We start from the raw sequence: 114,899 nt of genomic DNA, 5'->3' as shown, positions 1-114,899 counted from the left end.
TCACCACGATCCGCGGGCTCGGCTACAGCCTCGAGGATCCCGATGCCTGACGTCCGACCGCACGCAGGGCATGATGGCTGAGGCGGACACGCACGCCGCGACCGCGCTTGCGCCGCCGCTCCCGCCGCTCGAGGTCGAGCCGCGCACCCTGCCCCGCGTCCGCACGACCGGATCGCTCAGCCGCCGGATGATCCTGATCGCGGCGGGGTGGATCCTGCTGTTGCTGACCGGTGGCGGCTATGCGCTGGACCGGGTGCTCAGCACCGCGGTGACGCGCAATTTCGACGACCAGCTCGAATATGTGCTGACCGCGCTGATCGTCTCGGCCGAGATCGGCCCCGAAGGCGAGGTGCTCAACAACCGCGAACCCGCCGACCAGCGCTTCCTCGAGCCGAATTCGGGGCTCTATTATCAGGTCAGCGCGCCGGGCCAGGAAAGCTATGCCTCGCGCTCGCTATGGGACCGCAGGCTCGCCTACGGGGCGCCGCACACCGATCTGTCGGTCCACGCCTATGACAGCAACCAGTTCGTCGACCCCAAGGCGGAATCGCCCGAAAAGTTGCGGATCGTCGAGCGCGACGTGACGCTGCCCGGCTCCAAGCTGCGCTGGCGCTTCCAGGTCGCGCAAAGCCGCGACGGGCTCGACGCGCAGATCCGCGTGCTGCGCAAGACGTTGCTGCGCAGCTTCCTGCTGCTGGCGTTCGGGCTGATCGTGATGGCCGCGCTGCAGACCTTCTACGGGCTGTGGCCGCTGCGCCGCGTGCGCGAGGAGATCGCGCGGATGCGCGCGGGCAAGGCGCGGCAGGTCGAACGCCCGATGCCGATCGAGGTCGCGCCGCTGGTCGAGGAACTCAACGCGCTGATCGAACATAACGAACGCCAGGCGGAGGAAGCGCGGCGCCACGCGGGCAATCTGGCGCATGCGCTCAAGACCCCGCTGACCGTGATCATGAACGCCGCCACCGCCAAGGCCGACGATCTCGGCGAGACGGTGGTGCGCGAGGCGCGGACGATGCGGCGGCAGGTCGACCACCACCTCGCCCGCGCCCGCGCGGTCGGGCGGCGCGGATCGGCGCACAGCCGCGCCGACGTCTGGCCGAGCCTGGAATCGGTCGAGCGCGCGGTCGGCGTGCTGTATCGTCACGTCCGCATCGACACGTCCGGCCCGCGCGACCTGCAGGTCCATGTCGAACGCCAGGATCTCGACGAGATGCTCGGCAACCTGATCGAGAATGCCGCGAAATATGGCGGGGGGAGCGTGTTCGTCACCGTCGCCAAGCATTCGGGTTTCGTCGAATTCCTGATCGAGGACGACGGGGTCGGGATTCCGGAGGAGGAGCGGATCCGGATCTTCGATCGCGGCGTGCGGCTCGATTCGGGCAAGCCCGGGACCGGGCTCGGCATGGCGATCGTGCGCGACGTCGCCGAGATCTACGAAGGCACGGTCAGCCTCGAGGAGAGCGAGGACCTCGGCGGGTTGCTCGTCCGGCTGCGGTTGCCCGCGGCGAACTGATCGCGCCGGCAGGAAGACACCAAAGACGGTTCGCGTACCTGCGCCGGACCGCAGCACCATCGACAACCCCGGGCGCGCGCTCAAAGAAAAAGCCGCCGGTCCCGCTGGACCGACGGCTTTCGCTATCGCTGGTGAACGCGGATGCGATCAGGCGTAGGTGACGCTCGTGCGCACCTTGCGCGACCGGAGGCCGGCGCCGACCATGCCGAAGCCGGCGAGCATCATCAGCCACGTAGCTGGCTCGGGAACTGCGCTCTCGACCGCCGTGAAGGAGAACTGGCCTGCGTAATCCGCCTTGCTGCCACCCGAAACCGCCTGCTTGGCGCTGACGTTGTCGGAGAGCGTCCGGTTCCAGGCGAAGCCGGTCAGTTCATAAACCGTCGTGCCGGTGTCGAACGTCGTGCCCTTGAACGTGTCCGACGGAGCAAGCGTGTTGTAGATCCCCGAAACCGTCGCGTCATCGGCGAAGGTCAGCGTGATCAGATAGTTCTGCGCTGCTTCGAGGACCGAGTCCACCGGCAGGCCTTCGCCGTTGATCGTGAAGCTGTTGAGACCAGCCGACGTCGGATCGTTGATCGCCTCGCTGTTCGGGTTGAAGATGTTACCGAGCGGCTGCTGGATGAAGACCGTGTCCATCGAACCCATCGCCGTATTCCAGCTGTAGGGGCTGCCGAGACCCTGGATCGATACGTTGGTCAGGTTTGCCGCGGCATATGCGTTGGTCGACACCATGGCGATGGCGGTAGCGGCGACGGACGTCAGGATCTTCGTACGCATGTCTTACTCCTCGGAATGCTTGTACACCGATACGCAAGACCCGTGCCAAGTCCCTACCGGAGGGCGGCAGCCATTCTTTCGGGCGAGAGTGTAAGGTACGCCGACACTACAGCTTTTACAGCACGTTATCGCTGCTCCTTCACGATAACCCGAGCCTCGGATGCGCCCGGTCGTGGGCTCGAAAGCCGACTTTCCGGCGCTTATTCATCCGGCGTTAAGCATATAAAAACTGTAACATAGAGCGACACCGCATCAGATCGGCCCTAAATTGCGCCGCGCGGGAGGGGTCTTTTCGCGCGGCGCGAAGTGCGATCGGAGGTCAGGCGGCGATGGCACGCTCGCGCAAGATCTCCGCGGTGATGGTCAGGCTGCGCTTGCGCGCGGCATGATCGTATATCGCGCTGGCGATCATCAGCTCGTCCACGCCGGTACGGGCGACGAACGCAGCAATCTCCCGCGCGACCTTGGCGGGACCACCGACGGCCGAGCAGGACAGCACATGGTCGAGGATCGCGCCGCCCTGCGCGCCGAGGCTGGCGCGATAGCCCTCGACGGGTGGCGGCAGCTGGCGGGGGTTGCCGGTGCGCAGCGCAACGAACGCCTGTTCCTGCGAACTGGCGATCAGCGCGCCTTCCTCGTCGCTATCGGCGGCGAAGACGTTGAACCCCGCCATCACGTGCGGCTTTGCGAGCACCGCCGACGGGCGGAAGGTGCGGCGATAGATCTCGATCGCACTCATCAGCGCGTCGGGCGCGAAATGCGAGGCGAAGGCGTATGGCAGGCCGAGCATCGCGGCGAGCTGCGCCCCATAGGTGCTCGACCCGAGGATCCACAGCGACACGTCCGCGCCCGCACCGGGCGTCGCGCGGACGCCGGTCTGGCCGTCGTCGGCGAAATAGCTCTGCAGTTCCAGCACGTCATTCGGAAAGGCGTTGGGATCGGTGTTGAGGCTGCGCCGCATCGCGCGCGCGACGATCTGGTCGGACCCCGGCGCCCGGCCGAGCCCGAGGTCGATCCGTCCCGGGAACAGCGCATCGAGCGTCCCGAACTGCTCGGCGATCGCGAGCGGCGCATGGTTGGGCAGCATGATCCCGCCCGCGCCGATCCGGATCGTCGTGGTTGCCTGCCCGATATGCGCGAGCACCACCGATGTCGCCGCGCTGGCGATGCCGGTCATGCCATGGTGTTCGGCGGTCCAATAGCGCGAGAAGCCGAGGCTTTCGGCATGCGCGGCGAGATCTCCCGCATTGCGGAGCGCCTGGGCGACGCTGCCGCCTTCGACGACGGGGACGAGATCGAGGAGTGAATAAGCGGTCATGGATCCGATATGGGAAGCACGTTTCAAAATGCTACCGACCAGCGCGCCGCTGCGCCGAGATCCTGCCCCAGCGCGACGAAATTCCCCGGCTGGCGGCGCAGGAACAGGTTGGTCTGCAGCGTCCCGGCCCACACCGGCAGCGCATAGCGCGCCTCCAGGTCGATCTCGCGCCCGGTCGGGGCGAGGTTCATGCGCTGCGTGGTCCAGCTGCTCACCGCAAGCGTGTCGTAGTCATAGGCCGTCGGCAACGTCAGGTCGATCCCGCCGCGCGCGACGCGCAGCGGTTGCGCGACGCGCAGTCCGAAACTGTCGCGCGCCCCGAACCATCCGTCCTTGCCGACGTCCGCAGCGAAGGCGCTGGTGCGGAGCGCGCCGCTGCCGGTCAGGCCACCGCGCACGTCGGCGCGGGTCCAGCCGCGGCGGACCGATCCGCCGATGCTCCATCCGCTGCCTGCCTCGAACCGCGCGACGGTATCGAGGAACCAGCTCGTCGCCCGCGTCCCGCCGAGCGCATCGCCGAAGCGCGCGCCGAGCACGGTGGCGCGCTCCGCCAGCCGCGTGCCGGTCAGCGCGAGGCTCAGCCCGCCGAACTGGCGGTCCAGCGTGATCGCGCTGCGGTCATAGCCATACTGGCGATAGCGGTTGCGCGCCGCGACGAGCGCGTCGGGGTCGCGCGCCAGGGCATCCCCGCTTTCGACCGCCGCGGTCAGGCCGAACGCGCCGATCTGCTGGCGCACCGCACTGGCACCGCGCGCCCGGCTGTCGAACCCGGCGCCCTGCACCGGATCGCGCGCGACGAGGAAGGCGGGGTCGCTCCGCCCGACCAGCCGCGCGGTCAGCGTCGCGCCGCCCTCGGCGAAACCGACCGCGAAGCTGGCATGGGTGTTGAGCCGGCTCGTCACCGTTCCCGCAATCGCGCGCGCCTGGTCGGCGCTGCCGCGCGACAGCATCAGCCGCGACACGCTCGCACCGCCGCCGGTGATCGGCGCGACCGTCAGCGCGACCCGCATCGTGCCCCCGACGCTGGTCTGAACGGTGCGCGTGGTCGCCAGCAACTGGCCGGCGAGCGTCGGCGCGGGCCCGTCGCGGTGGATCGTCCGCGCGAGATCGATCGCGAAGGCGCGGCTGAACCCGTCGAGGATCACCGCCCCCAGCGCGCCCTGCGCGGCATCCCCCATCGGCGCGGAGAGCATGGCATTGGATGTCAGCGACGCCGCCGACCGGGTACCCGCGACCGCGGTGCCGCCGAGTGGCTGGAACGCGCGGGTGAGGTCGAGCACGCCCTCGCCATACACCGGGTCGACCCCCGCCGCGCCGGCATCGCGCGCCGAGGCGTAGAGAATCTGGACGATCTGCGCGCCGGTCAGGTTGGGAAAGGCCTGCGCCAGCAACGCCGCCGCGCCCGCGATCTGCGGCGCGGAAAAGGACGTGCCCGTCCACAGGAACGGGGTGCCGGACTGGTTCGGTGCGCGCACGCTTTCCCCGACCGCGGTGAGATAATGCGTCGCCGAATTGCCAGCGCGGTTGCTGAAGGTCGAGATCACGTCCCCGCCGGCCGTGCGGCTGTTGTTCGCGCCGACCGACCCGGCGATGATCACCAGCCCGCGCGCGGCGGCGGTGTTGGCGATCTGTGCGAACGCATCGGGATTGACCGCGGTGGTTGGGCTCGTCGCGAAATCGTTGCCCGCCGCGATCACGATCACGATCCCCGCCGCGGTCGCCCGGCTGACCGCGCTGACCACCGCGCTCCCGGCCGCGCCGCCGCCGAGCGAGATGTTGATCACCCGCGCGCCATTGTTGACCGCCAGGTCGATCCCGCGCGCGATCGCGCCGTCAGCGAAGGCACAGCTGTCGGTCGAGCCGGTCGACGTGGCACAGGATCCCGGCGTATCGGCGCGCGCGGCGATGATCGTCGCGTCGAACGCGATGCCCTGCGTGCCGGTATCGTTGCGACGCCCCGCCAGCGTGAACGCCACCGCGGTGCCATGGCCGTCCTCGTCCGCCGCGCTCGTTCCGCCCGCGACATTGGCCGAGGCGGCGGAAATCCGCCCGCCGAACTCCGCGCTGGTCAGGTCGACCCCGCTGTCGACGATCCCGACCGTGATGCTCTTCCCCGTCGCCCCCGCCTGATACAGCGCCAGCGCATTGGCCGACACCGCCCCCACCGTCGCGCGATATTCCGCGGTATCGTAATTGGTCGCGGTCGGCGTCGGGGTCGGGGCGGGAGTCGGCGTGGGAGCGGGCACCGGCGTGGGAGTCGGCGTGGGGGTGCTGATCGGCGGCGGCGCGGGCGTGCTGTTGACGCCCCCGCCCCCGCTACAGGCTCCCAGCCCGACCAGGGTCGCCAGCGCCGCCGGCCGCGCGAGATAGCTGGTCCATCGGTGTCGCATCGTCATTGCTCCCTGCCCCGTTCGGCATCCACCCCGCGATCTCCTCGTCGTGTCCCGACGGGTATCGCGGTCGCGCCATCCCTGCCTTGCCCGCCACGCGCCCTGCGCTTAGAGCCGCGCGCATGCTCGCGCGCCTCGCCTCTATCCGCAATTGGGTTTTCGATTTGGATAACACGCTGTATCCGGCGTCGGCGCGGCTGTTCGACCAGATGGATGTCAAGATGACCGCCTATGTCGCGCAAGCGCTGGGCGTCGACCTGGTCGAGGCGCGGCGGATCCAGAAGGCGTATTTCTTCGATCACGGCACCACGCTTGCCGGGCTGATGGCCGAGCACGGCGTCGATCCGCATCATTTCCTCGCCGACGTCCACGACATCGAAATGGACGTGCTCGACGAAAACGCGCCGCTCGCCGCCGCGATCGCGCGACTGCCGGGGCGCAAGATCATCTTCACCAACGCCGACACGCCTTATGCGACGCGCGTGCTCGACCGGCTCGGACTTGGCGAGAGCTTCGAGGCGATCCACGATATCCACGCGATGGACCTCAAACCCAAGCCCAACGCCTCGGCCTATGCCGGGCTGTGCGCGGCGTTCGACATCGACCCGACCGAGTCGCTGTTCGTCGAGGACATGGCGCGCAACCTCGCGCCCGCCAAGGCGATCGGCATGACGACGGTGTGGATCGACAATGGCTCCGAACAGGCCGCCGCCGAGCAGGACCGCAGCTTTATCGACTTCACCACGCCCGATCTGACGGCGTGGCTTCACGACATCATGGGGGACGCATGACCGACTTGCAGACGACGATCGACGCGGCATGGGATGCGCGCGACACGATAAGCTTCGAGACCAGGGGCGCGGTGCGTGACGCGGTCGAGAGCGCGCTCCATCAGCTCGATTCAGGGACGGTCCGCGTCGCCGAGCCCGATGGCGAAGGTGGCTGGCGCGTCAACCAGTGGCTCAAGAAGGCGGTGCTGCTGTCGTTCCGCCTCAACGACATGGCCGAGATCGCTGGCGGCCCGGACGGCGCGAACTGGTGGGACAAGGTGCCCTCCAAGTTCCACGGCTGGGGGTCGGCCGAATTCCGCCAGGCGGGGTTCCGCAGCGTGCCCGGTGCGATCGTCCGGCGTGGCGCGTTTATCGGCAAGGGCGCGGTGCTGATGCCGAGCTTCGTCAACCTGGGGGCCTATGTCGGCGAGAATTCGATGATCGATACCTGGGCGACGGTCGGCAGCTGCGCGCAGATCGGCAAGGGCGTCCATATCTCGGGCGGTGCCGGGATCGGCGGCGTGCTCGAGCCGCTCCAGGCGGATCCGGTCATCATCGGTGACGGCGCCTTCATCGGCGCGCGCAGCGAAGTCGCCGAGGGTGTTCGCGTTGGTGAGGGCGCGGTGCTGTCGATGGGCGTGTATCTCGGTGCGTCGACCAAGATCGTCGACCGCGCGACCGGCGAAGTCTTCCGCGGCGAGGTGCCGCCTTATGCGGTGGTCGTCCCCGGCAGCATGGGCGGCGGCGACGGCAAGCCATCGTTGTATTGCGCAGTGATCGTGAAACGCGTCGATGCGCAGACCCGCTCGAAGACCAGCATCAACGAATTGCTGCGCGACTAACCTCTTAGCCCCTCCCCCTCGGGGGAGGGGTTGGGGTGGGGCAGTCCAGCAAAACCACCGCTGGGTACTCTGCACAGCCCCACCCCCAACCCCTCCCCTGAAGGGGAGGGGCTTGAGAAGGCAGCCTCCCTGAGAGGGGCGCCCGCCCCCAACCTCGACATCCTTTGCCTCCCCGCTTAGTCCACCCGACAAACGACAAAGAGGATACCCGATGACCGCAGCTACCCGCTCCAAGACGCTCGACCGCGTGCTCGTGCTCGAAATGGTCCGCGTGACCGAGGCGGCGGCGGTCGCTGCCTCCACCCTCACCGGTCGCGGGGACGAAAAGGCGGCCGATGCCGCCGCGGTCGAGGCGATGCGCGCCGCGCTCAACGAACTCTACATGGACGGCACCGTCGTGATCGGCGAAGGCGAGCGCGACGAGGCGCCGATGCTGTTCATCGGCGAGAAGGTCGGCTCGGCGATCGGCAAGGGCCCGAAGATCGACATCGCGCTCGATCCCTTGGAAGGCACGACGATCTGCGCGACCGCGGGCCCCAACAGCCTCGCGGTGCTCGCGATCGCCGAGGAAGGCGGGCTGCTCAACGCCCCCGACGTCTATATGGACAAGATCGCCTGCGGCCCGGGCTATCCCGAGGGCATCATCGACCTCGACAAGTCGCCGAGCGAGAACGTCCGTGCGCTGGCAGCCGCCAAGGGTGTCGACCCCAAGGACATCATCGCCTGCGTGCTCGATCGCCCGCGCCACCAGAAACTGATCGCCGAGCTGCGCGACCTCGGCTGCGGGATCATGCTGATCGGTGACGGCGACGTCGCGGGGGTGATCGCGACGACCAATCCCGATACGACGATCGACATCTACATGGGGGCCGGTGGCGCTCCGGAGGGTGTTCTCGCGGCGGCGGCGCTGCGCTGCGTCGGTGGGCAGTTCAAGGGGCGGCTCTTGTTCCGCAACGACGACGAGCGCGCGCGGGCGGCCAAGTGGGGCGTGACCGATCTCGACAAGCAGTACGACCTGACCGAACTCGCGCGCGGCGACTGCATCTTCGCGGCGACGGGCGTGACCGACGGCTCGCTGCTCGCGGGCGTGAAGCGGAAGGGCAAGATCATGACGACCGAAAGCGTCGTGATGCGCGCAAGCTCTGGCACGGTGCGCTGGGTCAAGGGCGAACACCGGATTTGAGGGGGGGCGGTAAAGCCCCTCCCCTTCAGGGGAGGGGTTGGGGTGGGGCCGTGCAGCAGAACTCAGCTCTCTGCGAGGCACTTCCCCACCCCCAGCCCCTCCCCTGAAGGGGAGGGGAGATTCCCGGTTCACCGCGTCGGCACGGGCTCCGCGCCGGAATAATCATAAAACCCGCGCTTCGTCTTGCGCCCGAACCAGCCCGCCTCGACGTACTTCACCAACAACGGCGCAGGCCGGAACTTCGGATCCCCCGTCCCCTCGAACAGCACGCGCGTAATCTCCAGACACGTATCCAGCCCGATGAAATCGGCGAGCGTCAGCGGCCCCATCGGATGGTTGAGCCCCAACTGGCACGCGACGTCGATATCGCGCACCGTCGCCACCCCCTCGCCCAGAGCAAAACACGCTTCGTTGAGCATTGGCATCAGCACGCGGTTGACGATGAACCCCGGCGCATCATTGGCATGGACGATCTCCTTGCCGAGCGTGCGCCCGAACGCCTCGACCGCCGCCACCGTCGCATCGGACGTCGCGAGGCCGCGGATCAGCTCGATCAGCCCCATCACGGGGACGGGATTGAAAAAATGCACCCCCATGAACCGCGCCGGATCGGGCGACGCCTGTGCCAGCCGCGTGATCGGGATCGACGAGGTGTTCGACGCGAGAATCGCGTCGCTCGCCAGCACCTTGCCGACCTCGGCGAAGATCGCGCGCTTGATCTCCTCGCGCTCGGTCGCCGCCTCGATCACGAGGAACGCCGGCGCCATCGCGGACAGGCCCTCGACCGGCTCGATCAGGCCAAGCGCCGCATCGCGCGCCTCCGCAGTGATCTTCTCCTTGGTAACGAGCCGGTCGAGCGCCTTGGCGATCCCCGCCTTGCCTGCGTCCGCACGGTCCTTCGACACGTCGCTGAGCAGCACGTGGAACCCCGCCTGCGCCGCAACCTGTGCGATCCCTGCGCCCATCTGGCCCGCGCCGATGACACCTACCGTCTGCATATCCTGTCCTTTGCTGCGTTTTGCCGCAGCCTTAGGGATCAGGCGATGCGGCGGCAATCATAGCCCTTGGTGACATAGGGAAAAGCGACCGGATCGCGCTGCAACTCGGGCGTCGCGGCGATCAGGTCGCGGACTTGCGCGACGACGTCTGCGCGCGCTTCCGCGGACAGGGTAGCGATGAAGCTGGTGGACAGCGTGCGCCCGACCACGACGTCCTCCACCATACCAAGATGCGCGTACGGCCACTCGCTCTCTTCGAGCGGCGAGAAGCCTTCCGCGGGAAAGACGTCGCGCCAGGCATCGGCCCGTTCGCGCAACGCGGTGCCCTGATGCGCATTGGTCAGCGCCGACAGCTGCTCGACCCAGCCGACCGATTCGTCGCGCAGGTTCCACACCAGCCCGAGCGCCCCGCCGATCTTCAACACGCGTCGGATCTCCGCCATCACCGCGGGAGTCGCAAACCAGTGGAAGGCGGTCGCGCAGACCACCGCATCGACGCTCGCATCGGGGAGCGGGATCGCCTCTGCCTGCCCGACCAGCGGTCGCACCCCGGGAAAGTCGGCGACGAGGTGGTCAAGCATCGCCGCGATCGGTTCGAGCGCGAGGATGGCAGCCCCGGTCCTGACCAGCGATCCCGTAAACTTGCCAGTGCCGGCGCCGATCTCGAGCACCGTCCGACCCGGAACGATCCCCAGCCGATCCCGCATCCAATCCACGATCGCATCGGGATACCCCGGGCGGCTCGTCGCATAGACGTCCGCCGCCCGGTCGAACCCCGTCGCCGCGACCGGATGCAGCGGTATCACGGCGCGAGGCGGGCGGGCTGTGCCTCCGCGAGCAGCACTGCGAACCGCCCCTCGGGGTCGGTCCATTCGCCGACCGGCGTCCACCCGCCCGCGCGCAGCAGGATCCGCGCGTCGCGTGCACCGAACTTGTGGCTGTTCTCGGTGTGGATCGTCTCGCCCGCCGCCATGTCGAACGGCCGGCCCTCGACGGTGAAACTGACGTCGCGAGTCGCCTCGAGGTGCATCTCGATCCGCGCGCGATCGTCGTTCCAGATCGCGCGATGCCGGAACGCGTCGAGCGGGATCGTGCCGTCGAGCTCGCGGTTGATCCGCTCGAGCAGGTTGAGGTTGAACGCAGCGGTCACGCCCTGCGCATCGTCATACGCCGCCTCGAGCGTCGCCTTGTCCTTGATCCGGTCCATCCCGATCAGCAGCATCGCGCCCTCGCCGAGCGACTCCTTCATCGCGCGCAACAGGTCGGTGCTCGAATGCGGGATCATGTTGCCGATCGTCGAGCCCGGGAAGAAGCCGAGCTTGGGCGTATCCGCGACCTGCGCGGGGAGCGAGATCGGGTGCATGAAATCGGCCTCGACCGGGAGCACCGAAAGGCCGGGGAAGGCATCCGCGAGCACCGCCGAGGATTCGCGCAGGAAATCGCCCGAGATGTCGATCGGCACGTACGCCGCCGGATCGACCGCTTCGAGCAGGATCGGCGTCTTGGTCGACGAGCCCGAACCGAACTCGACGACCGCGCGCCCCTTGCCCGCGATGCGCGCGACGTCACCGCAGCAGGCGCGCAGGATCGCGGTCTCGGTCCGCGTCGGGTAATATTCGGGGAGATCGGTGATCTGCTCGAACAGCTCCGACCCGCGCCGGTCATAGAACCACCGCGCCGGGATCGCGCGCGGGCGAAGCGCGAAGCCACGCAGAACGTCGTTGCGGAACGCTGGGTCGGCGAGGCTCGCCTGCCCGTCCTCGATTTCTGGCTTAAGCATTAGAGATCCTTGGCAAGCCGGACGCCGGTGAACTGCCAGCGCTGATGCGGATAGAAGAAATTGCGGTACGAGGCGCGCGCATGGCCGCGCGGGGTCGCGCACGATCCGCCGCGCAGGACGCACTGCCCACTCATGAACTTGCCGTTATATTCGCCGACCGCGCCTTCGACCGCACGGAACCCCGGATAGGGGCGATACGCGCTCCCGGTCCATTCCCACACGTCGCCGAAGAAGGCCGGTCCGCCGGTCGACGGGCGCGGCTCGACCGGGCCGGCGGTGTCGAGCTGGTTGCCGCCGAGCGGATCGTGGCCAGCCGCGGCCGCCTCCCACTCCGCCTCGGTCGGCAGGCGGGCGCCTGCCCAGCTGGCATAGGCATCCGCCTCGAAGAAGCTGACGTGCGTCACCGGCGCTGCTGGATCGATCGCGCGGCGCCCGTCGAGCCCGAACCGGGTCCATCCTCCGTCACGCTGCTCCCAATAGAGCGGAGCGACGATCCGCTCGCGCTTCACCCATGCCCAACCGTCGGACAGCCAGTGGCGCGGCTCGGTGTACCCGCCATCCGCGATGAACGCCGCCCATTCCCCATTGGTCACGGTACGATCCGCGATCGCATGCGCGCTGAGCAACGTCTGGTGGCGCGGCCCTTCGCAGTCGAACGAGAAGCCGTCGCCATCATGCCCGATCGCGACGATCCCGGCGGCGTGCTCGATCCATCCGGCCGGGCGCGGCATTTCCACCGGCACCTTGCGCGCGGCGGGCCAGATCGCGGGCTCGACCGGGTTCTGCGCCATCAGGTGCAGGATGTCGGTGACGAGCAGCTCCTGATGTTGCTCCTCGTGATGGCACCCCAGCGCGATCAATTCCTGCGCTGCCGCGGGGAGGTCGGGCAGTGCCGCGAGCACCTGCGCATCGACATGCGCGCGATACGCCAGGATCTCGTCGAGCGCGGGCCGCGTTACCATCCCGCGCCGGTTGCGCGCTTGGCGTTGCCCCTCGGCCTCGTAATAGCTGTTGAACAGGAACGGGAAGCGATCGTCGTACAGCCGGTAGCCGCCGACGAAATCGCGGAGAATGAAGGTCTCGAGGAACCAGCTGGTGTGCGCCAGATGCCATTTGGCGGGCGACGCGTCGTCCATCGACTGCGCGGTGGCATCCGCATCCGACAGGGGCGCAACCAGCGCGACGGTCAGATTGCGGACGGCCTGGAAACGCTCGGCGAGCGCGGAGGCGTCAGTCCTGGGGGCAGTCCGTGTCGCCATCGCCTCGTCCGTTCCGGATAGAAGTTCGCCCCGCTGCGGGGTCATCGCACGGGCCAGTGCCCGCCGATCCACATCAGCGGGTAGCACCCGGTCGCCAGAGAACGTCGCCACCGGCATTTTGGTTCACCACACGCGCGGCGACGAACAAATAATCCGACAGCCGGTTGAGATAGGCGAGCGCGAGCGGATTGAGCGCGACATGCCGCGCCGCGCCGACCGCAGTGCGTTCCGCGCGCCGCACGGTCGCGCGGGCGACGTGCAGCGCCGCAGCGCCGGGCGTTCCGCCGGGCAGAATGAAGCTGGTGAGCGGGCTCAACTCGCTGTTCATCCGATCGATCTCGGACTCGAGCCGGTCGACCTGCGCCGCGACGACCCGCAGCACCATGTCGGACGGGGCAAAGTCCTCGCCCGGCGTGGCAAGGTCCGCGCCCAGGTCGAACAGATCGTTCTGCACCCGCTCCAGCAGGGCGACGAGCCAGATGCCCGCGACACCGGTATCGCGCACCGCGACCGCCGCCACGCCGATCAGGCTGTTCGCCTCGTCGACATCGCCGATCGCGGCCATGCGTGCGTCGTCCTTGGCGACACGCGAGCCATCGACCAGTCCGGTCGAGCCGTCATCCCCGGTGCGCGTGTAGATGCGGTTGAGCTTTACCAAATCCCGTCCCCCTCACCCGGCCCTGCCCCGGGCCGAATGTCGTGTCGGCTCAGCTCTTTCCCGCGAGCCACATCAGCAGCACGACCAGGAAGATCGCCACTGCCTGAAACATGATGCGGTATTGCATCATCTTGTTCGACTTGACCGCCGACGGGCTGATCCCCTCCGCACTCCCCGTCCCGTCGCGCGCCTGCTGGCTCGCGCCGAGCAGGAACACCACCAGTCCGCGGACCAGAACGACGACCGTGGCGATCATCGCCGCAATCAGCAGGATTGTCAGGAAAGTGCTCATGCCACCAACTTAGGCGCTTGCCGCCAGAAAGCCAGTGGTCAGAATGTCCGAGGGCAGCCGCCCCGCGCGCAACGTCGTCGCGAGCGCGCGCCCGTCGTCGCCGCGCAGACGCAGGCGTTCCAGGCTCGGCGAACCGTTGCGCTTGGCGAGTCGCGCGCCGGTCGCGTCGGTCAGCAGCGCATGATGCCGGTAGAGCGGAGTCGGCAACCCGAGCAGCGCCTGCAGCAGCCGGTGCACGTCGGTCGCGGCGAACAGGTCGACCCCGCGCACCACATGCGTGACACCCTGCGCGGCATCGTCCACCGTCACCGCGAGATGATAGCTGGCGGGGGCGTCCTTGCGCGCGAGGACGACATCGCCGTGCCGCTCGGGATGCGCGACCACGTCGCCCGCGATCTCGTCGGTCCACTCGAGCGGCCCGGCGCGTTCCGCCGCCGCCGCCATGTCGATCCGCCACGCATGCGCCATCCCCGCGTCGATCCGCGCCGCGCGATCGGCGGCGTCGCGGTGGCGGCACGTTCCCGGGTAGACCGCTTCCAGGCCGTGCGGCGCGGACAGGCTCGCGGCGATTTCGGCGCGCGTGCAGAAGCACGGATACAGCAGCCCCATCGCGCGCAACCGATCGAGCGCGGCGGCATAGCCGTCGAGCCGAGTCGACTGGAACAGCACCGGCCCGTCCCACGCCAGCCCCAGCCAGCGCAGGTCGGCGAGGATCGCGTCGACATGCTCGGGCCGACTGCGCGTGCCGTCGATATCCTCGATCCGCAGCAGGAACCGTCCCCCCGCGCGCTGCGCCCGGTCATGCGCCTGGATCGCCGAAAACGCATGGCCGAGATGCAACCGCCCGGTCGGGCTGGGGGCGAAACGACTGGTGGTTTGCGCGCTCATTTCGGCGGCGCGGACCGCAGCCCGGGGGTCGATCCTTGGTTGCAAATCGGCATTGCCCCCCTTGACCGCGAGTCGCGCGCTGTGCTGAACTTGTTAACGAAAGGCGTCGCTGTCATCACAGCGTCATCCTAAACGGCAAGAAGCCGCGCAGGAAGTGCCACTCGACTGAGGAAAAGGGGGGCTCGCATGTACCATCCCGATCTCATCCGCCACCCCGATGGCTGTCCCGCGCTCGTGCTCAACGCGGACTACACCCCGCTGAGCTATTATCCGCTGTCGGTCTGGCCATGGCAGACCGCGATCAAGGCGGTGTTCCTCGACCGGGTCGACATCGTCGCGGAATATGAACGCGAGGTGCGCAGCCCGACGCAGCGGATCAAGCTGCCCTCGGTCATCGCGCTCAAGCAATATGTCCGGCCGAGCGCCTTCCCCGCCTTCACCCGGTTCAACCTGTTCCTGCGCGACAAGTTCACCTGCCAATATTGCGGCGCGGGGCATGAGCTGACCTTCGACCACATCGTCCCGCGTGCCCAAGGCGGGCGGACGACTTGGGAAAACGTCGCCACCGCCTGTTCGCCGTGCAATCTCAAAAAGGGTGGCCGCACCCCGAAACAGGCGGGCATGCCGCTCCATATCGACGCAATCCGGCCGACCAGCTGGCAGTTGCAGGAGCATGGCCGGCGCTACCCGCCGAATTTCCTGCACGATACATGGCACGACTGGCTCTATTGGGACGTTGAGCTCGAGGCTTGACGTGTCTTGCACGCTCGCCGACCCTTTCGGTCCGGGAGACGACGATGCAGCATATGGGTGTTTTGGGGCTTGCCGCCCTTTTGCTGGCGACGGCGGCGTGCCAGCAGCCGACCGCGAGCGATGATGTGCTCGCCGATTTCGAACCGCCCACGCTCGCCAAGCGCGATGAGGTGCGCCAGTTGCTCGAAAAGCGCTTTGCCGAACGGGACGTCGACGGCGACGGCCGGCTGACCAAGATGGAACTGGGCAATGCCCGCGCGGATCGGATCGCCCGCGCGGATACCGACCAGGATGGCGCGATAAGCCGCAGCGAATTCGTCGCGCGCGGGCTCGCCCGGTTCGATCGGGCGGATGCCAATCATGACGGCATGGTCACCAACAAGGAACAGGATGCCGCGCGTTCCGCCGACGGCGCGACCGCGACGCCGGCGCAAACCCGCGCACAGTGATGGTTGACCCGGGGGGTGTTGCGATGCAGCATCCCTCGCATGGCTGACCTCCCCTCGATCACCAACAATCCCGACATCCGCTTCCTGGGCAAATTGCTCGGCGACGTGATCCGCGCCTATGGCGGCGAAGCGCTGTACGCGCGTACCGAATCGATCCGGGCGGCTTCGGTCGAACGGCACCGCGGAGCGGATGCGGGCGACACCGCCGACCTCGGGCTCGACCAGCTCGACCTGGACGAGACGCTCGATTTCGTCCGCGGCTTCATGCTGTTCTCGATGCTCGCCAACCTCGCCGAGGATCGCCAGGGAATTGCCGCCGAACAGGGGGCCGACCTTGCCTCCGCGCTGGAGCGGCTGGCGGGGGAAGGGATCGACCGGCCCCGGGCGATCGCACTGCTGCAGCACGCGCTGGTCGCCCCGGTGCTGACCGCGCATCCGACCGAGGTGCGGCGCAAGTCCATGATCGACCACCGCAACCGCATCGCCGCGCTGATGCAGCTGCGCGACGGCGGCGCGACCGACACGCCCGATGGCGACGATATCGAGGAAGCGATCCTCCGCCAGATCGCGCTCCTGTGGCAGACCCGCGTGCTGCGGCGCGAACGGCTGTACGTCACCGACGAGGTGGAAACCGCGCTCAGCTATCTGCGCGACGTGTTCCTGCCAGCGCTGCCCGCGCTGTACCAGCGCTGGGACCGGGCGCTGGGCGGGCGGACGCCCGGCTTCCTCAAGCCCGGCAGCTGGATCGGCGGGGATCGCGACGGCAACCCGTTCGTCACCGCCGACAGCCTGCGCGCCGCGCTGGCCAAGGCGAGCGAGGCGGTGCTCGGTTATTACCTGGAGGGCGTCCACGCGCTCGGCGCGGAACTGTCGATCTCGACCAACCTCGCCCCGGCCGACGCCGCGGTCGCGGCGCTGGCGGATGCGAGCGGGGACACGTCCGAAAGCCGCAGCGACGAGCCGTATCGCCGGGCGCTGTCGGGGATCTATGCCCGCCTCGTCGCGACGCACCAGGCGCTGACGGGCAAGCCGGCCCCGCGCCTCGGCCCGCTCAAGGGCGAGCGCTACGCCGATCCGCAGGCGTTCCGCGCCGACCTCGTCGTGATCGCGCGGGCGCTGGCGGCGGGGGGAGACGGCGCGCTGTCGTCGGGTGGTGCGCTCGGACGGCTGATCCGCGCGGTCGAAACGTTCGGCTTCCACCTCGCCACGCTCGACCTGCGGCAGAACAGCGCGGTGCTCGAACGCGTGGTCGCCGAACTGCTCAAGGTCGCCGGCGTCGAGGACGACTATCTGGCGCTGACCGAATCGCAGCGCGTCTCGCTGTTGCGGCACGAACTGTCCAACGCCCGCCCGCTGGGGAGCGCGTTCGCGGCCTATTCGGACGAGACACAATCCGAACTCGCGATCCTGCGCGCCGCCGCGACCGCGCACGCGACCTATGGCACGGCGTGCATCGTCCAGCATATCGTGTCGATGGCGCAATCGGTGTCGGATCTGCTCGAGCTCAACGTGCTGCTCAAGGAGGTCGGCCTGTATCGCCCGCATGGCGACACACCCGATGCCGCGATCATGGCGGTGCCGCTGTTCGAGACGATCGGCGACCTGGAAGCCGCACCCGACATCATGACCGAATGGTTCGCGCTGCCCGAGGTGCGCAGCGTGACCGCCAAGCGCGGCTATCAGGAAGTCATGATCGGCTATTCCGATTCGAACAAGGACGGCGGCTACCTCACCTCGACCTGGAGCCTGTCCGAGGCGTCGACCGCGCTGCGGGGCGTGTTCGCCGAGACCGGTGTCGGGATGCAGCTGTTCCACGGGCGCGGCGGCGCGGTCGGGCGCGGCGGCGGCTCGGCCTTCGCGGCGATTCGCGCGCAGCCGTTCGGTACGGTGCAGGGACGCATCCGCATCACCGAACAGGGCGAGGTGATCGCGGGCAAATACGGCACGCGCGAAAGCGCGATGACCAACCTGGAGGCGATGGCGTCGGCGACGCTGCTCGCCAGTCTCGAGCCGGAGCCCTTGTCCGCCGCCGACACGCGGCGCTTCGCTGCCGCGATGGACCAGCTGTCGACCAGCGCGTTCGAGGCGTATCGCGGGCTGGTCTACGGGACCGAGGGGTTCCGCACCTTCTTCCGCGAGATGACGCCGATCGCCGAGATTTCCGGGCTCAAGATCGGCTCGCGTCCCGCGAGCCGGACCAAGAGCGACCGGATCGAGGATTTGCGCGCGATTCCCTGGGTGTTCAGCTGGGCACAGGCGCGCGTGATGCTGCCGGGCTGGTACGGCGTGGGGCAGGCACTCGACTCGTTCGCGGACAAGGGACTGCTCCGCGAGATGGCGCAGGGCTGGCCGTTCTTCGCCGCGACGCTCGCCAATATGGAGCAGGTCATCGCCAAGTCGGACATGGGCATCGCCGCGCGCTACGCCGCGCTGGTCGAAGACCGGGCGCTGGCGGACGCGATCTTCCCGCGGATCGCGGGCGGGTGGCGGCAGGCGCATGACGGGTTGCTTGCCGTGACCGGGCAGTCCCGCCTGCTCGAGGCGCATCCCGCGCTGGAGACGTCGATCCGGCTGCGCCTGCCCTATATCGAACCGCTCAACCGGTTGCAGATCGAACTCATCAAGCGCCGCCGTGCGGGCGACGCGGACGAGCGGATCGGTGAAGGCATCCTGCTGTCGATCAACGCGATCGCGACTGCGCTGCGCAACAGCGGGTGATGCGCTTCCCCCGCAACCTACTTCTGCTTCCCCGGCGAAGGCCGGGGCCCAGTCGAGGAACAGAAGATTGCGGGCGGGGGCGCTCCCTTACCTCGGTCATCGCGACTGGGCCCCGGCCTTCGCCGGGGAAGAAAGTAAGGGGAACGCAATCTGACGTCAGCACCCGCATGAGGCGTCAGGCGACCACCGGCGCGCCATCGTCCGGCACCACGCCAGCAGGCTCGCCCCGCGAATACAGCCCGACCAGCACGCCAGCGCCGATCACATGCCCCGCAATCGCATTGAGCACTGCCCCGCGCCCCGGCCCGTCACCCAGATCCTCCGCCACGCAATCGAGCGCGAACAGCTGGAAGACATAGCGGTGATCGCCATGCCCGGTGGGCGGATCGGGCGCGAGCCAGCCCTGCGAGAGATAGGAGTTGCGCCCGACCCCGCTGCCATCGGGATGCGCATCCGCGACGATCGCGCCTTCCTCGATCCGCCCGGCGTCGGCGGGCAGGCCCCACAGGATCGCATGCACCAGCGGCGCGGGCGTCGGCGAATCGGCATCCTCGACCACCAGCGCGACGCTCAGCGTCCCCGCCGGCACCGCGCCCCAGGTCAGCGGCGGCGAAACGCCGTCGCCGTCGGCGGTAAAGCGCGGTGGAATGCGCCCTTCGTTCGCGAACGCCGGACTGGTGACCTCGATCGTCGCGAAATCGCGACCGAGCACCGGCTCCGCGATGATGAGCTTGTCCGCGCCCGCGCGCACGTTACGCAGCGCATGACCGAGCCAGTGGGGAAGATGTTCGAGCATCGGATCAATCCTTGAAACCTGAAGCTTCAAGCCTCCGCAGCCCCAAGCGGTTCCGTCAGGCGGATAAAAACGGCGCGGCGATCTCGTCCCGCACCCGCAGCAACCGCCCGGTCACGCGGTCGATCAGCGCCCAGGTCGTCACCGCCTGCACCTTCACCTTGCCGTCCGCGCCGAGGAAGCGGACATGCCGGTCGAACCGCGCGCCAGTCGGCGGCGCGGGGACCCAGGTCTCTCCGGTGACGGTCTCGCCCGCCGCGACATTGCCGCGATAATCGATCTCGTGCCGGGTCACGACCCAGACATAGGCCGCCTGCTGCTCGGGCGGCGCGACCGCTTCCCAATGCGCGACCGCGATTTGCTGGATCCAGCGAACCCACACCGCATTGTTGACGTGGCCGAGTTCGTCGATGTCGTCGGGCGTCGCAGTGATCAAAAGCGTGAAGCGCGTCATGCCGCCTGTGTGCGCCGCCCGCGCCACCAATGCCAGAGGCCGAGCAGCAGCGCGATCGCGACGATCACCCCGCCGACGATCAGGATCGCATGTTTGTCGGGGAGGAAGCGTTCGATCAGTTTCTCAAAACTGTGCCCGAACAGATAGCCGATCCCGGTGAACACGATCCCCCAGACGATCGCCGCGACGAGATTGATCATGACGAACAGCTTGGTCGAGACCTTGGTCGTCCCGATCGCGATCGGGCTGATCGTGCGGAAGCCGTAGATGAAGCGGAAGGCGAAGATGAACCCGATCGGATAGCGTTCGAGCAGCCCCAGCGCGCGTTCGAAGACCGGCTTCTCGCGCGCGCGGCGGACCCACGGCTTGTCGCGGAAATACCGGCCGAGCGAGAAGAAGATCTGGTCCGCGACGAACGACCCCGCCGCCGCCGCCACCATCGCGCCGGGGAGCGGGAACAGCCCCTTGTGCGCGAGCAGCCCGCCCGCGACGACGACGGTCTCGCCCTCGATCCCGGCGCCTGCGAACAAGGCGATGAGGCCGTAATGCTGGATGATGGATTCGATCGACATAGGCGGCTTAAAGCCGCGCGCGCCCCGATGTTCCCCGGCGATGACAGGGGCCGGGGCGAAGCGCGCCGCGTCCGTTCCTTTGGATGCCGCGCCTTCGCATGGCTTCTGCAAAACCTAGCTGTTCTCCCGCGAAGGCGGGAGTCCAGGAGTCGCGAGAACTGCAAGCCATTGTTTGGCTTGGCTCTGGATTCCCGCCTGCGCGGGAAAACAGCAAAGGACGGGCCGGTAAACCGACTTTCTCGGAGGCCATACGCTCGCGGGAAAACGGGCGACGGTCGTTTCGCTTACCCCTCGATGCCGAGCTGCCACAGCACGAACGCATGTTCCTCCGCGCCCTCGCGCAGCGATTCGAACCGCCCCGACTTGCCGCCATGCCCCGCGCCCATGTTGGTCTTGAGCAACAGCACGTTGTCGTCGGTCTTGGTCGCGCGGAGCTTGGCCGCCCATTTCGCGGGCTCCCAATAGGTCACGCGCGGATCGTTGAGCCCACCCGAGATGAACATCGGCGGATAGGCCTGCGGCTTGACCTGATCGTAGGGCGAATAGCCGCGGATCAGCTCGAACGCCGCCTTGTCCTCGATCGGATTGCCCCATTCGGGCCATTCGCCCGGGGTCAGTGGGAGTTCTGCATCGAGCATCGTGTTGAGCACGTCGACGAACGGCACGTCCGCGATCACCGCGCCCCACAGCTCGGGATCGGAATTGACGACGGCCCCCATCAGCTCGCCGCCCGCCGAACGCCCCGCGATCGCGATCTTGCCCGCGGAAGTCCAGCCGTCCGCGACCAGGCCCTTGGCGACATCGACGAAATCGTTGAACGTGTTGGCGCGCTTTTCGAGCTTGCCGTCGAGATACCATTGCTGGCCGAGATCGTCCCCGCCGCGAATATGCGCGATCGCATAGGCAAAGCCTCGATCGAGCAGCGACAATCGCCCGGTCGAGAAGCCCGGCGGAATCGCGTAACCATATGCGCCGTAAGCATAAAGGAACAACGGGCGCGACCCGTCCTTGGGGAAGTCGGCGGGATAGACGATCGATACCGGCACCTCGGTCCCGTCACGCGCGGTGATCTTGAGGCGTTCGGTGCGATACTTGGCGGCCTGATAGCCCGACGGAATTTCCTGGACCTTGAGCGTCGTCAGCTCGCCGGTTGCGACGTCATAGTCGTACTCGGTCCCCGGCGTGACCATCGATTCATAGCCGACGCGCAGCACGTCCATCGCATATTCGGGATTGTTGCCGAGCCCAGCGTCATAGCTCGCCTCGGGAAAACGGATCCGTTGGGGCGCGATTGCGTCGTCGTAGCGGTGGATCTCGATCTGATCGAGCCCGTCCTCGCGCCCGTCGACGATGAAGAAATCGCGGAAACAATCGATCCCGGTCATGTAGAAATGCCGCGACGGCGCGATCTTCTCGACCCATTCGCCCGGCGAGGAGATATGCGCGGTGCACAGCCGGAAATTGGGGTCGGTGTCGTTGGTGTGGATGAACAACGTGTCGCCGTGCATGTCGACGTCATATTCGCGCCCCACTTGCCGCGCCGACACCAAGAGCGGCGTCGCGAGCGGATCGGTTGCGGGAAGCAGGTAGATTTCGCTCGTCACATGGTCGCCGCTCGACAGCACGATCCACTTGCGGTCGCTCGTCTCGCTGACGCCGACGCGGAAGCCTTCGTCGGCCTCCTTGAACAGCTCGATATCGTCCGCGATCGGCGTGCCCAGCCAGTGCAGCCGGGCGTTGTCGGTGCGCCACTGGTCGTTGGCGAGACCGTAGAGGAAGCCCTTGTCGTCCGCGGTCCAGACGATCTCGGACAGCATCCCCGGGATCACATCGGGCAGATGCTCGCCGGTGGTCAGGTCCTTGACGCGAATCTCGAACCGTTCCGAGCCATTGTCGTCGATCGCATAAGCGAGCAGCCGCCCGTCATTGCTGATCGAGAAGGCGCCCAAGCGGAAATATTCCTTGCCCTCCGCCAGCACCGGCTCGTCGAGGATCAGTTCGTCCTTGCTCGTATCGGTGGCCGCGGCGACCGGGCGACGCCACCATTTGCGATACTGCCCGCCGGTCTCGAACGCGGTCCAGTACAGCCAGTCGCCGTCCTTCTGCGGGACCGAGGAATCGTCTTCCTTGATCCGCCCCTTCATTTCTTCGTAAAGCCGGTCGACCAGCGGGCGATGCGGCGCCATCACGCTTTCGAAATAGGCGTTTTCCGCCGCAAGATACGCCAGCACGTCCGGATCGGTCACCTCGGGATAGCCAGGGTCCTTGATCCAGGCATAGGGGTCTTCGATCGTGATGCCGTGCGCAGTGAAGCTGTGCGCGCGTTGCTCTGCAACAGGGGGCGTCGGGAGCGTGGAGGGCGATGGGCTCTGGGTCATTCCCGTCTCTTAAGCGTGCCGGTGCGGCTTGTCGAAGCCCTGCGAAACGAACGGTCCTCAAACCGGTGCGGTTGACATGGGTTGGTGACGTCCTGATTGCGGGAGACGACATGGCCTGTGGGGTGACACAGGAACATGCTAGCACCACAACTCGCTTTCCAGTGTCTTGAGGATTCGCCGATCAACCAGCCCCACCGACCGCCCGTCTCATGTTCAGCGGCGGTCCGCGATGCCTGACAGGCGCGCGACGTTCCTCGAGAAACTGCCCCTGCTCGCGGCACGGCCAGTGCTCCGCTATGCGCTCGCGGCGGCGCTGTCGGTCGGCGCGTGCGGGTTGCGCAGCGGGCTCGACCCGTGGTTTCCGCCGGGCTTCCCGTTCCTCACCTTCTTCCCCGCCGTCATCCTGTCCGCCTTCATCCTCGGACGCGGTCCGGGCATTCTCTCGGCGATCCTGTGCGGGTTGATGGCGTGGTATTATTTCATCCCGCCCTTTTTCAGCTTCAACATTGGGCAGGGGACGACCACCGCGCTTGGTTTTTATGTGGCCGTGGTGGTGGTGGACATCACGCTGGTCCACTGGATGCAGAACGCCAACCACCGGCTGCGCCGCGAACGCGAGCGCGGCCATGCGCTCGCCGAAACCAGCGCGCGGCTGGCCGAACGCAACGAGCTGCTGTTCCGCGAGCTCCAGCACCGCGTCTCGAACAACATCCAGATGGTCGGCGCGATGCTGACGCTGCACCGCCGCGGGGTCGACCATGATCTGGCGAAGAAGGCGCTTGACGATGCCGCCGCGCGGATCGGGCTGATCGGGCGAATCCAGCGGCAGCTGTACGACATCGACGGCAAGAATACCGATCTCGCGGCGTTCATGCAGGCGCTGATCAACGATCTTGCCGAGTCCGACGGCCGCGTCGGCATCCGCTACGATGTCGCGGTCGCGCCCGGAATCGTGCTGCACCCCGATGCGCTGATCCCGTTCGCGCTCATTCTCGCCGAAGCGGTCGCCAATGCGAGCGAGCACGGCTTCGCCGATCGCGCGACGGGGGTGATCCGGATCGCGCTCGACCATGCGCCGGACGGCATGGTCCTGCGGGTCAGCGATGACGGCGCGGGGCTGCCCGCGGGGTTCGCGGTCGCGGGCAGCACCAGCCTCGGCCTCAAGATCGCGCTCGCGCTCGCACGGCAGCTCGACGGCACCTTCGACGTGCTGCCCGCGAGCGGCGGTGGCACGTCGAGCGTGCTGACGATCCCCGACCGGGTCGCGCTGCCGGACGGGTGAGGCCGGGGGCCGGTCCGCCGGACTTGCGATCTACCCTCCCGTCACCCCGGCGCAGGCCGGGGCCGCCACGTTGAAGCACGTGACCGAGGATGCAGCGCCTCGTCGCCCACTCGCGCCCGGGCAACCAGACGGCCCCGGCCTTCGCCGGGGTGACGGACGAGACGACGCCTTCACCACCGCCCCCGAGGTTCCCCTCGCAACCTGCCGACGGCTGGCCTATTCTGCCCGGCCAATATCCCAGCACTGCCGGAAAGCCCTTGCCGATGTCCACCCACGCCGCCCGCCTCGCTGCCTTGCGCGACCAACTTCGCCGCGACCGGCTCGATGGCTTCGTCGTCCCGCTGACCGACGAGCATATGTCCGAATATGTCGGCGGCTATGCGCAGCGGCTTGCCTGGCTGACCGGGTTCCAGGGCTCGGCCGGGAACGCGGTCGTCCTCCCCGAGGCGGCGGCGATCTTTACCGATGGGCGCTACACGCTGCAGGTGCGCGAGCAGGTCTCGGCGGACGATTGGCAGTTCGTCGCGGTGCCGCAGACGAGCGTCGCGGCATGGCTTGGTGACCATGCCGCGAACGGCGCGCGGATCGGCTACGATCCGTGGCTCCACACCCGCGCCTGGGTCGAGGAAGCGCGCGCGAAACTCGCCGCCCGTGGCGCCGAGCTGGTCGCGGTCGATACCAACCCGGTCGATGCGGTGTGGCCCGATCGCCCGCTCCCCTCGCCCGCCCCGCTGACGGTGCAGGACGACGCGCAGGCCGGCGCGACCTCGGCCGCCAAGCGCGCGCAGGTCGCGGACTGGATCGCCGCCGAGGGGGCCGACGCAGTGGTACTGACCGCGCTCGATTCGATCGCATGGCTGCTCAACGTGCGCGGCCGCGACGTCGCGCACACCCCGGTCGCGCTCGCTTATGCGATCGTCGCGGCGGACGGCACCGCCGACCTGTTCATCGCGCCCGACAAATTGACCGACGCGGTCCGCCAGCATCTCGGCAACGCGATCCGGCTCCACCCGCGCGATGCCTTCGCCGAGGCGTTGCGCGGCCATGCCGGCAAGACGATCGCCGCCGATCCGAACGGCGCGGTCGCGGCGATCTTCGACACGCTCGAGGCGGGCGGCGCGACCGTGTTGCCGCGTCGCGACCCCGTGCTGCTCGCCAAGGCGACCAAGAACCCGGTCGAGATCGCCGGACACCGCGCCGCCTCGGTGCGCGACGGCGCGGCGCTCGCGCGGTTCCTGCGCTGGGTCGAGGCGGAAGCGCCCAAGGGCGGGCTGACCGAGCTCGATTGCGTCGCCAAGCTCCAGCACTTCCGCGCGGCGACCGGCGTGTTGCTCGACACCTCGTTCGACACGATCTCGGCGACCGGTGCGCACGGCGCGAGCCCGCATTACCATTCGACCCCCGAATCGAACGCGCCGCTCGAACTCGGGCAGCTGTATCTGGTCGATTCGGGCGGCCAATATGCCGACGGCACGACCGACGTGACGCGCGTGCTGCCGATCGGCACGCCGACCGCCGAAATGCGCGATCGCTTCACGCGTGTGCTCCAAGGCCATATCGCGCTCGCGACCGCTGTCTTCCCGGTGGGGACGACCGGCGGGCAGCTCGACGGCTTCGCGCGGCGCCCCTTGTGGCAGGTCGGGCTCGATTACGCGCACGGCACTGGCCACGGCGTCGGCGCGTATCTGTCGGTGCACGAAGGCCCGGCGCGAATCGCCCAGCCCTTCTATCCGGGCGGCGGCCCGGCCGAGCCGCTCCGCGCGGGCATGATCCTCTCGAACGAGCCGGGCTATTACAAGGCGGGCGAATACGGCATCCGGATCGAGAATCTGGTGCTGGTAGAGGAGCGCAGCTTCGCGCCGGACGGGGCGTTCCTTGGATTCGAGACGCTCACCTTCTGCCCGATCGAGCGCAGCCTGATCCTGCCCGAATTGCTGTCACAGGCCGAGCGCGCCTGGCTCGATGCCTATCACGCAGAGGTGCTGGCGGTGTTGAGCCCCGAACTCGACGCCGACGAGCGCGCATGGCTGACGGAGAAATGCGCGCCTATTGCTTGATGTCCTCGGCCGGCGGCGCGGGCCTGCGCCTTGCGCCGCTTCAGGTTTTCCCGCAGCGCCGCCGCCAGCCGCTCGGCCTTTTCGTCTTTTGTGTCGGCCATCGTGCATGTGCTCCTTGACATTCGCTGCTCAGCCGTCTCTTACGCCGCTTCCGCTGCAAAGTGGAATTGCTGCCGTAGCTCAGTGGTAGAGCGCATCCTTGGTAAGGCTGAGGTCGTGAGTTCAATCCTCACCGGCAGCACCAGTTTTCTTGACGACCGTGGCAGCGAATGCCCGACCGGGCATTCGCCGCCACGATGCCGCTGGCATTGCGAGGCCGCCGCCGGTATCGCAAGCGCGCGGACGGACGATCGTCCGTTTGACAAAGGGTAGCGCGATCGTGCCACGGGTTCAGCCGGGGTCTTCCGACCTTCTTTCCGACACGTTCGCGATGGTGCGGATCATCAACCTGCCGCACCGTACCGACCGGCGTACCGCTGCGGTTGCCATGCTGCGCGACGTCGGCGCGGTCGCGGACGGCCGGACGATCGCCTTCTTCGACGCCATCCGGCCCGACGACGCCGCGGGCTTCCCGACGATCGGGACGCGCGGCTGTTATCTCAGCCATCTCGGCGCGTTGCGCAGCGCGCGCGACGCGGGCGTCGACTCGCTCCTGCTGCTGGAGGACGACGTCGCCTTCTCGCGATCAGAGATCGCGCGCATGCCGGCGGCGCTCGCGGCGTTGCGCGGGGCGCCGTGGGACATGTTCTACGGGGGCTCGCCTGCGCGGGCAATCGCCACGCCCTTGTCCCCGGTCGCACCGGACGAGCCGCTACTGCTGGCACATTACATCGCCTTTTCGAAGCGGGCACTGGAACGGCTCGTTCCCTATCTGGAGGCGATTCTCGACCGCCCTCCGGGCAGCCCGGAGGGCGGTCCGATGCATGTCGACGGCGCCTATTCGTGGTTTCGCGCCGCGCATCCGGACCTGCGCGCCTTTGCCGCCACGCCGCATATCGCACACCAGCAATCGTCGCGCACCGACATCCACGATCTCGGGGCCAGCGACAAAAGTACGATGCTGCGACCGTTTCTTCAGGTCGCTCGCGCCATTAAGAACGGCCTCCGCAACCGCAGCTAGGGCCCGATCGATGCAACGCCCCGACAGAGTATCGTCCGGGCAGGTCCTGCCGATCGTGAAGGGGGTCGTCGGCCTGCTCGCGGCCGCCGTGCCTGCCGGCGTCTGCGCCCAGACCGCGCTCAGCTTCGACGCGGCGCAGGCGCGGTTCGACCGGACCTCGCATGCGGTCAGCGCGGCCGACCACGGCGTCGCCGCCGCGAAATCGGCGGCCGATGCGCTCAAGACGCTGCACCGCCCGATCGTCACCGCCGCGGCGCAATATCTCGAATATCAAAAGACGCTGTCGGTCGATCTGACCGGCGTGAAATCGGACACGCTGGGCAATACCCAGGATTTCCTCGCCGGCCTGCCCGGATCGGTCCCGCCGGCCTATCAACAGATCGCCAGCGAGATCACCGGGCGGCTGTCGCAGGCCCTGCCGGGCCTGTTCGAGGCGATCCCCGACCAACTGAGCTACCGCTTCCGCCAGGACGTGTTCCGCCCGACCGTGCAGGGGGCGATGCCGCTCTATACCGGGGGCGCGATCCCCGCGATCCAGGGGGCCGCGCAGGGCGGCGTCGCGATGGCCGAGGGCCGGCGCGCGCAGGCCGTCGATCTCGCGCGGATCAACCTCATCCGCGCCTATTTCGGACAGCAGGCCGCCGCCGGGCTGTACGACTCGGCCCGACGCAGCCGCGCGGCGCTCGATCAGGTGCTGGCCGATTCGCGCAAGCTCGAGGCGGCGGGGGTCATCCCGCACGCCCGCACGCTGGAGGTACAGGTCGCGCGCGATACCGCGGACCGCGTGTACCAGCGCGCGGACCTGTCCTATGCGACCGCGCGCGACGAACTGGCGCGGCTGCTCGATCTCGCGGGCGAGGCGTTGCCGACCACCGCGCTGTTCGTCCGCACCCGGCCGCTGGCGCCGGCGCAGACCTTCCTCGGCAACGAAGCCAGGACTCCCGAGACCCGCACCGCCGATGCCGGACGGCAGATCGCGGATGCCGGGGTCGCGCTGGCGCGGTCGCGCCGCCTGCCGCAAGCCTATGCGTTCGGGGAATATACCTTCAATCGCAACAACGCGCTGCCGATCGAACCCGATTGGACGGTCGGGGTCGGGGTCCGCTACACGCTGCTTTCCAACGTCGGGCGCAAGCAGACCGAGACCGCCGCGCGCGAACAGGCCGCCGCCGCCGCCGACACCGCCGCCGAGACCCGCCGCATCGCCACCAGCGCGACGCTGCGCGCGTACAATCTGGTCGAGGGCGCGCGGCGGTCGTTCGTGCTGCTTGACAGCAGCATCGTGGCGGCGCGCGAGAACGTCCGCGTCCAGGCGATTGCCTTTCGCGAGGGCGAAGGCACGGTGACCCCGGTCATCGCCGCGCAGGCCGCGCTGGATGCCGCCGAAGCCCAGCGCATTTCGGTGGCGTACGAATATGACCTGGCGCTGGCCGGGCTGCTCGCCTCGACCGGGCGGCTCGACGAATACAGCGCCTTTCTCGCGCAGGCGGATCAGCGCCTGGTCTATGGAGCCGGACGATGACCGCCCCCGCCGCCAAACCCGCCGCCAAACCCGCCCCCAACCCTGACGCACCCCCGAGCCGCCGCGCGCGCATCCTGCTCTTCGTCGGGCTGGCGATCGTCGTGGTGATCGTCGCGATCGGGCTGTGGCTGGCGAGCCGCCCCGCGCCCGAGCAGATCCAGGGCATGGTCGAGGCGGACAGCGTCAACGTCGCGACCAAGGCGCTCGCGCGGGTCGACCGGTTGCTGGTCGACGAGGGCGCGCGGGTTCGTGCGGGCCAGGTCCTCGCGACGCTGTCGAGCCCCGAACTCGGCAACGCCGAGCGCCAGGCGCAGGGCGTGCTCGACAGCGCGCGCGCCGTATCGGCGGTGGCGCAGGCGGGCGCGCGCAGCGAGGACGTCGGCTCCCTCCGCGCGATCTGGCTGGCGGCGCAGGCGGCGGCGGACCTCGGCGCAACCTCGAGCAGGCGCGCGGACACGCTGTACGCCGAGGGCGTGATCGCCGCGCAGCGCCGCGACGAGGCGCATGCCGCGCGCGACAGCAGCCGCCGCTCGGCGGAAGCGGCACGGCTGCAATATCACAAGGCGCTCGCGGGCACGCGGAGCGAAGAGAAACAGGCGGCCGCCGCGCAGGTGCGGATCGCGCAGGCCGGGCTCGCCACCGCGCAAGCGCTGGTCGGGGAGACGCGGCTGGTGTCGCCGATCGCCGGCGAGGTGTCGCGCAAGCTGCTCCAGCCCGGCGAGATCGTCAGCCCCGTGCTGCCCGCCTATCAGGTGATCGACATCGATCATCCATGGGTCGAAATCACCGTGCGCGAAAGCCAATATGCCGGGCTTCGCCAGGGCAAGACGCTGGTCGGCCACGTCCCCGCGCTGGCGCGCGACGTCGCGTTCCGCGTCAGCCATATTGCCCCCGAAGCCGCGTTCGCGACGGTCCGCGCGACGCGCCAGTCGACCGGCTATGACGTGCGGGCCTTTACCGTGAAGCTGAAGCCGGCCGGCCGGACGACCGATTTGCGCCCCGGCATGAGCGTGCTCTTCGACTGGGCGCGATGACCGCGTTCCGCCGCGCGCTCGTGGGCGAGCTGGCGCATCTCGCGCGCGACCGGTTCGACCTGGCGCTGTTGACGGTGCTGCCGCTGCTGTTCCTCGCGGCGATCGCGGGAATGCTGTCGGGTGGATCGCCGCGCGGGCTCGGGGTGATGATCGTCGACCGCGACCACAGCAGCGTGTCGCGCGCGGTGGTGCGCGCGCTCGGCACGGTCGACGCGCTGTCGGTGGTGGGGGAAACGAGCAGCGCGGCGGACGCCTTCGCCGCGGTCCGGCGCGAGCGTGCGGTGGCGGTGGTGATCCTGCCGCGCGGGCTCGGCCGGACGCGACCGGATGCGGTGCGGCCGACGGTCGAGATCTTCTACCAGACCGCCTTCCTGTCCACCGGTGCGCTGGCATCGGCGCAGCTGCAGGCGACGGTCACCGCCGAACTCGCGCGCCGCGTACCCGACAGCGCGGGGCTGCGCGGGATCGACCTGCTGCGTGCGCCGTTGCCGGGGGCGCAGGTCACCTTGCTGGGCAATCCCGGCGCGAGCCTCGAATGGTATCTCGGGCTGCTGATCGGCCCGGCGATCCTCCATCTGCTGATCGGGGTGACGACCGCCGCCTCGCTCGGGCGCGAACTCGATCACGGCTCGCTCGCGCGCTGGGCGACGACGGCGGGGTCGCCGGTCGCGGCGCTCGCGGGGCGGTTCCTGCCGCATGTCGCGATCGGCACGCTGTGGCTGGCGCTTTGGCTGTTGTGGCTGACGCTGGGCGAGGGCTACCGCTTCTCGGGCGCGATCGGGCTGGTCGTGCTCGGCGGCGCGCTGCTGTTCGTTGCGACGGCCCTGCTTTCCGCGCTGCTCGTCACGCTGACCGGCGAGGTTGCGACGAGCCTGTCGGTCAGCGTCATCTACGCCGGGTCCGCGCTGGCCTATTCGGGCACCTCGCTGCCGCTGACCGGCGGGGCGTGGTTCGCGCGGGCATGGAGCGCGGCACTCCCGCTGACCCATTATCTGACGCTGCAGATGGACCAGGCGATCGGCGTCACGCTGGGACGATGGGTCGGCCAGGCGGCGATCCTCTGCCTGTATCCGCTGCTCGCCGGCGGTGCGGTCGCGCTGGTACTGCGCCGCCAGCGCGGGCGTACGGCATGAGCTTCCGCCGCGCCTTCGAGGGCACGTTGCTCGAGATCCTGCGCACGCGCGCGCTGCTGTCGGTCGCGGTGCTGTCGGTGCTGTTCTACGCCTTCTACTATCCCGCGCCCTATGCGCATCAGGTGGTCGAGCGGTTGCCGGTCGTGCTGGTCGACGCGGATCACAGCGCCGTGTCGCGCGCGATCCTGCGCAACCTCGAGACCGCGAACGAGATCATCGTCACCGCCGATGTCCCCGACATGGCGGCCGCCCGCGCGATCGTCCGCGCGCGCCGCGCCGAGGGGATCCTGCTGCTCCCGCGCGGGCTCAGCGCGGCGTTGCTGGCCGGGCGGCCGGGGACGGGAATCGCGGTCTGGCTGAACGGCGCGTATCTGCTGCGCGCCGAGGCGGTCGGCAAGAGCATCGCCACCGCAATCGCGGCGACCGCGCAGCGGGGCCTGGCGCGCCTGCCCGACCGGCTGGCCACCGTGGCGCCGGCCGTCAGCACGCATCCGCTGTACAACACGACCGAGGGGTATCGCGATTACATCTTCCCCGCGGTCGCCAACGTGATTTTGCAACAGACGCTGCTGTTCTCGGTCGCGCGGCTCGTCGCGGAACGGCGGCGCAAGGGACGCTGGTCGCGCGGGGGGCGCGCGTTCGTCGGAACATGGGCGGCATGCACGACGATCGGCACGCTGGCGGCGTTGCTGTATTTCGGGCTGGTCTTCTGGTTTCAGGATATTCCGCACGGCGGCAACATCCCCGCGCTGCTGCCGGTCGCCCCGCTGTTCGCCGCGACCGTGGCGGCGCTCGCGATGCTGGTCGGCAGCGTCGTGCGCAGCGGCGACGATGCGCTCAAGCTGCTGATCCCGACGTCGATCCCGTTCGTGTTCCTGACCGGATTCGCCTGGCCGCTGTTCGCGATGCCGCCGTGGGTGCAGGCGATCGCCTGGACCATCCCGGTGACGCCGGCGATGCACATCTTCGTGCCGCTCAACCAGATGGGCGCGACGCTCGGCGAGGTGCGCGGGGCGGTCCTGGTGCTGCTGGCGCAATGCGCGATCTTTGCATTGGTGGGCTACGTCCGGCTCGCGACGGCGCGGGTTTCACCGAGTGAGCCGATCACGGTTTGAGAAATTCCCGCCTTTCCTCATTGGCCTGACCGTCCTATCGGCCCGGGGAAGACCGACGCGCCGGCATGGCGCGGACAGACTAGCCGTGCCGCGTGCGGCACGCCGGAGACTTTACAATGCGCACCAAACGCCCAGACGGCATCAAGGACTATACCGGCCCCGCCGGTGGCTGGGGGGCACTCAAGGCGGTCGCCATCTCGCTGAAGGCGCAGCAGATCGTCAGCCGGGGCGCGCAGACGCTACTCAAGTCCAACCAGCCCGACGGCTTCGATTGCCCGAGCTGCGCATGGCCCGACCCCAAGCACACCAGCTCGTTCGAATTCTGCGAGAATGGCGCCAAGGCAGTCGCGTGGGAATCGACCGCGAAGAAGATCGGCGCGAAGTTCTTTGCCGAGCATAGCGTCGAGGATCTGTGGAAGCAGAGCGACCATTGGATCGAGGACCAGGGCCGCGTCACCGAGCCGCTGCGCTACAATGCGGCGACCGGCCATTACGACGTGGTCGGCTGGGACGAGGCGCTGAGCGAGATCGGCGCGGGGCTCGCCGCGGTGCCGGATCCGGACCAGGCCGAATTCTACACCTCGGGCCGCTGCTCGAACGAAGCCGCGTTCCTGTTCCAGCTGTTCGTGCGGCTGTACGGCACCAACAACTTCCCCGACTGCTCGAACATGTGCCACGAGGCGACCTCGGTCGGCCTCCCCAAGTCGATCGGGATCGGCAAGGGCACGGTCAGCCTCGACGATTTCGACCATGCCGACCTGATCCTGTCGTTCGGCCACAACCCCGGCACCAACCATCCGCGGATGATGGCGACGCTGCGCGACGTCGCGCGGCGCGGGGGAAAGATCATCGTCTTCAACCCGCTCAAGGAACGCTCGCTCGAACGTTTCGAATCGCCGCAGTCGGTGGTCGAGATGGCGACGATGTCGGCAACCCCGATCGCGACGACCTATCTCCAGGTCAAGATCGGCGGCGATGCCGCCGCGATCAAGGGCATCGCCAAGGCGCTGCTCGTGCTCGACGATGCCGCGCAGGCGGCAAAGGCGGCGGGTGCGGCGTCCGAGCCGGTGCTCGACCATGCGTTCATCGCCGACCATACCGCCGGGCTCGACGCGTACAGCGCCGACCTGCGCGACACGCGCTGGGAAACGATCGAGCGCGACAGCGGCTTGACGCGCGCCGAGCTCGAGGGCGTCGCGCAGATCTATGCCGCGTCCAAGGCGACGATCGCCTGCTACGGCATGGGCATCACGCAGCATCGCAACGGCACGAGCAACGTCCAGCAGATCGCCAATCTGCTGCTGCTGCGCGGCAACATGGGCCGTCCGGGCGCGGGGATCTGCCCGCTTCGCGGCCATAGCAACGTGCAGGGCGACCGCACGGTCGGCATCACCGAGCGCCCGAAGCCCGCCTTCCTCGACCGGATGCGCGACGTCTTCGGGTTCGAGCCGCCGCGCGGCGACGGGCATTCGGTAGTCGAGAGCATCGCCGCGATGCGCGACGGCAAGGCGCGCGCGATCGTCTGCCTCGGCGGCAATCTCGCGATCGCCTCGTCCGATCCGCAGGCGTGCGTCGAGGGGTTCCGCAACATGGATCTCGCGGTGCACATCACGACCAAGCTCAACCGCACGCACCTGCTGATGGCCAAGGCCACCTATGTCCTCCCGTGCCTCGGCCGGACCGAGCTCGACACGCAGGAGACCGGGCCGCAGTCGGTCAGCGTCGAGGATTCGATGTCGATGGTCCACGCCTCGCGCGGGTTCCTGAAGGCGCCGGGCGAGCATGTGAAGTCCGAGATCTGGATCGTCGGGCAGATCGCCAAGGCGACGCTCAAGGGCAAGGGCGGGATCGACTGGGATGCCTTCATCGGCAATTACGACCTGATCCGCGACAAGATCGAGGCGGTCTTCCCCGACTTCGCCGACTATAACCGCCGCGTGCGCGAGCCGGGCGGGTTCCATCTGCCCAATTCCGCCGCGCTGCGCGTGTGGAAGACCGACAGCGGCAAGGCCAATTTCATCCCGACGCCGCGCAAGGACGATTCGGCCGCGATCGACCCGTCGGTGCTGCGCCTCACCACGCTGCGCGCGCATGACCAGTATAATACGACGGTCTACAGCCTCGACGATCGCTATCGCGGGGTGTTCGGCCGCCGCGACATCCTGTTCATGAACGACGCCGACATGGCGCGTCTCGGCTTCGCCGAAGGCGACGTCGTCGATGTCGCGACCGCGCTCGAATTCGCCCGCGCCGACCGCGTGGTACAAAAACTGACGGTGGTGCGTTACGCGCTGCCAGAGGGATGCTGCGCATCCTATTATCCGGAGACCCAACCCTTGATCGCGCTCGAAGACCATGATCCGCAAAGCTTCACCCCGTCGTACAAGTCGGTGCCGGTGACGATCCGCCCCGCCGCCGCCGACATGGGCGCCGAAATCGGCGTCGCCCGTGCGGGCGTCGTCGGTCATGCGAAGCGTATTCCGGCATGAGCGCTGGCTACGCGTCGACGATCGACACCTACGCCAAGCTCGCCGCGACCAAGGCAGCGGCGCTCCGCCGCTCGCCCGCGGGCTTCTTCGTCGGCGCGATGCTGGCGGGGACGTATATCGGGATCGCGATGATCCTGGCGCTCAGCACCGGCGCGGGGCTGCCCGCGGGCGTCCGCCCGCTGGTGATGGGCGGGACGTTCGGGATCGGCCTGATCCTGACGGTGTTCGCGGGTGCCGAGCTGTTCACCGGCTATGTCATGTATCTGGGCTTCGGGCTGGCGCATCGCACGATCACGCTGTGGGAAGCGGTGCAACTGATCGTCGTCGTGTGGATCGGCAACCTCGCCGGCGGGATCATCCTGTCGCTGGTATTCGCCGCCGGCGGCGGTGGCGCGGTGTTCGCCAATGCCGACTCGATGTTCCACGCCTATGTCGCGCACAAGGTCGAGGCGAGCGCGTTCGCGCTGCTGGCGCGCGCGATCCTGTGTAACTGGCTGGTCTGCCTCGCGATCTGGACCGCCGCGCGGATGCAGGGCGATGCCGCCAAGTGCATCGCGATGGCATGGATCCTGCTCGCCTTCGTCGCGGCCGGGTTCGAGCATTCGGTCGCCAACATGACCGGGCTGACGCTCGGCCTGCTGGTCGATCATCCCTCGGTCACGCTGATCGGCGTGGTGCGCAACCTGGCGATCGTGTCGCTCGGCAACGCGATCGGCGGGCTGGTGTTCGTCTGCGGCGGCTATCTCATGGCGGCTCGCACCGACGCCGTGGTCGTCGCCAAGTAAAGGATCCCGCCATGCCCGGCCCCCGTCTGTTCGAACCGCTGACGATCGACGGGCTGACGCTCGCCAACCGCATCGTCATCGCGCCGATGTGCCAATATTCGGCGGTGGACGGGTGCATGACCGACTGGCACCTGATCCATCTCGGGCAGCTCGCGCTGTCGGGCGCGGGCCTGCTGACGATCGAGGCGGCGGCGGTCGTCCCCGAAGGGCGGATCACCTATGCCGACGTCGGCCTGTATGACGCTGCGACGCAGGCCGCGATGGGCCGGACGCTCGACGGCATCCGGCGGCATTCGGACATGCCGGTCGGGGTCCAGCTCGCACACGCCGGGCGCAAGGCATCGACCGACCTGCCGTGGCACGGCGGCGCGACCATCGCGCCGTCATCGCCCAATGGCTGGCAGACGGTCGCGCCCTCGCCGCTCGGCTTCGGCGCGGACGACACGCCGCCGGTAGCGCTCGACCGCGACGGGCTGGCGGCGCTGCGCGATGCGTTCGCCGCTGCGGCGAAGCGCGCGGCCGAACTCGAGCTGGATCTCGTCCAGTTGCACGGCGCGCATGGCTATCTGCTCCACCAGTTCCTCTCGCCGCTCTCCAACCGGCGCGACGACGCGTACGGCGGCAGTCTCGAAAACCGGATGCGCTTCCCGCTAGAGGTGTTCGACGCGGTGCGCGCGGCGTTCCCGGCGGGCAAGCCGGTGACGATGCGCGTCTCGGGGACCGACTGGGTCGAGGGTGGCTGGACGATCGACCAGACCGTCGCCTTCGCGCAAGCGCTGGAAGCGCGCGGGTGCTCGGCGATCCACGTGTCGAGCGGCGGGCTCGACGCGCGGCAGGCGATCCCGGTCGGGCCGGGCTACCAGGTGCCGCTCGCGCGCGCGGTCAAGCAGGCGGTCGGGATCCCGGTCGTCGCGGTCGGGCTGATTACCGAACCCGACCATGCCGAGGCGATCGTCGGGACGGGCGACGCCGACCTCGTCGCGGTCGCGCGGACGATCCTCTACGATCCGCACTGGCCGTGGCACGCCGCCGCCGCGCTCGGCGGGACGGTGGTGGCGCCGAACCAGTATCTCCGCTCCCAGCCGCGCCAGTACAAGGACCTGCTGCAGCCTCCCGTGGCGCGGTAGCGATTCCCGACGAACCCGAGAATACGCTTCCCCGGCGAAGGCCGGGGCCCAGCAGTGAGGCGGGAGAGTGCGGGCGACCGCGCTTCGTTACCAAAACCGGCGCGACTGGGCCCCGGCCTTCGCCGGGGTAGAAGTTTTGGTTCACCGGGAAAACGGTCTGAAAACCGATCGTCACTTCCGCGGCAGCAGCTGCCACACCTTGATCCGCCCGGTCGGATGCGGCGTCCCGTCGAGCCGCACCGCGCGCACGATCGAGACCGGGCGACGCAGCGTCTCGCCCTTCATCGCGCCCTCGCCGCCCTGGCTGGTCGGCATCGCGAGGATCCGCCGGACGACGTCCATCCCCGCGACGACCTTGCCGAACACGGCGTAGCCGGGCGATCCCGGTCGTGCGTCCATGTTGGGGAACGGCCCCGACATGAGTGAGAAATTGGCGGTCCCCGAATCGGTCGCATCATAGCGCGCCATCGAGATCACCCCGTCGACATGATGCAGGCCGGTCCGGCTGGTCGGCTCGAGCGGCAACGTCCCCAGCCGCCGCCGCGCATCGGTGCCGATCCCGCCCTCGATGAACCCCAGCCCGGGCTTGCCCGGCCGCCGCGAGGCCCGGAAGAACGCGGTCCCGTCGAGCCGCTGGTCATCGACATAGGCGAGGAAGTTGGTCGCGGTGCGGGGGGCGTGGCGCGTATCGACCGCGACCGTGATCGGCCCCGCCGACGTCTCCAGCCGGACCCGCACCAGCGGGGGCTCGACCGGTGCCGCGCCGGTCAGCAGCACCAGCGCCAGGATACCCACGATCAACCGCATGCAACACGTCTCCGAACCCATAGTGCCCTTCCTCTAGGGACAGTTGCGCCGAAGCGGAACGGGACACGACCAGCCGGGGATCGCGCGGGACGAACCGCGCGCCGCACGCCGGGGTTGCGATCGGCCCCCCGCGACCGGAACCCGGGCACGCCCTCTATGATGGGACGACGCATGGCCGATGGGCGAAGCGCGTGCCGCCAGTTGCCGCCGTATCGTTCCTGTCCGCACCGACGCCGTCCAGTCCCGTTGGCGTCTCCACCGCCACGGATTCATTCCAGCACGTGCTGTCTGCATCCGCGACCGCTACCGTCGGCGATACGCCCCCCGGCACGCCCGGGTCGGTCGCGGCGAAGCCGTCTGCGCCGGAGGCCAGCCTGACGGTGGCGGCCACCGTGGCGACCGCAGCGCGCTTCGATGCCGCAGCCTTGGCCGGTGGGCTCGACGCCGTGCCCGCAGCGCCCGTCGCCGCGCCTGCAGCCACACATACGCCCTCGCTCGCGCCGGGGGCCGATGCACCCGAGCCGATGCGGGCGGCCGGGACGCCGAAGGAGGCGACTGACCCGGCGGGACTCCCCCCGACCAGCGGCACGATTCCGGTGCAGCCGCCGTCCGTTCCGGATGCGCCCCCCGCAATCGATGCCAGGGGGCCAGCCGCGCCCCGTGGCCTCGGCAAGACATCGTCCCGAACGGCAACCGACAAGGGCGTCGCGAACGATACCACCGCAGCCGACGATGCCATGGCGGCGCCGCCGGGCACGCCGATGCTCATGCCCGCAGTGCCTACCACCCGCGCGCCGGTGCCGCCGGCTGCGCCGTCCGCGCACGGCGCGGCGACCGGTGCGGGGATCCCCACGGTCGCGCCCGGACCGCAGGACGCGGGCGGCGCGGCACAGGCGGGAGCTGCCGGTCCCGCCGGGGCCACACCGACCGCCGCTGTGCCAGACGGCACGGCGCATGGCCCGGCGACCCCGGCCGGGTCGCCGCCCGATCGTCCCACGGCCGTCTCGGGCGTCGCCCCGGCCCAAGCGGCCCTGACCGGCCCCGCAGCGGCATCGCCGCAACCGCCGTTCGTCCTGCCGAGCCAGCACCCGCTCGCCGCGCCCGCCGGCGCGCCGCCGCTCCCCGCCCCGCCGCATGGCACCGTGGATGCCGGAACGGCGCGCGCCGCGGCGATCGGGCAGGACGTCGGCCTGGCGATCGCGCGGCACGTGGGCGGGGACGGCACCAGCACGCTGACGATCCGGCTGGATCCGGTCGAACTCGGCCGGGTCGAGGTGCGGATGCATATCGACGCCACGGGCAAGATGCTGGCGACGATCTCGGCGGACCAGCCCGCTGCGCTCGACCTGCTGCGACGGGATACGGACACGCTGGCACAGACCGTGTCGCAGGCCGGGGTCCAGGCGGATGCCGGCAGCTTCCGGTTCGACTCGCGTTCGGGCGCCAATGGCGAACGGGCGTGGGCATCGGCCGCGCAAGCGCGCCGTTCCGCGCCCGAAGACGATGCCACCCCGATCATCGCGCCCCCCGCCCCCGCAACCGGCCTGCGCGCCAGCGGACGGATCAATCTCGTAGCCTGAGGACCCCCGCATGACCACGATCACCGCCGCGACCGCCGCGACCGGCACGACGACCGCCGCCAGCACCAGCTCCGCCCTGGCGAAGCTGACCAGCGATTCGAACATGTTCCTGAAGCTGCTGACGACCCAGATGCAGAATCAGGATCCGCTCAAGCCGATGGACACGTCGCAATATACCCAGCAGCTCGTGCAATTCTCGCAAGTCGAACAGTCGATCCAGCAGAACCAGTCGCTCAAGGACATTCTCGCCAAGCTGTCGTCCAGCGACCTGTCGAACGCCGCGTCGATGATCGGGCACGTCGCCAGCTTCGACAGCAGCATCGCCGCGCTGGGCAGTGCCGGCGGGGCGAGCTGGACCTATACCACCGACCGATCGCCGCAGGCGCTCGTCGCGACCATCAGCGACGCGAATGGCAACACCGTCTCCACCCAGGCGGTCGACCCCGCCGCCAGCAGCTTCACCTGGGACGGCACCGATTCGCAGGGCAACCGCGCGGCACCCGGCGCCTATACGCTCGCGCTGTCCGCGACCGATGCCGCCGGCGCCACCATCCCCGTCGCGATCAGGGCCCGGGGTCAGGTGAGCGAAGTATCGCTCGACGGCGGCCAAGTGAGCCTGCTGGTCAACGGACAGAAATATGCGGCATCGAGCCTGGTGCGACTGACGAACGCACAGTGACCCGCGGGTCACACGGCGCCCTACCTCGATGTGTGTATGGCGAACCACAGTGTCTGCGCCTATTCCTCTTGGCCAGTCAACGCTGATGCTTTCGCCCTGTAGCAGATCTTCAGCGTCGTTTCGGCAGATTTAGCGTCGATAGGCATACGTCATACGAACCACATATCATCTCGATCGGCGGTCTACTGCCGACGCTCGCGCCGGGCCGGGCCGCGCGGCAAACGGCGACCGGGAGTCGCCGGCTGGCGCCGCCGAACGACAGCACCCGCCCGCGGCACAAAGACGACGGGCGCCGCGATCATCCGAAGGGACGAGTATTTCCTCAGTCAATTCAGGGCATTCGAAACGATACCTTAACGATGGTCCGTCTAGCCAGGAAATGCTCGAGGAATATACGGCGATGCCCCTTTCGAAAAACCATCTGCCGACAAGTGAAACACCGCTGGTTGTTGCAACGCTGTTGCATTTCCGGCGCCAGGTGCCGTGGATGTACGCCCTGCTTGCGATCAACGCGACGGCGCTCGCCTATACCCATGCCGGGCTCGCGCCCCGCTGGATGACCCATGCGCTTCCGGCGCTGCTGGTACCGCTGATCCTGTGGCGGATGTTCCGCTGGCTGATGCCGCCGACGCCGGAGATGCTGACGGAAGCCGGCGCGACCCGCATGATCAACCGCGCGACGGTGCTCGGATCGTTCTTCGCGGTGGCGTTCGTGTCGTGGGCGCTGGGGCTCGCCGCCTATGGCGGGCCGTATGAACACGGGCATGTCGTCGTCTTCATCGGCATTACCGTGCTCGGGTGCCTGTTCTGCCTGACCCATTTGCCTGGCGCCGCGACCGCGGTCGGTATCCTCGTCAGCGTTCCGCTGGTCGTCTATTGCCTGCTTAGCGGCAACCCCGTGTTCGTGTCGGTGGGCGTCAACATCGCGCTGGTCACCGCGGTTTTCCTGATCGTGCTCAAGGACGCGCATCGCGTGTTCCACAATCTGATCGCGTCGCGCAACGCGCTCGTCACCGAACGGCAGCAGGCACAGCGGCTGAGCGACGAGAACCGGCTGCTGGCGCATACCGATGTGCTCACCGGGCTGCCGAACCGGCGCTATTTCTTCGGGGCGCTGGAGGCGATGCTGGAGGCGCGCCATCAGCCGGACCCGGCCGCCCCCGCCACGCCGTTTTGCGTCGGCGTGCTCGACCTCGATCGGTTCAAGGCGATCAACGACACCTATGGCCATGTCTGCGGCGATCGCCTGCTCGGCGAGATCGGGCAGCGCCTGAACACGGCCGCGCAGGGCCCGCTGACCGTTGCCCGGCTGGGTGGCGACGAGTTCGGCGTGCTGTTCGACGGCCCGCCCGACCTGGCGCAGCCCGCGATCCGGGCCTTGTGCAGCAATATCCATGTCCCGATCGCGATCGACGGGTTCGAGGTGACGCTGGGCTGTTCGGCCGGGATCGCCGTCTATCCCGAGGCGGGCACCACCGCGCATGCGCTGTTCGACCGGTCCGATTATGCGCTCTACCACGTCAAGGCGCATCAGCGCGGGGGGTGCGCGGTCTTCTCGCACGAGCAGGAGGCGCTGATCCGGGTCGAGCAACGGGTCGAGGCCGCCTTGCAGGTCGCCTGCCTCGAGCGCGAGTTGGAGCTCCACTACCAGCCGATCTTCGATACCAGGACGATGACGGTCACCAGCGTCGAAGCACTGGCCCGCTGGAAATCGCCGGTTCTGGGCGAAGTCGCCCCCGCGACGCTGATCGCCGCGGCCGAGCGGCTCGGCGTGATCAACGCGGTCACCTTGATCCTGTTCGAACGCGCGCTGACCAGCCTCACCGTGCTGCCCGATCCCGTCTCGCTGTCGTTCAACCTGTCGGCGCAGGATCTGATGTCGCCGTCCACGATGCGCGAAATCGTACGGATGATCGTCGCGACCAACATCTCGCCCAAGCGGATCATCTTCGAGGTGACCGAGACGTCGCTCGTCACCGACATGGCCGCTGCGCGCGAGGCGCTGGAGCGGCTGCGCGACTTCGGGGTGCGCACCGCGCTGGACGATTTCGGAACCGGCTATTCCAGCCTGTGCTCGCTGCACGAACTGCCGCTCGACATCCTCAAGGTCGACCGCACCTTCGTCAACGGCATGGCGACGGGATCGGGGCGCAGCATGGTCGCGGCGATCCGCAACCTCGCGCAGTCGCTGTCGCTGGACTGCACGATGGAAGGGATCGAGACCGAGAACCAGCTGATCGAGGTGACCCTGGCGGGCTATCGGTATGCGCAAGGGTATCTGCTCGGTCGCCCGATGCCGATCGACGCGCTGTTGATGACGATGCGCGAGCAGCACGTGCACTTGCCCGAGGCCGCGCGCCACAGCGTCGGCTGAGCCCCCTGTGCGCACTACGTAGAGACACCGACGTGGTCCGGCTGCATCCCGACGGGGCAAGACGCAGGCGCGATGTCCCGTCGCGGCCGCGATGCCCAAGACCCGGCAGCTTGCGAGGCCGGGACGGAGATGCCGCATGCCGTTCCGGACCCTGATGGTGCATCTCGACGCGGGAGACGGCAATGCCAGCGTGCTGGCCGTGACGGCCGCCCTGGCGGCGCGATACGAGGCCGGCGTGATCGGCATCGCGGCCTGCGAGCCGATCCAGATCGGCTATGTCGATGGCGATTTCGCCGGCGCGCTGGCGGTGGCCGAGCGCGAGATCGTCGACGATACGCTGAAGACCGCCGGCACGGAATTCCGCGAATGTGCCGCCCTGCGGCGCCATGTCGTGGGATGGCGATCGATCCCGACGCTGGAGCCGATCGCGCACGTCGTCGCGACGGAGGCGCGCTGCGCCGATCTGGTCATCACCGGGGTCTCGACCGGCGGGATCGACACGTCGCGCCACGCCGACACCGCCGACCTGGTGATCCGCGCCGGACGCCCGGTCCTGGTGATCCCGCCCCATGCCGTGTCCGCAGCCTTCGAAACGGTGCTGGTCGCGTGGAACGACACGCGCGAATGCCGCCGCGCGATCAGCGACGCCCTGCCGTTTCTGGCGGGTGCCGAGCGCGTCGTCCTTGCCGGCGTCGGCAGCGCGCTGGGGGAGATCCGCGCGCAGGTCGACGACGTGGCGGCATGGCTGCGGCGGCACGCGATCACCGCCGACATCGTCATCGCGCGCGGCGATGCGGGCAATGCCAGGACCCTCGCCACGATTGCCGACGACCGCGCGGTCGACCTGATCGTCGCCGGGGCCTATGGCCACAACCGCCTCGCGGAATGGGCATTCGGGGGCGTGACGCGAACGCTGCTGCTGAATGGCAATCACTGCGCGCTGTTGTCGCACTGAGCGCGGCCGGGTGACGGCCTGGCGGGGCTCGGGTCAGGCGAGCAATCGCGCCGCGTGCCAGGCGATCTGGCGGTTCTCCCGCGAGGGGAGCACGCGCTGCGGCACGGTCCCCGCCCAGGCGAGATCGGCCCGGATCAGGTCGCGGACCTGCGCGTCGTTCTCGCCGATTCCGCCGGTAAAGACGATCAGGTCCGCACCGCCCAGCGTCACCAGCATCCCGGCAACCTGCTTGGCGACCGATCGGCAGAAGATACGGATGGCAAGACGCGCGGCGGCCGTGTCGGTGCCGTGCAGCACCCGCAGATCCGCCGAGACGGCGGACAGGCCGAGCAGACCCGACTCGCGGTCGATCACCGCCTCGATCGCCGCCGCATCCATCCGGCGTTCACGCAGCAGGTACAGCAGCAGCCCCGGGTCGATGTCGCCCGCGCGCGTTCCCATCACCACCCCGCCCGAGGGCGTGAGCCCCATGCTGGTGTCGACCGAGCGTCCGCCGCGCACCGCGGTCACGCTCGCCCCGTTGCCGAGATGCGCGATGATCAGGCGGTCGGGCAGCGCGTCCCCCAGCTGCGCGACGATCGATTCACACGACAGGCCGTGGAAGCCATATCGCCGGATCCCGTCCGCGCGCAGCGCCGCCGGGATCGGCAGCGTCCGGGCGACGTCGGGCATGTCGGCATGGAACCCGGTATCGAAGCAGGCGACCTGCGGCACGCCCGGATAGCGGGCCTGCGCCAGCGCGATCATCGCCAGCGCGGCCGGACCGTGCAGCGGGGCAAACGCCGATGCGCGCCGCAGCCGGTCGATCACTCCCGCATCGATCACCACCGGCGCAAACAGCTCGGTGCCGCCATGCACGATGCGGTGGCCGATCGCATCCGGCGTCACCGCCCCGATCCGGTCGAACAGCGCGGTATCGGCGGTGCCATGCTCGACCTCGCCGGCGGCGATCTCGCGCAGCGGATCGACGTCGGCATAGACGCCGAACTTGACCGAGGACGACCCGCCGTTGAGCGTCAGGATCGTGCGCGTCACCGCGACCAGCGCCAGTCGCGGATTTCGGGCAGGTCCTCGCCATGCTCGGCGATGTACAGCTTGTGCCGCTCCATCGTCGCCCAATAGCGCTGCGTCTCCGCCCCGACCCGGTCGCGCAGCCGCGGAATGCGCACGATCGCGTCGAGGGCGAGCCGGAACCGGTCGAGATCGTTGAGCACGACCATGTCGAACGGTGTGGTCGTGGTGCCCTCTTCCTTGAACCCGCGCACATGGAAATTGTGGTGGTTGGGCTGGCGATACGCGAGCCGGTGGATCAGCGCGGGATAGCCGTGGAACGCGAAGATCACCGGGACGTCGGCAGTGAACAGCGCGGTGAAGGCGCGGTCGTCGAGCCCGTGCGGATGCTCCGATTGCGGCTGGAGCACCATCAGGTCGACGACGTTGACGACGCGGATACGAATGTCCGGGATATAGTCCCGGAGCAGCTGCACCGCCGCGAGCGTCTCGAGCGTCGGCACGTCGCCCGCGCAGGCCATCACCACGTCGGGCGTCTCGTCCGGGTCACTCGCCCAGTCCCAGATGCCCGCACCGGCGGTACAGTGCCGCACCGCGTCGTCGATCCCGAGCCACTGCCATTCGGGCTGCTTCCCCGCGACGATCACGTTCACATAGTGCCGGCTGCGCAGGCAATGATCCGCCACCGACAACAGGCAGTTCGCATCGGGCGGCAGATAGATCCGCGCGACGCTCGCGGTCTTGTTCGCGACATGGTCGAGGAAGCCCGGGTCCTGGTGCGACAGGCCATTATGGTCCTGCCGCCAGACGTGCGACGTGAGCAGGTAATTGAGCGACGCGATCGGCCGCCGCCACGCGATCTTCGACGAGACCTTGAGCCATTTGGCATGCTGGTTGACCATCGAATCGACGATGTGGACGAACGCCTCGTAGCAACTGAACAGCCCGTGCCGCCCGGTCAGCAGATAGCCCTCGAGCCACCCCTGGCAGAGATGCTCGCTCAGCACCTCCATCACCCGCCCGTCGCGGTCGAGATGCTCGTCGACGGGGTCGATCTCCGCCATCCACGCCTTGCCAGACACCTCATAGACCGCCTGCAACCGGTTCGACGCGGTCTCGTCCGGGCCGAACAGGCGGAAGTTGGTCGTGTCCGTGTTGAGCGCCATCACGTCGCGCAGATAGCCGCCGAGCACCGCGGTCGCCGCCGCGGTCACCGCGCCCGGCGCGGGCACCGCCAGCGCGGACGCGCGGAAATCGGGAAGTGCCAGCGGGACGAGCAGCTCGCCGCCATTGGCGTGCGGGTTCGACCCCATCCGGCGATGCCCGGTCGGCGCGAGCGAGGCGTAGTCCTCGCGGAACTTGCCAGTCGCGTCGAACAATTCTTGCGCGTCGTAGCTTTGCAGCCACGTGTCGAGCTGGACGAGATGCTCGGGGTTCTTGAAGTCGGCGATCGGCACCTGGTGCGCACGCCAGGTGCCCTCGACCGGCTTGCCGTCGACCTCCTTCGGCCCGGTCCACCCCTTGGGCGTCTTGAGCACGATCATCGGCCAGCGCGGGCGTGCGGCATCGTCCGCGCCGGTGCGCGCGATCCGCTGGATCTCCGCGATCCGCGTGAGCACCGCATCCAGCGTGGCGGCGAGCAATTGGTGGACCATCTCCGGATCGTCGCCCTCGACGAACCACGGTTCGTGGCCATAGCCGTGCAGCAGGTCGGTCAGTTCCTCCCGCCCGATCCGCGCGAGCACGGTCGGGTTGGCGATCTTGAAGCCGTTGAGATGGAGGATCGGCAGCACCGCGCCATCGCGCGCGGGGTTGAGGAACTTGTTGCCGTGCCAGCTCGCCGCCAGCGCGCCCGTCTCCGCCTCGCCGTCGCCAATCACGCAAGCGACGACCAGATCGGGATTGTCGAACGCCGCGCCGTACGCATGCGCGAGCGAATAGCCGAGCTCGCCGCCTTCGTGGATCGACCCCGGCGTTTCGGGCGCCACATGGCTGGGGATGCCACCCGGCCAGGAGAATTGGCGGAACAGCCGGTCCATCCCGCCACGACTCCGCTCGATCGCGGGATAGCGCTCGGTGTACGAGCCTTCGAGATAGGTGTTGGCGACGATGCCGGGGCCGCCATGCCCGGGGCCGACGATCAGGATCATGTCGAGATCGCGCTCCACGATCACGCGGTTGAGATGGACGTACAGCAGGTTGAGCCCCGGCGTCGTCCCCCAATGCCCCAGCAGCCGGGTCTTGACGTCGGAGATCGCGAGCGGCTGATCGAGCAAGGGGTTGGAGCGCAGGTAGATTTGCCCGACTGACAGGTAATTGGCCGCGCGCCAATAGCCGTGCATCCGCCGCAGCAGATCGGGCGAGAGCGGCGCTTCCGGGGGCGGGACCGAGGCGATGGGGTCGGTCATGCGGGTTCCTGTCGATGGCTGGCCCTGTCCTTGCGCGTTCGGCACGGGCGCGTCTCTGGAGGAAACTACGTAGCGTGCGGCGCGCATTCCCTTGGCGGGCAGGCTGCCCTAGGGAACGGAAATGCCCGCGCAATTCCCCTGGCAATTCGGCTCCGTGCTGCCGTGGCTCGACCTGTTCGGGATCGCGGTGTTCGCGATCACCGGCGCGCTCGCCGCGATCCGGCATCGGCAGACGCTCGTCACCGCGACCTTCTTCGCGCTGATCACCGGAACCGGCGGCGGATCGGTGCGCGATCTGCTGATTGGCGCGCCGGTGTTCTGGGTGCACGACCGGCTCGTCGCGGGGACGTGCCTCGCGGTCGCGGTGTTGGTGTGGACGACTCCGCAACGCTGGTGGAAGGGCACCGCGCTCGACTGGCTCGATGCGGTGGGCCTGGCGGCGTATGCGGTGTTCGGCGCGGCCAAGGCGCTCGCGTTCGGCATCCCCCCCGTCCCCGCCGCCTTGATGGGCGTGGTGACCGCGTGCGTCGGCGGGATCATCCGCGACGTGCTCGCCGGCGAACCGTCGATCCTGATGCGGCCGGAGCTTTATGTGACGGCGGCGGCGCTCGCGGCGGGGCTGTATGTGGTGCTGGTGACGGTGGGGGTGTCACCCAACCTCGCCGCGCCGGTGGCGGCGGTTTGCGGCTTTGCGCTGCGGGCTGCGGCGATCCATTTTAGGCTGGCGCTACCCGCCTACGGCAAAGCCCCCGATTAACCCACCCGTGGACGGCTCGGCGCAAGGGAACCCTCGTAACCGGCCGCGCGCTTCCCTATCTCATCCTCTGGCGCTTCCATCAGAACAGAAGTAGAACTCGCTTTTATGCTGACTCATATTTCCGTGCGCGGCGCGCGCGAGCACAATCTCAAGGACGTGTCGGTCGATATCCCGCGCGATACGCTGACGGTCATCACCGGCCTGTCGGGGAGCGGCAAGTCGAGCCTCGCGTTCGACACGATCTACGCCGAGGGGCAGCGCCGCTACGTCGAGTCGCTCAGCGCCTACGCCCGCCAGTTCCTCGAACTGATGCAGAAGCCCGACGTCGACCATATCGAGGGCCTCTCCCCTGCGATCAGCATCGAGCAGAAGACCACCAGCCGCAACCCGCGCTCGACCGTCGCGACCGTCACCGAGATCTACGATTACATGCGCCTGCTGTGGGCGCGCGTCGGCATCCCGTATTCCCCCGCGACCGGCGAGCCGATCGCCGCGCAGACCGTCAGCCAGATGGTCGACCGCGTCATGGCGCTCCCCGAGGGCACGCGGCTCTACCTGCTCGCGCCGGTCGTCCGCGGGCGCAAGGGCGAGTATAAGAAGGAGCTGCTCGAATGGCAGAAGGCGGGGTTCACCCGCGTCCGCATCGACGGCGAGATCCATGAGATCGACGAAGCCCCCGCGATCGACAAGAAGTTCAAGCACGACCTCGAGGTCGTCGTCGACCGCCTCGTCATCGGTCCCGACATCGCGACGCGCCTCGCGGAAAGCTTCGAGGCCGCGCTGAAACTCGCCGACGGACTGGCGTATGTCGACCCGGCCGATCCGGTCGAGGTCCATACCCCCAAGCAGGAAGTCCTCGGCGACAACGCGCCCCCCGGCCGCATCGTGTTCAGCGAAAAGTTCGCCTGCCCGATCTCGGGCTTCACGATCGCCGAGATCGAACCGCGGCTGTTCTCGTTCAACGCCCCCCAGGGCGCCTGCCCCGCATGCGACGGGCTCGGCGAGAAACTGCTGTTCGACGAGGATCTCGTCGTCCCCAACCATGCGCTCAGCATCAAGAAGGGCGCGGTCGTGCCGTGGGCGAAGTCCAATCCTCCGTCGCCCTATTACATGCAGGTCCTCGGCAGCCTCGCGCGCGAATTCGACTTCAGCCTGGAAACCCCCTGGGAAGACCTGCCGGACGAGGCACAGCGCACGATCCTCCACGGCACCAAGGGCAAGCCCGTCACGCTGACCTTCATCGACGGCAAGAAGTCGTACGACGTCAAGAAGCCGTTCGAAGGCGTGATCGGCAACCTCAACCGCCGGATGCTCTCGACCGAGAGCGCGTGGATGCGCGAGGAACTCAACAAATATCAGAGCGCCGCCCCGTGCGAAGTCTGCCACGGCGGCCGCCTCAAGCCCGAGGCGCTCGCGGTCAAGATCGGGATGCGTGACATCTCGAGCGTCACGCGCCTGTCGGTCGTCGATGCGCTCACCTGGTTCGAACAGGTCCCCGCCGACCTCAGCGACCAGCAACGCGCGATCGCCGAGCGGATCCTCAAGGAAATCCTCGAGCGCCTCGGCTTCCTCAATAACGTCGGGCTCGACTATCTCAACCTCGATCGCACCTCGGGCACGCTGTCGGGCGGGGAATCGCAGCGCATCCGGCTCGCGTCGCAAATCGGCAGCGGGCTTTCGGGCGTGCTCTACGTGCTCGACGAGCCATCGATCGGGCTCCACCAGCGCGACAACGACATGCTGCTCAAGACGCTGCGGCGCCTCCGCGATCTCGGCAACACCGTGCTGGTGGTCGAGCATGACGAGGATGCGATCCGCACCGCCGATTACGTCATCGACATGGGGCCGGGCGCGGGCGTGCGCGGCGGGCATATCGTCGCGCAGGGCACGTTCGAGGAAGTCCTCGCCAACGAAAACAGCATCACCGCGGATTATCTGTCGGGCCGGCGCGAGGTCGCGGTGCCCAAGACCCGGCGCAAGGGCAATGGCAAGAAGATCACCGTCCACAACGCCACCGCCAACAACCTCAAGGGCGTGACCGCGAGCCTCCCGCTCGGCACCTTCACCTGCATCACCGGGGTCAGCGGCAGCGGCAAGTCGAGCTTCACGATCGACACGCTGTTCGCCGCCGCATCGCGCACCTTGAACGGCGCGCGGATCGTTCAGGGCAAGCACGACAAGATCACCGGGCTGCAATATCTCGACAAGGTCATCGACATCGACCAGTCGCCGATCGGCCGCACCCCGCGCTCCAACCCCGCGACCTATACCGGCAGCTTCACCCAGATCCGCGACTGGTTCGCCGGGCTCCCGGAATCGCAGGCGCGCGGCTACAAGCCCGGGCGGTTCAGCTTTAACGTCAAGGGCGGGCGCTGCGAGGCGTGCCAGGGCGACGGGCTGCTCAAGATCGAGATGCACTTCCTCCCCGACGTCTATGTGACGTGCGACGTGTGCCACGGCGAACGCTATAATCGCGAGACGCTCGAGGTGAAGTTCAAGGGCAAGAGCATCGCCGACGTGCTCGACATGACGGTCGAGGATGCGGTCGACTTCTTCAAGGCGGTCCCGCCGATCCGCGACAAGATGGCGATGCTCGAGGAAGTGGGCCTCGGCTACGTCAAGGTCGGCCAGCAGGCGACGACGCTCTCGGGCGGCGAGGCGCAGCGCGTCAAGCTCGCCAAGGAGCTTTCCCGCAGGGCGACGGGGCAGACGTTGTACATCCTGGATGAACCGACGACGGGGCTGCATTTCGAGGACGTGCGCAAGCTGCTCGAAGTGCTCCACCAACTGGTCGAGCAGGGGAATACGGTGGTCGTGATCGAGCACAATCTGGATGTGATCAAGACCGCGGACTGGGTGCTGGATCTAGGGCCTGAGGGCGGTGTGAAGGGCGGGGAGATCGTCGCGCAGGGGACGCCGGAGGTTGTGGCAAAGGCGAAGGGCTCGTTTACCGGCAAGTACCTTGCCCCGCTCTTGAGCCGTCCCGCCGCTACGGCGGCATGACGACGACGGAGCGGTCGTGGACGGAGGCCAAACAGTCCGGGGGACTGTTCGTTCGAGTACGTGCGCAGCAGGGTGTGATCAAAACCGCGGACTTCATACTGTCTCGAGTGTGAGGTCGGCGTCTAGGGCGCGATCGTCGAGCAGAGATGATCGTGGTTTCTCGAAGGGATTCTCTGGGTTTTGCGCTCGGGCGCGCAGTGGCGCGACCTACCCGAGCGGTATGGTCCGCTGATCACATGCTACAATCGCCTTTTCCAGGGGCGCACGCTGGCGTTTAGGACAAACTGATGAATGCCATCATCGCGGCGATGATATCCAGATGACTTGAAGCCCTTCAATCCCGGGGCACCAGCAGGCTACGACCGCAAAAGAGGGGCCTTGAGTCAGCGCCTCGGTCGCTTCCGAGGCGGGTTCACGACCAAGGTCCACGCGGTCGTTGATGCGCAAGGGCTCTCGATCCAACCAAACCTGACAGTAAATGGGTGATACAACGGAACCGCTGTATCTGGACTGCCGGATCGCATTAATTCGCAAGTTTTTGTGGCAAAAGTGCTCACCGAATGGTGACCGACATCTAGCTTTTATTGGAGAAGAGATCTATCGACCCATTGCAAATATTGTCTCGGGGGGGACATACACGTGCCGATCAACCATATATCGCCACTTGATGGTTTCCGCGCTCTTGCGATTCTGATCGTCTTTGTCGCACATTGCGGACTCGAGAAGCTTGTCCCGGGCGGATTCGGCGTCACTATATTCTTCTTTCTGAGCGGTTATTTGATCACCACGCTACTGCGTGCAGAGTTTGCGCAGACCGGACGCATTGACATAAGAGCCTTTTATGTCAGGCGAAGCGTACGCATCTTGCCCTCGCTCTACATTACAGTCCTGCTCCTTCTTGGTTTAACCCAATGGCTTCCCGCCGAGCATCCTGCCGAGTTCTGGGGTGTATTTTCGCAACTGGCCTTTCTGACCAACTACCCCTGGATTACCGGCAATGCACAGGGAGTCACCGGACCGCCGCTGTGGAGCCTCGCGGTCGAAGAGCATTTTTACCTGGTATTTCCTGTTATTTTTTCGGCGACGTTAGCGGCCCTTCCGCCGCGAAAAGCTGCTGGCCTGTGCCTGGGTGCGTGCATCGCGGTTCTCGGGATCCGTCTTGCAACCGTTGCGACCATATCCGACATCGGCAAAGTCTATTATTGGACGCACACGCGGATCGACAGCATTCTCTTCGGATGCTGCCTCGCTTTGTGGCAGAATCCGGTTCTCGACAAAGGCGCATGGCAGCCACGTATTATCCACGTGCTGTTCGCCTCGGCCATTCTCTTGGGGTGTTTAGCCATCCGGGACGAGCTTTTTCGCCAGACGGTCCGTTACACCTTGCAAGGCGGTGCGTTGTTCGTGATCTTCAGCTACGCTATCCATGATCGCGGCTGGGTGTCGATCGCGCTCTCCACCCGACCGCTGCGTGTAATCGCGCTCTATTCCTATACGCTGTACTTGATTCATGTGCCTATTATCGCCGGGGTACATGCCCTGTTTCCAGCGTTGGGGCTGCTGGGCCTCATCGTCATCAGCGGCGCGCTCTCGATGCTGTACGCCGCAGGAATGTATGCGCTGGTCGAGCAACCCGCGGCAAACTGGCGGCGACGCTTCCGTTCATCCAGCAGGACGATACCCCTCGCGACCTGACGCGATATCACGGTCGCCCCCCAACTCGCCAACACCTCGCGCCAGTGTCCCGTGCGTCGGACAGGTCAGCCCGCATGGCGCCGTAAGGAAGCTTGCCGCTTCCTAGGACGAGCGGCGCTGCGGCGGTCGGCCGCGCACGACGCTGTTCGGGACCGAGATACCCCGTCGCCGGGCCGATCACCGCCCCGCCGACCGACACTTCCGCCACGTCGAGCAACGCGTCGGTCAGCTCGGGCGCTTCGTCCGCGGGATCAAGCCAGCCGCGATCAGAATGTCGAACGCTCTCGGTCATTGGCCTTCCTCATCGAAGGGTTCGGCGTCCATGCGGGGGAAGCCCCGCAAGGGACGTCCGGGAGCATGCCCTCCCACCCCCGCCGTCACCCTGAACGCGTTTCAGGGTCCACCGCTCCACAGGGACGGTCCAAGCGTGTTGCGTCGTGGATGCTGAAACAAGTTCAGCATGACGGAAGAAGGGGGATCAACGCGGCCTCGGCAAAGTACAGCCCGCGCTCTCGCAGCGTGGCGTCGCGCCTGGCCAGGTCGAGTCTGATTTCCCCCCGCCCTTTCTGGTCCTGCGCAAAGGCGCGGGTCAATCGACCGCACATTCTCCGCTTCAGGCGCTCCCTCTCCAATCCGCGCCCGCCTTCGCCGCTGTCCTACACGCCCCAAAAAGCGTAAGCTCGCGCCTCGTTCTTTGACAGCACCGCACCCCCGCGTTTCCGCCCGATCCACCGGGCGATCCGCAAACCGTTTCCGCCTAACTTTCCCCTAACCTTCCGCAGCGCACCATCCGCGTGCCCCACCGCCACCGCTCACAAATACCGCCCGCTAACAGCCGCTTAGCCCGCCGCCCCCGTCGCCAGCACCGACCGCCGCCGCGAATAGCCGAAGTACAGCGCCGCCGCCCCGCCCAGCCACACCGCGAACAGCAGGTACGTGTCCTTCGGCAACCCCGCGATCAGGTACAGGCAGAACGCCGCACTCGCGATCGGCAGAACAGGGTAGAAGGGCACGCGGTAGCCGCGCGGCAGGTCCGGGCGGCTGCGTCGGAGCAGGATCACGCCGATCGACACCGAGGCGAAAGCGATCAGCGTCCCCATGCTCGTCAGATTGACCAGCACGTCGAGCGGCACCAATGCTGCGAGCAGCGCGACCCCGCCCGCGACCACCCAGGTGTTCTGGCGCGGCACCTGCCGCACCGGGTCGACCCGGCGGAAGAAGGCGGGGAGCAGCCCGTCGCGGCTCATCGCATACAGGATCCGCGTCTGGCCGTAGAGCACCACCAGCGTGACGCTGAAGATCGACGCGATCGCGCCGAGCGACAGCGCGAGCGCGGGCCACGCCGCCCCGGTCAGAGTGTGGAGGATCACCGCGAGCCCCGCCTCCTGCCCCTTGAACGCGGTCCACGGCTGCGCGCCGACCGCGGCGACCGCGACGAGGATATAGGCGGCGGTGACGATCAGCAGCGACAGGATGATCGCGAGCGGCAAATTGCGGCGCGGATTGTCGACCTCCTCGCCCGCGGTCGAGACCGCGTCGATCCCGATGTAGGAGAAGAAGATCGACGATGCCGCCGAGCCGATCCCGATCAGCCCCTTGGGCGCGAACGGGTGGAGATTGTCGGTGTTGAAATGCGCGAAAGCGACGCAGACGAACAGCAAAAGCACCGCAAGCTTGAGCAGAACCAGCACCGCATTGACGCTGGTCGACTCTTTTGCGCCGCGCAGCAGCAGCGTCAGGCACAGCCCGACCAGCACCACCGCGGGCAGATTGACCACCCCGCCCGCCCCCGGCGGCCGCGCGATCGCATCGGGAATGCGCCAGCCGGTGGTGAGGCTCAGCGCCTCGTTAAGATACTGCCCCCACCCCACCGCGATCGCCGAGGCCGACACGCCATATTCGAGCAACAGGCAAGCGCCGATCAGGAAGGCGGCAAGTTCCCCCATGGTTGCATAGGCATAGGAGTAAGACGACCCCGCCACCGGCACCGCCGACGCCAGCTCGGCATAGCACAGCGCGGTCAGCGCGGCGGTGATCCCGGCGATGACGAACGAAACGCTCACCGCCGGCCCAGCCTCGGGCACTGCCGTGGTGAGCGCAACGAAGATCCCCGTCCCGATCGTCGCGCCGACGCCGAGCATGGTCAGCTGGAACAAGCCAAACTTGCGCCCGAGGCCGTGGCCATGCCCCTCACCCGCCACGACAAAGTCGGCGACGGGCTTGCAGCGGAGCAGCGTGGCAAACACTGTCGATCGAGTCGTCACGCTGGTCCTGTCCTCAACGGTGGATCATTTGTTTCACCATCGTCGCCTAGGTTGCTGCCGGACGCGTGGCAATCGGCCAGATGCCCATCGATCTGTCCCCCTGGGGCGCCGCACCGGAGCTCTCGGGCCGAGCACGGGGCGAACGCCTTAAAACCGCGTATAACTACCTGGTAAAGACTTACTTAACCTTAATCTTCGCGTAATAGCTGGACAGTATCATAACCCCGGAGGGGCGGAAGCGTCAGCATTGGCTCTTTAGAGGCCGCGGCGCTTCATCATCAGACATCGGGGGCAACCCGCGAGTCTCCATCCTGGGATTTTGCATATGACCATCAAGACCTTTCGCGCTTCGTCCACGATCGCTGCAACTTTTGGCCTGGTCGCGCTGTTCGCCCAGCCGGTGACCGCACAGACGGCCACCACGACCTCGACGATGGCAGCCAGCGCCACCGTCACCGCCAACTGCACCGTCAACACGACCGCGCTCGCCTTCGGCGGCGCCGACGTGACTGATGGCCAGCCGCATGACGGCGCGGGCAGCCTGAAAGTACTCTGCACCAACGGCACGGCATGGACCGCAGCTGCCGACAAGGGTCAAGGCACTGCCGCGACTATCGCCCTGCGCCAGATGACGTTCGGCACCGACAAACTGAACTACATCCTGTACACCACCGCCGCCAAGGCAGCGATCTGGGGCGACGGCACCGAAGGCAGCACGATCGCCAATACCGGGACGGGCGCCGAAGTGACCTTTCCGGTTGCCGGGACGATCTCGGCTGGCCAGACCGGGATGCACGCCGGCGTCTATGGTGACATCGTCACCGTCACTGTCACGTATTGATCCCGATGCGCTCGATCCCCTGGATCGACGCTCGTTGGACCGGTCGCCTGCGGGCGGCCGGTCTTTCGGTGGTCGGCACCGTCGCGCTGGTCCCCGGCACGGCGAACGCCTCCAGTTTCCGCGTCAGCCCGGTCACGTTGACGCTTCCCGCCAACCGCCCGGTCGGATCACTGACCATCACCAACGGCGATACCGCGCCAGTCGCGATACGCGTCACGACCTACCGCTGGACCCAGGTCGCCGGCGCGGACGTCTATACGCCGAACGACGATCTGATCGCCTCGCCGCCGATCTTCACTACCCCCGCCAAGGCGGTCCAGTTGATCCGCGTCGGGCTGCGCCGGGCGGGCGCCGACGCCGCCTATCGCGTCGTTCTGGAGGAAATCCCGGCTCCCGCCACCAAGGGGATTCGTATCGCGGTCAACCTGAACCTGCCGCTGTACATCGTCGCCGACCCTGCCGCGAAACCCGCCGTGCGCTGGACCATGCGACGCGGATCGGATGGCGCCCTTCTGCTCGAGGGCCGCAACGCCGGGGGAATGCCGCTCCAGGTTACCGCGATCAGCAGTGCCGGACCAGGAGTCCCCAAGCTGCTCACGTCCGCCATGGGCGTGGTGCTGCCCGCGAGCATGCGACACTGGAACCTCGGTCGACATCCCGACTGGACGACGGGGGTACCGTTGCACCTGATTGTCCAGACCGCGCTGGGCGTAGACGAAGTTACGGTCGATCTACCGGCTGGCTAGTCTGGTCGTCGCCGCCATGGCCCTGGGTACGGCCGGGATCGGGGCGGCTACGGCCGATCCCGCGCCGGCTGGCGCGCGCCTGGTGATGCTCGCGGTCCGGATCAACGGGGTGGAGCAGGCGGATCCGGCATGGGTGCTGCGCGACGGCAACGTTCTGGCGGTCACGGTGTCCACCGCACGCGCCTGGCGGATCGATACGCGCGCGATCGCGACCCGCCGCTTCGACGGCGACCCGTACATTGCGGTCTCGGCGCTGCCCGGCGTGGTCCTGCAGCTCGACGATGCCACCCAGACGCTCGCGCTGACGATCCCAGCCGCACTGTTCGTCGGGTCCGCCGTCCGGCTGTCCCGCCAGCCATATGGCGCAATGACCCGCAGCGCGCTCGGCGGTTTCCTCGACTATGACGTGTCGGCGCAGGTCGCGGACGGGACAAGGGCGCTGAACGGCTTGTTCGCGCTGGGCGCGTTTCGCGGGGCCGGGACGGCCGGTACCAGTTTCATCGCCGGCAGCGGCGGCCCGGGCAATCGCGCGGTGGTGCGGCTGGACAGTACCTATACGATCGACGATCCGGCCCGCATGCGCTCGCTGCGGATCGGCGACGGCGTCACGCGCGCCAGCACCGGGACGTCCGCGCTGCGCTTCGCGGGAATTCAGCTCGCGAGCAATTTCGCGACGCAGCCGGGGTATCTGACGATGGCGCTGCCGACGCTGAACGGCAGCGCCGCCGTCGCTTCGACCGTCGACATATTGGTGAACAACGTGCTGCAAAACCAGCAAAAGGTCGCGTCGGGGCCGTTCACGCTTCGCGACGTCCCGGTGGTCAACGGCAGTGGCGAAGTGCAGCTCGTCGTCCGGGACGCCCTGGGTCGCCAGACCCTGGTCACACAATCCTATTATGCCGCGCCTCAAATCATCCGCCGCGGTTTGCACGATTATTCGTATGAAGTCGGTTTCCTGAGGCGCGACTACACGCAGGAGAGCAATGCGTATGGCACCGCGATCCTGTCGGCGACGCACCGGTACGGCGCAACCGACCGCATCACGCTGGAAGGACATGGCGAAGGGTCCCGGTCGGCCCAAACTGTGGGGCTGGCGGTCAATGTAGCGTGGCCCACCATCGGGATCTTTTCGCTGTCGGCGGCGGCCAGTCGGTCCGGGCACGAGCGCGGTGGATTGATCGGAGCTGGCTTCGAACGGCAGGCGCGCGGCATCTCGATCGGCGTTAGTGGGGAGATTGCGACTGGCGGCTACACCACAATCGGCGAAACCGCGCTGTATCGACATCCCCGCAGCACGGTGAGCGGTTTCCTCGGGATGCCGACGCCGTTCGGGTCGGTCGGCACCTCGCTGCTATGGCGGCGCGGGCGCGGTGAAGCGGATGTGCTGTACGCGAGCGCCAGCAGTTCGCTGCGGCTACGCGGGATAGGATCGGTCGGTGTCAGTGCGCGGCGCAGCTTTACGGGGAGTCGGGACAGCGCGGTCCAGGTGTTTCTCAGCGTCCCGGTCGGCCATCGCAGCAGCGCTGTGGTTGGCACCGAAATGCGCAACGGCCAGGTCGGTGCCAATGCGACGTTTCAACGGAACCTGCCCTATGGCGACGGGCTGGGCTATCGCCTCGCCGCGGAAACGGGCGAAAGCGAACGCTTCGATGCCGAACTCAACGTCCAGACCAATATCGGACGGCTCGACGCGGAGGCGACCCGGCTCGACGGCAGCACCGGTGCGCGGCTTGGAATGAGTGGTTCGATCGCGACGGTCGGGGGGCGGGTCTTCGCCGCGCGCAAGCTCGACCAGAGCTTCGCCGCGGTCACGGTCGGCAATTATGACAATGTCCGGGTCTATGTCGACAACCAGCTCGTCGGCCGCACCAATAGCGCGGGCGTGCTGATCGTGCCGCGGCTGCTGCCCTACCAGGACAACCACCTGCGGATCGAAGCCGAGGACCTCCCGCTTGACGCCGCGATCGACGAAACCGCCCGGACGATCCGTCCCTATGATCGAAGCGGCGTCGCGGTCCGTTTCGGGGCGCGGGATGCGCGCGCCGGCCTGGTGACGGTGCTGCTGCCCGACGGCACGACGATGCCCGCCGGCACCGCGCTGTACGTCAACGGCGGCACCGATCCGTACGTCGTCGCCCCCGACGGGACCGCCTATCTGTCCGGGCTGATGGCGCGCAACCGCATCGCGGCGACAATCGACGGGACAGGATGCCATTTCCTGCTGGCCTTTGCGGGGGGCCTGGGCCCCCAGCCCCGTCTCGGGACCTTTACATGCACCTGACCCGCCTCACTAGCGCACTGCTCCTCGTCGGGCTCGTGTCCCTGCCGACCGCGCGGGCGCAGGCCGCGAGTTGCGTCGTGAACCCGCAGGACCTTTCGCTTGGCCGTTACGACCCGCTCAGCGACCTGCCACAGGATGCCGTGGGCAGCGTCACTGTTAAGTGCGATGCGGCAGTCGCGTTCGTCGTTGCGCTCGGCCCCGGCAACGGCAGCTATGCCGCGCGCAAGATGAACGGCGGCGGCCAGACCCTACTCTACAATCTGTTCCTGGACCCGAACCATCTGACGGTCTGGGGCGATGGAAGCGGCGGCAGCGGCAGCGTCAGCCGCTCGTCGACCGGCGAAGTGCTTCCGATTTACGGGCGCGCGCCGGGTGGCCAAAGTCAGCTTAAGCCCGGAATGTATTCGGACACGATAACCGTCACCGTCACGTACTGAGCTCGGAACATTCAAGTCATCAAGCACCGCCATCACATGAGACGGATCACATGTAACCCAGACATTAAAATACCTTTTGTTACACAAGATACCGAATCATAAACATATTTCAGGTCACTGCCGAGGAACTTACCCATTACTATTTAGTATAATATTTATATTTTCTGAATTCGACCAGTCCGGAGGGCGCATGTTTGTCTATGTCATTGCGCAGGATACGAAGGCGCGGCAAGACCTTCACAAGCGCCTCGCCCCCGCAGGTCTTACGGTATGGCCGTTTGCCTTTTCGGCGGATTTTCTAGCGCAGCTCGAAAACCTTCGGCCCGCTCCGATCCTGATCGATCTGGAAATGCCGCAGACAGGCGGACTCGCGCTGCTTGCGGCGCTCGCGGACGATAACATTCATTGGCCGGTGATCGTGATGATCGCCTCGGCCGACACGCCAAGAACGGTCGAGGCGATGCATCGCGGGGCGCTGACAGTGCTGGAACTGCCGCTGCGCAGCGACTTGCTGTCGGCTGCGCTCGATCACGCGATCGCACAACTCGGGTCCGCCGCGGGCAAGACGCGCAAGCGCCAGTTGGCGCGTGCGCACATGGCGTTGCTGACCGCGCGGGAACGCAGCGTCGTCGCTTCCCTGATCGACGGCATGACCAACAAGGCGATCGCCACTGCGTTGGCAATCAGCCCCCGTACGGTCGAAGGTCACCGCGCCCACGCCCTCCAGAAGCTGAACGTCCGCAGCATTGCTGAAATCGTTCATCTCGCGGCCGACTGCGGCCTTGACCCGCACGGCCGACCCTCGGCTGCCAGATAGGCCGGAGCAGGTTTCGCCCGAGACGGGGCGACGCTACCCTCGCTTCGCCGCAATATAGCGCGTCACTTGCTCGTCCAGCACGTCGAGCGGCAGCGCGCCCTGGCTCAGCACCGCCTCGTGGAAATCCCGGATGTCGAACCGCGGCCCGAGCTCCTTCTGCGCCCGCGCCCGCAGCGCCTGGATCTTGAGCTCGCCGACCATGTAGCTGGTCGCCTGCCCGGGCCAGTTGAAATAGCGGTCGACCTCGCGCGCGATGTCCTTGTCCGACACCGAGCTGTTCGCCTTGAAATAGGCGATCGCCTGCTCGCGGGTCCAGCGCTTGGAATGGATGCCCGTATCGAGCACCAGCCGGATCGCGCGCCACACCTGCAGCGACAGCATGCCGAAGCGCGCATACGGATCCTTATAGACCCCCATCTCGTCCGCGAGCCGTTCCGAATACAGCCCCCAGCCTTCCGTATACGCGCCATAGCCGCCGAACTTGCGGAATTTGGGGATGTTCGTCAGTTCCTGCTGGCGCGCGATCTGGAAGTGGTGGCCAGGGGCGGCCTCGTGCGCGGCGATGCCGTCGACCTGAACCTTCTGCGTCTGGTTCATGTCGACGAGGTTGACGTAATAGATCCCCGGCCGCGCCCCATCGGCCGATGGCGGGTTGTAGAAGGCGGTCGGCGCGGTCCCCTCCCGCCATTTCTCGACCGCGCGCACTTCGAGCGGCGCCCTGGGCAGCACGCGGAAGTAGCGCGGCGCAACTTCCATGACCGATGCGATTACCCCGCGCGCATCCTGCAGATAGCTGTTCCGACCCGCTTGGGTGTTCGGATATTTGAACTGCGGATCGGTCCGGATATGGTCGAAGAACTGCTCGAGCGTCCCGTTGAACCCGACCGCGCGCTTGATCCCTTCCATCTCTTGCCGGATCGCCGCGACCTGGCGCAGGCCGAGCGCATGGATCTGGTCGGCAGTGAGCGTGGTGGTGGTCGAGCTCTTCAGCTGGTCGGCATAATAGGCCGCGCCATCCGGGAGGCTCCACGCGCCGAAATTGCCCTTCGACAACGGCTCGATCGCATCGAGCGTGGCGAACAGCGTGTCATAGCCTCGCCGGAACGGACCCGTCAGCGCGGCGCGCGCTTCGGCCAGCAACGCGGTCTTGGTCGCGGCCGGGGCGTCGAGCGCACCCACCTTCTTGCGGAAATCGGCGAACAGCGTGGAATCCGGGCCGCTGTCGAACGGCGCGCCGGTAATGACCGCGCGCGCATCGGCCCGTGCGGGGGCGAAATTGACCTTGTTGGGGATGATGCCGGCGGCCGCCTGGGCGCGCATCGTCGCCGACACTTCGCGCATCACGCGCTCCGTCTCCCGCAGCCGCGCGATATAAGCCTGGGCGTCGGCGATCGTGTCGATCTTGTGAGTGTTGATCAGCAACACCGGGATATCGCCCGCCGGGCTGCCGTTCGTCGATACCGGAAACCGCAGCTTGCGGAACTTGAACGACTCCCGCCCCCGCGCCACCTCATATTCGAACAGGCGATAGCTGACGCGGGCGCTGTCACCGAGGCGATCCGGCCGGAACCGTGCATGCAGGTCCTTGAGCTGCTGCTCGGCCAGCGCGCGGGCCCGCACCGCGGCAGCATCGGTATAATCGTCGAGCCGGTCGTAATGTGTCTTGAGGCCGAGCTGGGTCAGCGACTCCGGGCTGAGGTCCAGCTGCGCATCATACGCCTGGTCGAGAAATTGCAGCAGCGCCGCATCCTGTTGCCGCGTCTCGGGTGCATGGTGCGGCACGGGTGCGCTCGCCTGGATCAGCGGTACGGCCGGCAACAGCATGACAGCAAAGACAATACGCATCGGGCACTCTCCTGGGAAAGGCCCACTGTTGCGCGGCGCTGGGCACTTCGCAATTGCCGACGTGCGGTCAGGCTTTGCGAATGATCGAGACCGTCGTCCCGGGGTTGCCGGGCATGACCGCGACGATGGCACCAAGCTGACGCGACAGCGCCTCGATGATGCTGGTCCCGAGGCCCGCCTGCTTGCTTGCCTTGTCCTGCGGCATGCCGACACCATCGTCGCCGACCGACAACGTCCAGCCGCCGCCCTCTGCCCGGTAGTCGACACGGATGACGCCCTTGCGATGACCGGGATAGGCATGTTTCAGGGCGTTGATGATCAGTTCGGTCACGATCAGCCCGAGACTGACCGAGACATCCGCGCTCGTCACGCTGTCGTCTACGGTCAGCGCGAGCGACAGCTGGTCATGGTCGCGGATCATCGAAGCGCTGATACTGCGGCACAGATCGGTGAAATAGGTCCTCAGCTCGACATCGCCGAGCCGCGACGCCGCGAGCTGTTTCTGTACGGCCGCGACCGACATCACGCGCTGGTGCGCATCGTAGAGGTGAGTCCGCGTTTCATCGGACTGGACGCGCTTCGCGCTCTGCAACAGGACGCTCGCGATGATCTGCAGGCTGTTGGCGACGCGGTGCTGCACTTCCTGCAGCAGGATCCCCTTTTCATGGATCATCGCCTCGCGCAGTTTCTCGGCCTGACGGGATGCGGTGACATCGGCAACCGCGACGAGCAATCGGATGTTCTGCGGATCGTCATAAGCCAGTTTGCGCGCATTGACGACCAGCTGGCGGACGTCTTGCCCGGGCCGGTGCAGCTCCATCTCATAGGAATCGACCTGCGCCGAGCCGGACGCCGTTGCCGCGAGCAATGCGCCGAACTGCGGCAAACGCCATTCCCCGTCCCCCATCGACGCCATCGGCCGTCCCTTGATCGTAGCGGGCGCGAGCGAAAAGGCGGTACAGAAGGAGCCGCTGACCGCCAGAACCACCAGCGCCCCGTCAAGCAACAGCAGCGGCGTGCTGGAAGATGTGATGACCGCGAGCGTGAGACTCTCGGCAACCGATCCGGCCATTGCATGTTCCATGAGCGTTCCAGCAGTGACGGAGGCTCGCGCAGCGAAAGCCATTCCCGGCAACGAATTGTCGGTAAACCAGTGGCCGTCCGGCCGAGAGCACCGGGTAAGCTGTTGTGCGGTAGCACGGATTTATGTCGTTACCGCATCGTTTCGATTGCGGGGTGCGGGCCACGGGCGGCGTTACGGAGAGACAGCGACCTGCATCCGGCCAGCGGCGCGGACGGCATCCACCAGGGCCCGATCAGGCAGCCCCGCGGGCAGACGCACGTCCCGATTCCGCGCAGAAGCACCCACCCCGGTGTCGGCACCCGCGGCGCCCCCCAGCAGAATCGCCGTACCATGCCATCCGCGCGACCGCATCGCATGCACGACCGCCGCGCCCGCGCTGGCCGGCATCGCGTCCTCGACGATCAGGCAAGCTCCGGCGCATAGATCGGCGTCGGCCAGTGCAGAGGCACATGTTGCATAGGCCCGGACGTCGAAATGCTCCGATCGCAGCATCAACTGGCGTTCACGACGGACGGTGGCGTTTCCATCGATCAGGGCGATTGCGACCGGGCTCGGTGGGGCATGAGCGGGCATGGCGCGGTCCTTGTTGCGAACCTCGCTTTGGACACCCGGGATCGGCGCGTCTCTAGGTAATGGACGCAGCGGCACGTCGATCGACATACGGATCGTCGCGTCGCGACCGGTGCCATGGGCCAGCCGCTCGCTAGAGCGGCGTGCCATCCCCAACCGCCAACTCGAGCGTGAAGTGGAACGCTGCCCCGCCCCCCGGATTGACCGTCGCCCAGATCCTGCCGCCATGCGCCTCGACGATCGTGCGGCAGATCGACAGGCCCAGTCCCATGCCCTCCTGGCGGGTCGTGGCGAACGCCTGGAACAGGCGGTCCACCATGTCGGCGGCAATCCCGTGCCCGGTATCGGCAACCGTCACCTGAACCATTCCCGATGATTCCCTCAGGGTGGAAATCGTCAGCACGCGCGACGCACACGCCTGCATCGCCTGCACGGCATTGCGGATGAGGTTGACCAGCACCTGTTCGATCTGGATCCGGTCGACCTGAACACGAAACGCCGCGGTATCCAGGTTCATCGTGACGCATACCCCCGCCTCATGCGCGCCGATCAGCGCGAGGCCTGCGGCGTCCTCGACCAGCGCAACCAGCGATTCGGGTGCGCGACCGACCTCGCCATGGGCGACGAACGCGCGCAATCGGCGCACGATATCCCCCGCGCGCAACGACTGCGCCGCCGCAAGCGTCAAAGCGTCGCGGATGATCACCAGTTCCGGCGTGCCAGCGTCTCGCAGCATGTCCCGCGTGGTCTCGACATAATTGGCAATGGCGGTCAGCGGCTGGTTGAGTTCGTGCGCCAGCGTCGACGCCATCGTTCCCATCGCGCTGATCCGCGAAAGATGAATCAGATCGGACTGGAGGTCCTGCACCTGCCGTTCGGCGAGATTGCGCTGGGTCAGGTCGCGGATGAAACCGGTGAAGATGCGCTGTCCGCCGCTCGAAGTTTCCCCGACGGCCAGTTCCATCGCGAAGGTCTCGCCGTTGCTGCGCCGGCCGATCGCGGACCGCGTCGTGCCGATGACATGGCGAACCCCCGTCGCGCGATACGCGGCCAGATGCGCATCATGCGGCGCACGGTCGGCCTCCTGCATCAGGCAGGTCACGTCAGCCCCGATCATCGCGGCCTCGGTATAGCCAAACAGGCGTTCCGCCGCCGCGCTGAACGACGCGATGCGGCCATGGTCGTCGATCACGACCATGGCGTCCGGCACCGTCGCCAGGATCGATGCGAGCAGGCGCTCGCGCCCCGCGATCGCCCGTTCGGTCGATTTCTGGTCGGTGATGTCGCGCACCACCTTGCCGAACCCGCGTAACGCGCCGTGCTCGTCGTACAGTGCGGTGATCGTGACGTTCGCAAGGAATTCGGATCCGTCCTTGCGGACGCGCCAGCTTTCTTCCTCGATCCGACCTTCGGCATGCGCTCGCCGGAGATCGGCCGCCGGAAGCCCTTCGGCGATGTCTTCGGCAGGATAGGACATGGAGAAATGCCGGCCGACGATTTCCGCCGCGCTCCATCCCTTGATCCGTTCGGCGCCGCGGTTCCAGATCGTGACCAGCCCATCCGGATCGAGCATGTAGATCGCGTAATTCGTCGCCCCGTCGATCAGCAACGCGAGTTCGTCGGCGGAGGTCGCCATGGATCGCGTGCCGATGATCGCCGAGCCCTTCGGAATTGCAGCCTGCGCGGGATGGTCCGGCACCGCCCTTCAGTAAAGCAAATGACGGGTGCAAGCGACCAGCAACTGTGTCCCGCTCAGCAGCGACAGAATGCCGATCGCGATCACGATCCGATGGCTGGTGCGATACGCGACAGGCGGACGAAGCGCATCCGTTGGTAGTGGCATGGGTCGATCCCCGTCTGGTGGCAGGCGTTCCATCGGCTCTGCGGGCGACGCGCGATATGGAGGAATCTACGCGGCCTCCCGACCCGCGTGCCGCAGGGACTGTTGCGGGACCGTGGCCGTCGGGACAGGCTGCGCCGGGACGGTGCCTAAACGGTGCCTTGCATCTCCGCCACGGTCGACCGAAGCGCACGCATCAGCGCGCTGCGCCGGCGATCGCTTTGGCAGACCAGATAGCTGCGCAGTTGGTAGGACCGTTCGCCCGTTCCCAGCGCGCGATAGACGATCCGGCCGTCGGGGGGACATTCGGACTCGAAGAATGCGCTGATTCCCAGTCCGAGCGCGATCCCTTCACGGATCGTCTCGCGGGTCTGGAGTTCGATCGTCGCCCGCGGCTCGATCCCGGCGTCGACCAGCGCGCGTTCGGTGAAGGCGCGCGTCTTGGAGGAGGACTCGCGCAGCAGCAGCGTTTCATCGGCAAACGCCGCGATCGGCACGTTCTCCAACGCGGCAAGCGCATGATCGCGCGGCAAGGCGCAGGCCAAGGTTTCGCTCGCCAACGGCTCGTAGCTGAAGTTCGAATCGCCCGGGGGGTCGCTCGCCAATGCGGCATCGACATGCGCTTCCCCCAGCCAGCGCATCACGTCCCGGGCATTGCCCATGCGCACCTGCACCTTGGTCTGCGGATGGTCACGACGGAGCAGCTGCACCATCTTCGCGACGTAATACGGATTATCCGACCCGAGCCGCAGCATGCCGCCGGTCATCTCCGCGGTCTCCCCCAGGATCTCGTCGATGTCGGAAGCGGTGGCGAACAGCTTGTGCGTCAGCGCGAGCAGATCGCGCCCGGCCGGCGTCAGGCTCAGCGGCACCTTGCGGCTTTCGAACAGCATAACGCCGTAGCGCGCCTCGAGCGCCTTGAGCTGTTGTGACAAGGTTGGTTGCGAAACGTTGAGGCGCCGCGCGGCGCGCGACACCCCGCCCTCCAGCGCAATTGCGTGAAACGCACGTAAATGTTGGTGATTCACGGCCATCAACATAGTGCACTAGAGCAAGGCCGTTACGCTTACGTGACGTTTTTGCGGCTTTCCGATAGCCCCAGCCTATACGCTCCATCCATCCAAAGACTTGGCAGCAACACTCCGAATGCGACCAAAGCGGCGCCGGGGGGCTGGGGATCGACTCAGCTCGAGGCAGCGACGGCAACGCCAGGTGAAACGCCGGCGAAGCGGCGCTGGCTTTTTTAAGGGGTCCGACGATGAAAGCCCGCTATCTCCTTTCCTGCGCCGTTGCGGCGGTGCTGAGCAGCGCAACGCAAGCCGCCGCCGCGCCGGCCAGCGCCGCACCCGTCGCGAAGGATGCGCCCGCCACCGATCCTGCCGCACCGAACGATGCCACCGCGCCCGCGCCCGGACAGGCCGATGGCGACATCATCGTGACCGCGCAGCGCCGCAACGAGAGCATCCAGAAGGTACCGCTGACCATCCAGGCGTTCTCGGGCGATACGCTCGGCAAGCTGAACGTCACCACCTTCAACGACTTGCTGAAATACACCCCGAACGTCACCTTCAGTTCGAACGGCCCCGGTTCGGGGGCGATCTTCATGCGCGGGCTTTCCTCGGGCTTTGCGGGCAACCAGTCGTCGGCAACGATCGCCTATTTCCCCAACGTCGCCCTGTACCTCGATGACCAGTCGATGCAGTTCCCGGCGCGCAACGCCGATGTCTACATGGCCGACATGGAGCGCGTCGAAGTGCTCGAGGGGCCGCAGGGCACGCTGTTCGGCGGCGGCGCCGAAGCGGGCGCCGTGCGCTACATCACCAACAAGCCCAGGCTCGACCGGTTCGAGGGCCATATCGACGGCAGTGTCGGCGGCACCGTCGGCGGCGCACCCAACGCGGCGTTCAACGCTTCGCTCAACGTGCCGGTGATCCAGGACAAGCTGGCGATCCGCGCGGTGATCTACGACGATCATCGTGGTGGCTATATCGACAACGTCGCCAGCACCTTCACGCGTTCGGATACGGACACCGGCAACTTCTATTTCAACAACGGCGGCCATGCGCTACCCGCATCGCAACAGTCCAACGCCGGCCAGTACAATAATTTTGCGTTGGCCAAGAAGGACTTCAACCCGGTCGACTATATCGGCGGGCGGGTGTCGGCGAAGTGGGAGGTCGCGCCCGACTGGGATGTGCTGATCGCCGAAAGCTATCAGGACATGAAGGCCGATGGCACCTTCGCGACCTATCCGACCGGCTCCGATTTCCAGAAGCTCGCCGCGCTGCAGACCACGGTCTTCTCGCCCAGCTACAACAAGGACCAATATTGGAACACCGCCTGGACGGTGAACGGCAAGATCGGTGACCTCAAGCTCGTCTACACCGGTGCCTATATGGCGCGCCACATCGAGACGCAGCAGGACTACAGCAACTATTCGCGCACCGGCGGCGGCATGTATTATCAGTGCACCGGCGGCGGCACCGGCTGGGGCAAGGGCGCGCCCTATTGCTACAGCCCCGTGTCCTATTGGAACGACACGGTGCGCAACACGCACATGAGCCACGAATTCCGCGTCAGCACCCCCGACGACAAGCGCATCCGCGCGATCGGCGGGGTCTATTACGAAGAGTTCCGCATCAAGGATGTGATGAACTTCGATTACAAGACGATCCCGACCTGCACCACCGCGCTGATCGCCGCGGGCGGCGACTGTTCGGGTGTGGTCCAGCCGGTTCCGGGCTCGACGATCAACCAGCCCGGGCTCAAGCCCGGCAACACCGCGTTCGGCGAGGATACCCAGCGCGGCTACGACCAGATCGCGGCGTTCGGCTCGGTCGACTTCGACATCCTGCCCAACCTGACGCTGACCGGCGGCACGCGCTATTACCATTACAAGGAATTCGAAACCGGGTCGCAATATGAGACCTATGCGGGCAACTGCTACCAGGTCCAGGTCTGCGCCGTCGCCGGATCGGGCAACGTCAATATCGACGCGGCGAACGATCACGTCACCTATCACGGCTTCAAGAGCCGCGGCTCGCTGACGTGGAAGCCATCGGACCATACGCTGATCTACGCGACGTTCAGCCAGGGCTTCCGCCCGGGCGGGTTCAACCGCGCGACCAAGCTGATCCTGCCCGACGTCAACGGCGTCGCGCAGCTGATCCGGCCAAACGGCTACAAGCCCGACAGCCTGACGAATTGGGAAGGCGGCATCAAGACCGACCTGTTCGACCGCAAGCTCACGGTCAATCTCTCGGCCTATTACATGGTCTGGGAAGACGTGCAGATCGGCTTCTTCAACCCGGCCGGCGGTTTTGGCAACACCAGCTTCGTCACCAATGGCGCCAACTTCCACGTCAAGGGCGCGGAACTGCAATTCACCGCCCGCCCGACCCACGGCCTGACGCTCCAGGGCAGCGCGACCTACAACGACAGCAAACAGGTCACGCAACCCTGCTTCCTCTCGAACAACCCCGGTTCGTCGACGCTCGGCAAGTGCATCACCAGCTATTACAGCGGCGGCAAGCAGATCACCGTGCAAAGCCCGTTCGGCGCGCTCGGCTCCAGCCTGCCCTATGCCCCGCACGTCCAGGCCGATCTGCGGGCCCGCTACGAATGGACCGGGCCGCTCCAGCTGGGCTGGTTCGTCTCGGCCGGCGTGGGCTATACCGGCGTTACCTACAATCAGCCGTCGACCTATCCGTCGGGGGACAATGTGCTGATCCCGGGCACGACGCTGCTGCGCTATCGTCAACCGGGATATGCGCTGGTCGACGCTTCGATCGGTTTCCGTCACGACAATTGGAACCTGTCGGTCTTCGGCCAGAACCTGACCAACAGCCAGGCGAGCACGTTCACCTCGTCGGCGCAGTTCATCAAGTCCGAGGTGATCACTCGCCCGACGACGTATGGGCTGAAGGTCGGCGTCGACTTCTGACCGTCTTCAGCCTGCCTCTCTGAGTCATGCTTTTGTAACGGGCGGCATTCACGGTGCCGCCCGTTGCATCTTTCGGCCGGATCCCTTCCCATGACCCTACAGGCGTCTGCATCCTTGCCGATCGAACAGGAAATCGCGCGCCTGCGCGACGTGCAAAGCGCCGGACAGCACGCCGCGGCGCTCGCGCAACTGCAAGGCCTGCTGGCGGACTTTCCCGACAATCGCGATCTACTGCTGCTCGCCGCGAGCAGCCAACGCCATCTTGGGCAGATCGAGGCGTCGCTTGCGACGCTCGACCGACTGGCCGAACGCCATCCCGCCTTCAGCCTGCTGCATCAGGAGCGCGGACTGTGCCATGTCGCGCGCAAGGATGCGCCCGCGGCGATCGACGCACTGCTGGCAGCGGTGAACGCCAACCCGGCCTTGCCGATGAGCTGGAAGATGCTTGCCGGCGTCTTTCGTCTCGTCGGCGATACCGAGCAGGCCGCCACCGCCACCGCACACGTCGAGGCTTTGCACGCCCTGCCGCCACCGATCGTCACCGCCACGGCGCTTTACGCCGACGGCGACCTAGCGCCGGCCGAATCGCTGATCCGCGCGTTTCTGCTCGGCTATGGCGATCATCCGGAGGCGATGCGGTTGCTCGCCAAGATCGGCATGGCACGGAACGTCTACGACGATGCCGAACTGCTGCTCGAGGCCGTGGTCGCCATGCTGCCCGAGCATCGCGCGGCCCGCTTCGAATATGCGCAATGCCTCGCATGGCGCCACAAATACGTGGCGGCACGCGCGGAGATCGCGCGGTTGCGGGCGGTCGATCCGGGTCATTTCGATTATCGCACGCTCGACGCCACCGTCTCAGTGGGGCTGGGGAATCATGCCGCGGCGATCGCGCTGTATCGCGCCATGCTCGCGGACGATCCTGCCCCTTCGGCGGCAGCCGATGTGTACCTCTGGCTCGGCCATGCGCTCAAGACGATCGGCGACCTGCCGGCGGCGATCGACGCCTATCGCGCCGCCGCAGCCCTGCGACCCGGGTTCGGCGATGCCTATTGGAGCCTGGCCAACCTGAAGACGTTCCGGTTCGACGCTGCCACGATGGCACGGATGCGCGACGAGGAGGCACGAGCCACGACCGCGCCGATCGATCGCGTGCAGCTGTGCTTCGCGCTCGGCAAGGCGCTGGAGGATCGCGGCGAGATCGCCGCATCCTGGCAATGCTATGAACGCGGCAATGCACTGCAACGCGCGACCAGCCGCTACCGCGCCGAAATCCTCGAGACCAATACCCGCGAGCAGATTGCGGTCTGTACCCCGGCATTCTTCGCCGCACGCAAGGGCTGGGGCGCCCCCGGGCGCGACCCGATCCTCATCCTTGGCCTGCCACGCTCGGGCTCGACGTTGATCGAGCAGATCCTCGCTTCGCACAGCCAGGTCGAGGGGACACAGGAACTCGCCGACGTCCAGCGCATCGTTCAGGAACTTCAGGGGCGCGATCCCGACCTCGACCATCCGCTGTATCCCGCCTGTCTCGCCGATCTCACGCGCGCGCAGGCGACTGCCCTGGGCGAGCGCTATCTCGACGAAACGCGCATCTATCGCACCAGCGACCGACCGTTCTTCATCGACAAGATGCCCAACAACTTCCGCCACGTCGGGCTGATCAAGCTGATCCTGCCCAACGCCCGGATCATCGACGCGCGGCGCGACCCGATGGCGTGCTGCTTCAGCAACCTGAAGCAGCTGTTCGCGCAAGGGCAGGAATTCTCGTACAGCAGCGACGATATCGCGCGTTATTATCGCACCTATCTCGATCTGATGGCGCATTGGGACGTGGCGCTGCCCGGCCAGGTGCTGCGCGTCCAGCACGAGGATGTCGTCGACGATCTCGAGCACAGCGTACGGACGATCCTGGACTTTTGCGGGCTCGACTTCGAACCGGCCTGTCTTGCCTTCCACGAGAACCGCCGCAGCGTCCGCACGCCGAGCTCGGAACAGGTGCGCCAGCCGATCTTCCGCGATGGGCTCGACCAGTGGAAACGGTATGCGCCGTGGCTCCAGGATCTGGAAGCGGCGCTGGGTGATGCCGTGACGCGTTACCGCAGCTGAGCCATAGGTCGCGCCTATAGGCAGCATTCAGTCAAAGCCTTGGCCCCGCCGAACCGGCACGGCCAAGGCGGCACGCAGCAAGGAGACTGCCGTGCCACCCGAATCGTTCGATCTTGCCGTTGTCGGCGCCGGCATCGTTGGCTTGGCACATGCGCTGGCCGCCGCGCGGCTTGGCCAGAAGGTGGTGGTGGTCGACCGCGACGCTCAGGCAAACGGTGCGTCGATCCGCAATTTCGGCTTCGTCACGGTGACCGGCCAGGAGCAGGGCGACGTGTGGCGGCGCGCGCGTCGGTCCCGCGACGTCTGGGCCGAAGTGGCGGGTCCGGCGGGGATCGCGATCGAGCAACGCGGACTGCTGCTCGTCGCGCAGCGCCCGGAAGCGCGCCTGGTGTGCGAAGCGTTTCTCGATACCGACATGGCCGCGGGGTGCCGCTGGCTCGACCATGCCGCCGCGCGCACGCGCCTCGGCGGGATCCGGCCGGTACAGCTCGAAGGCGCGCTCGAAAGCGACGTCGAACTGCGGGTCGAATCCCGCACCGCCATCCCTGCCCTCGCCGCCTGGCTCGAAACCGCCCACGGGGTCTCGTTTCGACGGGGCGTCGCCGTACAGGGTGTCGACACCGGCTGCCTCACCACCGCTGCGGGCGAGATCCGCGCGCGCGCGATCGTGGTGTGCCCGGGCGACGACCTGGCAACGCTGTTCCCCGACGCCCTGGCCGGCGTGACCCGCTCCAAGCTGCAGATGCTGCGGCTTGCCGCGCCCGGCTATCGGCTGCCCGCGACGATCATGTCCGACCTCGGGCTTACGCGCTATCTCGGCTATGCAGCGCTGCCCGCCGCGCGCCCGTTGCGAAAGCGGCTCGAAAGCGAGCAGCCCGCGCAACTGGCCAATGGCGTCCACCTGATCGTTGCGCAAAGTGCCGACGGCAGCCTGGTCGTCGGCGACAGCCATCATTACGGCAAGACGCCCGACCCGTTCTCAAGCGAAGCGGTCGACCGCCTCATCCTCGACGAATTCCGCGCGGTGTTCGGCGCCGTGCCGCCGGTGCTCGAACGCTGGACCGGCACCTATGCCTCCGCCGCCACGCACAGCATCGTCACCACGCCCGCGGCGGGCGTACGCCTGGTGGTCGTGACCAGCGGCACCGGCGCCTCGACCAGCTTCGGTCTGGCGGAAGACGTCATCGCCGATCTTCTCCCGCAGAAAGCGAACGCATGACCTTTCCCGTCAAGGCCGTCGTGCTCGATTGGGCCGGCACGATGATCGACCACGGCTGCCGCGCGCCGGTCGTGGCGCTGCAGCGCGTATTCGACGGGGCCGGGGTGGCGATTTCCGAAGCCGAGGCCCGCGCCGACATGGGACGCGCCAAGCGGGATCACATCCGCGCGATCCTCGCCGCGCCGCGCATCGCCGTGGCGTGGCAAGCGGCGCACGACCGAGCCTCCAGCGAGGACGACGTCGCCCGGCTGCATGATGCGGTCGAGCCGCTGATGCGCAGCGCCGCCAGGGATTGCGCCGCGCTCATTCCGGGGGCCGCCGCGCTCGCCGCGACGTTGCGGGCGCGCGGCGTCCGCATCGGCTCGTGCACCGGTTACACCCGGCCGATGATGGCGGACATCCTGCCGCTCGCCGCCGAACAAGGCTATGCGCCCGAAGCCGTGATCTGCTCGGGCGAGACGCTCGAAGGGCGACCGTCCCCGCTGATGCTGTGGAAGGCACTGGTCGAGCTCGGCGTGTGGCCGGCCTGGTCGTGCGTCAAGGTCGATGACGCGACGGTCGGGATCGGAGAGGGCAAAGCCGCCGGCGCGTGGACCGTCGGGCTCGCCGCGTCCGGCAATGGCGTCGGGCTCGACTATGCCGCGCTGCAGGCGCTCCCGGCCGACGAACGCACGCGCCGCGTCAGCGCCGCCGCCGCCGAGCTTCGCGCCGCCGGTGCCGATTATGTGATCGATAGCGTTGCCGATCTCTGGCCGGTGCTCGAAACCATCGCCGCGCGGATCACCGCAGGCGAACGGCCGATGGCATGACCCGCGGCGACAGCATCGTCACGCGCTGGCTCCGCACCGCTCCGCCCGCGCTGTTCGCGCTCTATGGCGGCGGCGCGGCGTTCGCCGCTTATTTCGCGATGTACGCGTTTCGCAAACCGTTCACATCGGCCAGCTACGTACACGTCCCCGGATGGCCGTTCGCGATCGACTTCAAGGTCATGATCGTCATCGCGCAGGTCGCAGGCTATGCGTTGTCCAAGATCCTGGGCATCAAAATCGTCTCCGAAATGCCACCGGCGCGGCGCGGCGTGGCGATCCTGCTGTTGATCGGCCTGTCCGAACTTGCCCTGGTCGGCTTCGCCGTCCTGCCGCCGGTGCTGGCGGTTGCCGGGCTGTTCCTCAACGGGCTTGCGTTGGGGATGATCTGGGGGTTGGTGTTCGGCTTCCTGGAGGGCCGTCGATTGACCGAAGTGCTCGGTGCGATGCTGTGCGCGACTTTCATCCTGGCCTCCGGCGTGGTCAAGTCGGTCGGCGAGACCGTTCTGCAGAACGCCTGGGCGACCGAGCGCTGGATGCCGGCGACGACCGGTCTGCTGTTCACGCCGCTCCTGCTGGCGGCGGTTTGGGCCTTGGTGCAATTGCCGCCCCCCGATGCCGCCGACGAAGCCGAACGCCGTCCGCGCACGCCGATGAACGCCACGCAGCGCGCAGCGCTGTTCGCGGCGCATGCGCCGGCCCTGATCGCCTTGATCGCCATTTATGTGCTGCTGACCGCGTTGCGCGATTTTCGCGACAATTTTGCCGCCGAGATCTGGGGAGAGCTGGGCTTCGGTGGCGAGGCCAGCATCTTCACCTGGTCCGAAGTGCCCGTCGCGGTCATTGTGCTGGGTGCCCTCGGCCTGCTGATGCTGGTGCGCGACAATGCCAATGCGGTGCTGTGGAACCTGCGGCTCATCGCGATCGGCCTGGCGACACTCGGCATCGCCACGGCGGCGTTCCAGCTCGGGTGGATCGGACCGGTGTGGTGGATGGTCGCGATCGGCGCCGGATTGTACCTCGCCTATACGCCGTTCAATGCGCTGCTGTTCGACCGGCTCATGGCGGCGACGGCGTTCGCCGGCAATGCCGGCTTCCTGATCTATGTGGCCGACGCAAGCGGCTATTGTGGCAGCGTCGCGCTGTTGCTGCTGCGCAGCTTCGGGCATGTGTCGCTTAACTGGAGCGGCTTCCTGTGCGACATATGTTATGCCACATGCGCAATAGGGCTCGTCGCGACGGCGTGGGCGATCCGACGTTTCCGCGCCGTGCTGCGCACCGACGGCGATCGTCCGTCCTGGTTCGAGGCGACGGCGACGACGTGAGGCGCGACAGGATTTGTGACGCGATCCCGCCGGGGCGCGGGTAGGTCGCCGACGATTCGACCGGTTCGACAGGAGCTCAGCGATGTCCTCTCCCGATTATGACCGGCGCGCCGTTCTCCGCGCGATGCTCGCATCCGGCGGCGCCGCGGCGGCGTTCATGCCCGCGATCGCACGCGCGCTGGAAATTCCAGCCGACCGGCGCAGCGGGACGATCATGGATGTCGACCATGTCGTGATCCTGACCCAGGAGAACCGCGCGTTCGACCACTATTTCGGCGCACTCAACGGCGTGCGCGGGTTTGGCGATCGCTTCGCGATTCCGGTGCCCGATCATGGCGATCGATCCGACGGCACCGTCTTCGTCCAGCCGAACGAACGGGATGGCGTGCCCGGCGTGATCGCTCCGTTCCACTTCGACACCCACGAGGATTTCGCGCTGGTCCGGCACGACGGGACGCCGCACACCTTCCCCGACAGCCAGGCGGCGTGGGACAATGGCCGGATGGGGGCCTGGACCAAGGCCAAGCACAATCATGCGATGGGCTATTTCACCCGGGCCGACCTGCCGTTCCAATATGCGCTCGCCGAAGCCTTCACGCTGTGCGACGCTTATCACGCCGCAACGCACATGGGGACGAACCCCAACCGGCTGTTCCTCTGGACCGGTACCAATGACCCGGCGGGCAAGGGCCATGGGCCGGTGATCGACAACAGTTATGATTCGTTCGCGGATCCGCACGGTCACGGCGGCTATACCTGGACGACCTATCCCGAGCGGCTGCTGGCGGCCGGGGTCGGCTTCCAGATCTACCAGGACATGGCCGACAATTTCACCGACAACCCGCTGGCGGGTTTCCGGCGCTATCGGGCGGCACGGGCGGCCACGTCCGGCCCCGAGGCAGACCTGTTCCGCCGCACGCTGACGACGCGGGATCTCGACCTGCTGAAGGCCGATGTCGTCGCGGGCACGCTGCCGTCGGTGTCATGGATCATCGCTCCCGCCGCGTATTCGGAGCACCCAACGCCATCGTCGCCGCTGCAAGGCGCCGATTATACCGCGCGCGTGCTCGATGCGCTGACAAGCAACCCCAAGGTGTGGGCACGGACCGTCTTCATCCTCAACTTCGACGAAAACGACGGGCTGTTCGACCACGTCCCGCCACCCGCCCCACCGGCGCGCGACCCGGGCGATCCGACGCGGATGATCGGCGGGACGACGATCCCGGTCGACGACGACTATCATATCCACGCCCAAGGCACCGCCGACGCACCGTATCTGCACCGTGCCTACGGTCTCGGCATGCGCGTCCCGCTCTACGCGATTTCGCCGTGGAGCCGCGGCGGCTATGTCGCCTCCGACGTGTTCGATCACACGAGCGTCATCCGCTTTCTCGAAACCCGCTTCGGTGTCCACGAGCCCAATATCAGTGCATGGCGGCGGGCCGTGTGCGGCGATCTCACCAGCTGCTTCGATTTCGAGACACCCAACGCCCAGCCATTCTTCCCCACGCTGCCCGCCACCGCCGCGTTGGCCAAACGCGCGAGCGGGCTGCCCCTCGCCCGGCCCGATCCGCCCGCGACACTGATCGCGCCACGCCAGGAAAAGGGCGTGCGGCGGCGTCGCGCGACGCAGTATCGACTCGCCGCCATCCTCGAGCGGAACGACACGGGACTGGCGTTGCGGCTCGACAATCCCGGCACCGCCCAGGCCGCCGTATTCCATGTCTACGATGCGCTTGCGCTGGAGGCGGTCCCGCGGCGCTACACCGTCGGCGCCGGACGGTCGCTGATCTGCGACGTGGTGCCAGATGCCACCGGACGCCACGACCTCTTCGTCCTCGCGCCAAACGGCTTCCATCGACGTTTCACCGCGCACGCGGTCTGCTTCAGTCCGATGCTCGATCGCGCGGGACGGTTGCAGCTGCGCAATCTTGCGGCGCGTTCGGCCGAACTGACGATCACGGACCTCGCTTATGGTGCCGCGCCGCGCCACTGTACGCTGGCCCCGGGGGGCACCGCGACGCTGGCGCTGGATCTCGCGCATAGCCATGGTTGGTACGATCTGAGGATACGCGCCGACGGCCAGGTCGTGCGGCTCGCCGGGCATGTCGAGAATGGCCGCGCCAGCTATTCCGATCCTGCCGCGTTCGGCCCGGCGCCCGTTGCGTTCGAAACCGCGGAAAGCCTGCTCAAGCGCTGATGCGGGCGGCCATCGATCCGCAGAAGTCCCGCCTGGACGACGCCGCCCCCATCACGTGACCGCCGCGCCGAAACACAGGCGCACGTTCGATCGTGGCGCGGCAGCCTTCGCCGGGTCGAGCGCGCGCACCCGACCCGTCATCGGGACGAAGGTCGCGGGTCCCAACGAACATTCGTCCAGCGCGTCCGGCAGCTTCGTCAGCACCAGCAGTTCTTCTTCGAGCGCGGTGGGGCCGACCGGAATGATCAGCCGACCACCGACCTTGAGCTGGTCGACCAGCGCCTTCGGTACGGTCTTGGTTCCGGCGGCCACGACGATCACATCGAACGGGGCGCTCGGCACCCATCCTTCAAACCCGTCGCCTTGCCGGACGGCGACATTGCCGTAGCCGAGCCGCTGCAGCCGCGTACGGGCTTGCCTGGTCAGTTGCGGCACGATTTCCACCGATGTCACCGTGCGCGCCAGACGGCTCAATAGCGCGGCCTGGTAGCCCGAGCCCGTCCCGATATCGAGCACGTTTGCATCGGGCGTCAGCTTCGCGGCAACGGTCATGATCGCGACGATATAGGCATCGGAGATGGTCTGTCCGAAGCCGATGTCGAGCGAGGCGGGCACATAGGCGGCCTTCCTGTGCGGCTTGTCGACGAAACGCTCGCGCGGAATCGCGTTCATCGTCGCCAGGACCTGGTCGAGCCCCGCCAGATCGATCGTCGAATGGCGCTTTTCGACCTCGGTCCTGATCCGCGCCAACATGGCACGCCGCCGTTCGGCCTCGGTGCCGAGCGTTATGACGTCCAGGGGTATCCACACATTGGCCTGCTCGGCGCCACGTGGCCTGGCATCCGCAATCAGCGCCTTGTTAGCCGGCGCATCGGCCGCGCCCCCGCGTTGCGCGATGGAAGCGCCGGGCACGGCCGTCAGAAGGCAGGCTGCAACCAAGGCGTTGAAATCTGGCATGCCATATTCCTTGATGACGGGACACGGCGCGTCAAGGAGGCTGGTGATACGGCTTCGTCCTGACCGTGCCGATCACCACTCCCGAATCTTGGTGCAATGGCCGTGGCAATCCAGCTTCCGACGGCTCAGCCGCCAATTCCGGCGCGGCGGCACCCCCCGCGATGTACGAGCGTCGTGGCGCGCTCTGGCAGCCGCATCACGCTGAAGATCGATCCGTACGATCGGCATGATGCCCTGCTGGCGCGATCATCGCGGAACCGGGCGTTTCGTTGCCAAGCGGACAACTCGATCACACCCTTGCGCGGCCGGTGGCGGAGACGGAGAGATTCGAACTCTCGGTACGGTTTCCCGTACGACGCTTTAGCAAAGCGTTGGTTTCAGCCACTCACCCACGTCTCCAGGTCACGGCGAGGTGGCTCTATAGCCGCGCTCTTCGCTGTGATCAACAGCGCGTTTAGCGGTCGTCCGACGTGAAATCGACTCGGGCTGGCGCGGTGTTCATTGTCGCGTCATGTGATGCCGCGCTAGGATCGGAGATGCAGTTGGGGAGAATGACGATGCGGGTGGGTTGGTTTGCGGTTCCGACGGTCGGAACCATCCTCGCGCTTGCGCTCGCGGCGGCGCCACTCGGCGCACAGGTTAGGACGATCGATCCGAACCAGGGCATCGATTCGGACCTTGCGCCATCGCAGGCCGCACCGAGGGCACCCAGCCCGTCCCCGCGGGCGTCACAACAAACCGGCGCGCCGCAAAATGCCTATCCGGCAAACGCGGATGCGCCACCGCCCTATCCTCAAAACGCCTATCCGCAGGACACGGCTACGCCCACGCCTTCCCCGCGCTATCCAGACCCCCCTGCCAACGGCGCCCCGGCGCAGCAGCAGAATCCCGTCGACGTTGCGGCACAGGATGGCGCTCGAGCAGGCGCCGATGCCTCGGCGGCGCAGAGCCAGACCTTCCAGCAAGGCGAGTTGCTCGCCGCGGCCGAGGGCACGTTCGGGAAAGGCGCCTCCGGGCTGGCCGGCATCCTCGAGCGCACGTTGAAGGAGCAAGGCGAGCCAAATGCCTATATCTCCGGGCGTGAAGCGTCGGGCGCCGTCGTCGTCGGGCTGCGGTATGGCAAGGGAACGATGTTCCACAAGGTCGAGGGAGAGCAGCCCGTCTATTGGACCGGACCGTCGATCGGCTTCGATCTTGGCGGCGATGCCAACAAGGTGTTCGTGCTCGTCTACAATCTCTATGATTCGGCCGAGCTGTTCCATCGCTTTCCGGCGGCCGAGGGACGGGTCTATTTCGTCGGTGGATTCGCGGCGAGCTATCTGCGGCGCGGCAACACCGTGCTGATCCCGATTCGTCTGGGGGTCGGCTGGCGGCAGGGGGTCAATCTCGGCTATATGAAGTTCAACAAGACCTCGAAGTGGTTCCCGTTCTGATCCCGTGGCGCAGACCGGCGTCGCTCCCGTGATGCGGCCGGTGCTGCGCGCGGTCCTGAGCGTGATCTATCTCGCTGCGGGGATCCTGCACGTCATCGTGCCGGGACCGTTTCTGGGGATTACCCCGAAATGGGTCCCGTTTGCGCCTGAGGTCATCCTGGCGACCGGATGTTGCGAGATCGCGGGCGCGATCGGCTTGTTCGTACCGCGGCTGCGGTGGTGGGCAGGTGCGCTGCTCGCGGCCTATGCCGTCTGCGTCTATCCCGCCAACATCAAGCACGCGGCGGATTATGTCGCCCATGGCACCGGTGGCCTCGGTCTGTGGTACCATATTCCGCGTCTTGCGTTTCAGCCTGTGATCGTCTGGTGGGCGCTGTTCGCCGGACGTGTCATCGACTGGCCCTTCAACGCCGGAAAGACGCGCGCATGACCGAACCCACCGACGAGATCCTGATCGACACGCCCGACGGGCCGATGACGTTTGCGCAATGGAAGAAGAAGCATCCGGTCCAGGTTCCTTCCCGCCGCACCAAGGGCAAGGACCTTCCCGTCAAGGTCAAACGGTTCACCGACAAATAGACATGCCTTTTTCAATGGCACCAGCGCGCGTTTCAACCGTTGCGCTTCCGAACCATGCCCTGACGGTATGGCCGTGTATGAAAGGATCCCAGCGATGAACGAGAACACCCTCAAGGGCGAAGCCCAGAATGTCACCGGTTCGATCAAGGAAGCCGCAGGCAATTTGACCGGCAGCTCGAAGCTTCAGGGCGACGGCATCGCGGACCAGGTGACCGGCGGCGTCAACAAGGCGATCGGCGGCGTCCAGGATGCCATCGCAGCCGGCCCGGGGCCGCTCGTTCAGCAGGCGCGCGATTTCGCGCGGGCCAAGCCGTGGGCGACTGCCGCCCTGGTCGGCACGATCGGCCTCGCGCTGATCAACACGCTGCGCGGCAAGAAGTAACAACGATCGGGTGGACCGGTCAGCCGGTCCACCCGCCCGTCGCGATCACCCGAAATCGATCGCTTCGAACCGGATCGGCTCGCCGATCGCCGTATCGGCGAGCGTTCCGTCCCACATGACCCGGTGGCCCCGCACGATCGTGCCAAGCGGCTTGCCGGTAACCGTCATTCCCGTGAACGGCGACCAGCCACAGCGCGATGCGAGCCAATCCTGCTCGATCGTCCAGCGCGCCTTCAGATCGACCACCGAGAAATCGGCGTCATAGCCGACCGCGATCCGCCCCTTGCCGGACAGACCGAACACGCGTTGCGGCCCGGCACTCGTCAGGTCGATCACGCGCTGCAGGGTGGTGCGCCCTTCGGCGACATGGTTCAGCATCAAGGGCAACAACGTCTGCACCCCCGGCATCCCGCTGGGACTGTCGGGATAAGGCTTGGACTTTTCCTCGAGCGTATGCGGCGCATGGTCCGACCCGAGGATATCCACGACACCCTGCTGCAGCCAATGCCACAAGCCATCGCGATTCTCGCCCGAACGGATCGGCGGGTTCATCTGCGCCAGCGTCCCGAGCCTCGGGTAGGCTTCCTCCCCCGCGAGGGTAAGGTGCTGCGGAGTCACCTCGCAACTGGCGATGTCCTTGTTCTGGCCGAGCAAGGCCAGTTCGGCCGGGGTGGTGACGTGCAGGACATGGATCCGACGCCGCGCGGCGCGCGCCAGTCCGAGAATCCGCCGGGTCGCCAACAACGCGCTTTCGTCATCCCGCCATACCGGATGCGACGAGGCGTCGCCCGCGATACGCTCGCCTGTGCGCGCGTTCATCCGGGCCTCGTCCTCGGCATGGATCGCGACCCGGCGATGGCCGGATGCCAGTACCTCGGCGAGCCGCGCGTCTTCCGAAACGAGCAGGTCGCCCGTCGACGCCCCCATGAAGATCTTGACGCCCGCCGTTCCCGGCAGACGTTCCAGCTCGGCCAGATCAGCGGCATTGTGGTTGGTGGCACCGACGTAGAAGGCGTGGTCGCACCACATGCGATGATGCGCGCGCGCAAGCTTGTCCGCGATCGCATCCGCCGAATCGGTATTGGGCTTGGTGTTGGGCATTTCGAACACCGCCGTGACCCCGCCCAGCACCGCCGCCCGCGCGCCGCTTTCCAGATCCTCCTTGTGAACCAGACCGGGTTCACGGAAATGGACCTGCGTGTCGATGACACCCGGCAAGACGTCCAGACCGGTGCAATCGATCGTTTCGCCGGCATCGTCCGCCCCAAGCGCGCCGAGCGCCGCAATGCGGCCGCCGATCACGCCGACGTCGATTTGCGCCGGGCCACTCGGTAAATGCACCGTGCCATTCTTCAGGATCAGATCGTACGCTGCCATCACCGCCTCTTATGCAAAGCCATGGGGCGTCCTATCTCGTTGGCATGACCGAAACCACCCTTCCCGCACGATCCCCTGCCACGTCGCGCGGCACGATGCTGTCTGATCGCGCGCTGCTGCGCGTCGCCGGAGACGATCCGCGCGGATTTTTGCAGGGGCTGATCACGCAGGACGTCGCGACCCTGGACGCTGCGACGCCGCGCTGGGGCGGGCTGCTGACGCCGCAAGGCAAGGCACTGTTCGATTTCCTCCTGTGGGCGGACGACGACGCCATCCTGATCGATTGCGAAGCCAGCGCGGCGGAAGCGCTCGCCAAGCGGCTTTCCCTGTATCGTCTGCGGCGGGCGATCACGATCGAACCGGTGGCGGGGGCGGTCCACTGGTCACTCGAGCCCGGCGACGGCGTCACGGATCCACGCCTCGCCGACCTCGGCTACCGTTGGCTGGGGGCCGCGAGCGCGCCGGCCGCCGGCTGGCTGGAGCATCGCCTGTCGTTGGGCGTGACCGAAGGCCAGGGCGAACTGGGCAGCGACCAGACGCTGTGGCTCGAAGCCAATGCGCGGGAGCTCAATGGAGTCAGCTTCACCAAGGGCTGCTATACCGGGCAGGAGAACACCGCCCGCATGCATCATCGTGCAAAGGTCAATCGACGGCTCGTGGTCGCCCCGCTCGCCGAGCCGGGGGATCGCACTCGCAGCGTGTATCCCACGCTGGAGCGGATGGTCGAATTGCGCCGCGTCGAGGCGCTCGGCGACGCGCTGGTTCCACCATGGCTGGCAGCGGCGCTCGCCACGGCGGAACCCGACTGACGGTCAGCGCCCAACGGCACTATAGGCAAAGCCCGCCCGCTCAACGTCGGCCGCTGGGTAGACGTTGCGCAAGTCGACCATCACGCTGGCCGCCATGGTTGCGGCGAGGCGTCGCAGGTCGAGCGCGCGATAGATGTCCCATTCGGTCACGATGACGATCGCATCCGCGCCGGACGCCGCTTCATACGCATCGCGGCAATAGGTCACGGCCGGCATCATCGCCTTGGCGAGCTCCATGCCTTCGGGATCATGCGCGCGAACCGTGGCGCCAGCGTCGAGCAGGCTCTGGACGATTGCCAGGCTCGGTGCGTCGCGCATGTCGTCGGTATTCGGCTTGAACGTCAGGCCGAGGATCGCGACCGTCTTGCCCTTGGCCTCGCCGCCCAGCGCCTTGATCACCTTGCGGCCCATCGCGCGCTTGCGGTTGTCGTTGACCTGAACGACCGCCTCGACGATCCGCACCGGGGTTTCATAATCCTCGGCAGTCTTTAGCAGCGCTAGCGTGTCCTTGGGAAAGCACGACCCGCCATAGCCGGGACCGGCGTGAAGGAACTTCGACCCGATCCGCTTGTCGAGCCCGATGCCCCGCGACACATCCTGGACATTGGCGCCGACTGCTTCACACAGGTCGGCGATTTCGTTGATGAAGGTGATCTTGGTCGCCAGGAAGGCGTTCGCGGCATATTTGATCAGTTCGGATGTGCGACGTCCGACGAAGAGGATCGGGCTTTCGTTCAGATAAAGCGGACGATACACTTCCCGCATGACACCCTTGGCGCGCTCGTCCTCGGTTCCGATCACGATCCGGTCGGGACGCTTGAAGTCGCCGATCGCCGCGCCTTCGCGCAGGAATTCGGGGTTGGAGACCACTGCAATCGGGAAGTCGCCCGCTTGCTCGAGCAGGATTTCCTCGACCTTGTCGCCGGTGCCGACCGGAACGGTCGATTTCGTCACGACCACGACCGGCCCGTCGATCGCCTCGGCGATTTCCCTGGTCGCTGCAAAGACGTAGGTCAGGTCGGCATGGCCGTCGCCACGGCGCGACGGCGTCCCCACCGCGATGAATACGGCATCCGCCCCGCGCACGGCGGCGTGCAGGTCGGTAGTGAACGTCAGCCGGCCCGCCGCGACGTTGGTGGCGACCAGCGTGTCCAGGCCCGGTTCGAAGATCGGCATGCGGCCCGCCTCGAGCGCGGCGATCTTCGACGCGTCCTTGTCGACGCAAATCACGTCATGGCCGAAATCCGAGAAGCACGCCCCGGAAACCAGGCCGACATAGCCCGATCCGATCATCGTAATCCGCATCACAAATCCCCTGAAACCACTTTGCTACCGTGATCGCCGGCCATCAGGGGCCGGGCAAGGCACGCCTCGTCGCCTTCCCTGTAGCCGATCAAAGACAAAATGACAGCGCCCCCATGTTGCCGAACAGCGGGATCGGCGCGCCATCTTCGATCGACAAAAAAAGGGGAGACCGGCGATAGCCGATCTCCCCGTTTTTCTTGCCGAAGGCTTCAGGCTTAGTTGCCCGAACCCGGACCGTACGTGACTTCCACGCGACGGTTCTGCACTTCGCGAACACCGTCTGCGGTCTCGACGCGCGGGCGGCTCTCGCCGAACGCTTCCGAGGTGATCACGCCAGCGGGGATCGAATGCGCGGTCAGGTAAGCCTGGACCGAGTCATCGCGACGCTGCGACAGGCCGACGTTGTACGATGCCGAACCCGAACGGTCGGTGTGACCTGCGAGCATGACACGTGCGTTACCGCAGTTCTGGTACTGGGCGATCGCGTTGTCGAGAATGCCGGCTGCCTCAGGCGTAACGTCCGACTTGTCCCACTCGAAGAACACGATGAACGGACCAGGCGAGCAGACCGGTGCCGGGGGGGGCGGCGGTGCTGCGGGCTCCGGAGCGGGCGGCGGAGCAGCGGGCTCCGGCGGCGGCGGGGGAGCAGCAGGCTCGCCGAAGTTGTACGTGAAGCCGCCGAGGAGGCTGTGCGTACGGAACTTGCCGTCGAACTGACGACCCGACACGTCGACCAGGCGAACCTTGTCGGCGGTGAAGAAGCGATACTTCAGCGTCGCGTCGATGTGGTTGGTGATCGGCGCACGGACGCCGGCCAGACCCTGGTAGGCGAAGGTCGTGTCGCTGTCGTTCAGGAACTGCGAGTTCGGAGCGATCTCGTAGCGACCCTTCACGCGTGCAACACCGACACCGCCGCCGACGAAGCCCTGGATGCCGTCATCGTCACCGAAGTCGAGCAGGCCATTGACCATGAAGCTGAGTGCCGAGGTGCGGCCAGCCGCGCCATTGTACGTGCCTGCAGCAAAGTTGCTGCCTGCGGTACCCGACGGCGTCGTGACCGACGAGCGATATGCATCGACCGAAGCCGACTTGTAGCCGACTTCGGCTTCAAGGCGGAACATGCCGAGGTCGTAACCGATCGTACCATCGACGTCGTAGCCGTAGTGGTGATCGACGTTGCCGGCGTTGTTGACGCCAGCGATGTTGAACTTGATATCTTCCACGATCATGCCGCCACCCTCGAGGCCGACGTACCACGAGTTATCGCGGGCGAGGGCAGGTGTGGCGAGAGCAGTGGTCGCAAGCGCCATGGCAACGGCTAGCTTCCGCATAAAAAAACCCCTTCTTCTGGTTGTCACTCGGACAGCGCAAACTCCCTACCCAACAGAAGGTTTCCGCGCAAGCGAACAAATGCCCGGATCTGTTGCCGAATTGCCACAGCAACACCCCCTTCCGCGCTACGGGAAAACGAGGCCATGCCTTTGTAAAACGGTTAAAATATTAGTGATCGCCTGTCGGGCAACACCGTCGATATTATCGCCTCCGATCGGGGCTCCGACGGCCGGCTGGCGCGGACCGACCACCGGCACCCCGCCAATCACCAGCTGGTCCGCGCGAACCAGACCGATCTCCCATCGTCCGCCGACATAGCGCGTCACGGTCATGTCGTTGCGATTCCACGCAGACATTCCCTCCGTCGCGGCTACGAAACGCCATCCGCCATCGGTCCAGCCGGCAAGCGCATCCGCCTTTCCGCCCCACGCGCCCAGGGGGTTGGCGCCGACGATCCAGCATTGCCCCGCGATCGGGTCCGCCGGGGGGGTGGACAGGCCGACGGCCTCGACGATCGGCTGTACCGCGATGTCGAGCAGCGCGAGTGCCTCGTTGTGCGTGAGTTCCTTCTGGGCTTGCCCGGACTGCAGGAATGGCAAGGCAAGCCGCGCGGTCGTCTGGTCGCTCATGACCGTCTCCTTCAGGTGATCCAGGCGGGAACCGACAGGTGTGCAGGGCGGGATTCGCCATGGGTCCCGACCTGACGGACGGCAACCACGGTTCCGTTCGCGCGCTCCGCGGCGGGTAGCAGCAGAGTCGGGCTGGTCACCGAGACGCTGCGAAAGACACCGGCTTCGTCGCCGATCGTGACGCGATAGGCTTCCCGCTCTTCGCCCAGCGGGGCATCGACGCCGTCGGTCCATTGCCAGCCAGTTCTGCTGCGTCGCACCCATTGCACTGCAACGTCGCCATTCCCGATCTCGCGCAGACCGAGCTGGACGGGGGATGGCGGTACGATCGACGCACCGTCGGGGGTCAGCACGGCGCTTGCCGGGCCGGCCAGATCCCCTGGCCCGGTCGCGAGCAGACGGACGGGACTGCCCAGCGTTGCCAGCGTCAGGTCCAGGGTAGTCGCGCTTTCCGGGGTCAGCACGGCAAAGGAGTCGCCCGGCGCCGGAGTCCCGATGGCGTCTTCGGTGCCGTGGCGTCCGCGCAGCAGTCCGGAAAGTTTCCAGCGTGTCATGCCGACTTGATCCGCAACGCCGAACTGGAGCATTTCCTTTCCAGCGAGCGCCACGTTCGCGCCTGCAGCAAGCGCGGCGGGATCCGCGCCGGCCAGCGTCATCTCGGCATGCGCCAGGTCGACCTCGATCCATCGCGCGTGGTCGACCAGCGCCGCACTGCCGCCCGACGACATGGCGACGATGCGGCCGATCACGCCGGGTGCGGCCGTCGCGCCCGCATTGACCCAGCGCGCCCCGTCATCGACGCTGTACAGGATCGCCGCGCGACGCCACCCCGGCGCGGTTCCCGCAGCGATGATCGTCAGGCGCGGGGCCGCCAGCAGGACATCGTCGAACGGCAGCATCTCGGCCACCACGAGCAGCGTCTGCCCCGTTGCCACATCGGGCGCAGGCAGCAGGCGTCCGGGACTGGCGCGCGCCGCCGCGGTTCGCGCCGCGAGGCGGACACACACCAGCGTCACGACGTGCTGCTCGAACGCCCAGTGCGTGACGCGCCACACCCCCGCCACATCCCGGATGGTGACGCAGGTGCCGGGCAGGATATCCAGCGCATCCCAGCCCAGGGTAACGGTGCGCTGCTCGCGGCCCGCCTCGCCCTGCGCGAGGATCTGTTCGGCGATCGTCTTGGCGGATCCCGCATCGACCGCCGCGGCAAGCGCGACGCGATCTTCGCGCGCGCCCGCCCCGGGCCGCCGTGCGCGCTGGACACCGACCTGGAAATCGCGCGCCGGATCGTAATACGACACCACCACCTGCCGCGCGACGGTCTCCAGTGCGGCGATGCTGCGACCCGCCGCGCCCGGCGTGGCGCCGTCCGCAATCGTTTCGCCCAGGTCGATGACGCGATCGGCGACGATCCCGCCGCGCTGGACCAGGCGCGCGTCGGTCAATCCGGGGGCGGGCGCAAACCACGTCCCGCTCGCCTCGGCAAGCGGCTCGATCGCGCTGCGGACGCTGTCGCCATAAGCCGCGAAGCCGGTCACCGTGCCCGCCGCCCCGTCGCCGACGATCCCGTCGTCGGAAAGATCGGCGACGATCGCGCCGATGCTCACCGGACCCGCATCGGCGATCACTTCGAACGTCAGCGACGGAATACGGTTGCCGTAATCCGCGAGCTGGAGCTGTTCGAACACGGCATAGGCGACCCCGCGATGCGCCGGCGCGAGCCCGCCCCCCTCGGCCGCGGCGAGCAACGGGTCGATCGCCTGGTCCTCGTCCCCACGGTGCAACCGGAACCCGGTCGCACTCTTGAAAGCGCCATCCGCCCCGCGCAGCAACTTGCCGTCGGCCCAGATCCGCCCGACGTCCAGGATCGGGCGCCCCGACAACGCCACCGCGAACGACACCGAATAGCTGTAGGCGGTGAGGCTCGGCTGCCCCTTGCCACTACTGCTCTTGGTCGTGCTCTCGATCAGCTCGGTCGACCAGATGACGCAGCCACCGACCCGCATCGTTCCGTAGATCCGCTGGATCGGCGTGCCATAGCTCGACGTCTGAACCTGGAGCGTGGACAGGCGCGGCCCCTCGCGTCCCTTGGGCGCGAACAGCAGGTCATGGTCGATCACGCTACCAAGCGCCGCCCCGATGGCACCTCCGATCGGTCCGCCGATCACGGTGCCGGCAACTGTGAGCACGAGCGTCGCCATCGATCAATCCTCCCGACTATCGCGCACGTGCCAGCACCCGAGCAGCGGCCATGGTGGCATGCCCGGCCGTTCAACCACGCGACGCAGCATGGCATCGGCATGGACGATCCCGCCCGGCACGATCACCGCCAGATGCAATTGCCCGAGACCACTGTCGAAAAGCGCGATCGCACCGGGTCGCACGGTCGCTGCGGGCACGAACCCGGCGGCATCGAACTGCGCACGCACCCGCGCGACGTCGCCCCCGTGCAGCGCGTACCCGGTGGGCACCGCGCCGTCATAGCCCGCTCCGCGGGCCGCCACCGCTACGACCCCGACACAATCGAGCCCAAGCGCGGGATCGCGCCCGTGAAGGCGGAACCGCGCGCCCAGCACGGCCCGGGCGGCGGCCACCACCGCGCCATCGACGCGTGTCATGCGCCCGGATAGCGCGTCAGCAGGTCGATCCCCGGCAGATACGGTTCCCCGCGAAAGTTCGCGGCATTGCCGAAGCGCGCGGCGCACGTCGCGAGGCTCTTGTCGCAGCCTTCGATCAGCTCGACGCGGTCGCCGACGGCCACCGGCATGGCGGGCTCGCCGCGCAACGTCACGTCGGCCGCCGACGACGCCGCGATCGCCGCGCGCAGACCGCCGTTCGCGCCGCCGATCCAGCGCAGCAGGCCACCGCCATAGGCGTTGGCGCTCGGCTCGAGAGCATCCAGCGTCAGCGTCTGCCCGCTGGCCGTCACCACGCGCTGCAGCCGCCGACGCGCGGCCAGCGCGACACGGCAGCGCTTGTCGCCGAGCTCGGCGCGGCATTCGGCGGAGGTCAGCTCGACCACCGGTCGATCCAGTCCGGCGCTGGCACCGCGCAATTCGGCGGTGAAGGCCCCGCGCCGGGTTTCGACCGCGCCAATCGTTCCCAGGCCAAGCGGGACGCGCGTCGCATCCGCCCCCGTCCAGTCCGCCGCGAACAGCACGACTCGTGCGCCGTCCCAGCGTCCGGCGAGCAGGTCCGTCTCGGTGATCGCCGCACTGGTCAGCGCGCCGGTAATGTCCATCGTATCGGCATCCAGCCCGTCGCCACGCCGGATCGCCGATGGCGTCATGCCGGGGGCGGCCCAGTGAACGAGGCCGTCGATCAGCAGATCGCGGTCGTGATCGGTCAGCCCCAAGGCGATCCCGTCGCACCGCTCGATCCGCCAGCACAGCGCGATCGTCGTCAGCGACCCGTCGAGAACGCTCACGCCCCCGCCTCGCGCACTTCGATCAGCGGGACCCGGGATGCCGTCCCGGCGAGGAACGTCGCGCGCGAGACGCTGAGCGTATCCTCGGCGAAGCGGACGGGAACATCGAACAGAAACCCCACGCACACCGCTGCGCCCGCCGCGGGTGGCGCGTCGAGGTCGACCCACCCGCCCGCGACCACCGAAAAGGCGGTCGTCTCGGTGGCCGCGACCGCCACGCGGACGCTGCCCGCGACGGGGCGCGTGATCCGCCGCGTGGTGTCGTCGTAGCGCTTGGTCAGCGCAAAGCGGGCGGTGATCCCGTCGCCAACGCCGATCTGCTGATCGAACGGGGTCGGGACGTCCCCGCCCGAACAAGCGTCGAACGGATCGCGCAACCGAAAGCCCCGCGCCGGCCCCAGCCGCGCCCGAAAGAACGCCAGCAGGGTCGCGATATCCGCTTCCGAGCGCACGCCGGGGCCGACGTCATACCGCGTCCGCGCTTCGCCCCAGCTTGCGTTGCGCGTCTCGAAACCGCCACCGCTCGTCACGATCGCGGTGGAAAATCCGGGGGTGACCTCGGCCTCCTGCCCGAGCGCGATCGGGAACAGCACGTCGTCGAACGCGTCCATGGCATCCTCCCCCTGATCGAAATGCACGTACCCGTCGCGCAGCACCTGCGGCAGCGCCCACACGAAGGTGCGCCCCGTTCCGCGCGCCTGCGCCGCCGCCACCGCGGCCTCGATCGCACGCCAGTCGGCCACCTGATCGGGCCGGAGCACGAAACCGGAAAAATAATGCGTATCGGCGGCCGCGTAGCCAAGCCGTGCCTGCATCGCCGCAACCCCGCGCGCGGTGGCCGCGACATTGCCCGCGACGACGAAATCATAATCCTCGAGTTGCAGCACATCGAACGCAGGCCGGGCCCAGCCGAGCGGGACGTTGGCGCGCCGTGCGTCGGGCATTGCGGTTGCCAGCACGGTCGGTAGATACACCAGCAAATGGGTCTGTACGGCCGGGGCAACGCTGCGCACCGCCGCGACCAGCTTTGCGGTCGAGGCGGCCAGCACCCCGCCCGCGGCGTCCAGCAGCGCCTGTTCGCCGGCAGTGGTCACGGTCGCGAGCGTCGCGATCGGCACCGGATCGCCACCGAACGCTGTTCTGGCCGCCGCGTCGTACAGGCAGGGGCGGCCATCGGGCATGACCCACCACCAGGGTTCGCCGACCTGGAATTTCGGCGCGAGGCCGGCCGCCAGCGCAATCCCGAGGAACGCGGCCGCGACCGTCCGCAGATACGCCATCGCGCCGGCGTGCGCGGGGGACAACAGGGTGGAGGGTGGCGACCATCCGGTCAACGCGGGCGCGCCGTCCCAGGCGCGCTGCTTCCAGTCGCCCCAGCAATAGGCGTCGAACAGTTCGTAGCTGAGCGACCAGATCACGTCGAAACCCAGCGCCTGGGCGGTCCGCGCGAAATCGGCATGCCAGGCCGCCGCCGCGACGTTCAGGAGCCCTCCCGCCAGGCTGGCGTAATAGCCGCCCCCGTTCGCCTCGAGCCGCATATAGTGGCTCATGCCGACATAATGCGTGATGCTGCCGCGATAGCCGAGCAGCAGCACGTTGCGCAGCAACCGCGCGGGCGTGAGGGTGTAGCTGTCGTCATACCCGCTCGCCATCGCGAGGCCATGCTCGGGCACGATGCCATCGCCGATCGCAAGCACCGCGCCCGATCCGTCGCACGTCATCCCGCGCAGCTCGACCCATGCCTCGACCGGGAGCGGAAGCGCGGGCGCGGGCGTGCTCGCCCCGGCGACATAGCCCGGCGGGACCAGCGATACGAACATCCGGTCGATGTCGCCCGCCCACACCGGGTCTGCCTCGCCCGGCAGGTCGAACCCGCCATCGAGCGCGGCGAAGTCCAGCGCGACCTGCGCGTCCGTTGGCGTCCCTTCCGCATAATTCCACAGCCGTACATACCAGGCGCGCGCCGCCCCGCCCGCGTCGCGTCCCTCGATCGTCAGGACCGGCCCGTTGACCGCGTCCAGTGCCACCACCCCCGCCGATCGCCACTGGAAGCTGAGCCGGCACCCGCGATAATCGCGCGCGGTTTCGTAGCGCAGCAGCGGATGATCGTGCGTGTCCTCGGATTCCCAGATCAGCCCGGCGAGATCGCCTGCCGTATGGAACACCGCATGGACGCGCAGCGCATCCGGCGCGATCGTCGTCACCGCCGCCATCATCGGACGCGGGAAATTGACCGTCCAGAAGCGCGGATCGAACCGCGAGAGCACGCCCTCGCTCTGCACCGTCCGCTCGGTCGCAAGCCAGAATGCCATGACGCTTCCCCTTTCCGCCGCATCAAACCGCCCGCAGCCGGCAGCGCGGAACCGTTGCCTTATGGTCCGCTCAGCGCCGCCTTGACCGCGCGCGCCACCTGACGGCTCGACGCCGCGAGCGCCTGGGGGCCATCGGTCCCGCCCTGGACGGTGATCGACACGCGAACATCCCGCGCGCTCTGCCCCCCGCCGGCGGCAACGATGCTGCCGCTGGCGGTCGGCACGAACAGTTCGGGCCCGCGCTCCCCGACCCAATACGGCCGCGCAGGCGATACCGGGCCGCCGGTCGCCCGCCCGGGCGCCCCCCCGACCAGGCCGGACAAGGCGCCGAGCAGACCGGTCGCGCCACCCCCGCCGGCATCACTCCCGCCGAACAGCGCGTTCAGGCCATTGCGCAGCGCGGCCCCGGCGATATCGTCGAGCACCGACAGGGCGACCTTGCGCAAATCCTCGAACCCCACCGATCCGGTCTGCAACGCCTTGCCCAGCGCGGTTTCGATCGCGCGGCCGGCCCGATCCACGCCGCCCGTAAAAGGGCCGTCGAGCGACGCACGCATCGTATCGACGTCCCGCGCAAATCCCGCCGTATCGGCGCGCACGCCGACCACCAAGCGCTCGATCTCATCCTCCATCGGGAAAGGCCTCCTGCATGCGTGCGATCGTCGCGGCATCGGGCGGCGCGATGCCGCTCGCCCCGCCCGTCAGCACCGTCACCACCGTCACCAGTTCCGCAGGGGTCGCGCGCCAGAACGTATCCGGGCTCCACCCCAGCACGGCCCCGGCCAGTCCCGCGAGCCGCGCGCTGACATCGGCAAACCGCTCCATCACCGCCCCGCCAGGATCTGGCCGAGCAGGACGCGCAGCACCGGCGTGGCCGCGGCGAGCCCAGCGCGTACGACGCTGTCCCCCAGCGCCTCGCGCGTCATCGCCTCCGGCGCATCCTGGCGGCAGTGCCAGAACAGCGCGACCATCTCGCCGAGCGCAAGCGACCCCGCCGCCGCGCGCTCGACGAGCGCGAACAACGGCCCGAGTTCCCGCTCGGCCGCGACCAGCGCGGCAAAGCTTGGCCGCAGCACGATGCGTTCGCCGGCAACGCGCAACTCGGCCTCGCCGCGCACGGGATTGGCGCTCATGCCGCCACCACCGGTCCGGAACTCTCTAGACTGATCGTATAGCTGCGCTCGCCATTATAATCCCCGGCGTAGTCGAGCCGCGTCACGAGGAACCGGCCGCTCAGCAGTTCGCCGCTCTCGAAGCTCAGCCGATAATCGTCGAGCACGCCCGACAGAGCGCTCGCCTTGATCCGCGTTTCTGCGCTCGATCCGGTAAAGACCCCGGCCGCCGACACCGTGACGCTGCGCACCCCCGCGCCCGACAGCAGCTCGCGCCAGCCGCCGGAATCCTTCGACGTCACGGCGACCAGCGCGCCATTGATGCTCAACTGCGTCGTGCGCAGCCCCGCAACGGTCTGATAGACGACCGGTGTCGCGCCGTTCCCCACCTTCAACAAGAAGGCGCTGCCTCGTTCCACGCTCATAAAGCCTCCATCATCCGGATCCGATAGTCCACGCTCGCGCTCCACTGGCCGGGGCTGCCGCCCGTGATCCGCAGACGCGCCAGCACCACGCTCGCGAGTCTCCAGCCGGGCAGGTCGCGCGGGATCGCCTCGATCGCGGCGACGACTCCGGCCGCGAGGGTTTCGATCCGCCCCGGCCCCTCGGCGGCATCGCGGAGCGTCACCATCAGGCGAATCTCGCGCCCGGCCAGGTCCTTCGTGCTCCAGTCGATCGCGATCAGGTCGCCCAGTTCGGCAAACGGCGCGGTCGCGCGGACCGGCGGCCCGAGGAAGACGCCGTTGAGCCCGGCGACCGCGCGCAACGCGGCAAGCGCCGCGGCCTGCAGCGTGCGTTCGGCGCTCATCGCACGAGGCTCCCGATCCAGCGCAAGCGCGGATCGTCGGGCGCGATCCGCCCGACCAGCACGATCTCCGCCCCGCTGATCTCCACGAGAATGCCGGGCAACGCCGCGCGCAAGGCGGCGGCAACGCGGCACCGCGCGCGATCCGCGGCCGCGGCCGCAATCGCATCGCCGCGCTGTTCGACCATCGTCAGCATGGATGGTCTCCCGCGATTACGGCGATCCGCCGGAACGGTCGCCACAGCGCGGTCACCGCGAGCGGCGGCGGCGTACTGCCTTCGCGCGCGACGAACAGATGCGCGGCGAGCAGGACGACGCCTTGCCGGATCGGGCCGGGCAAGCCGGGCCAGTCGGCCGCCAGCCCGCAATCGAACCCCACCACGACATCGTCCGCCGCAGGATCGATCACGCGGACCCAACCGTCCCCCCGCGGATCGATGTCGATCGCATAACCGGCCGGGTCGAGCGGCGTCCCGGCGCGCGTCTCCACCGCCGAAATCGCCCGTACCGGTGCCGCGCCGATCCGTTGCCAGCCGCGGGCCGGCGCAAGACACGCGCGCATCGTCCGTGCGATCGTCACTTGCCCGAGGAACCACTCGGCAAGCCCCAGCGCCGTTTCGACGAACGCGACGAGCAGGTCGTCCTCCGTATCGCTCGCCACGCGCAGCACCGCCTTGACCGCCGCCAGCGCAAGCGCACGATCCCCCGCCCCGAGCGTCACCACGCCCGGCCCATTCCCGTCGATCATCTCGATTCCTTCGCAAAACGATCGCGGCGGCCGGCGCGCGATCCCCTCCTCCGAGCCCCGCCCCGGGGGCCGCTCCCCGGCCGCCAGCGTCTGTCAGGAAACGGCGAACTTCATCAGCTTGATCGCCTCGCTGTTCGACACGCAGCCGCCGATCCGCTTGGTCGCGTAGAAATTGACGAACGGCTTGTTGGTATAGGGATCGCGCAGGATCACGGTCTCGCGTCGTTCCGCGATCAGATAGCCGGCCTTGAAGTTGCCGAACGCGATCGACAGGCTGTTCGCGCCGATGTCGGGCATGTCCTCGCTCTCGATCACCGGATAGCCGAGCAACGTTCCCGGCGTTGCGCCGCTCAGGCTGGGGCTCCACAGGAATTGTCCGTCCGTCGTCTTGACCTTGCGGATCCGCGCGAGCGTCGTCGCATTCATCAGGAAGACCGCGCCCTGGCGATAGGGCGCGCGCAAGGCCTGGACGAGGTCGATCAGCCGATCCTGCGGGGTCGTCGGAAAATCGCCCGCAACGCCGCTCGCCAGATATTGCAGCGTGCCGAAGGCGCGGGCCGCGTCGGCGGTCGCGGCGATCGGGGCCTGCAGGAAGCCCTTGGGCCGGCTGACGCCGGATCCGTTGATGAACGCGCTCCCCTCGGCCCGGGCGAATTCGAGCGCGATCTCCTGTGCAAGCCACGCCTCGACATCGAACGCCGCGTCGTCGAGCATGGCCTGGCTCGCGCTGGGATTGGCATAGAGTTCCCCCATCGGCGGGGCGATTTCGGTAAACACCGGCGTCGCCGTACCCGGCCGCTGGTCGGTTTCGGCGGCCCATCCGGATGGCGTTCCGCCCGTCGTCACCAGCTTGCGATACCCGGCGGAACCGACCTTGACGACGTTCGCGATTGCCCGGATCGGCGAGATCGCGGTCAGCGTCGCGTCGATCACCCCGTCGATTTCGGCCGGGATCGCATAGCCGCCGGCATCACCGGTCAGCCCGGTAAAGGCCTTCAACTCGACCGCCGCGCCGGTGCGCAGAAACGCCGAGAAGCCGGGACCGGCCGTCGCGGCACCACCGGCCAGAACCGGCCGGGTCACGACTCCCCCCATCTCGCGGGTATCGAAACTGGCTTCGAGTGCATCCATCGTTTGATCGGTCATGTCATTCTCCCACGCCAAGACACCCGGACGACACCGCCGCCGGGCAAGAAAACTGCGGACATAGAAAGGCGTCAACCGGCGATCGCGTGCACCCGTGCGAGCGGCTGCATCGGCTGCGCGACCAGGCTCACCTCGATCAGGTCCAGCGCGGTCAGCTCGCGCACCGTCCGCGTCGCTGCGCCGGCCCGGACGCGGTAGCCGATCGACAGACCCGACACGGCCCCGGCGCGAACCATCCCGGCCAGCGCGGCGTCGTCGATCCGCCCGATCACGCGCAACCCGCGCGTATCGGGAACGACCCGCTCGACCACGCCGACCGGATCGCCGCGGTGGTGCCACAGCAAGGGCACCGACGCGGCGGCCAGATCCGCGAACGTACGCGCGCGGATCACGTCCCCGCCGCGATCGACCCGGTCGAACACCGCGGCATAGCCCGCGAACCGCAGGCTCACTTCACCCAGTCCCAGAAACCCACCTTCGCCGCGATCCCGGTCAGCAGCAGCGCCCCCGCGATCCGCACGATCCAGCCGAGCACCGCCTTCCACACGCGCTTCTTCGCGTCGCGCCACGCGCCCAGCAGCTCGCGCAGCTCCGCCATGTCCTTGGGCGCCGCGCCATCGTCCAGCCCGAGCCGCGCGAGCGCGCGGGTGGCGGACACTTCGCCCGCCTCCTCCGCGATCGCCCGCAGCGTCGTCAGGTCGGCACCCTCGCTCGACCCTTGCGCGATCAACTGCGCCAGCAATGCACCACTCATTACGCATCTCCCACACCAACCGGCGCGATGCCGAGCATCGCGCGTTTCTCCTCGGGACTGAGGAAGTCCGCTGCCCCGACCTGCGTCCACAACCGCTCGCGGTCTTCCGCCAGCGCGGTGATGCGATCGAGATCGACCGAAAGCGCCGGCGCCTCGAACCACCCGCCCAGCGCCTGCGACAAGGCGGCGAGGATCGCGCCCGCCAGCGGCAGGATCGCCAGCCGCCACAAGGCGCGGTTCGCCTCCTTGTAGTTCGCGTAGGTAGCGTCTCCGGGCAGCCCCAGCAGCATCGGTGGCACGCCGAAGGCCGTCGCGATCTCGCGCGCCGCGGTGGCCTTCATGCTTGTGAAATCCATGTCGGCGGGGGTCAGGCTGAGCGGTTGCCACTTCAGCCCCCCCTCCAGCAGCATCGGCCGTCCGGCGTTGCCCACGCCGGCAAAACCCGCCTCCATTTCGGCGCGCAGCCGGTCGAACTGTTCGCGCGACAGGGTCGATCCGTCCGCCGGATCATACAGCAGGGCACCCGACGGCCGCGCGGCATTGGCGAGCAGCGCGGTGTTCCACGCCGCCGCCGCATTGTGCAACGCGATCGCCCCCGCCGCCCCCGCCAGGCATCCGAGGCCATAATGATCGTCGAGCGGATGGAACCCCTTGATGTGGACGATCTGCGGCCGCCCGGCGGGATCGTCCGCGATCAGCCGGACGATCCGGTCCCCGACGGCGTAGCGATAGGCCACCGGCCATCCCGCCGCATCGGGCTCGACCGTCACGCGCTCCGGCGGCAATGCGAACAGCTCGACCACGTCGCCGCGCGCATCGGTCAGCAATTGCACATAGGCGTTGCCGTGCAGCAGCAGTTGCGCCGCGACCGTCGCGCCCAGCGCCTGCCCGCCCGAGCGCGCCCGGACCAGCGCGACGATCTCGGGCGCGCCCAGCAGCGGCGCATCCCCGATCCCCTCCGCGATCAGCCGCACCGCCCGCTGCGCGATCGCATTGCCCAGATACAGCGACCGCACCTGTGCGGCATAGGAGCGCGGAACCTCGCCCCCCATAGCGCTGGCAAACCGCGAGCGCGCACGATCGAGCGCCGGCCGCGATTCCTCGCGACCGGCCGCTTTCCAGCCGAACCATTTCATGATGTTCTCCTGCGAGCTCGCGGGCGTCCGTGCCCTGTCTGTGCTTCCCGCGTGGCCGGGACGGGCCACACCCCCACGCGTCACTGCCGCAAAGGCGGGATCTCTGCGAACGTCGCGCTACCCCCCCTCGTCACCCCGGCGCAGGCCGGGGCCGCCATGGTGACCAGACGCAACCGGCGATCCGGCACTCGGTCGCACCGGCACGCCCGGGTAACCACCCGGCCCCGGCCCGCGCCGGGGTGACGGTCTGGCGCCGAGCGATGGTCACAGCGGGCTCGCCAAGGCGGGAATGCATCAGCGTAGCGCTAAGGGATGGAGCGTCCCGCCTTATGGATCCCCACCCTCGCGGGAATACCATGCGCTGGGTCGAAAAGAGTTGGTGTCCTCGGGTTGACCGACGCGCCTTGCGGGAACGGGACCGGACACCGCGGGGCGCGGCGCAGCGCCTGCCCGTCCCGCCGCGCCCCTACCCGCGCCCCGCTACCCGCGTGTCGCGAACCAGATCACGTGGCGCGGTCCCTTGCCGTTCTGCCGCGCCTTGACCGCGACCTCGTCGACCAGGAACCCGGCCGCCTTCAGCCGCGTGACGAAGCGTGCATCGGGGGCCGCCGACCAGATCGCGAGCACGCCCCCGGGCCGCAACGCCATCCGCGCCGCCGACAGCCCGCGCGGTGCGTACAGCCGGTTGTTCTCCGCCCGGACCAGTCCGTCCGGGCCATTGTCGACATCGAGCAGGATCGCATCATAGCCGCCGCCGGGCGCAAGGATCGCCTCGGCGACATCGCCCGCGAACACGCTGACCCGCGGATCGTCGAGGCATCCGTCCGCCACCGCCGCCATCGGCCCGCGCGCCCAGTCGAGGATCTGCGGCACGAGTTCTGCCACCACCACGTCCGCCCGCGCGCCGACGACACCAAGGACCGCGCGGAGCGTAAACCCCATGCCGTACCCGCCGATCAGCACGCGGGGCGCGGCAACCTGCGCGACTCGTGCGCACGCCAGCGTGCCCAGCGCCTCTTCGGAGCCGTTCATCCGCGTGCTCATCAATTCGTTGCGATCGACCACGATCATGAAGTCGGCACCGCGCCGATACAGCGTCATCGTGTCCCCGCCGGGGATCTGCGCGCTGTCGATCAATTCCCGCGGTACCATCGTCTCATCCCTGCTGCGGCCGTCCCGCCGACGGCCGGGCTTCGTGACGGAAGCCGGCCATCGTACGCGAAGCCATCAGGCAAGGCGCGCCGCGGTCCTAGCCACCGGCGGGCCGGAATGCCACGCCGGAAGCAGGGGGGAGGGGTATTACCGTGCCGCCAGTTGCGGAGCGTTGCCCAGCATGTGCGTCGCCACCTGGTGTGACCAGATCGCATCGCCGCCGCGGGTTTCGAGCATCACATTGTCGAGCGCCATCGCGCGACGGTAATATTTCACCGCCTCGTCCGCACGCCCGGCGCGGACCAGCGCGTTCGCCAGCTCGATCTGCGCGCCGCCGTCGCGCGGGCTCAGCTGGGCCACCGCTTGCGTCGCGCGCACCGGATCCTCGGTGGCCGGATGGGCGATCGCCGCACCCGAAAGAGTCGACAGGGCAACCAAGCCCATGGTCACGATCTTGATCATCATCCATCTCCCAATCTTACTGTTACAGAATGATGACACATTTGCTTCGGTTTTGTGAAATGGTTTTTTTGCACGCAATTGGGATGGCGCCGTTCGGTCGCGGGACGGGGGTTGCGCCGGTGGAACGCCGGACGATCGGCGATAGGTTCGCCACCCCACGGCACGGCGCAGAAAGTCGTGCGTCGGGCGCGGCCGCATGATAGTCCCGGGGCAACGGTGGTGGAGATGCGGACGGTGCTGACCCTGACAGTCCTGGCGATACTGGCGATGATGACATTCGCCGCCGAAACCCCGACCGGCCGGTTCCTGCACAGGACGACCGTCGAAATCCCGGCGCGCATGCTCGACCGGATCGGTCGCGGGCATGTCATCGCGGCGGTTTTGATCGTCCTGTTCTGTGGCCTTCTCGTCTGGGCCGGCGGCGCGGACGGGGTTCGCGTGATCGCCTTCGGGCTTCCCGATGCCGCCGCCTGGCTCACCACGTTCGAAGTCAGCGCCTATGTCGACATGATCGCCGCCGTGCTCGCCACGGCCGCCACGCTGCGGCTGAAGGGACTCGGCGCACGGATCGGCACGACCCTGACCGGGATCGTGCGGCGCCGCAGCGGGACGGCACGCCCGCGGGCCTGCCGAAGCCGTACGCACGCGGCGCCCGCCAATGACGACGACAGTATGGCGCCGGACGACATCCGGCCAGACCTCCGCTTTCGCCCGGAAGCGCTCGCGCTGACGGCCTGAGCACGCGGGCGAACCGCGCGCTTCACGGATCCCCCGCGAGGCCGCGGACCCGCGGCCTTGGGGTCGCCGTGATCAGCAGGTCACCCAACGCCCAGACCAGCGCATCCGCCCGGTCCGGCGAGGGCGTCGGCCCCTGATACCCGCCGCCGACGACCAGCCCGCACAATTCGGTCTCGAGCGCGGGGAACACCCCGACGTGCGACACCTTGCCGCGTTCGTACAGGATCGACACCGGTTCCGCCCGCGCGACCTTGCCCTTCGCGGCATGGACGAGCCGCAGCGGGAGCCCGGCATCCGCCGCGAGCAGCACGCTTTCCACCATCTTGCCCCCCTGGTTCCTTTCGGCGATCACCCGGTCCGCCCGGTGCCGCGCCGCGCACGCCGCGACCGCATGCGCCCAGCCTTCCGGCATCAGGCCGGAAACGCTCGCATCTTCCAGTACATAGCCGCGACCATCACGCCCCAGCCCGACCGCAACGATCCCGCACGCGTCGCCCCGCCCCGACTCGGTCCCGGCCGGCGGATCGACCGCAACGATCGTCCGAACCAGCGCAGGGGCCGCCGCGACCCGGCAGGCATCGAACTGCGCGCGCGTCCACAAGGCCCCCTCGGCTTCCTCGATCAGCTCGCCCGCGAGCTCCTGCCGGGCCAGCCGGGTCCCGCCGTAAGCATCCTCCAGCGCCGCCAGGAACGCGGCCGGAAGATGCGGATTGTCCTGGGTTCGCCCGACCGTCTCGACCAGTCCCTTGAGCGCCATCACGCGCCGCAGCAGCGGGATCGGCCTGGGCGTCGTCGTCACCAGCACGCGCGGACGGTCGCCGATCCGCATCCCGAGCATCAGATTGTCCCACGCGACGTCGCCGTACCGCCACTTGGCAAGCTCGTCGCACCAGGCGGCGTGGTGTTCGGGCCCCCGCAACGCTTCCGGGCTGGCCGCCGAAAAGATCGCCGCGCGCGCGCCGGACGCAAACACGATTTCCCCGGCCCCGCGCCGGTAGTCGACCGGTTCGTCGATCCGCGCGACCGAAACCAGCCCGCTTTCCCCTTCGATCATCACGCGCCGCACATCGTCGATCGTCGCGCCGACCAGCGCGATCCGCGCGTGCGGCGTCGATCGCGCGATCTCGCTCACCCATTCGGCACCGGCCCGCGTCTTGCCGAACCCGCGCCCCGCCCGGATCAGCCATATCTGCCAATCCCCGGGCGGCGCCACCTGGCCCGGATGCGCCCACAGCACCCACGCGTCGTTGAGCGTCCGCCGCTGCGGTGCGCTCAGCCCGCGCAGCAGTTCCGCGCGTTCGTCGTCCGACAGCGCCAGAACCCGCTCGACCCATGCGGCGGCACTCGGACCGGCCAGGCCAGCGATTGCGCCCGACGTCACCCTGCGCGGGGGTCGCACGCCGCCGCTCATGCCGTTGCCCGCCGTTTCTCGATCGCCTTCAGCTTCTTGAGGATCGCCGCGTCCGTATCCGCCATATCGGCGCGACGGCGCGGCGCGCCGCCTTCGGCCGAAGGCTTCCCCGATGCGTTGCGATGCGCGGTGAGCAGGCGCAGCGCCGTATCCATGTCGAGACGCGCGGAATCGTGCGGCGTCGCGATCCCGTCCTCGCGCGCCGCGCCGGAGAGGACGTGCCCGAGCACCAGCGTTTCCAGCAGCTGGTACCCGCTTTCCAGGGCGATCTGCCATTCACGCGCGAACTCGGCATCGCGACGGCGCAGCGCATAGACCGAAATCGCGCCCACCCCGATCGCCTCGGCCGACGCCTTGACGTTGCACGTCGCCGCCAGGTGATCGAGAAACTCCGCCTTCATCCGCTGCGTCCACCGGACCCATTTGCGCCCGGTAAAGGCGGTCGGGCGCGTTGCCGTCAGCGACGCAGCCGCCGCTGCGTTCCGTGTTCGATAGGCCATGTCCCGCTCCTCGCCCGGACGCGCACGAAGACGGCCGGTCGGCGTGTCAGCCCCGGCCCGTCAGCACCAGATCGGCGGTGCGCAATTCTGCATCGTTCCTGATATGTACCGGAACAGCGCGACGATGTTAAGCGTTTTGTACCAGATCGGTTTTTCGGCCGCTACGGCTCGGTAAACTCTTGCGGGGAAGCGGAGCGTTCTCCGGCACCGGGCGTTTGGCTGGCGTCGTTCAAGGAGAGCAGTCATGGCGAAGACATTGGCAGGGTTCACGGTTAGCCGTTCGGGCGAGGATTACGTCATCACGATCGAGGACGAAGGCGGCGCGACCGAGGAATATACCGCGACCTACGATCAGCTCGACCTGATCGCGGATACGGTTGGCGAGACGCTCGATTCGGATGAGGAAGATGCGCTCGCGGTCGATGGCGAGACGCACGACAAGGACTGACCGGCGGCCCCGCCGCCCGCGGCGATCCGCCGAAAAAAAAGGCCGCGCGGTTCTGCCGCGCGGCCTTTGTCTTGGGATTTGGTGACTGCGGTCAGCGGCACCGGACCTGCGCATTGTTCTGGTCGACCGACTTGCCGACCACGCCACCGGCGATCGCGCCAAGGATCGTCCCGACACCGCGCGAATGGCCGCCGTCGATCAGGTTGCCGAGCACCCCGCCGCCGACCGCGCCGGCGATCAGGCCGGTCGTGCCGTCGTTGCGCTTGCAATAATATTGCCCGTCGGTCCCGCGATAGACCCGATCGTCCGGCCCGAGGACACGCTCCTGATAACGCGAGTCGTTGCGGTAATAGCGCGCCGGATCGTACCCGGCCTCGTCGCGATTGTCGTACGCCGGGTCGGCATAGCGCGGATCGCCATAGCCGGCGTCGCGCGGATCGCGGTACGGCCGTGCGCGCGCCTGCTGGTACCGGTCATATTCCGCCCGGAAATTGCGCCATTCATTGTCGAACCGCTGCTGCGCCTGCTGGAAGCGCGCCTCGTCGGCACGCGTCTGGGCGATCACGGGGGTAGCGACCGCGAGGCACGACCCGGCGGCCAGCATGACGATACGAGACAAGGAATTCATCGATTTTCTCTCCAGATCACTAACGGAACACCCATTACGCACCCACGACCATGAACAAGAGATTTCGTGATCCCGATCCGGGGTTATCGCAAGCCGTTTCGCAGCGCGTCCCAGGCCGCGACTTCCGCGTCGAACCGGCGCGTGATGGTGACCGGTCCCGCCCGTGCCGCGGCAAGATCGACCTCGACGGTCCCCGCCCATTCGAACGTGGCGTTGCCCGAAAGCCGGACCATCCCCGCCGCACTGGCTTCGGCGCGCACCATTCCACCACGGTTCAGCACGGTGATCTCGGTGTCGTAGCGGCACCGCTCGGTCAGGCAGGCGGCATAGGTCGACGCGGCCATCGCGCTGCCGCAACTGTCGGTCAGTCCCACGCCGCGCTCGAACGTGCGGACGAACAGCGTCGCGGGACCGCGCGCCTCGACGAACGAGACATTCGCGCGGTTCGGCAGCCACGCCGGCGCTGCCTCGCACGCCCGACCGAGCGCGACGAGTTCGGCCTCGTCGATCTGCTCGACGAACGCGATCAGATGCGGGTTGGGGATTGCCACCGCGGTGAACCGGCGGGTGCTGCGGAGTTGCGGCACCGGCGCATCGACGATGCGCGGCGATCCGGCCTCGAGCGGCCAGTGCGCGACCTCGAGATCGACCGGCCCCGCCACCTCGCGCACGGTATAGACCCCGGGCGCCAGGTCCGGATCCCGCGCGACGTCCGCCGCCGATTGCTTGAGCCCGACGCGTGCGGTGTCGACCCCGAACGCCTCGAACCCCGCCCGGGCGACGCAGCGCAACCCGTTGAGGCACGTCTCGGCCTCGCTACCATCCGAATTAAACATACGCATTTCAAATAGATAGCCATCCTGACGATTCGTCAGCAGCAGCATTCCATCCCCGCCGACCGACCCGGCCCGATCCGCCAGCGCGATCGCGACCCGCGCCCAGTCCGGTTCGCTCAATAGAACGTTACGGGCGTCGATCAGCGGGAAATCATTTCCCGAACCATGGCATTTGAGCAGGGTGAACAGCATGGTCACGGCCATAGCCGTTTGCCGCCCGTCAAGCGAGCCACGACGATCGCCGCAGCATTGCCTTTTCGGGATCATCGGCGGCGCGGCCCCCTCTTCATGCCTCGCCGAGCTGGCGGGCAGCGGCTTCGGCGGTATCCTCGGGTCGCGTATTGAAGGCGATCGCGGCATCGGGCGCGGTCTTGTGGACGAGGTTCACGACCATTTCGAACAGCGCGAGGCTCCTGGGCGGGAGCCGCAGGCCACCCCCGATCACCACACAGTCATAGGCGGCATCGCGCAGCGCCTTCGCGAGCATGGCGCCGCCGGACGCATCGGGCGTGATCATGCAGGTGTCGCCATGCCAACCACGCTCCCGGATCTTTTCGAGCGCGATCGCGATCCCGGCATTGATCTTGTCGGCGTCGAAGCCGGGCGGCAGCGCTGGATCCGAGAAATCCACGGTTTCGGGCTTTTGCCCGACGAACAGGACGCGTGTCATGAAAGGTCTCCTTGGGAACGGGGCGTTGCGGGGTCAGGCTGCCGCCCAGGCCGCGGCGGCATCCTCGGCGAAGTCGCGGTAGGACCGCGGGGCATGACCGAGCAGCGTCGTGAAGCGGCCGATCTCGGCGTCGGTGGCGACCGCGCCGTCCTGTTGGTAGCGCTGCATCATCAGCCGCATGTCATAGGCCAGCCAGGCCGGTCCGAACGCCTTCAGCCGCTGTTCCAGGCCATCCAGATCACTCCCCGCATAGCCGATCGGCCGACCGAGAACGTCGCTCCACAGGGCGGAGATCGTCGCGGCGGTAAGCGCGTCGGGGCCGACCAGCGCAAAGGTCGCGTGCGGCAACGGCGCATCCGCCCGCTCGCGGCGCAGGATCTCGTTGGCGGCGGCTTCGCCGATGTCGCGGATGTCGACCATCGAGATGCCCTTGTCGCCGATCGGCATGGCGTACACGCTTGCGCCCAGCAGCGCATCCTTCTGGCGCAGGTCGTTCTGGATGAAATAGGCCGGACGCAGGATGGTGACGGGCAGCCCGGCGGCGTGGATCATGCGCTCGACCGTGACCTTGCTCGCGAAGTGCGGCACGTCGGTATAGGCTTCGCCCTTGAACACCGAAAGATAGACGATGCCCTTCACGCCGGCGGCGCTGGCGGCGTCGAGCGTCAGCATGGCCTGCGTCAGTTCATCGGGAGCGTTCGGGGCGAGCAGGAACAGCGTGGTCACGCCGTCCAGCGCTGCGCGGACGCTGTCGATGTCGGAAAGGTCGCCCTTCACGGCATCCACCCCGACTGGAAACTGCGCGGTTTCGGGCGATCGCGTCAGCGCACGCACCGCGACACCGCGCCCGTCGAGAAAAGCGAGAACCTGTGTACCGATCGTGCCGGTGCTGCCTGTTACCAAGATCGTCATGTCGTCTCTCCGGGATCGGCGAGCCAAGCGCGTCGTCGATGGGGACAAGATAGATGTTCCGAATATTCGCATAAGCTGGCAAGATCAGGACACGTCGTCTCGCTAGTGGAACAGCACATGGATCTTGCTGCCCTTGCCGATTTCAATCTCGTCGCCGCGCACGGCGGCTTCGGCCGCGCCAGTCGCGCGGCGCAGCGGCCCAAGGCGACGCTGTCGCGCAAGGTGACCGAATTGGAGGCGCAGCTCGGCGTTCGGCTGATCGACCGGGGATCGCGGACCTTGCGGCTCACGCCGGAGGGCCGCGCGCTGCACGAGCGCACCCAGGGTCCGCTGCTGGAGCTCGGGGAGGCCGGACGCGCCGTCACCGCCGGCGCGTCGGTGCCGAGCGGCACGCTGCGGATCAGTGCACCGATCGTGCTCGCGCATGTCCTGCTCCCGCGCGTCGCGGCGGATTTCGTCCGGACTTACCCGCAGGTCACGCTCGAGATCGTCGCCGACGATCGCAAGGTCGACCCGGTCGAGGACAATTACGATCTGGTCATCCGCATCAACCCCGATCCGGACGAGCGCCTGGTCGGACGGCGCATCCTGGAGGACGAACGCCTGCTGGTGGCATCGCCCGACCTGCCCGACCCGCTCCGCGCGAGCGAGGAAGGGGCCATCACCGCTGCACCCGCGGTGGCGCATATCGGCACCTCGACGGGAGCGCTGTGGCCGGTCCGGACCGGTGCGGGCGCGCGACTGGTGAGCCCGCAGATCCGGCTGCGTTTTTCCTCTTTCCTGATGGTCCAGGACGCGGTGCTTGCGGGCGCGGGCGTTGCGCTCATGCCGAAATTGCTCGCGGCGCCGGCCATCGCCGCGGGTCGGCTCCTCGTGTGGGGAGTCGATGACGGGCCGAAGGTCGAAATCTGGGCGCTCCAGAATTCGCGCCGCCTGTCGAGTTCCAAGATCCGCGCGTTCCTCGAAGTGCTGACGTCGATCGTGTAAGGCATTGGCCGGCGGGTGCGCCCGCGGGTCGCAGCACGCTTCCCACCGCGCTGCTCGACGACGCCGTGCGCCATCCGTCGCCGGGTCATGCGCGTCATCGACGCGCCGTCCGGGCCGAGCGTCCCCACCATCTGCCCGCGCGGTTTCGGGCGACCGATCCGGAGCTGCCAGAGGATGCGCCTCTGCCGCCTGGCCAACAGGATGTGCGCCGGATGGCGGCCGGGCACCGCAGCCTGATGTCCTTGCACCATGTCCGGAAAATCCGACGGGCGGCCGATCGTGGCTATGCCCGCCTTGGCGCCCGGACTATCGCACATACCGGCGTTGCAGCGGTGCCCGCTCGAAGGACCGCGCTTTCCCGCAGCTGTGCATCCGGATCGATGGGACGTCTTACGGACATGAGCAACGACATGCCCGATCCCGTACCGGCCTCCGAGCCGGTCGATTTGCTGGCACGCCTGCGGGACATGCGCCCGGCGGTCCTGTCGTTCTTCGTTCGCCGGCTGCACGACCAGGCGCAGGCCGAAGACCTTATTCAGGACCTGTTCGTTCGCATCGCCAGCATGACCAGCCACCCCACCGGAAATCCCGAGGGGTACATCTTCCAGACCGCGGCCAATCTTCTGCGCGATCATTATCGGCGGGAGGCGACCCGTTCGCGCTACGTCCAGGCGCGCACGCACGACCGGGATCGCGACGTCGACCCGATCGACGCGGAACGGCTTCTGCTTGCGCGCCAAAGCGTCGGCTGTGTCGCGAAGACGCTGGAAGCCCTCCCCGACCGAACCCGCCAGATCTTCATCCTGTACCGGCTGGAGGGCATGCAACGAAAGGCGATCGCCGATGCGTTCGGCGTTTCCGTCAGCGCGGTCGAAAAACACATTTCCAATGCGATGCGCGCGCTGCTGGCCGACCTGGAGAAGGCACGATGACCGGCATTCCGCCAACGAGCGACCGGGATGCGGCGATCGCCTGGTGCCTCCGCCTGCGCGAGGGGGACATGCTCCCCCACGCGGCCGAGGCGCTGGAGCTATGGCTCGCGGGCAATGAAGAGCGTCGGGATCATCTGGATGCCGCGCTCGCGGTGTGGGACGCGGTCGAGCAGGAGGCGGATGCGCCCGAGCTGCTCGCCCTGCGGCGCGAAGCGCTTGGCGCGATCCATCGGGCCGGGAAGCGGCGCTGGGTCCACGCCGGGTGGGGCAGGCGCCCCCTGCAGGCGGCGGTGGCGGCGGTGGCGCTCCTGTCGGTATCCCTTGGGACCGTGCTGTGGCGCGGCCAGGACGGCGAACAGTATCGCACCGGGATCGGCGAGCGCCGGGTGATCGTGCTCGCGGACGGATCGCGCCTGTCGCTCGATGCCGACAGCCAGGCTTCGGTCGCGTTCACCAGCCAGCGTCGCACGATCGTCCTCGACCGCGGCCGTGCACGCTTCAAGGTCGCCAAGGATCCGTTGCGTCCGTTCGCGGTGCATAGCGGTGGCAGCGTGGTGGTGGCGACGGGGACCGAATTTTCGGTCGAACGCCTCGCCAGGGAAGTCCGCGTCGCGCTGTTCGAGGGCCGCATCGCGGTCTTGCGCGATACCGATCGCGGCCGCAGCAGCGAAATGGTTCGCCGCGACGGTCATATCGTGACCGCCGAACGAGTCCTGACGCCCGGTCTGGAATTGCGGATGCCGACCGTCGGCAACGTCGGTGCCGTTCGCCCGGCGGCGGCCAGTGAAGGGATGGAGGACGGGCAAATCAGTTTCGAGCGCGAAACCCTGGCGGTCGCGGCCGAGCGGATGAATCGCTATGCTGCCGGACGACGGCTCGACATTGCGCCGTCGGCCGTCAACATCCGAGTCAGCGGCATTTTCAACGTGGGCGACAATGAAGCGTTCGCGCAAGCCGTCGCCGCGACCTTCCCGGTGCGGGTCGCGTCGGACCGGGACACCATCACGATTACCGGCGTCCATAGCCCAATCTAGTGCCATCTTGCGCCAAAGGTCATAAAAAAGTTCGAACCTTGCTGTGTGTCTGCCCTCCTCGAACGTCATAAAAGCATAACAGTAAAAAAGGGGCGGGACATGAGAGTGATACAGCGGGTGATCGTGAGCGCGAGCGTGATGGCGATGGCCGTGGCGACAGTGGCGATCGCAACGCCGGCCTATGCGCAGCAACGGCAGTTTCCGTTCGCCATCACGGCGCAGCCGCTCGGGCAGGCGTTGCGCACCTTGGGCCGACAGGCCCGGGTTGAGCTGGTGTTCGACGAGGCCGCGCTCGGTGACCGCAAGTCCCCCGCAGTAACCGGCACGATGACCGTCGACACGGCGCTGAACCGCCTGCTGCAAGGCAGCGGCATGGGGATCACGCGCACCGCCCGGGGCGTCTATGTCGTTTCGGGAGCGCCAGCCGCGGCGCCGGTCTCGGCGATCGTTTCCCCCCTTCCGGCGGTTTCCCCCCTTCCGGCGGACTCCGCACAGAACGAGCCGCAGGGCGGTGACCTGATCGTCACGGGTTCCCGGATCCGTTCCAAGAACCTCGTCGAAACCGCGCCGGTCACCAGCGTTGGCCAGGCCGAAATCAAGCTGCAATCCGCGTTCAGCGTCCAGGAGGTGTTGAACCGGGTTCCCGCGATCAAGAACAACGATACCAATCTGTCGAACGGCAACGGCCGGCAGCAGTTCGACTTCCACGGAATCGGGACGAACCGGACGCTGACGTTGATCGACGGCCAGCGGATCGGCGTTACGGAGGGCATCGACGCCTCGGTGGTTCCGGTCGGGCTTATCGAACGCGTGGACCTGCTGACCGGCGGCGCGTCCGCCGTCTATGGCTCGGATGCCATCGGCGGCGTCGTGAATTTCGTGCTGCGCAAGGACTTCGAAGGCGTCAACGCGAACGTCAATTACGGCTTCTACAACACCACGAACCGCGACAATATCGCCGCCCAGGCAGCGCGGAATGCCGGCTTCGCCGTCCCGCAGGGATCGGCGAACGATGGCGGCCGGTTCGACGCCAACATCAGCGTCGGCCATAATTTCGACGGCGGGCGGGGCAACATCTCGGTCTTCGGTGCCTATAGCAAGGTCAACCCCGTGCCGGCATCGGACCGCTCCTTCTCGGTCTGCCCGATCACCCTGTCGGCACAAAGCGTCGTGTGCGCGTCGCCATCCTCGGCGACCCCGTCGGGCTATTTCCAGGCGCTGTCGGGACCGGCCCAGACCGGTACGGTCTACAGCAACGCCTCGGACGGCAGCCGCGCATTCGTCCCCTACAGCGGGGCGAACGGCTATAACTACAATCAGACCTTCTATTTCCAGCGGGAGAACACCCGCTACAACGGCGCGGTCTTCCTCAACTACAAAGTGTCCCCCGGCCTGCAGCTCTACGCAAACGGCCTGTACCTGAAGTCCGAAGCGGTCAGCCAGTCGGACCCGGCGACGATCCAGCCCGGATCGGTCGCTTATGCGATCAATTGCGACAATCCGCTGCTGTCCGGACAACAGGCGCAAGCCTTGTGCGGCAGCGCGGCGGGCACCGCGACCAACGTCACCACCGACGTCCGATACCGGTTCAGCGGCGCGCAGACGACGCGGTCGTCGAACGAGATCTACCGCGGCGTCGCCGGCTTCCGCGGGGATCTCGGCCGCGCGTGGCATTATGACGTCGGTGGGGTCTACTCGACGACCCTCTATCAGCAGCGCCAGAACAACCGCGTCGACCCGACCAAGGTCGCTGCCGCACTGCAGGTCGTGAACGTGAATGGCGTGGCCACCTGCGCCTCGGCCGCGACAAACCCCGGCTGCGTTCCGCTCGACATCTTCTCGAGCGCCGGTCCGAGCGCGGCGGCGGTCGACGCGCTGTCCTATGGCGCGGGCGGCGGCCAGTTTCGCGAGCGGTACGAGCAATGGGTCGGCAATGCGAACGTGACCGGCGATCTCGGCGAATACGGGATCCGCAGCCCGTTCTCGACCAAGGGGATCAACGTCGCGTTCGGCGTCGAATATCGCAAGAACAGCTACCGCTCCAACCCCGACGCGGCCTATCAGGCGGCGTTCGGCTCGACCCCGTCGAGCCTGTCGAACAACGCCAAGGACATTTACGGCGAAATCAACGTGCCGCTGGTCAGCGACCGACCGTTCATCCGCGACCTGAGCGTCGGCGCGGCGATCCGCGGGTCGCGCTATTCCGGGGTCGACAAGATGCGCTCGACCTACAAGTTCGATGGCAGCTGGCGGCCGATCCCGGACCTGCTGCTGCGCGCCAGCTACAACAAGGCGACCCGCGCGCCGAGCATCTACGAACTCTCGTCCAATGCCGCGGTGAGCTACGGGACGCTCGACACCAACACGCTCGGCGATCCCTGCGCCGGCGCCAATCCGGTCGCGAGCCTTGCGGCGTGCCAGCGGTCGGGGGTGACCGCGGCGCAATATGGCTCGATCGCGCAATGCCTGGATTATCTGTGCACCGTCCGGAACGGCTCGCAAGGCCTGGTCACCCCGGAGATCGCCCACACCTACACTTACGGCCTCGTGCTGACCCCGCGGATGCTCCACGGTTTCTCGGCGACGGCCGATTATTACAATATCCAGATAGAGAACGGGATCGGCTATTATCGCGCGATCGACTTCGCCCAGACCTGCGCCAACACGGGCTACGACTTCTTCTGCGGCCAGCTGGTCCGGAACGCCAACGGGACGCTGTTCAGCAACGCCGGCGCGACGAGCGGCTATATCAACCAGGGCTACTCCAATCTCGGCAAGACACGGGCGAGCGGGTTCAACTTCTCGGCCAATTACGAAACCCGGCTCGGCAGCTGGGCACAATTCTCGACCAGCTATGTCGCCACGCTACAAACCGACAAGGGCGGCGACCTCGGCTTGCCGGACACGGATTTCAACGTCGTGGGATTGTTCGGTCCCTATGCCGGACAAGGCTATCGCCGGTATCAGCACAATTTCCGCACCACCCTCTCCTCGCCCCGGTCGGCGCGGAATCCGGCGCTCATCTCGCTCAACTGGCGGCACAATTCGGGGCTGAAGAACTCGCGACTGGATGGCAACCCGATCTTCGGCTCCGACGACCCGGCCGTCCCCGACCAGTATAAATATCTGCCGGCCTATGACCTGTTCGACGTCAGCGGCAGTATCACGATCGGGCAGAAGCTGACCTTGCGGGTCGTCGTGAACAATATGTTCGACGCGTCCGCCCCAATACGGCCGAGCCCGCCGCTGGAGGCCGCGGAGCGCGTCAACACGTCCCCGTCAGTCTATGATTCGCTCGGCCGCTCGATCAATTTCGGGGCATCGATCAATTTCTGAGCCGGTGGACATGGCAAGCGACGTCCCCCGCGCGACGGCGGACGTTCCGAACGGATCGCCATGCGACGAAGGCGATCCGGCCGGGTACTCGCGGCGGGACGTCCTGGCGGCGGGCGGGGGCGCCGTTCTGCTGGGGTTGGCGGGGCAAGCCGGGGCCGCCCGCGCGGGGGACGGCCCCCAGGACGCACGCCACCGCATCGGCGCAAGCATGCCGGCGGACGAATGGCTGCTCGGTCATCCGGTCGGGAACGGCACGCTCGGCGCGATGATGGGTGGCGGGATCGCGCAGGACACGATCTCGCTGAACCACGACACGCTCTGGACCGGCCAGCCGAACCCGGCGGCGGATCACGACGGTCGCGCAACCCTCGCAGCGGTCCGCGCGGCGGCGTTCGCCGGGGACGGGATCGAGGCCGATCGCCGCGCGAAGGCGCTGCAGGGGGCGTATAGCCAGAGCTACGCGCCCATGGCCGATCTGGTGCTGGCGATGGACCATCGCGGCACGCCGACCGCCTATCACCGGGAGCTCGATCTCGACCGGGCGGTGGCATCGGTCGCCTATCGCTGCGACGACGTCGGTTTTCGCCGCGATCTCTTTGCCTCGCATCCGGACCGGATGCTCGTCCTGCGCCTCGCCGCAGACCGCGCATCGGCCCTGACCTGCCGGATCGGGCTGAACACCCAGCTGCGCGGAACCGCCGTCGCGAACGGGACCACCGTGACGCTCGTCGGCAAGGTTCCGGCGCGGTGCGAACCAGAATATCGCAAGGTGCCCGATCCGGTCGCCTATTCCGACGTGCCGGGTCTCGGGATGGCCTTCGTCACCATGCTGAGCGTCGAGGCGACGGGCGGAACGGTCGTTGCCGTCGGGGATGCAGTGCAGATCACCGATGCGACCGAGGTGATCGTGCGTATCACCGCCGCCACGGGATTCCGCCGGTTCGATCTCGCGCCCGACACCGCGGTGGCCGCAATCCGTGCCGATGCGCGGCGGGACCTGTCGGCCGGCCGGCGACGCGCGTATCGCACGGTGTTGAACCGTCACGTGGCCGATCATCGCGCGTTCTACCGTCGTACGACGTTGGCGCTCGCAGGAACGCCGGGAGACCAGGACGTCGCCCGTGCCGAACGGCTGTTCCATCTGGGTCGCTATCTGCTCATCGCGAGTTCGCGCGCCGGGACGATGCCGGCCAACCTGCAGGGCATCTGGAACGCCACGGTCCGCCCGCCCTGGAGTTCGAACTATACCACCAACATCAACCTGCAGATGACCTATTGGCCCGCGGAAAGCTGCGACCTTGCCGAATGCCATGGGCCGTTGATCGATCATATCGAACGGCTGGCGGCGAATGGCGCGCGAACGGCGAGGACGCTGTACGGCCTGCCCGGCTGGTGCGTGCATCACAATTCCGACGTCTGGGCGATGAGCAATCCGGTCGGCGCAGGCCAGGGCGATCCCAACTGGGCCAACTGGCCGATGGCGGGCCCGTGGCTGGCGCAGCACGTGTGGGAGCATTACCGCTTCAGCGGCGATCTCAAGTTTCTCCGGCAGCGCGGCTTCGCGATCCTGCGGGGGGCGGCGGAATTCTGTGCCGCCTGGCTGGTGCGCGACCCGCGCGACGGACGGATGACCACCGCCCCGTCGATCTCGCCGGAAAACCTGTACATCGAGGCGTCCGGAACGGCGGCGGCGATCGGCACGGGGTGCACGATGGATCTGGCCTTGATCCGCGAACTCTTCGCCAACTGCATCGCGGCGGCGCGACTGGTTGGCGACGACAGCGGCCTTGCCGACCGCCTCGCGGGGTTGCGCGATCAGCTCGAACCCTATCGGGTCGGCCGGTTCGGACAGCTGCAGGAATGGTCGCAGGACCGCGTCGAACAGGACCCGGGGCATCGCCACATCTCGCACCTCTATCCCAGTTATCCCGGGACCGACATCGATCCGCACCGCGCGCCCGGCCTGGCGGAAGCCGTCCGTGCGTCGCTTGCGCGACGCGAAGCGCATGGCGGATCCAGCACCGGCTGGAGCCGGGCCTGGGCAACCGCCGTCTGGGCGCGCCTGGGGCAACCTGCGGACGCGGGAAGATCGGTGGCGGCCTTTCTCGCGCACAGCGTTGCCGGTAATCTCCTCGATACGCACCCGGCACAGCCGCGCCCGGTGTTCCAGATCGACGGCAACCTCGGCATCACCGCCGCGATCGCCGAGATGCTGCTGCAAAGCCACGGCGATGCCCTCGCCCTGCTCCCCGCGCTTCCGCCTGCCTGGCCAACCGGACGGGTTTCCGGTCTGCGTGCGCGGGGCGGGCACCGCGTCGCGATCGACTGGACGCCCACAACCGTTACCGCCACGATTACGGCGGGCAGCGCGCGGCTTGCGATCCGCCCGCCGCCGGGGTTCGCGCTGCAATCGGTGCGGGAATCCGGTCGTGCGATCGCCCATGGTCGTGACCAAGATCTCGTGCAGGTCGCTGCGGCCCACGGCCGGACCTATCGCATCGCCCTGCGCCGTCGATCATCGCAACCCGTGCCGGTCTAAGCCTCGCGCGCGCTCCACTCGACTTCACGAGGAACCTGCATGTCCGAATTGTCCCGCCGCGCCGTTCTCGTCTCCGGGCTTGCCGTGTCCGGGCTCGCCGCGATCGGACCGTCGTCGGCCGCAACCCCGCGCGGTCGGGCGACGGATGCTCCCGCACCGTGGGGCGCGACACCCTCCGCGCGGCAAATTGCCTGGCACGAGCGGACGCAATATGCCTTCATTCATTTCTCGATCAATACCTTCACCGATCGGGAATGGGGTTATGGCGACGAGCGCCCGAACCTGTTCGATCCCACCGACTTTTCCGCGGACCAGATCGTCGGCGCGGCCAAGGCGGGCGGATTGCGCGGGATCGTCCTGACCGCGAAACATCACGACGGCTTCTGCCTCTGGCCGACCACCCTGACCGAGCATTGCATCCGCAACAGCCCCTTTCGGCAGGGGAAAGGCGATATCGTCCGGGAATTCGAACAGGCGTGCCGGCGGGCTGGCCTTGCCTTCGGGCTCTATCTGTCACCGTGGGACCGAAACCATGCGGACTATGGCAAGCCCGCCTATATCGATTATTATCGCAAGCAGGTCGTCGAACTCTGCACGCGCTACGGCACGCTGTTCGAATTCTGGTTCGACGGCGCGAACGGCGGCGACGGCTATTATGGCGGCGCGCGCGAGACGCGGAAGATCGATGCCGAAGCCTATTATGACTGGCCATCGATCGTCGCCTTGGTCCACCAGCATCAGCCGATGGCGTGCACGTTCGAACCGCTCGGCACCGATATCCGGTGGGTCGGCAATGAAGACGGCGTCGCGGGCGACCCTTGCTGGCCGACCATGCCCGACCACAAGCCGAGCCAGGCCGAAGGCAATGGCGGTCTGCGCAACGGCCCCTTGTGGTGGCCGGCCGAAACCAACACCTCGATCCGCCCCGGCTGGTTCTATCACGCCGATGAGGATTCCAGGGTGAAGAGCCCGCAGCGGCTGGTGCGACTGTACGATGAGTCGGTCGCGCGCGGAACGAACCTGATCCTCAACCTGCCGCCGGACCGTCGCGGCCGGCTCGCCGATCCCGACGTCGCGGTGCTCCGGTCGTTCGGCCGGGCGCAACGGGCGACCTTCGCGAAGGATCTCGCGAACGGCGCGGTTGCCTCGGCGGATCACGAGCGCGGGCCGCCCTTTGCCGCCGCCAAGGTGCTCGATGGCAATCCCGCCAGCTACTGGTCGACTCCCGACGACGTGCACACGCCGCAGCTCGTGCTCGACCTTCCGCCAGGTCGCCGTTTCGACCTGATCCGGATCCGGGAACGGCTTCTGCTGGGCGCGCGGGTCACACGCTTCGCGATCGACCTCGATACGGGCGCGGGCTGGCAGGAGGCGGCGACGGGGGCGTGCATCGCGGCGCAGCGAGTGCTTCGCCTGCCGGCCCCGGTCACGGCGCGACGTCTGCGCCTCCGGATCACCGAGGCGCCGGCGTGCCCCGCCATTTCGGAAATCGCCCTGTTTCTGCAGGTTGCTCCAGCCGATGTCCCGTTGCCGACGCGGGCCGACGACCTATGGCCGGCGACCGCGTGGTCGATCGAGTCCGCGACGGCGCCGGGCACTGCGGCACTTTCGGACGACGACACGGCGACGGTGTGGCGCGTTGCGGTTAGGGGGGGAGCGGCGACGGCTTCGGTCACGCTGCGGCTGGCGTCGACGGCGCGGCTGGGGGGGTTCGTGCTGATCCCCTCGCGCGCGGTGATGACCGATGCGGCACCGCCCAAGGGCTATCGCGCCGAGACGAGCCTCGATGGCCGAAGCTGGACGGCCGTGGGGGCGGACGAGTTTTCGAACATCGCCAACGCGCTGACGCCGCAACGGATCGTCTTCCCGGGACGGCCCAGCGCGAGGTATGTGCGGCTGACGTTCGTCGGCCTGGCCGCGCCGGCGGCGACGATGGCGATCGCCGGGCTTCAGCTGCTGCGGTAATGCGCGGGGTGTAGCCAGACGAGCCCGGCCGGCGCTGTCATCGGCGCGCGGCTAACTCCGC

General features: G+C 67.7%; 103 protein-coding genes and 2 tRNA genes (1 of these 105 running past the window's edge). 50 read left to right on the top strand and 55 right to left on the bottom strand.

Annotated elements, in window-relative coordinates:
• Together L8G49_RS08410 and L8G49_RS08405 are read left to right on the top strand one after the other, a co-directional pair.
• Positions 1-50: the end of a response regulator transcription factor gene (locus L8G49_RS08410; protein ID WP_010162021.1), read on the top strand. It extends 616 nt beyond the left edge of the window; 50 of the gene's 666 nt are visible here — the last part of the coding sequence; its start codon lies beyond the left edge, outside the window; it ends in the stop codon at positions 48-50.
• A gap of 23 nt (positions 51-73) precedes the next feature.
• Entirely contained in the window at positions 74-1,513 is a 1,440-nt protein-coding gene (locus L8G49_RS08405) for a HAMP domain-containing sensor histidine kinase (RefSeq protein WP_242139927.1), read from the top strand.
• A 147-nt stretch (positions 1,514-1,660) separates the two neighbouring features.
• Here L8G49_RS08405 and L8G49_RS08400 read toward each other — a convergent pair whose 3' ends face one another.
• The 3 genes from L8G49_RS08400 to L8G49_RS08390 all read right to left on the bottom strand — a co-directional run bounded on the left by L8G49_RS08400 (position 1,661) and on the right by L8G49_RS08390 (position 5,998).
• The gene (locus L8G49_RS08400; RefSeq protein WP_242139819.1) at positions 1,661-2,290 is read right to left on the bottom strand and encodes a PEPxxWA-CTERM sorting domain-containing protein; all 630 of its coding nucleotides are present in this window, start codon (positions 2,288-2,290) and stop codon (positions 1,661-1,663) included.
• Positions 2,291-2,609: 319 nt separating this feature from the next.
• The gene (locus L8G49_RS08395) at positions 2,610-3,608 is read right to left on the bottom strand and encodes an LLM class flavin-dependent oxidoreductase (RefSeq protein WP_242139820.1); all 999 of its coding nucleotides are present in this window, start codon (positions 3,606-3,608) and stop codon (positions 2,610-2,612) included.
• Positions 3,609-3,631: 23 nt separating this feature from the next.
• The gene (locus L8G49_RS08390; RefSeq protein WP_242184087.1) at positions 3,632-5,998 is read right to left on the bottom strand and encodes a S8 family peptidase; all 2,367 of its coding nucleotides are present in this window, start codon (positions 5,996-5,998) and stop codon (positions 3,632-3,634) included.
• 122 nt (positions 5,999-6,120) lie between these two features.
• Between L8G49_RS08390 and L8G49_RS08385 the strand changes: the two genes are divergently transcribed.
• The 3 genes from L8G49_RS08385 (at position 6,121) to glpX (ending at position 8,793) form a co-directional block, all read left to right on the top strand.
• Positions 6,121-6,789 (top strand): pyrimidine 5'-nucleotidase, encoded by a 669-nt coding sequence (locus L8G49_RS08385; protein WP_242184086.1) that lies wholly within the window; start codon positions 6,121-6,123, stop codon positions 6,787-6,789.
• Entirely contained in the window at positions 6,786-7,610 is an 825-nt protein-coding gene (dapD, locus tag L8G49_RS08380) for a 2,3,4,5-tetrahydropyridine-2,6-dicarboxylate N-succinyltransferase (protein WP_242184085.1), read from the top strand. The genes L8G49_RS08385 and dapD overlap by 4 nt, the downstream gene beginning before the upstream one ends.
• Before the next feature lie 211 nt (positions 7,611-7,821).
• Entirely contained in the window at positions 7,822-8,793 is a 972-nt protein-coding gene (gene glpX / locus L8G49_RS08375) for a class II fructose-bisphosphatase (protein WP_242184084.1), read from the top strand.
• 128 nt (positions 8,794-8,921) lie between these two features.
• On the opposite strand, the gene L8G49_RS08370 is transcribed toward glpX, so the two are convergent.
• The 7 genes from L8G49_RS08370 to gluQRS all read right to left on the bottom strand — a co-directional run bounded on the left by L8G49_RS08370 (position 8,922) and on the right by gluQRS (position 14,668).
• Positions 8,922-9,791 carry a 3-hydroxyacyl-CoA dehydrogenase NAD-binding domain-containing protein gene (locus tag L8G49_RS08370; RefSeq protein ID WP_242184083.1) on the bottom strand — a complete coding sequence of 290 codons (870 nt, stop codon included), beginning with the start codon at positions 9,789-9,791 and terminating at the stop codon, positions 8,922-8,924.
• A gap of 38 nt (positions 9,792-9,829) precedes the next feature.
• On the bottom strand, positions 9,830-10,597 hold the full coding sequence (locus L8G49_RS08365; RefSeq protein ID WP_242184082.1) for a class I SAM-dependent methyltransferase: 768 nt from the start codon (positions 10,595-10,597) through the stop codon (positions 9,830-9,832).
• The gene (gene egtD / locus L8G49_RS08360) at positions 10,594-11,571 is read right to left on the bottom strand and encodes an L-histidine N(alpha)-methyltransferase (RefSeq protein WP_242184081.1); all 978 of its coding nucleotides are present in this window, start codon (positions 11,569-11,571) and stop codon (positions 10,594-10,596) included. Before egtD ends, L8G49_RS08365 begins: the two co-directional genes overlap by 4 nt.
• Entirely contained in the window at positions 11,571-12,830 is a 1,260-nt protein-coding gene (gene egtB / locus L8G49_RS08355; protein ID WP_242184080.1) for an ergothioneine biosynthesis protein EgtB, read from the bottom strand. Before egtB ends, egtD begins: the two co-directional genes overlap by 1 nt.
• Before the next feature lie 73 nt (positions 12,831-12,903).
• Positions 12,904-13,488: a cob(I)yrinic acid a,c-diamide adenosyltransferase gene (locus tag L8G49_RS08350; RefSeq protein WP_242184079.1), complete on the bottom strand. Its 585-nt coding sequence runs from the start codon at positions 13,486-13,488 to the stop codon at positions 12,904-12,906.
• A 49-nt stretch (positions 13,489-13,537) separates the two neighbouring features.
• A complete protein-coding gene (locus L8G49_RS08345; RefSeq protein WP_242184075.1) occupies positions 13,538-13,780 on the bottom strand; it encodes a twin transmembrane helix small protein in 243 nt (80 codons plus the stop codon).
• Positions 13,781-13,789: 9 nt separating this feature from the next.
• The gene (gene gluQRS / locus L8G49_RS08340; protein ID WP_242184073.1) at positions 13,790-14,668 is read right to left on the bottom strand and encodes a tRNA glutamyl-Q(34) synthetase GluQRS; all 879 of its coding nucleotides are present in this window, start codon (positions 14,666-14,668) and stop codon (positions 13,790-13,792) included.
• Between the two features lie 186 nt (positions 14,669-14,854).
• Here gluQRS and L8G49_RS08335 point away from each other — a divergent pair, with 186 nt between their 5' ends.
• The 3 genes from L8G49_RS08335 to ppc are packed head-to-tail and all read left to right on the top strand — an operon-like array spanning position 14,855 to position 18,588.
• On the top strand, positions 14,855-15,421 hold the full coding sequence (locus tag L8G49_RS08335; protein ID WP_010162002.1) for an HNH endonuclease: 567 nt from the start codon (positions 14,855-14,857) through the stop codon (positions 15,419-15,421).
• 44 nt (positions 15,422-15,465) lie between these two features.
• Positions 15,466-15,870 (top strand): calcium-binding protein, encoded by a 405-nt coding sequence (locus L8G49_RS08330; protein WP_242184066.1) that lies wholly within the window; start codon positions 15,466-15,468, stop codon positions 15,868-15,870.
• Between the two features lie 39 nt (positions 15,871-15,909).
• Positions 15,910-18,588, top strand: a complete 2,679-nt coding sequence (ppc, locus tag L8G49_RS08325) for a phosphoenolpyruvate carboxylase (protein ID WP_242184064.1) — start codon at positions 15,910-15,912, stop codon at positions 18,586-18,588.
• 175 nt (positions 18,589-18,763) lie between these two features.
• On the opposite strand, the gene L8G49_RS08320 is transcribed toward ppc, so the two are convergent.
• The 4 genes from L8G49_RS08320 to L8G49_RS08305 form a co-directional block, all read right to left on the bottom strand.
• Positions 18,764-19,384, bottom strand: a complete 621-nt coding sequence (locus L8G49_RS08320) for a YbhB/YbcL family Raf kinase inhibitor-like protein (RefSeq protein ID WP_242184059.1) — start codon at positions 19,382-19,384, stop codon at positions 18,764-18,766.
• Positions 19,385-19,439: 55 nt separating this feature from the next.
• A complete protein-coding gene (locus tag L8G49_RS08315; RefSeq protein ID WP_242184058.1) occupies positions 19,440-19,835 on the bottom strand; it encodes an acyl-CoA thioesterase in 396 nt (131 codons plus the stop codon).
• Complete coding sequence (locus L8G49_RS08310) at positions 19,832-20,407, bottom strand: DedA family protein (protein WP_242184057.1); 576 nt, start codon at positions 20,405-20,407, stop codon at positions 19,832-19,834. The genes L8G49_RS08315 and L8G49_RS08310 overlap by 4 nt, the downstream gene beginning before the upstream one ends.
• Before the next feature lie 284 nt (positions 20,408-20,691).
• The gene (locus tag L8G49_RS08305; protein WP_242184056.1) at positions 20,692-22,785 is read right to left on the bottom strand and encodes a S9 family peptidase; all 2,094 of its coding nucleotides are present in this window, start codon (positions 22,783-22,785) and stop codon (positions 20,692-20,694) included.
• Between the two features lie 229 nt (positions 22,786-23,014).
• Here L8G49_RS08305 and L8G49_RS08300 point away from each other — a divergent pair, with 229 nt between their 5' ends.
• Positions 23,015-24,067: a DUF4118 domain-containing protein gene (locus tag L8G49_RS08300; RefSeq protein WP_242184055.1), complete on the top strand. Its 1,053-nt coding sequence runs from the start codon at positions 23,015-23,017 to the stop codon at positions 24,065-24,067.
• A gap of 263 nt (positions 24,068-24,330) precedes the next feature.
• Positions 24,331-26,124, top strand: coding sequence for an aminopeptidase P family protein (locus L8G49_RS08295; RefSeq protein ID WP_242184054.1), 1,794 nt, complete (start codon positions 24,331-24,333; stop codon positions 26,122-26,124).
• Here L8G49_RS08295 and L8G49_RS08290 read toward each other — a convergent pair.
• Positions 26,037-26,225, bottom strand: coding sequence for a hypothetical protein (locus L8G49_RS08290; protein ID WP_242184053.1), 189 nt, complete (start codon positions 26,223-26,225; stop codon positions 26,037-26,039). The genes L8G49_RS08295 and L8G49_RS08290 overlap by 88 nt on opposite strands.
• A gap of 68 nt (positions 26,226-26,293) precedes the next feature.
• Between L8G49_RS08290 and L8G49_RS08285 the strand changes: the two genes are divergently transcribed.
• The 9 genes from L8G49_RS08285 to L8G49_RS08245 all read left to right on the top strand — a co-directional run bounded on the left by L8G49_RS08285 (position 26,294) and on the right by L8G49_RS08245 (position 36,449).
• A tRNA-Thr gene (locus L8G49_RS08285) sits at positions 26,294-26,368 on the top strand.
• 135 nt (positions 26,369-26,503) lie between these two features.
• Positions 26,504-27,244: a hypothetical protein gene (locus tag L8G49_RS08280; RefSeq protein ID WP_242184052.1), complete on the top strand. Its 741-nt coding sequence runs from the start codon at positions 26,504-26,506 to the stop codon at positions 27,242-27,244.
• Between the two features lie 10 nt (positions 27,245-27,254).
• On the top strand, positions 27,255-28,766 hold the full coding sequence (locus L8G49_RS08275) for a TolC family protein (protein WP_242184051.1): 1,512 nt from the start codon (positions 27,255-27,257) through the stop codon (positions 28,764-28,766).
• Entirely contained in the window at positions 28,763-29,800 is a 1,038-nt protein-coding gene (locus tag L8G49_RS08270) for an HlyD family secretion protein (protein ID WP_242184050.1), read from the top strand. Before L8G49_RS08275 ends, L8G49_RS08270 begins: the two co-directional genes overlap by 4 nt.
• Positions 29,797-30,933 carry an ABC transporter permease gene (locus L8G49_RS08265; protein ID WP_242139843.1) on the top strand — a complete coding sequence of 379 codons (1,137 nt, stop codon included), beginning with the start codon at positions 29,797-29,799 and terminating at the stop codon, positions 30,931-30,933. The genes L8G49_RS08270 and L8G49_RS08265 overlap by 4 nt, the downstream gene beginning before the upstream one ends.
• A complete protein-coding gene (locus tag L8G49_RS08260) occupies positions 30,930-32,048 on the top strand; it encodes an ABC transporter permease (RefSeq protein WP_242184049.1) in 1,119 nt (372 codons plus the stop codon). The genes L8G49_RS08265 and L8G49_RS08260 overlap by 4 nt, the downstream gene beginning before the upstream one ends.
• A 116-nt stretch (positions 32,049-32,164) precedes the next feature.
• Positions 32,165-34,537, top strand: coding sequence for an FdhF/YdeP family oxidoreductase (locus L8G49_RS08255; protein ID WP_242184046.1), 2,373 nt, complete (start codon positions 32,165-32,167; stop codon positions 34,535-34,537).
• A complete protein-coding gene (locus L8G49_RS08250; RefSeq protein WP_242139846.1) occupies positions 34,534-35,322 on the top strand; it encodes a formate/nitrite transporter family protein in 789 nt (262 codons plus the stop codon). Before L8G49_RS08255 ends, L8G49_RS08250 begins: the two co-directional genes overlap by 4 nt.
• An 11-nt stretch (positions 35,323-35,333) precedes the next feature.
• A complete protein-coding gene (locus tag L8G49_RS08245) occupies positions 35,334-36,449 on the top strand; it encodes an NADH:flavin oxidoreductase/NADH oxidase (protein ID WP_242184044.1) in 1,116 nt (371 codons plus the stop codon).
• A 171-nt stretch (positions 36,450-36,620) separates the two neighbouring features.
• Here L8G49_RS08245 and L8G49_RS08240 read toward each other — a convergent pair whose 3' ends face one another.
• On the bottom strand, positions 36,621-37,256 hold the full coding sequence (locus L8G49_RS08240; protein WP_242139848.1) for a peptidylprolyl isomerase: 636 nt from the start codon (positions 37,254-37,256) through the stop codon (positions 36,621-36,623).
• A gap of 281 nt (positions 37,257-37,537) precedes the next feature.
• On the opposite strand from L8G49_RS08240, the gene L8G49_RS08235 reads away from it, so the two are divergent.
• The 4 genes from L8G49_RS08235 (at position 37,538) to L8G49_RS08220 (ending at position 42,844) form a co-directional block, all read left to right on the top strand.
• Positions 37,538-38,836 (top strand): flagellar hook-length control protein FliK, encoded by a 1,299-nt coding sequence (locus tag L8G49_RS08235; RefSeq protein ID WP_242184043.1) that lies wholly within the window; start codon positions 37,538-37,540, stop codon positions 38,834-38,836.
• 10 nt (positions 38,837-38,846) lie between these two features.
• Positions 38,847-39,515, top strand: coding sequence for a flagellar hook capping FlgD N-terminal domain-containing protein (locus tag L8G49_RS08230; protein WP_242184041.1), 669 nt, complete (start codon positions 38,847-38,849; stop codon positions 39,513-39,515).
• 400 nt (positions 39,516-39,915) lie between these two features.
• The gene (locus tag L8G49_RS08225) at positions 39,916-41,889 is read left to right on the top strand and encodes an EAL domain-containing protein (protein WP_242184039.1); all 1,974 of its coding nucleotides are present in this window, start codon (positions 39,916-39,918) and stop codon (positions 41,887-41,889) included.
• 136 nt (positions 41,890-42,025) lie between these two features.
• Positions 42,026-42,844 (top strand): universal stress protein, encoded by an 819-nt coding sequence (locus L8G49_RS08220; RefSeq protein ID WP_242139852.1) that lies wholly within the window; start codon positions 42,026-42,028, stop codon positions 42,842-42,844.
• A 33-nt stretch (positions 42,845-42,877) separates the two neighbouring features.
• On the opposite strand, the gene L8G49_RS08215 is transcribed toward L8G49_RS08220, so the two are convergent.
• Both L8G49_RS08215 and L8G49_RS08210 read right to left on the bottom strand, forming a co-directional pair.
• The gene (locus L8G49_RS08215) at positions 42,878-43,879 is read right to left on the bottom strand and encodes an acetate kinase (RefSeq protein WP_242184036.1); all 1,002 of its coding nucleotides are present in this window, start codon (positions 43,877-43,879) and stop codon (positions 42,878-42,880) included.
• Positions 43,876-46,263 (bottom strand): phosphoketolase family protein, encoded by a 2,388-nt coding sequence (locus L8G49_RS08210; RefSeq protein WP_242184034.1) that lies wholly within the window; start codon positions 46,261-46,263, stop codon positions 43,876-43,878. The genes L8G49_RS08215 and L8G49_RS08210 overlap by 4 nt, the downstream gene beginning before the upstream one ends.
• Positions 46,264-46,384: 121 nt before the next feature.
• On the opposite strand from L8G49_RS08210, the gene L8G49_RS08205 reads away from it, so the two are divergent.
• The 3 genes from L8G49_RS08205 to L8G49_RS08195 all read left to right on the top strand — a co-directional run bounded on the left by L8G49_RS08205 (position 46,385) and on the right by L8G49_RS08195 (position 51,718).
• Positions 46,385-47,020: a trimeric intracellular cation channel family protein gene (locus L8G49_RS08205; RefSeq protein WP_242139855.1), complete on the top strand. Its 636-nt coding sequence runs from the start codon at positions 46,385-46,387 to the stop codon at positions 47,018-47,020.
• A gap of 105 nt (positions 47,021-47,125) precedes the next feature.
• Positions 47,126-50,023 carry an excinuclease ABC subunit UvrA gene (uvrA, locus tag L8G49_RS08200; RefSeq protein ID WP_242139856.1) on the top strand — a complete coding sequence of 966 codons (2,898 nt, stop codon included), beginning with the start codon at positions 47,126-47,128 and terminating at the stop codon, positions 50,021-50,023.
• A 639-nt stretch (positions 50,024-50,662) separates the two neighbouring features.
• Complete coding sequence (locus L8G49_RS08195) at positions 50,663-51,718, top strand: acyltransferase (protein ID WP_242184033.1); 1,056 nt, start codon at positions 50,663-50,665, stop codon at positions 51,716-51,718.
• Positions 51,719-51,725: 7 nt separating this feature from the next.
• Here the strand turns inward: L8G49_RS08195 and L8G49_RS08190 are convergent, their stop codons facing one another.
• Both L8G49_RS08190 and L8G49_RS08185 read right to left on the bottom strand, forming a co-directional pair.
• Positions 51,726-52,010 (bottom strand): hypothetical protein, encoded by a 285-nt coding sequence (locus tag L8G49_RS08190; RefSeq protein WP_242184030.1) that lies wholly within the window; start codon positions 52,008-52,010, stop codon positions 51,726-51,728.
• 547 nt (positions 52,011-52,557) lie between these two features.
• A complete protein-coding gene (locus L8G49_RS08185) occupies positions 52,558-53,982 on the bottom strand; it encodes an amino acid permease (RefSeq protein WP_242184028.1) in 1,425 nt (474 codons plus the stop codon).
• A gap of 325 nt (positions 53,983-54,307) precedes the next feature.
• On the opposite strand from L8G49_RS08185, the gene L8G49_RS08180 reads away from it, so the two are divergent.
• The 5 genes from L8G49_RS08180 (at position 54,308) to L8G49_RS08160 (ending at position 59,104) form a co-directional block, all read left to right on the top strand.
• A complete protein-coding gene (locus L8G49_RS08180; RefSeq protein WP_242184026.1) occupies positions 54,308-54,823 on the top strand; it encodes a spore coat protein U domain-containing protein in 516 nt (171 codons plus the stop codon).
• Positions 54,824-54,828: 5 nt separating this feature from the next.
• Positions 54,829-55,569 (top strand): fimbria/pilus periplasmic chaperone, encoded by a 741-nt coding sequence (locus L8G49_RS08175; RefSeq protein WP_242184009.1) that lies wholly within the window; start codon positions 54,829-54,831, stop codon positions 55,567-55,569.
• Positions 55,570-55,585: 16 nt separating this feature from the next.
• Positions 55,586-57,850, top strand: coding sequence for a fimbria/pilus outer membrane usher protein (locus L8G49_RS08170; protein WP_242184007.1), 2,265 nt, complete (start codon positions 55,586-55,588; stop codon positions 57,848-57,850).
• On the top strand, positions 57,841-58,287 hold the full coding sequence (locus L8G49_RS08165) for a spore coat U domain-containing protein (protein WP_242183999.1): 447 nt from the start codon (positions 57,841-57,843) through the stop codon (positions 58,285-58,287). The genes L8G49_RS08170 and L8G49_RS08165 overlap by 10 nt, the downstream gene beginning before the upstream one ends.
• Positions 58,288-58,477: 190 nt before the next feature.
• Complete coding sequence (locus tag L8G49_RS08160; RefSeq protein ID WP_242183996.1) at positions 58,478-59,104, top strand: LuxR C-terminal-related transcriptional regulator; 627 nt, start codon at positions 58,478-58,480, stop codon at positions 59,102-59,104.
• A 33-nt stretch (positions 59,105-59,137) separates the two neighbouring features.
• Here L8G49_RS08160 and L8G49_RS08155 read toward each other — a convergent pair whose 3' ends face one another.
• The 6 genes from L8G49_RS08155 to L8G49_RS08130 all read right to left on the bottom strand — a co-directional run bounded on the left by L8G49_RS08155 (position 59,138) and on the right by L8G49_RS08130 (position 65,477).
• A complete protein-coding gene (locus tag L8G49_RS08155) occupies positions 59,138-60,949 on the bottom strand; it encodes a DUF885 domain-containing protein (protein WP_242183989.1) in 1,812 nt (603 codons plus the stop codon).
• Positions 60,950-61,016: 67 nt separating this feature from the next.
• On the bottom strand, positions 61,017-62,021 hold the full coding sequence (locus L8G49_RS08150; RefSeq protein ID WP_242183987.1) for a histidine kinase dimerization/phosphoacceptor domain -containing protein: 1,005 nt from the start codon (positions 62,019-62,021) through the stop codon (positions 61,017-61,019).
• Positions 62,022-62,204: 183 nt separating this feature from the next.
• Positions 62,205-62,693: a histidine kinase gene (locus tag L8G49_RS08145; protein WP_242183983.1), complete on the bottom strand. Its 489-nt coding sequence runs from the start codon at positions 62,691-62,693 to the stop codon at positions 62,205-62,207.
• Between the two features lie 43 nt (positions 62,694-62,736).
• The gene (locus L8G49_RS08140) at positions 62,737-64,302 is read right to left on the bottom strand and encodes a PAS domain-containing sensor histidine kinase (protein ID WP_242183975.1); all 1,566 of its coding nucleotides are present in this window, start codon (positions 64,300-64,302) and stop codon (positions 62,737-62,739) included.
• Positions 64,303-64,308: 6 nt separating this feature from the next.
• Positions 64,309-64,446: a hypothetical protein gene (locus tag L8G49_RS08135; RefSeq protein WP_242183959.1), complete on the bottom strand. Its 138-nt coding sequence runs from the start codon at positions 64,444-64,446 to the stop codon at positions 64,309-64,311.
• A 146-nt stretch (positions 64,447-64,592) separates the two neighbouring features.
• Positions 64,593-65,477: a LysR substrate-binding domain-containing protein gene (locus tag L8G49_RS08130; protein WP_242183957.1), complete on the bottom strand. Its 885-nt coding sequence runs from the start codon at positions 65,475-65,477 to the stop codon at positions 64,593-64,595.
• A 224-nt stretch (positions 65,478-65,701) separates the two neighbouring features.
• On the opposite strand from L8G49_RS08130, the gene L8G49_RS08125 reads away from it, so the two are divergent.
• From L8G49_RS08125 to L8G49_RS08100, 6 genes are all read left to right on the top strand, one after another.
• Complete coding sequence (locus L8G49_RS08125) at positions 65,702-68,386, top strand: TonB-dependent receptor (RefSeq protein ID WP_242183955.1); 2,685 nt, start codon at positions 65,702-65,704, stop codon at positions 68,384-68,386.
• 90 nt (positions 68,387-68,476) lie between these two features.
• Complete coding sequence (locus L8G49_RS08120) at positions 68,477-70,495, top strand: sulfotransferase (protein WP_242183953.1); 2,019 nt, start codon at positions 68,477-68,479, stop codon at positions 70,493-70,495.
• 91 nt (positions 70,496-70,586) lie between these two features.
• A complete protein-coding gene (locus L8G49_RS08115; protein ID WP_242183931.1) occupies positions 70,587-71,714 on the top strand; it encodes a TIGR03364 family FAD-dependent oxidoreductase in 1,128 nt (375 codons plus the stop codon).
• The gene (gene phnX / locus L8G49_RS08110; RefSeq protein ID WP_242183929.1) at positions 71,711-72,523 is read left to right on the top strand and encodes a phosphonoacetaldehyde hydrolase; all 813 of its coding nucleotides are present in this window, start codon (positions 71,711-71,713) and stop codon (positions 72,521-72,523) included. Before L8G49_RS08115 ends, phnX begins: the two co-directional genes overlap by 4 nt.
• The gene (locus tag L8G49_RS08105; protein WP_242183927.1) at positions 72,520-73,845 is read left to right on the top strand and encodes a DUF5690 family protein; all 1,326 of its coding nucleotides are present in this window, start codon (positions 72,520-72,522) and stop codon (positions 73,843-73,845) included. Before phnX ends, L8G49_RS08105 begins: the two co-directional genes overlap by 4 nt.
• A gap of 82 nt (positions 73,846-73,927) precedes the next feature.
• The gene (locus tag L8G49_RS08100) at positions 73,928-76,045 is read left to right on the top strand and encodes a phospholipase C, phosphocholine-specific (protein WP_242183926.1); all 2,118 of its coding nucleotides are present in this window, start codon (positions 73,928-73,930) and stop codon (positions 76,043-76,045) included.
• Positions 76,046-76,096: 51 nt separating this feature from the next.
• Here the strand turns inward: L8G49_RS08100 and L8G49_RS08095 are convergent, their stop codons facing one another.
• Together L8G49_RS08095 and L8G49_RS08090 are read right to left on the bottom strand one after the other, a co-directional pair.
• The gene (locus L8G49_RS08095; protein WP_242183912.1) at positions 76,097-77,002 is read right to left on the bottom strand and encodes a protein-L-isoaspartate(D-aspartate) O-methyltransferase; all 906 of its coding nucleotides are present in this window, start codon (positions 77,000-77,002) and stop codon (positions 76,097-76,099) included.
• A gap of 309 nt (positions 77,003-77,311) precedes the next feature.
• Positions 77,312-77,401 (bottom strand) — tRNA-Ser (locus L8G49_RS08090).
• Between the two features lie 152 nt (positions 77,402-77,553).
• Here L8G49_RS08090 and L8G49_RS08085 point away from each other — a divergent pair.
• The 4 genes from L8G49_RS08085 to L8G49_RS08070 all read left to right on the top strand — a co-directional run bounded on the left by L8G49_RS08085 (position 77,554) and on the right by L8G49_RS08070 (position 79,396).
• Positions 77,554-78,435, top strand: coding sequence for a DUF1134 domain-containing protein (locus L8G49_RS08085; protein ID WP_242139878.1), 882 nt, complete (start codon positions 77,554-77,556; stop codon positions 78,433-78,435).
• Between the two features lie 31 nt (positions 78,436-78,466).
• Positions 78,467-78,865: a DoxX family protein gene (locus L8G49_RS08080; RefSeq protein ID WP_242139928.1), complete on the top strand. Its 399-nt coding sequence runs from the start codon at positions 78,467-78,469 to the stop codon at positions 78,863-78,865.
• Positions 78,862-79,014, top strand: a complete 153-nt coding sequence (locus L8G49_RS08075) for a hypothetical protein (protein ID WP_242139879.1) — start codon at positions 78,862-78,864, stop codon at positions 79,012-79,014. The genes L8G49_RS08080 and L8G49_RS08075 overlap by 4 nt, the downstream gene beginning before the upstream one ends.
• Before the next feature lie 94 nt (positions 79,015-79,108).
• The gene (locus tag L8G49_RS08070; protein ID WP_242139880.1) at positions 79,109-79,396 is read left to right on the top strand and encodes a CsbD family protein; all 288 of its coding nucleotides are present in this window, start codon (positions 79,109-79,111) and stop codon (positions 79,394-79,396) included.
• Positions 79,397-79,441: 45 nt separating this feature from the next.
• Here L8G49_RS08070 and L8G49_RS08065 read toward each other — a convergent pair whose 3' ends face one another.
• Complete coding sequence (locus L8G49_RS08065) at positions 79,442-80,773, bottom strand: dihydroorotase (protein WP_242183909.1); 1,332 nt, start codon at positions 80,771-80,773, stop codon at positions 79,442-79,444.
• Between the two features lie 44 nt (positions 80,774-80,817).
• On the opposite strand from L8G49_RS08065, the gene L8G49_RS08060 reads away from it, so the two are divergent.
• Positions 80,818-81,582 (top strand): folate-binding protein, encoded by a 765-nt coding sequence (locus L8G49_RS08060; RefSeq protein ID WP_242139882.1) that lies wholly within the window; start codon positions 80,818-80,820, stop codon positions 81,580-81,582.
• 3 nt (positions 81,583-81,585) lie between these two features.
• On the opposite strand, the gene L8G49_RS08055 is transcribed toward L8G49_RS08060, so the two are convergent.
• The 20 genes from L8G49_RS08055 to L8G49_RS07960 all read right to left on the bottom strand — a co-directional run bounded on the left by L8G49_RS08055 (position 81,586) and on the right by L8G49_RS07960 (position 97,905).
• On the bottom strand, positions 81,586-82,887 hold the full coding sequence (locus tag L8G49_RS08055) for a UDP-glucose/GDP-mannose dehydrogenase family protein (protein ID WP_242139883.1): 1,302 nt from the start codon (positions 82,885-82,887) through the stop codon (positions 81,586-81,588).
• Between the two features lie 215 nt (positions 82,888-83,102).
• Positions 83,103-84,218: an OmpA family protein gene (locus L8G49_RS08050; RefSeq protein WP_242139884.1), complete on the bottom strand. Its 1,116-nt coding sequence runs from the start codon at positions 84,216-84,218 to the stop codon at positions 83,103-83,105.
• 126 nt (positions 84,219-84,344) lie between these two features.
• Complete coding sequence (locus L8G49_RS08045) at positions 84,345-84,848, bottom strand: DUF2793 domain-containing protein (RefSeq protein WP_242183904.1); 504 nt, start codon at positions 84,846-84,848, stop codon at positions 84,345-84,347.
• Positions 84,849-84,859: 11 nt separating this feature from the next.
• Entirely contained in the window at positions 84,860-87,049 is a 2,190-nt protein-coding gene (locus tag L8G49_RS08040; RefSeq protein ID WP_242183902.1) for a phage tail protein, read from the bottom strand.
• Between the two features lie 3 nt (positions 87,050-87,052).
• Entirely contained in the window at positions 87,053-87,466 is a 414-nt protein-coding gene (locus L8G49_RS08035) for a peptidoglycan endopeptidase (protein ID WP_242183900.1), read from the bottom strand.
• Positions 87,463-88,275, bottom strand: coding sequence for a DUF2163 domain-containing protein (locus tag L8G49_RS08030; RefSeq protein ID WP_242183898.1), 813 nt, complete (start codon positions 88,273-88,275; stop codon positions 87,463-87,465). Before L8G49_RS08030 ends, L8G49_RS08035 begins: the two co-directional genes overlap by 4 nt.
• Positions 88,272-90,587 carry a DUF2460 domain-containing protein gene (locus L8G49_RS08025; RefSeq protein ID WP_242183897.1) on the bottom strand — a complete coding sequence of 772 codons (2,316 nt, stop codon included), beginning with the start codon at positions 90,585-90,587 and terminating at the stop codon, positions 88,272-88,274. The genes L8G49_RS08030 and L8G49_RS08025 overlap by 4 nt, the downstream gene beginning before the upstream one ends.
• Before the next feature lie 59 nt (positions 90,588-90,646).
• Complete coding sequence (locus tag L8G49_RS08020; protein WP_242183887.1) at positions 90,647-91,219, bottom strand: tail tape measure protein; 573 nt, start codon at positions 91,217-91,219, stop codon at positions 90,647-90,649.
• Positions 91,209-91,412, bottom strand: a complete 204-nt coding sequence (locus L8G49_RS08015) for a phage tail assembly chaperone (protein WP_242183884.1) — start codon at positions 91,410-91,412, stop codon at positions 91,209-91,211. Before L8G49_RS08015 ends, L8G49_RS08020 begins: the two co-directional genes overlap by 11 nt.
• A complete protein-coding gene (locus L8G49_RS08010) occupies positions 91,412-91,720 on the bottom strand; it encodes a gene transfer agent family protein (RefSeq protein WP_242139892.1) in 309 nt (102 codons plus the stop codon). Before L8G49_RS08010 ends, L8G49_RS08015 begins: the two co-directional genes overlap by 1 nt.
• Complete coding sequence (locus L8G49_RS08005) at positions 91,717-92,124, bottom strand: phage tail protein (RefSeq protein WP_242139893.1); 408 nt, start codon at positions 92,122-92,124, stop codon at positions 91,717-91,719. The genes L8G49_RS08010 and L8G49_RS08005 overlap by 4 nt, the downstream gene beginning before the upstream one ends.
• A complete protein-coding gene (locus tag L8G49_RS08000; protein WP_242183882.1) occupies positions 92,121-92,507 on the bottom strand; it encodes a DUF3168 domain-containing protein in 387 nt (128 codons plus the stop codon). The genes L8G49_RS08005 and L8G49_RS08000 overlap by 4 nt, the downstream gene beginning before the upstream one ends.
• On the bottom strand, positions 92,504-92,701 hold the full coding sequence (locus tag L8G49_RS07995; RefSeq protein WP_242183880.1) for a hypothetical protein: 198 nt from the start codon (positions 92,699-92,701) through the stop codon (positions 92,504-92,506). Before L8G49_RS07995 ends, L8G49_RS08000 begins: the two co-directional genes overlap by 4 nt.
• Complete coding sequence (locus tag L8G49_RS07990; protein ID WP_242183872.1) at positions 92,695-93,252, bottom strand: hypothetical protein; 558 nt, start codon at positions 93,250-93,252, stop codon at positions 92,695-92,697. The genes L8G49_RS07995 and L8G49_RS07990 overlap by 7 nt, the downstream gene beginning before the upstream one ends.
• A 93-nt stretch (positions 93,253-93,345) precedes the next feature.
• Positions 93,346-94,398: a phage major capsid protein gene (locus L8G49_RS07985; protein WP_242183871.1), complete on the bottom strand. Its 1,053-nt coding sequence runs from the start codon at positions 94,396-94,398 to the stop codon at positions 93,346-93,348.
• Positions 94,399-94,469: 71 nt separating this feature from the next.
• Complete coding sequence (locus L8G49_RS07980; protein WP_242183869.1) at positions 94,470-94,850, bottom strand: HK97 family phage prohead protease; 381 nt, start codon at positions 94,848-94,850, stop codon at positions 94,470-94,472.
• Positions 94,847-95,152, bottom strand: a complete 306-nt coding sequence (locus tag L8G49_RS07975; protein ID WP_242139898.1) for a DUF6127 family protein — start codon at positions 95,150-95,152, stop codon at positions 94,847-94,849. The genes L8G49_RS07980 and L8G49_RS07975 overlap by 4 nt, the downstream gene beginning before the upstream one ends.
• Positions 95,152-96,288, bottom strand: a complete 1,137-nt coding sequence (locus L8G49_RS07970; protein ID WP_242183867.1) for a phage portal protein — start codon at positions 96,286-96,288, stop codon at positions 95,152-95,154. The genes L8G49_RS07975 and L8G49_RS07970 overlap by 1 nt, the downstream gene beginning before the upstream one ends.
• Positions 96,289-96,768: 480 nt before the next feature.
• Positions 96,769-97,440, bottom strand: coding sequence for a spermidine synthase (locus L8G49_RS07965; protein ID WP_242183866.1), 672 nt, complete (start codon positions 97,438-97,440; stop codon positions 96,769-96,771).
• Positions 97,441-97,587: 147 nt separating this feature from the next.
• Positions 97,588-97,905 (bottom strand): tetratricopeptide repeat protein, encoded by a 318-nt coding sequence (locus L8G49_RS07960; protein ID WP_242139901.1) that lies wholly within the window; start codon positions 97,903-97,905, stop codon positions 97,588-97,590.
• A 231-nt stretch (positions 97,906-98,136) separates the two neighbouring features.
• Between L8G49_RS07960 and L8G49_RS07955 the strand changes: the two genes are divergently transcribed.
• Positions 98,137-98,640 carry a hypothetical protein gene (locus tag L8G49_RS07955; protein ID WP_242183865.1) on the top strand — a complete coding sequence of 168 codons (504 nt, stop codon included), beginning with the start codon at positions 98,137-98,139 and terminating at the stop codon, positions 98,638-98,640.
• A gap of 22 nt (positions 98,641-98,662) precedes the next feature.
• On the opposite strand, the gene L8G49_RS07950 is transcribed toward L8G49_RS07955, so the two are convergent.
• Positions 98,663-100,051 carry a terminase family protein gene (locus L8G49_RS07950; RefSeq protein ID WP_242183864.1) on the bottom strand — a complete coding sequence of 463 codons (1,389 nt, stop codon included), beginning with the start codon at positions 100,049-100,051 and terminating at the stop codon, positions 98,663-98,665.
• Positions 100,048-100,551, bottom strand: a complete 504-nt coding sequence (locus tag L8G49_RS07945) for a hypothetical protein (protein WP_242183863.1) — start codon at positions 100,549-100,551, stop codon at positions 100,048-100,050. The genes L8G49_RS07950 and L8G49_RS07945 overlap by 4 nt, the downstream gene beginning before the upstream one ends.
• Positions 100,552-100,795: 244 nt before the next feature.
• On the opposite strand from L8G49_RS07945, the gene L8G49_RS07940 reads away from it, so the two are divergent.
• Positions 100,796-100,999 (top strand): hypothetical protein, encoded by a 204-nt coding sequence (locus tag L8G49_RS07940; protein ID WP_242139905.1) that lies wholly within the window; start codon positions 100,796-100,798, stop codon positions 100,997-100,999.
• A 91-nt stretch (positions 101,000-101,090) separates the two neighbouring features.
• Here L8G49_RS07940 and L8G49_RS07935 read toward each other — a convergent pair whose 3' ends face one another.
• The 4 genes from L8G49_RS07935 to L8G49_RS07920 all read right to left on the bottom strand — a co-directional run bounded on the left by L8G49_RS07935 (position 101,091) and on the right by L8G49_RS07920 (position 104,045).
• A complete protein-coding gene (locus L8G49_RS07935; RefSeq protein ID WP_242139929.1) occupies positions 101,091-101,603 on the bottom strand; it encodes a glycine zipper 2TM domain-containing protein in 513 nt (170 codons plus the stop codon).
• A 107-nt stretch (positions 101,604-101,710) separates the two neighbouring features.
• On the bottom strand, positions 101,711-102,655 hold the full coding sequence (gene dapF, locus L8G49_RS07930) for a diaminopimelate epimerase (protein WP_242184868.1): 945 nt from the start codon (positions 102,653-102,655) through the stop codon (positions 101,711-101,713).
• A gap of 94 nt (positions 102,656-102,749) precedes the next feature.
• Positions 102,750-103,133, bottom strand: a complete 384-nt coding sequence (locus tag L8G49_RS07925; RefSeq protein ID WP_242183862.1) for a hypothetical protein — start codon at positions 103,131-103,133, stop codon at positions 102,750-102,752.
• A gap of 33 nt (positions 103,134-103,166) precedes the next feature.
• The gene (locus L8G49_RS07920; protein ID WP_242183861.1) at positions 103,167-104,045 is read right to left on the bottom strand and encodes an NmrA/HSCARG family protein; all 879 of its coding nucleotides are present in this window, start codon (positions 104,043-104,045) and stop codon (positions 103,167-103,169) included.
• Between the two features lie 117 nt (positions 104,046-104,162).
• Here L8G49_RS07920 and L8G49_RS07915 point away from each other — a divergent pair, with 117 nt between their 5' ends.
• The 6 genes from L8G49_RS07915 (at position 104,163) to L8G49_RS07890 (ending at position 114,838) form a co-directional block, all read left to right on the top strand.
• Positions 104,163-105,032, top strand: coding sequence for a LysR family transcriptional regulator (locus L8G49_RS07915; RefSeq protein ID WP_242183860.1), 870 nt, complete (start codon positions 104,163-104,165; stop codon positions 105,030-105,032).
• A gap of 380 nt (positions 105,033-105,412) precedes the next feature.
• Entirely contained in the window at positions 105,413-105,964 is a 552-nt protein-coding gene (locus L8G49_RS07910) for a sigma-70 family RNA polymerase sigma factor (protein WP_242183859.1), read from the top strand.
• Positions 105,961-106,998 carry a FecR domain-containing protein gene (locus tag L8G49_RS07905; protein WP_242183834.1) on the top strand — a complete coding sequence of 346 codons (1,038 nt, stop codon included), beginning with the start codon at positions 105,961-105,963 and terminating at the stop codon, positions 106,996-106,998. The genes L8G49_RS07910 and L8G49_RS07905 overlap by 4 nt, the downstream gene beginning before the upstream one ends.
• Before the next feature lie 99 nt (positions 106,999-107,097).
• Positions 107,098-110,334, top strand: coding sequence for a TonB-dependent receptor (locus L8G49_RS07900; RefSeq protein WP_242183832.1), 3,237 nt, complete (start codon positions 107,098-107,100; stop codon positions 110,332-110,334).
• A 10-nt stretch (positions 110,335-110,344) separates the two neighbouring features.
• On the top strand, positions 110,345-112,873 hold the full coding sequence (locus L8G49_RS07895) for a glycoside hydrolase family 95 protein (RefSeq protein WP_242183830.1): 2,529 nt from the start codon (positions 110,345-110,347) through the stop codon (positions 112,871-112,873).
• A 39-nt stretch (positions 112,874-112,912) separates the two neighbouring features.
• A complete protein-coding gene (locus L8G49_RS07890) occupies positions 112,913-114,838 on the top strand; it encodes an alpha-L-fucosidase (RefSeq protein WP_242183821.1) in 1,926 nt (641 codons plus the stop codon).
• Positions 114,839-114,899: the final 61 nt, after the last annotated feature.

The sequence above is a fragment of the Sphingomonas sp. CARO-RG-8B-R24-01 genome (assembly GCF_022662295.1).
Taxonomy (GTDB): Bacteria; Pseudomonadota; Alphaproteobacteria; order Sphingomonadales; family Sphingomonadaceae; genus Sphingomonas.
The sequence above is the reverse complement of the archived record's forward strand: the minus strand, read 5'-3'. Positions and strand labels throughout refer to the sequence as shown.

Coding starts and splice junctions, on each gene's coding strand:
- L8G49_RS08385 (WP_242184086.1), top strand. CDS start 6,121: ATGCTCGCGCGCCTCGCCTCTATCCGCAATTGGGTTTTCGATTTGGAT.
- gluQRS (WP_242184073.1), bottom strand. CDS start 14,668: ATGAGCGCGCAAACCACCAGTCGTTTCGCCCCCAGCCCGACCGGGCGG.
- L8G49_RS07945 (WP_242183863.1), bottom strand. CDS start 100,551: ATGGCCTATCGAACACGGAACGCAGCGGCGGCTGCGTCGCTGACGGCA.
- phnX (WP_242183929.1), top strand. CDS start 71,711: ATGACCTTTCCCGTCAAGGCCGTCGTGCTCGATTGGGCCGGCACGATG.
- L8G49_RS08125 (WP_242183955.1), top strand. CDS start 65,702: ATGAAAGCCCGCTATCTCCTTTCCTGCGCCGTTGCGGCGGTGCTGAGC.
- L8G49_RS07950 (WP_242183864.1), bottom strand. CDS start 100,051: ATGAGCGGCGGCGTGCGACCCCCGCGCAGGGTGACGTCGGGCGCAATC.
- L8G49_RS08145 (WP_242183983.1), bottom strand. CDS start 62,693: ATGTCGATCGACGTGCCGCTGCGTCCATTACCTAGAGACGCGCCGATC.
- uvrA (WP_242139856.1), top strand. CDS start 47,126: ATGCTGACTCATATTTCCGTGCGCGGCGCGCGCGAGCACAATCTCAAG.
- L8G49_RS08180 (WP_242184026.1), top strand. CDS start 54,308: ATGACCATCAAGACCTTTCGCGCTTCGTCCACGATCGCTGCAACTTTT.
- L8G49_RS08000 (WP_242183882.1), bottom strand. CDS start 92,507: ATGAGCGCCGAACGCACGCTGCAGGCCGCGGCGCTTGCCGCGTTGCGC.
- L8G49_RS08275 (WP_242184051.1), top strand. CDS start 27,255: ATGCAACGCCCCGACAGAGTATCGTCCGGGCAGGTCCTGCCGATCGTG.
- dapF (WP_242184868.1), bottom strand. CDS start 102,655: ATGCTGTTCACCCTGCTCAAATGCCATGGTTCGGGAAATGATTTCCCG.
- L8G49_RS08260 (WP_242184049.1), top strand. CDS start 30,930: ATGAGCTTCCGCCGCGCCTTCGAGGGCACGTTGCTCGAGATCCTGCGC.
- L8G49_RS07915 (WP_242183860.1), top strand. CDS start 104,163: ATGGATCTTGCTGCCCTTGCCGATTTCAATCTCGTCGCCGCGCACGGC.
- L8G49_RS08270 (WP_242184050.1), top strand. CDS start 28,763: ATGACCGCCCCCGCCGCCAAACCCGCCGCCAAACCCGCCCCCAACCCT.
- L8G49_RS08035 (WP_242183900.1), bottom strand. CDS start 87,466: ATGACACGCGTCGATGGCGCGGTGGTGGCCGCCGCCCGGGCCGTGCTG.
- L8G49_RS08395 (WP_242139820.1), bottom strand. CDS start 3,608: ATGACCGCTTATTCACTCCTCGATCTCGTCCCCGTCGTCGAAGGCGGC.
- L8G49_RS08170 (WP_242184007.1), top strand. CDS start 55,586: ATGGCCCTGGGTACGGCCGGGATCGGGGCGGCTACGGCCGATCCCGCG.
- L8G49_RS08290 (WP_242184053.1), bottom strand. CDS start 26,225: ATGGCCGACACAAAAGACGAAAAGGCCGAGCGGCTGGCGGCGGCGCTG.
- L8G49_RS08210 (WP_242184034.1), bottom strand. CDS start 46,263: ATGACCGACCCCATCGCCTCGGTCCCGCCCCCGGAAGCGCCGCTCTCG.
- L8G49_RS08135 (WP_242183959.1), bottom strand. CDS start 64,446: ATGCCACTACCAACGGATGCGCTTCGTCCGCCTGTCGCGTATCGCACC.
- L8G49_RS07900 (WP_242183832.1), top strand. CDS start 107,098: ATGAGAGTGATACAGCGGGTGATCGTGAGCGCGAGCGTGATGGCGATG.
- L8G49_RS08040 (WP_242183902.1), bottom strand. CDS start 87,049: ATGGCGACGCTCGTGCTCACAGTTGCCGGCACCGTGATCGGCGGACCG.
- L8G49_RS08300 (WP_242184055.1), top strand. CDS start 23,015: ATGCCTGACAGGCGCGCGACGTTCCTCGAGAAACTGCCCCTGCTCGCG.
- L8G49_RS08080 (WP_242139928.1), top strand. CDS start 78,467: ATGCGGCCGGTGCTGCGCGCGGTCCTGAGCGTGATCTATCTCGCTGCG.
- L8G49_RS08245 (WP_242184044.1), top strand. CDS start 35,334: ATGCCCGGCCCCCGTCTGTTCGAACCGCTGACGATCGACGGGCTGACG.
- L8G49_RS07895 (WP_242183830.1), top strand. CDS start 110,345: ATGGCAAGCGACGTCCCCCGCGCGACGGCGGACGTTCCGAACGGATCG.
- L8G49_RS08025 (WP_242183897.1), bottom strand. CDS start 90,587: ATGGCATTCTGGCTTGCGACCGAGCGGACGGTGCAGAGCGAGGGCGTG.
- glpX (WP_242184084.1), top strand. CDS start 7,822: ATGACCGCAGCTACCCGCTCCAAGACGCTCGACCGCGTGCTCGTGCTC.
- L8G49_RS07905 (WP_242183834.1), top strand. CDS start 105,961: ATGACCGGCATTCCGCCAACGAGCGACCGGGATGCGGCGATCGCCTGG.
- L8G49_RS08105 (WP_242183927.1), top strand. CDS start 72,520: ATGACCCGCGGCGACAGCATCGTCACGCGCTGGCTCCGCACCGCTCCG.
- L8G49_RS08175 (WP_242184009.1), top strand. CDS start 54,829: ATGCGCTCGATCCCCTGGATCGACGCTCGTTGGACCGGTCGCCTGCGG.
- L8G49_RS08320 (WP_242184059.1), bottom strand. CDS start 19,384: ATGCTCGAACATCTTCCCCACTGGCTCGGTCATGCGCTGCGTAACGTG.
- L8G49_RS08370 (WP_242184083.1), bottom strand. CDS start 9,791: ATGCAGACGGTAGGTGTCATCGGCGCGGGCCAGATGGGCGCAGGGATC.
- L8G49_RS08295 (WP_242184054.1), top strand. CDS start 24,331: ATGTCCACCCACGCCGCCCGCCTCGCTGCCTTGCGCGACCAACTTCGC.
- L8G49_RS07990 (WP_242183872.1), bottom strand. CDS start 93,252: ATGATCGACGGGAATGGGCCGGGCGTGGTGACGCTCGGGGCGGGGGAT.
- L8G49_RS07920 (WP_242183861.1), bottom strand. CDS start 104,045: ATGACGATCTTGGTAACAGGCAGCACCGGCACGATCGGTACACAGGTT.
- egtD (WP_242184081.1), bottom strand. CDS start 11,571: ATGCTTAAGCCAGAAATCGAGGACGGGCAGGCGAGCCTCGCCGACCCA.
- L8G49_RS08345 (WP_242184075.1), bottom strand. CDS start 13,780: ATGAGCACTTTCCTGACAATCCTGCTGATTGCGGCGATGATCGCCACG.
- egtB (WP_242184080.1), bottom strand. CDS start 12,830: ATGGCGACACGGACTGCCCCCAGGACTGACGCCTCCGCGCTCGCCGAG.
- L8G49_RS08305 (WP_242184056.1), bottom strand. CDS start 22,785: ATGACCCAGAGCCCATCGCCCTCCACGCTCCCGACGCCCCCTGTTGCA.
- L8G49_RS08155 (WP_242183989.1), bottom strand. CDS start 60,949: ATGCGTATTGTCTTTGCTGTCATGCTGTTGCCGGCCGTACCGCTGATC.
- L8G49_RS08165 (WP_242183999.1), top strand. CDS start 57,841: ATGCACCTGACCCGCCTCACTAGCGCACTGCTCCTCGTCGGGCTCGTG.
- L8G49_RS08095 (WP_242183912.1), bottom strand. CDS start 77,002: ATGCCAGATTTCAACGCCTTGGTTGCAGCCTGCCTTCTGACGGCCGTG.
- L8G49_RS08015 (WP_242183884.1), bottom strand. CDS start 91,412: ATGGAGCGGTTTGCCGATGTCAGCGCGCGGCTCGCGGGACTGGCCGGG.
- L8G49_RS07890 (WP_242183821.1), top strand. CDS start 112,913: ATGTCCGAATTGTCCCGCCGCGCCGTTCTCGTCTCCGGGCTTGCCGTG.
- L8G49_RS07910 (WP_242183859.1), top strand. CDS start 105,413: ATGGGACGTCTTACGGACATGAGCAACGACATGCCCGATCCCGTACCG.
- L8G49_RS07975 (WP_242139898.1), bottom strand. CDS start 95,152: ATGAGTGGTGCATTGCTGGCGCAGTTGATCGCGCAAGGGTCGAGCGAG.
- L8G49_RS08130 (WP_242183957.1), bottom strand. CDS start 65,477: ATGGCCGTGAATCACCAACATTTACGTGCGTTTCACGCAATTGCGCTG.
- L8G49_RS08315 (WP_242184058.1), bottom strand. CDS start 19,835: ATGACGCGCTTCACGCTTTTGATCACTGCGACGCCCGACGACATCGAC.
- L8G49_RS08255 (WP_242184046.1), top strand. CDS start 32,165: ATGCGCACCAAACGCCCAGACGGCATCAAGGACTATACCGGCCCCGCC.
- L8G49_RS08225 (WP_242184039.1), top strand. CDS start 39,916: ATGCCCCTTTCGAAAAACCATCTGCCGACAAGTGAAACACCGCTGGTT.
- L8G49_RS08055 (WP_242139883.1), bottom strand. CDS start 82,887: ATGCGGATTACGATGATCGGATCGGGCTATGTCGGCCTGGTTTCCGGG.
- L8G49_RS08060 (WP_242139882.1), top strand. CDS start 80,818: ATGACCGAAACCACCCTTCCCGCACGATCCCCTGCCACGTCGCGCGGC.
- L8G49_RS08100 (WP_242183926.1), top strand. CDS start 73,928: ATGTCCTCTCCCGATTATGACCGGCGCGCCGTTCTCCGCGCGATGCTC.
- L8G49_RS08230 (WP_242184041.1), top strand. CDS start 38,847: ATGACCACGATCACCGCCGCGACCGCCGCGACCGGCACGACGACCGCC.
- L8G49_RS08330 (WP_242184066.1), top strand. CDS start 15,466: ATGCAGCATATGGGTGTTTTGGGGCTTGCCGCCCTTTTGCTGGCGACG.
- L8G49_RS08390 (WP_242184087.1), bottom strand. CDS start 5,998: ATGCGACACCGATGGACCAGCTATCTCGCGCGGCCGGCGGCGCTGGCG.
- L8G49_RS08005 (WP_242139893.1), bottom strand. CDS start 92,124: ATGAGCGTGGAACGAGGCAGCGCCTTCTTGTTGAAGGTGGGGAACGGC.
- L8G49_RS08120 (WP_242183953.1), top strand. CDS start 68,477: ATGACCCTACAGGCGTCTGCATCCTTGCCGATCGAACAGGAAATCGCG.
- L8G49_RS07960 (WP_242139901.1), bottom strand. CDS start 97,905: ATGATGATCAAGATCGTGACCATGGGCTTGGTTGCCCTGTCGACTCTT.
- L8G49_RS07970 (WP_242183867.1), bottom strand. CDS start 96,288: ATGAAATGGTTCGGCTGGAAAGCGGCCGGTCGCGAGGAATCGCGGCCG.
- L8G49_RS08190 (WP_242184030.1), bottom strand. CDS start 52,010: ATGACCGAGAGCGTTCGACATTCTGATCGCGGCTGGCTTGATCCCGCG.
- L8G49_RS08335 (WP_010162002.1), top strand. CDS start 14,855: ATGTACCATCCCGATCTCATCCGCCACCCCGATGGCTGTCCCGCGCTC.
- L8G49_RS08205 (WP_242139855.1), top strand. CDS start 46,385: ATGCCCGCGCAATTCCCCTGGCAATTCGGCTCCGTGCTGCCGTGGCTC.
- L8G49_RS07995 (WP_242183880.1), bottom strand. CDS start 92,701: ATGCTGACGATGGTCGAACAGCGCGGCGATGCGATTGCGGCCGCGGCC.
- L8G49_RS08075 (WP_242139879.1), top strand. CDS start 78,862: ATGACCGAACCCACCGACGAGATCCTGATCGACACGCCCGACGGGCCG.
- L8G49_RS08310 (WP_242184057.1), bottom strand. CDS start 20,407: ATGTCGATCGAATCCATCATCCAGCATTACGGCCTCATCGCCTTGTTC.
- L8G49_RS08070 (WP_242139880.1), top strand. CDS start 79,109: ATGAACGAGAACACCCTCAAGGGCGAAGCCCAGAATGTCACCGGTTCG.
- L8G49_RS08085 (WP_242139878.1), top strand. CDS start 77,554: ATGACGATGCGGGTGGGTTGGTTTGCGGTTCCGACGGTCGGAACCATC.
- L8G49_RS08020 (WP_242183887.1), bottom strand. CDS start 91,219: ATGGAGGATGAGATCGAGCGCTTGGTGGTCGGCGTGCGCGCCGATACG.
- L8G49_RS08265 (WP_242139843.1), top strand. CDS start 29,797: ATGACCGCGTTCCGCCGCGCGCTCGTGGGCGAGCTGGCGCATCTCGCG.
- L8G49_RS08405 (WP_242139927.1), top strand. CDS start 74: ATGGCTGAGGCGGACACGCACGCCGCGACCGCGCTTGCGCCGCCGCTC.
- L8G49_RS07985 (WP_242183871.1), bottom strand. CDS start 94,398: ATGACCGATCAAACGATGGATGCACTCGAAGCCAGTTTCGATACCCGC.
- dapD (WP_242184085.1), top strand. CDS start 6,786: ATGACCGACTTGCAGACGACGATCGACGCGGCATGGGATGCGCGCGAC.
- L8G49_RS08240 (WP_242139848.1), bottom strand. CDS start 37,256: ATGCGGTTGATCGTGGGTATCCTGGCGCTGGTGCTGCTGACCGGCGCG.
- ppc (WP_242184064.1), top strand. CDS start 15,910: ATGGCTGACCTCCCCTCGATCACCAACAATCCCGACATCCGCTTCCTG.
- L8G49_RS07965 (WP_242183866.1), bottom strand. CDS start 97,440: ATGGTACCGCGGGAATTGATCGACAGCGCGCAGATCCCCGGCGGGGAC.
- L8G49_RS08045 (WP_242183904.1), bottom strand. CDS start 84,848: ATGAGCGACCAGACGACCGCGCGGCTTGCCTTGCCATTCCTGCAGTCC.
- L8G49_RS07935 (WP_242139929.1), bottom strand. CDS start 101,603: ATGCTGGCCGCCGGGTCGTGCCTCGCGGTCGCTACCCCCGTGATCGCC.
- L8G49_RS08050 (WP_242139884.1), bottom strand. CDS start 84,218: ATGCGGAAGCTAGCCGTTGCCATGGCGCTTGCGACCACTGCTCTCGCC.
- L8G49_RS08065 (WP_242183909.1), bottom strand. CDS start 80,773: ATGGCAGCGTACGATCTGATCCTGAAGAATGGCACGGTGCATTTACCG.
- L8G49_RS08010 (WP_242139892.1), bottom strand. CDS start 91,720: ATGAGCGCCAATCCCGTGCGCGGCGAGGCCGAGTTGCGCGTTGCCGGC.
- L8G49_RS07925 (WP_242183862.1), bottom strand. CDS start 103,133: ATGACACGCGTCCTGTTCGTCGGGCAAAAGCCCGAAACCGTGGATTTC.
- L8G49_RS07940 (WP_242139905.1), top strand. CDS start 100,796: ATGGCGAAGACATTGGCAGGGTTCACGGTTAGCCGTTCGGGCGAGGAT.
- L8G49_RS08150 (WP_242183987.1), bottom strand. CDS start 62,021: ATGGCCGGATCGGTTGCCGAGAGTCTCACGCTCGCGGTCATCACATCT.
- L8G49_RS08400 (WP_242139819.1), bottom strand. CDS start 2,290: ATGCGTACGAAGATCCTGACGTCCGTCGCCGCTACCGCCATCGCCATG.
- L8G49_RS08220 (WP_242139852.1), top strand. CDS start 42,026: ATGCCGTTCCGGACCCTGATGGTGCATCTCGACGCGGGAGACGGCAAT.
- L8G49_RS08160 (WP_242183996.1), top strand. CDS start 58,478: ATGTTTGTCTATGTCATTGCGCAGGATACGAAGGCGCGGCAAGACCTT.
- L8G49_RS08250 (WP_242139846.1), top strand. CDS start 34,534: ATGAGCGCTGGCTACGCGTCGACGATCGACACCTACGCCAAGCTCGCC.